Here is a 113,718-nt window from a genome sequence, read left to right as displayed (position 1 = left end):
GCCACGTAAGTAGGGACGTTATCACGTTTCGCAATTTCGATTACGCGTTCTACGTTGTTGTATACCTGCTCTACTTTCTTCATCGCTCTCTCACTGTTGTAGCCGTATAATTCATCCGCTACATTGATGACCCCACCAGCGTTGATGACATAGTCAGGTGCATAAACGATACCCATTTCATGGATAGCATCACCGTGACGCGTTTCTTTCAACTGGTTATTCGCAGCCCCTGCAATGACTTTCGCCTTAAGCTGAGGAATCGTTTCATCATTAATGATTGCCCCAAGTGCACATGGAGCAAAGATATCGCAATCAACACCATAGATATCGTTGATGTCAACAGCTTTAGCACCAAACTCTTCAACTGCACGTTGAACAGCTTCTTTGTTGATGTCTGTTACAATCAGGTTTGCACCTTCTTCATGAAGATGACGGCACATATTGTACGCTACATTCCCGATCCCTTGAACGGCAATTGTTTTTCCTTCAAGAGAATCTGTTCCGAATGCTTCTTTGGCTGCTGCTTTAATTCCACGGTACACTCCATAAGCTGTCACAGGAGACGGGTTACCTGATGAACCGAAAGCAGGTGAAATACCTGTTACATAATCAGTTTCTTCATGAATCAAGTCCATATCTGCAACTGTAGTTCCTACATCTTCTGCTGTAATGTAACGACCATTTAAACCTTGAATATAACGACCGAATGCACGGAACATTTCTTCGTTCTTATCTTTGCGAGGGTCACCGATGATAACCGTCTTTCCTCCACCTAGGTTTAGACCCGCAGCTGCATTCTTATACGTCATTCCTTTCGCAAGTCGAAGTGCATCTTCAATGGCCGCTTCTTCAGATTCGTATGTCCACATACGTGTACCACCAAGCGCTGGTCCAAGTGTTGTATCATGGATGGCGATAATCGCTTTTAATCCTGAAGCTTCATCTTGACAAAATACCAATTGCTCATAATCATATTGTTCCATATAGCTGAAAATTTTCATTATTATTTCCCCCTGTAATCTTATAATATTAGTTGTGTTACATCATTTATTTTGAAGCAGAGCATATAGCCAGTGCTAATGAATATAATTTACTTTCTGCACTGTCTGCTCTGGATGTTAATACGATTGGTGCTTTTGCCCCGGCAATCACTGCCCCCACCTTTGCTTTGGCAAAATAGATCAGGGATTTGTATAAAGCATTCCCTGTTTCGATATTGGGCACGAGCAGGATATCTGCTTGCCCTGCAACAGCACTTTCGATCCCTTTATGTTCTGCTGCATGGTGAGAAACAGCATTATCGAGGGCCAATGGTCCATCAACGGTACAATGACGAATTTGTCCCCTTTGGTTCATCAAAGTAAGAGATGCAGCATCGACTGTAGCCTGCATGGCAGGATTCACTACTTCCACAGCAGCAATCGGTGCTACTTTCGGCATGTCCACACCGATTGAACGCGCAACACCTACTGCATTTTCTATAATTTGTGCTTTCTGCTGAAGATCAGGAGCAAGGTTCATCGCTGCATCTGTAATAAATGTGAGTCTGTCGAATCCAGAGACCTCAAATGCTGCAACATGGGAAAGAACATTCCCTGTACGAAGTCCCCATTCCTTATTTAAGACTGCTTTCAATATGAGAGCAGTAGGTACATTTCCTTTCATTAAAACCCCTGCTTCATTTTCCTTAACAGCTTTCACTGCAAGTTCCGCTGCTTTTTGCGGAGAAAAAGCATGCTTGATCTTAATATTGCTGTGGGAGATAAGGTGTGGAGCAACCTCTTCTAAAAGGGAGAGGATTTCTTCTTTATCCCCGAACAATAAAAAGTCTGCCATCTTCTTTTCAACCGCCATGGCGACAGCACCCAGGACTTCTTTATCTTCTGCAGCGGCAACAGCTACAGTGGAGTGTTCAATTCGGGTTGCTTTTTCCACTAAAGAATGTAGATTCATGTATGTCGTTTCAACCCCTTTTTTCTGTTTTTTTGTTCCCATAAAACTATATGCAAGAAGCGTGCCAACTTTAAAATGTTGAAACCGCTTTACAATCATAAACATTAGCACGCAAATTATTTCATACTATGCAAATTATTTCATGCTATTTATTTCAATGTTATATTTTTCAATTTTATAATATAAGTTCCTCACAGACACATTCAACGCTTTGGCCGTAGCCGTTTTGTTACCATTATTCTGCTCTAAAACCTTTAGAATTATATTCTTTTCAAAAACCTCAACTTGGGTGGCAAGATCTTCGACAGAGTCTGGCGAGGGTAATTCCACCGTATTGACAACGGTTTTGACTGAAGGTTCTAATTGAGGTAAATGATTCCCATCGATCTTCACTTCATTGTATTTCATAAAGATGATGGCTCTTCCCAGCACGTTCTCAAGTTCCCTCACGTTTCCAGGCCAATGATAATTCATCAACTTGTACATGGCGCTTTCCGTTATCCCCTCTACATTTCTCCCATAATCTTGATTGATCTTTGCAATCAACGCTTCAGAAATGAGGGGTATATCGGATTTACGCTGTCTTAAAGGAGGTATTTGTATCGGCATCCGGTTCAGGCGGTAATAGAGATCTTCCCTAAATGATCCATCAGCAATTCCCTTTTCGAGGTTTACGTTCGTGGCAGCGATGACACGGACATTTATTTGAATAGACTTTGTCCCCCCGACTCTCACAATTTCATTTTCCTGGAGGACCCTTAATAATTTCGCTTGTGTATTTGCACTTAATTCTCCTATTTCATCAAGAAAAATACTGCCATTATTCGCCTCTTCAAATAAACCACGCTTACCTCCACGCTTCGCTCCCGAGAACGCACCTTCTTCATACCCGAATAACTCACTTTCCAGCAGGTTCTCTGACAAAGCTGCACAGTTAACCCTGAGGAATTTATTGAATTTACGGTCGCTGGCATTATGTATTGCGTGGGCAAACAATTCTTTCCCGGTTCCCGATTCACCGCGAAGAAGAACGGTAGCGGGCGTTTTCGCCCCTAGTTTTGCCTGCTCAACGGCAATCATCATTTCCTCGGAATCACCAATTATATCTTCAAACATATACTTTGCTTCAAGTGTGCGGATAATTCTTCTGGCTCGGTCCAATTCCTGGGTTAGTGACTGGATTTCCGACATGTCATGTATGACCCCGACACTCCCCTTGAGCTTATTGTTCACAATGATGGGTGCAACGTTGACGATGACTTCTTTCCGCTTCGGTCCTACTCTCATTTTCGTTCCACGGATCGCCCTCCGCGTTTGCAATACCTTCAGATGAATACTTTCCCCTTCAGAAATGTCTGCAGTGGCAGGCTTCCCGATCACTTCCTCCTGCGAAAGCCCTGTAATCCTCGTGTAGGCGGGATTGATCAAGATCCCTTTCCCTTCTTCATCTACCACAGAGATTGCATCGTCACTAGAATGGATAATAGCTTCAAGCATCGTCTGTATTTCTTTAAGGTTGGTTATTTCCTCTGCCAGGTTTACTACTTCCGTAATATCCTTGAATACCGAAAAGGCCCCAATGATTTCATCTTGGTCCGTGATCATCGGAATCCGGTTTGAGATGATCTTCAACCCATTCCCCAGGATGACCTCCTGATTGATCTCTGTCCGCCTTGTCTGAATCGTTTTTGTTAGTTTGCTTTCAGGGATCACTTCTGAAATATGCAGTCCCATTACATCTTCCTGATTCTTTCCAATCATCCGCTCTGCACTTTTATTGAATAGCATTACGATACCTTGATCATCGATTCCGACCATACCATCATCCGTCGAATTGAAAATAAGATCCCTTTTAAATGATTCACTCGTCAATTGGTGGATAAGGTCTTCCTTTTCTTCAAGAAGCTTCGAAATGAGGAATGCCACACTTCCAGGTATGATGACCGTGCTTTTACCACGCTTGTCCCTTATCTGTTCGAAAACTTCCTGATCTCCGGTCACTTCAATGACAATGTCCACAGAATCACTGAGGAACGGTCGCCAATCTGTACCCACCGGAATCCCCAGCTCTCTTGAGAGCTTGATCCCAGGAGCCTGTTCATTTAGGTCTACAACGGCAATCACTTTCATGACCGTGACTTCATGGAGGATCTGCAAAATAGCTGTACCACCCTTACCGCCACCGACAATTAAAACCTCTTGCAACTTTCTTCACCCCGACGCCTGCAATTTTTTTCACACCCATAATGTTACACTACTTTTCGAAACTTGACAATTTTCTGCTTGGGGTTAGAATTTTAATATGGAAACGAAAAAGGAGTTATGCATCTAATGGTCCGTCTTATCGCCTTAATTATTATGCTGATTCCCGGTGCATTTGCTGCCCTCGGGATTAAATTGATGAGAGATATGCTATTTGGGATTCTGCAGCCCCCCATTCCTTATTTATGGCTGCAATTCATCATTGGGTTGATTTTCTTTATTTGTGGATTAGGATTCATCGCAGGGTTCGTGCTGCATCGTGATCGTAAGCGCAATAAAGTTCAATCACGATTCAACAAAAAAGGCTAACGCGTAAATATGCGCTAGCCTTTTTTACTTTCCCTCAATTTTCTTGCCTTTTCAGGGTAGTCCGTTACCATTGCGGTGCAGCCTATGTTCAATAATCGTTCCATGTGTTCTACTTTATTCACCGTATAAGGCCTGACACAAATTCCATTGTTCATTGCCTCTATAATCATATCATCCTTTACAGCTTTCAAGTTGGGATGTATAGCTTTAGCCCTTAAGGATTTGGCATACACCCAGGGCATGAATAAGCGTGATGAATAGAGAGGGGCTATTTCAACGGCAGGTTCCAAACGATAGCATGCCACGATTGAATAATGATTAAAGGAGGAGATGATGATTCTGTCTTCAAATCCGAACTCCCTGATAAGCGCAATCACCTTTTCTTCCAGACCTTGATAGTCCATGATGCTGTTTTTCAGTTCAATATTACAAAGGAGATCATTCCCCTTCAGCCATTGAAAGACTTCCCTTAATGAAGGGACACGATTTTTCTTGAATAATTTACTTTTAAATGTAAAGTTCGCTTGAAGCCTTTGAATTTCCTTTAATGTATAATCTTTGACAAACCCTTTTCCATTCGTCGTCCGATCGACTGTTTCATCATGTATCACGACAATTTCTCCGTCTTTTGTCAACTGAACATCTAACTCGATTCCATCAGCGTTCACTCTTTCAGCCTCATAAAAAGCTTCCATTGTGTTTTCAGGGTGTGTACCAGCAGAGCCACGGTGAGCAAAGATCAGTGTCATGAATTCACTTCCTTCGTTTCTATATGTACATCCTTCATCTGTAGTACTAAGACTGTCTTCATTATATACATATTTCACCCCATCTCAAAGGATGAACCTTTTAAAGACGATCCAACAAAAAAATCCTGAGAAGCTCAGGATTTTTTTGTTAAGGGCGGTTTATCAGAACCAGCGGCAGCGGCATCTGCGGCGGTTGTCCATTTCACCAGCTACATCGTTGTCTCTGCAACGGCGCACGGCTCTACAGAAATCTTCCCCTCTGATATAAGCTCTGACAGGAACTCTGAAGTCGTTATTGTTGTCTGAAGCGCCTGCAACATCATTGTTTCTGCAACGGTTTGAAGCCCCGGCTACATCATCATTATTACGGTAGTATCCCATTCTTTCACCTCCCCTATCTGTTATCGCACTACTCTGTATCTTATGTTTGAGTGGACGAGCTGTAAGGGCTAAACACTAAAAATTAAAAAAAGAGGCGATTGTTACTCGGTGATGGTTCAGGAAAGGGACTATGTGATCGATGTACTTGACTACAGGCGCTTAACTCTAAAGCTAAACAAAAAAATATAACCCCATGCACCAAACAGGTACACAGGGTTATTGGTCTATCATTTCAATTTTACAATTGGATTATTCCTTACTCTTTCATGAAGCCATATGCTCGAGGCGTAGCTTGTCAGCTACCATGGCAATGAACTCGCTATTCGTTGGTTTTGCCTTAGACATACTGACAGTGTACCCAAATAAAGAAGAAATAGAATCAATATTCCCTCTGCTCCAGGCCACTTCGATCGCATGACGAATCGCCCGCTCCACACGTGATGCTGTCGTATTATATTTCTTTGCAATATCCGGATATAGAACCTTCGTTATGGAACCCAGTAGTTCGATATCGTTATAAACCATCGAAATGGCCTCTCTTAAATATAAATACCCTTTAATATGTGCCGGCACACCGATTTCGTGGATGATACTTGTAATACTTGCATCTAAATTTCTTGGCTTTTGTTCTGTATTCATTCTGGATGAGGAAGGTTTTTTGATGATTGGGTTTGATTTTCCGCTAACTTGTCTGATATGACTCACAAGGTTTTCCATATCGAATGGCTTTAGAATGAAATAAGAGGCTCCAAGGTCGACAGCTTTCTTCGTCACATCTTCCTGACCGAATGCCGTGAGCATGATGACGTTAGGAATGCTTTTCTTTTCACGAAGCCGCTCAAGCACCGCCAGCCCGTCCAAATGAGGCATGATGATATCCAAGACCAGAACATCCGGATCCACTTCTTCTAATAAATCTAAGCAATCTTGACCATTATGAGCAATCCCTACTACTTCCATATCGTTTTGCGAAGCAATGTAGTCTTCCAATAATGACGTTAGTTCACGGTTATCATCCACAACACATACTTTTATCGATTTCACTACAGGTTTCCTCCTCAATCCTAATTAATACATCTCTGTAATTTTTATTCTAAATTACTTTTTCGACAATGCAACCTAAATTCCTTTTATTTTTGAAAAAAACTTGAAAAATATTATATTTTCTTTGATTTTCTAAAGATTTCTTTATATTTCGACCCCATTCGATATTCGCACTTTCATTTGTCGAATAATCTTTATTTTAACAAGGAGAGACTCTTTTTGGCAAACTGATATGGTGTAATATTATACGATGTACCTGAATTCCCCCAAAAAAAAGAACCCTTAAAAGTACCCGGAATCGGTACTTTGGTAAGGGTTTTTACTTCAGCTTGCTCGGTTATGATCTTTTTTATAAATATCGATTCCAGCTTCACTTAACATCCATTCAATGTGTACTCCATACCCGCTGGTAGGGTCATTTACAAACACATGGGTCACAGCCCCGATGACTTTCCCGTTCTGGATGATCGGACTACCACTCATCCCCTGTACAATCCCACCTGTTTTCTTCAAAAGTTCAGGATCGGTCACTTTCAAGACCATCCCTTTGGTTGCCGGGTATTTTTGTGGTATGGTGCTGACAATTTCTATGTCATACATTTCAACTTCTTTCCCATCTACGACGGTTAGAATCTGTGCAGGTCCTTCTTTCACTTGATGAGAAAGCGCAATGGGCATCGGTTTATCCATCAAGTCATTTTCAATTCCTTGATTTAATTTACCAAAGATGCCAAAAGGACTGTTTCGTGTGATGTTACCAATGACATTGCGATCAGAAGAAAAACGCGCCAATTTTTCCCCTGGTTTTCCATCCGTCCCTTTTTGAATGGATGTTACTTCAGAATTCACGATTTCACCATTATCAACGACAATCGGCTTCTTTGTATCCATATCGGAAATCACATGACCGAGTGCTCCGTATTTCTTTGACTTAGGATCATAAAATGTCATTGTGCCGATACCCGCTGCTGAATCACGGATATACAGCCCTAATTTATAGTTTTTGTCCCCTTTTTCTTTCATCGGAAGCAATTGTGTCTTTACTGTCTTTTGTTCACGTTTGATAACGACGGCAAGAGATTTCGATTCTTCTCCTGCTTTCTGAACAAAAGGAGCAACATCAGCAAGCTCTTCAATTTTCGATCCGTTAATTTCTGTAATCATGTCCCCTACCTGGATTCCAGCTTTTTCGCCGGGAGACATTTTCCCATCAGCTGTATCGACCAAGTGGTGGCCAACGACTAACACCCCGACAGTATTTAATTTGACTCCGATGGATTGCCCACCTGGAATCACTTTGAAATCTTTCAGTACTTCTACATCTACTTTTTTAACGGGTAATCCGGCAAGCTCAAATACCACTTCGTCCTTCCCTACAGAACTTCCCTGGATGGAGAGCTGCCCCTTCCCTTCTTTTACTTGAACATGTTCATTATGCGACGAACCCATAGTAGTGACGGATGCAGCCTTAGGGAGAGCAACTTGATCCCCTTCCATCATTCTTACAGTGTTCGGTGTATTGATATATTGTTGAACCGGTTTGTAAAAACCAATAAGACAAAGCGAAACAAGGAGAATTCCACCTATACATTTCCTTAACCAATCTAAACTCAATATATTCACTCTCCTCGCTTCTAATCCACACACACTAACTATTGGCTACAGTTTTAATTTTGCCTTTAAAAGCCACATTTATAACTGGGAATCATGAAAAAAAGCTACCCGAATTGGATAGCTTTTCATGTTTGTTTAATGGAACCTGCCAACTGTAGTAATTCCTTAGCATGCTCCAAAGTCAGGTCTGTTATTTCCACACCTGAAATCATACGTGAGATTTCTTTGATCTTATCCTTCTCCTGAAGACGTTTCACCATTGTACTCGTTCTGCCTCCAGAAAGCTTTTTCGAAATAAATAGGTGACAGTCAGCCATGGCAGCCACCTGTGGCAAGTGGGAAATGCACATAACCTGAGAATGGACCGCGACCTGATAAATCTTTTCAGCAATCGCTTGAGCGACTCTTCCGCTTACACCCGTATCCACCTCATCAAATATGATCGACGTAACCCCCTGATGTTTCGAGAAAATGGTTTTAAGGGCGAGCATGATACGTGAGAGCTCTCCACCAGAAGCCACTTTAGACAATGGTTTTAAAGGCTCTCCGGGATTGGTGGATATATAAAATTCAACCGTATCCCATCCATCCTTTTTAAAATGTTGGAAGGAGAATGATTCACCCTCACCACTCTTCACAAACCGTACTTCGAACTTTGTCTTATCCATATACAGCTGCTTAAGCTGTTCATGAATACTGGCAGTCAATTTCTTTGCCCATTGCTTTCTTGTTTGGGACAAATTTTTCGCTTCTAAAGATAAATCCTTCTCTAATGAGCGTAATGTACTTTGTAAATGTTCTACATGAGAATCCTTATTCATGATCGTTTCGATTTCTTCTTCGATTTTTGAACTGTACGCAAGGATTTCTTCTACTGACGATCCATATTTTCTCTTAAGACCATTCATTTCATTCAACCTTGCCTCAATCAAATCTAAGCGATTCGGCTCAAATTCAAGCTCATCAAGAGCTCCCCTTACTTGATGGGCGGCATCTTCCAAGATATAGTACGCATTCGACACAGACTCCAGTGTCTTTTCGTACTGAGAATCAACCTCTGCAGCAGTCTCAAGGTGGCTCATGGCAAGTCCTGCCCAATCCATCCCTTTTCTCTCTCCCTGAATGCTGTCATAGGAGGTTTGTAGCGCTTCAAAAAGGCGTTCAAAGTTCATGAGCTTTCGTTTTTCTTCCTGAAGCTCTTCATCTTCATTCAGCTGAAGATTAGCATCATTGATTTCTTTCAGCTGAAATTGAATGAGATCCAGGCGATGGGCCATCTCCTGCTCATTTTCATTCAGTCTTTTCAGCTGGTTATAAATGGTGAGATACTCCTTGTATACTTGTCCATACGTCGATAAACCGGATGTGATTTCCTTGCCCCCAAACTGATCCAATAAGGATAGATGAAGGCTTTCATTCATGAGCTCCTGATGTTCGTGCTGCCCGTGGATATCGATGAGAGATGCCCCGATCTCCCTCATTATGGCGATGGTCACCAGCTTGCCATTGATTCTACAAACACTTTTTCCCGTACTCGAGATATCCCTTCTGAGGACGATCATGCCCTCTTCAATTTCAATTCCGAAGTCCGCCGCTTTACGAAAGCAAGGATGAGTTTCATTATCAAGAATAAATAACCCTTCAATTTCAGCCTTTTTCTCCCCATGCCGAACATATTCTGAGGATCCCCTCCCGCCAACCAATAAATGAATGGCATCGATGATGATCGACTTACCTGCGCCCGTCTCACCTGATAACACAGTCAATCCTTCCTCAAAGGAAAGCGAGAGGGAATCAATAATGGCGAAATTTTTGATTGATAGTTCTTGTAGCAAAACATTCACCTCAAATAAAAAGGAACTTTTCCTTTCAATAACGCAAAAGAAAAGCTTCCTATTGGATTTTGTATCATGGGTATTCTAATACCCTTATATTTTATTTAAATTACAGCATATCTAAGAATCGTTCTGAAACGACTTTCGTTTCTTCTTCTGTACGGCAGATGATTAAACAAGTATCATCACCACAAATGGTTCCAAGAATTTCTTCCCAGTCCAGATTATCAATTAATGCACCAATCGCATTCGCATTTCCGGGTAACGTCTTCATCACAAGCATATGTCCTGCCTGATCCACTTTCACGAATGCATCGGTCAATGTCCGCTTCAATTTTTGAAGTGGATTGAATCGCTGATCCGCAGGCAAGCTATATTTGTATCTGCCATCCATCAGCGGTACCTTGACAAGATGCAGCTCCTTGATATCCCTGGATACGGTTGCCTGGGTTACATTAAACCCTGCATTCTTCAGGCTTTCCACCAGCTCATCCTGTGTTTCCACATCTCGATTCGTAATGATTTCCCTGATTTTAATATGTCTTTGTCCTTTGTTCATCATAGAACATACACCTCTTACATTTGATTAAAGCCTGTATAAATATACCTCTACGCTTATGTTAGCCTATTTTGTATCGAAGTACAATAAAAAAGAAAAGCGGAAGGGGCTCGCACTGGGGCGACAAGCATAAGACGAGTAACCCGGAAAGGCGTTCTTTGCCTTTTTGGGTTGCTTGACTTATGACCTCGAGCCCCAAGCCCCTGGAGCTGGACATCAAGAAAAGCGGAAGGGGCTCGCACTGGGGCGACAAGCATAAGACGAGTAACCCAGAAAGGCGTTCTTTGCCTTTTTAGGTTGCTTGACTTATGACCTCGAGCCCCAAGCCCCTGGAGCTGGACAATCGAAAAGCGGAGGCGGATTGGGTAGGCCAGACAAGCATTAGGCGAGTTACTCGGAAAGGTACCCCTTTTCCTTTTTTAAGGTATTGACTTATGAACTTGTATCTCATGCGACCGGGGCTGAACTTTAGGAAAAGCGGAGGTTTAACCGTAACGGAGAAACAATTTCATGAAGTTTTAACCTAATTTGCTTCTATTCGATTACACAGAGTGTTATTTTCATTAGTAATCCTGATTTAGATAGGCTTTAAGATGCAGTAATCGAATCAATTTGCTGTTTTATTTTCAAAACTGACCCATTTATTTTCAAATTTAGAGTTTTATTTTCAAAACAGACTAACTTATTTTCAATTTTAGGATTTTATTTTCAAAAGCAGTGTTTGACTTCATAAAAAAAGCCACCCTCCTATGTCGAAGAGCGGCAATTCCTCACTGCGTTTTTGCTTTTAATTGATTATGCGCTTCGTCAATCACTTCATCCGGGGTATAGTCGAGAAGGGACTCTCCCTCTCCCTCATTCCCCGACCATTTCAGATGGATAAGGAATTCAATATTCCCATCCCCGCCTGTAATAGGGGAATAAGACAATCCGGCAATATGATAGCCTTCATTAAGCGCCAAGGTCATGATTTTCTCTATGACCATCTTGTGGACGGCAGGATCTCTAACGATTCCTTTCTTCCCTACCTGGTCCTTCCCGGCCTCAAACTGAGGCTTGATTAATGCGACACAGTCTCCACCAGGCACAAGTAGTGTTTTCAGGACAGGCAATATCAAGGAAAGGGATATGAAGGATACATCGATGGATGCAAAGCTCGGCATTTCCCCTTCTAGATCAGCCGGGGTGACATATCGGAAGTTGGTTCTCTCCATGACCACTACCCGCTCATCCTGTCTCAGCTTCCATGCTAATTGGTTGTAGCCTACATCCAGGGCATAAGACATCTTCGCGCCATTTTGAAGGGCACAATCGGTAAATCCACCGGTGGATGCACCGATGTCAATCATGACTTTGCCGTCTACATCCACATCAAAGACCTGCAAGGCTTTCTCAAGCTTTAAGCCACCACGGCTCACATAGGGGATGACTTTCCCTTTCATTGTGAGGGGGATATCTTCACTGACTTTTTCCCCCGGCTTGTCCAATCTCATTTCATTCGAATAAACAAGACCCGCCATGACAGCGCGTTTTGCTTTTTCTCTTGTTTCAATTAATCCTCTTTCTACCAGAAGTACATCTACACGTTGTTTTTTTACTTTCATCATTAAGCCCTTTTTTGTTTTTTTGGTGTGATCGTTAAGATACGATCCACAACATTTTCTTTGGTCATGCCGATTTCATTCAATAATTCCTTCACGCTTCCATGCTCGATGAAATAATCCGGGATACCGATGCGGTCGATCACCGCATCATGGAAGCCCTGTTCCTGTGCAAATTCAAGAACCCCACTTCCGAATCCACCTTGAAGGACAGCCTCTTCAATTGTCAGTACAGGCATTTCTTCTTCAAGGATACTCTTCAGCATGCTCTCGTCCATCGGTTTAATGAACCTGGCATTTACAACCCGAACCGAGACCCCCTGCTTTTCAAGGTCAGCTGCAGCTTCCATCGCCATCGGAATCGTTGTACCAAAGGTCAGGATTGCAGCATCCGTTCCCTGCTTGAGCACTTCCCATGTGCCGATAGGGATGGTTTTTAAGTCCGCATCCATCTTGACTCCATATCCATTTCCACGTGGATAACGTAACGCGATTGGACCATCATTGTATTGAAGGGCCGTATTGACAAGATGTTGACCTTCATTTTCATCCTTTGGCATCATAATGACCATGTTAGGTAAATGTCTTAAAAATGCGATATCGAATACGCCTTGATGGGTTTCACCATCGGCCCCGACTAAACCGGCACGATCAATTCCAATGAAGACATTCAGATTCTGACGGCAGATATCGTGAACCACTTGATCATATGCCCTTTGCAGGAAGGTAGAGTAAATAGCTAAAAACGGCTTCATTTCCTGAGTTGCAAGGCCGGCTGCAACCGTCGTCGCATGCTGTTCGGCAATCCCCACATCGAACATCCGATCCGGGAATTCTTCTGCGAATCCAAGTAACTTCGAGCCTACCGGCATGGCCGGCGTGATGGCAACGATCCTCTCATCCTCACGGGCAACCTTTCGAACCGTCTCACTGACAAGTCCGCTCCATGAAGGAGGTGCATTCACTGGTTTAATTAAATCCCCTGTATCGATCTTGTAAGGTCCTGTGCCATGCCAAGTCCCCTGCTTATCAGATTCCGCCGGATGAAACCCTTTTCCTTTTTTCGTAATCACGTGTAACAGGACGGGCCCTTTGGTTTTCTTTGCATATTGGATGTTTTCGGACAAGTCATTATAATCATGACCATCGATTGGTCCAAGATACGTAAATCCTAACTCCTCAAAGAACATGCCCGATACGAACAAGTACTTTAAGCTGTCTTTCACCCGCTCCGCAGTACTGGCCAACTTACCTCCTACGGCAGGGATGCGCTTAAGGATGTATTCCATTTCATCCTTGACCCAGTTGTATTTTCCAGCCGTCCGCAACCGTCCAAGGACACTGTGTAGGGCCCCTACATTGGGAGCGATGGACATTTCATTATCATTTAACACCACGATCATGTCCTTCTTTTCATGGCCGATGTGGTTAAGGGCTTCAAGGGCCATTCCACCCGTCAATGCACCGTCCCCGATTACCGGGATGATGTAGGAATCCTCTTTTTTCACATCTCTTGCAATCGCCATACCCATGGCTGCGGATAACGAAGTCGAGCTGTGCCCGGTTTCCCAAACATCATGCTCACTTTCGTTTCGCTTGGGAAAGCCGCATAATCCCTTATATTGACGAAGAGTATCAAATTGACAAGCTCTGCCGGTCAGAATTTTATGGACATACGATTGGTGACCTACATCCCAAAGGATTTTATCTTTTGGACTATTAAAATGTTTATGAAGGGCAACGGTTAATTCGACCACCCCTAAATTTGGACCAATATGACCGCCGGTTTTGGATAAATTCTTGATTAAGAATTGGCGAATCTCCTGGCTGAGCTCTTCCAATTGTTCATTTGACATGCTTTTTAAAAAAGAAGGCTCCTTTATTGACAATAAATCCATGGGGTCCACTCACTTTCATCACTAAATATTTTGTTTCTCACGCTTATATCCCTTTTTCTTCTTATCTTTTTTGTCTTTTTTATCTTTTATTATGACAATATGGAATCGATCTTCAAGGAATTGTAGAACTTTACCAACTCTAAATATTATATCCTTAGAATAGGTGATAGCAAACGTTTTTCCAAGTGCTTTGCCTCCAACTGTCAAAGATGCGATGATGCTCGTTAACGTGACACTAACGATATATTCCCTTAGAGATCCGCCTTCAAGGTGAAATGAAAGGGCCAGTTGAACCAGGACAATGGCCGATGCCGTTCCACTTATGATCCCTGAAATATCACCGATCACATCATTACAGAAGCTCGCGAAGCGATCAGCGTTCCGTACTATTTTTATGGAATATTTGGCCCCGTACACTTTTTTTGCCGCCATGGCATGAAAGGGTGTTTCATCAGCCGCTGTTGCAGCGATTCCCAGCATATCAAAAAAGATCCCAATAAAGACGATGATCAACACGACCACGAGACCGGTTACCCACGCAACCCCATTTAAAACCATATTTGATGTAACTGAAAAAATAGCCGCTAACACAAATGTGATAACGGCAATGCTGACACTCCACTTTATTGAGTTTTTCATCGTTTCATTCATTATCGTTTAAACACACCGTTTCTACTGTGTAAATAGTTTGTTTATATGTAATTAGGGGGTCATATAAAAAGTAAAAATTGCAGCTTAGGTCCAGTAGGTTTTCCCAATCAGGTACCGGATGTTGCCATACCGGCGGTTTCCCATTAAACCCGACTTAGCCGCGTCACCACAAGCTAGACTGGATTACCACTTAGTCCGCACTATAATCCTCTTTATATGTCCGAATATGAACAGTCTAGGAGTTTTCCTCAACAGTCCTTAACGCAATCCTTAGCCTCTTTTGCAAAGAGGATTTCATATGGGCGAAAAAGCACATATCAATGGCCAACTGATGTGTACCCTGTAACCATAATCCCCTCACTCTTCACTCAAGGCAGGCTACGCTGCTAGTGAATCATCACATCGCAGGTTCATACTTTGTTCTTATAGCACATGCTTTGATGCCAGCATAAGAAACAAAGCCTCCGCGGCTCGCGGGTCAACGCCCACATGCCATTGTGGATCGCCCTCAAGCCTTACTCCCAGATATGACCCAAAGCTGGGCGCCTCAAGCCAATTCCAGGAACTTCATCGATGTGCCCTTTAGTGGATTTTTAGGCCCACCTTCAGGATTGGTGGACTGACTAGAATACTGCACCACCCCAAAATTTATTCTAAACGTATTATACCATATGTTAAATCTTTTGCTCAAATATAGATTGGCTTCAATGATTCCTGGTAACAATTAATTGGGCAATTTCTGCCAGAAGACTTGTATTAACCGGCAGTTTGTCGAGTGCCGTCAGCGCTTCGTCCAAATGGTATTGAAGCTTATCCTTTGCCCCTTTCATCGTCAGGAGACTCGGGTAGGTACTCTTATGTTTCGATTCATCACTACCAACAGGTTTACCAATCATTTCTTCCAGTCCTTCAATATCCAATATGTCATCCTGGATTTGAAAGGCGAGGCCGATATGATGAGAGAATCGTTCAAGGAGCTCGAGTTCCTTCTGCGAAGCCCCGGAAATGATCCCCCCGGCCAAGACACTGAATGTGAGTAACTTCCCAGTTTTGTGAACGTGGACGTTTTCCAGTTCTTGAACAGTTAATTGCTTGTTTTCCCCTTCAATGTCGGCGACTTGACCGCCGACCATGCCTTCCGGACCGGCACATTTAGCGAGAAGGGCGATCAGCTTTACCTTTATATCACTTGGTAACCCATCATCTTCAGCTATGAGCTGAAAGCTATAAGTCAGCAAACCGTCACCTGCTAAAATCGCGACGGCTTCCCCATATATCTTGTGATTGGTTGGTTTCCCTCTCCTTAAGTCGTCATCATCCATGGAGGGAAGATCATCATGGATCAGCGAATAGGTATGTATCATTTCAAGGGCAGCGGCAGTATTCAGTCCCAGCATCGTGTTATGATCAAAGGCCTTTATCACTGCTAATAGAAGGATCGGCCGAATCCTTTTCCCACCTGCCTGTAAGGAATACACCATCGCTTCTTTTAAAACTCCCGGCATCGAAAGGCCCGACACCGTTTCGGCCATATGATTGGTCATCCATTCTCCATGTTCTTGTTGAAACTGCTTTAATGTAATCGGAGGGTTCACTGATTATTCCTCCTCATCAAGATCAAAGGATTTTTCCCCTTCATCTGTCATCATTTTCGTTAATTGATTTTCTGCTTTCTGCAACGTATCATGACAGTATTTTGAAAGGTCCATTCCTTTTTGATAAAATTCCAGTGCCTTTTCTAAAGGAACTTCCCCTTCTTCCAACTTCTCCACGATTTCTTCCAATTGTTCCATAGCTGTTTCAAATGATTGCTCTTCTTTAGGCTTTGCCATTTTCCTCACGCTCCTCGACAGATTCCACTTCGCAATGTATTTTTCCATCTCTTACATTGATCTCCAGGCGATCGCCTGTTTTAACTTGTCTCGATGATTTAATCAATTGACCTTCATCCTGATAAACTAAACTATATCCCCTGTCCATGATTTTCAAAGGGCTTAGGGCATGTAGAGTAGAGAGGGCTGAACTAAATCGATGATTCTTTTCCTTCAGCACTTGTTTAAATTGCTTTTCCAACCGTGTTTGCATGAACTGGACCCGTTCATTCTGCACCTTGATGATCTGTGATGGATGAACGCGCTGCAGCCTCGAATGAAACCCGCTTAATTGATCCCTGTTCCCCTTCACATGAAGACTGATGTTTCTTTGAAGCTGATCCGTCAACCGGTCGACGGTCTCGATCTTCTGCTGATAAAGTGTTCGTGGATTTCTTAACGCATACGATTTTGTTAAACCGTTCAATCGATTTCTTTCCGTTTGCAGTTTGGATTTAAAAGACTTAATAAGGCGTAGTTTACGATTCATGATTCTTTCCAATAAATCATCAATATGTGGTACTGCTAGTTCCCCGGCAGCCGTTGGAGTCGGTGCACGAAGATCCGCTACAAAATCGGCGATTGTAAAATCCGTTTCGTGACCGACAGCTGATATGACAGGAATGTCTGATTCGACGATGGCCTTTGCCACAATTTCTTCGTTAAACGCCCACAATTCTTCTATCGATCCGCCACCTCGGCCGATGATCATCACGTCAATATCCCCAACACCGTTTGCCTTACTCATTGCCCCGGCAATCGATGCCGCCGCCTGATCACCTTGGACCAGAGCGGGAAATACAAGAATTTCACCAATCGGAAAACGCCGTTTGATTGTTGTAATGATATCCCGTATTGCAGCACCCGTTGGAGAAGTGACAACGGCTATCCGCTTCGGAAATTTAGGGATCATCCGTTTGCGACTTTGATCAAAGTAACCCGCTTTTTCAAGCTTCTCCTTTAGCTGTTCATATGCAAGATACAATTCACCTATCCCATCAGGTTGCATTTCTTTCACATAAATCTGATATTGTCCACCTGATTCATATACAGAGATATCTCCACGGATCAATACATTCATTCCGTTTTCAGGTCTGAACTTCAAGGATTGGTTATGGCTTGAAAACATCACAGATAAAATGCGGGCCTTTTCATCTTTCAAGGTGAAATACATATGACCGCTTGAATGCCTTTTAAAGTTGGAAATTTCCCCTCGCACAAACAGGTTGGACAAGTGGGGATCCCTATCGAATTTTCGTTTTATGTATTTTGTCAGAGCTTGTACCGTTAAATAACGTGATTGATCGAGTTCCATGCTCACTGACTCCTTTGTTCCGTTCATGTTCTAATTTTTTATGTAAGAAGACGGAAAGGGACCAGCGATTAGCCTGTCCCTTTCCCTCATTTGTATCTTATATTGTACTATTATTTAACCATTTTGGCGATTCTGAGCGGCCGTTTCAGCAGATTTCACGGTGTTATAGAGTAGCATAGTGATCGTCATCGGTCCGACACCACCAGGAACCGGTGTGATTTTCCCTGCTTTTTCCTTCACATCTGCAAAATTTACATCCCCGCAAAGCTTACCTTGTTCATCACGATTCATTCCTACATCGATGACAACTGCGCCTGGTTTAATATCTTCAGCACCGATTAGGTTAACTTTACCAACTGCTGAAACGATAATATCTGCCTGCTTCGTGTAAGATGACATATCGGCTGTCTTTGAATGGCAATACGTCACTGTCGCATTTCGATTCAGGAATAAATGACCTGCCGGCTTCCCGACGATATTGCTGCGGCCTAAAATCACGACATGCTTTCCTTCAACCGATATCTTTTCATATTCAAGCATCTTCATGATCCCAAGTGGCGTACAAGAATAGAAAGTATCTTGATCTGTGACCATCTTCCCGATGGAGACAGGATGAAAACCGTCTACATCCTTCGACGGTGAAATCGTTTCAATCACTGTGATCGGGTTGATGTGCTCAGGAAGGGGAAGTTGTACAAGAATGCCATGAATATGCTCTTGTTCATTCAGCTCCCTGATTTTGGTTAATAGTTCTTCTTGGGTGAGGCTGGATTCATATGGATAAAGCTCTGAATGGATTCCCAGCTCACTGCAGGCCTTTCTCTTCATTTTCACATAGGAATGAGAGGCATGATTATCCCCGACAAGGACAACAGCCAAGCCTGGAGTGACATTTTGGTGTTTCAACTGTTCAATCTGACCCTTTAATTGTTGCCGATAATGTTCTGCAATGAGTTTGCCATCAATGATGGAAGCTGACATTTCACTCGTCCCCTAACATTGTTAAGATTGACTTACCTTTGAAAGAACACCATTGATAAATTTACTGGACTGATCATCGCCAAAGACCTTGGCAATTTCAACCGCTTCATTAATGACGACTTTATCCGGAACATCGTCTACAAACAGAAGCTCGTAAACCCCCATACGCAAAATATTGCGATCCACTTTCGCTAAACGGTCAAATGACCATTTCTCAAGGTTTTCACGGATATGTCCGTCGATACGCTCCTGATTTTCAATGAATCCCAGAACGAGCTGTTCTAGATAGACATCCAACTGCTCCTCTTCTTCCAACACATTCGTTAACGCTACATCCGGCTCAATCCCACTCATATCTATTTGAAATAACGCCTGTAAGGCCTTTTCACGGGCAACTCTTCTCTTCATCTTATAATTACTCCTTTTACTCCATCAATTTTCATACCTTTGATAATAGCACAAACCAAGGGCAATACGCACGTCAATGTAAAAAAATCAATATTCTGACAGAAAAGCGGAGGGGCTTTGATCAGAGGCGACAAGCATAAGACGAACCATCCGGAAAGGCGTTTTTTGCCTTTTTGGATGGTTTGACTTATGACCTCGAGCCTCTAAGCCCCGGAGCTGGACAAAGAAAAGCGGAGGCGGGTTGGTCAGGCCCGACAAGCATTTCAGGGAAATCCCTGAAGGCGTTCTTTGCCTTTGGGGATTTTTCAGAAATGACCTCGAGGGGCTACCCGCCGGAGCTGGACAATCAGAAAAGCGGAGCCGACTGGGTTGGCCCGACAAGCATAAGATGAATGGGTCGGGAAGGCGCTCTTTTGCCTTCATGGACCATTTAGCTTATGACCTCGAGGGACAAGGAGGCGCAGCTGGACAAAGAAAAGCGGAGGGGACTTGATCACGCAGAAGACCTACCATCACCAAACTAATCCAGCCGAAACCTTTGATAATCCAGCTGTTTTACAAAAAATATCCAATCTAACATCGCATATCCGCACAAAAAAAAAGAACGGCCCCCTAAAGGACCGTCCTTCTCCATTACATTTCGTCTTCAATTTCAGCTTCATACTTTTGATTTTCAAATTGAACCCCTACAATATGAACATTGACTTCGTCTGCTTCCAGAGCAGTCATATTAAGCAGGGCTTGACGAATATTGTCCTGAATTTTTTGAGCGACCGTCGGAATCGCTACACCGAACTTCATGATGCAGTATACGTCTACAATAATTCCTTCTTCGGCAAGCTCCACTTTTACACCTTTACCGTGGTTTTTCTTGCCGAGACGCTCGACGACACCTGTGGCGAAGTTTCCACGCATCTGGGATACGCCCTCGACCTCTGATGCGGCGATACCTGCGATGACTTCGATGACTTCAGGTGCGATTTCAATCTTCCCAAGACCGTCTTTACCGTGAGACATTTGTAAAAGGTTTTGATTTTCCGCCATGTATGGCACCTCCTGAATTCACACTAAGATTTCATTACTTCATATTTTTCTAAGAATTTCGTATTAAACTCTCCACCAACAAAGGTTTCATGTTCTAACACTTTCAGATGGAACGGAATGGTTGTGTGGATACCCTCAACCACAAATTCACTTAGGGCGCGTCTCATTCTTGAAATGGCTTCTTCGCGAGTCGCTCCATAAGTAATGACTTTAGCGATCATGCTATCGTAATATGGAGGGATCATATAACCAGGATATGCGGCTGAGTCGATTCTTACGCCAATGCCACCTGGTGGAAGATACATTTCAATCCTGCCAGCTGAAGGCATGAAATTCTTCTCCGGGTTCTCTGCATTAATACGGCACTCAATGGCCCAACCAGTGAAGGTTACTTCTTCTTGAGTAAGAGAAAGTTTCTCTCCTGAAGCAACAAGAATCTGTTCTTTAATCAAATCGACTCCTGTCACTTGTTCCGTTACTGGATGCTCCACCTGGATACGTGTATTCATCTCCATGAAGTAGAAGGTTTGATTTACGTAATCATATATAAATTCTACCGTGCCTGCACCGGTATAATCAACCGCTTTGGCTGCTTTTACCGCTGCTTCCCCCATTTTAACGCGAATTTCTTCGGTTAATGCAGGAGACGGCGTTTCTTCGATCAGTTTCTGAAGGCGACGCTGAATCGTACAGTCCCTCTCACCAAGATGGATCACATTTCCGAAATTATCTGCGAGGACCTGAATCTCAACATGCCTGAAGTCCTCAATGAATTTCTCGATATAGACACCCGGGTTACCGAATGCTGTCATCGCTTCCTGTTGGGTGATCGTAACCCCTTTAACCAGTTCTTCCTCACTTTTTGCGACCCGGATCCCTTTTCCTCCACCACCGGCAGTGGCTTTGATGATGACAGGATACCCCATGGAATCAGCAAGTTTCACGGCATCTTCGGTGTCCTTCACAATCCCTTTTGAACCAGGTACAATCGGAACTCCCGCTTCCCTCATGGTTTCACGGGCCACATCTTTTGTACCCATCTTCGAGATCGCTTCAGGTGAAGGTCCAATGAAGATGATATTACAATCGCGGCATAAATCGGCAAAGTCAGAGTTCTCAGCTAAAAATCCATACCCTGGGTGGATTGCATCACAATCCGTCAATTTTGCCACACTGATGATATTGGTGAAATTAAGATAACTGTCTTTCGATGCAGTAGGCCCTATACAATACGCCTCATCTGCTAATTGTACATGAAGCGCTTCTTTATCGGCTTCTGAATAAACGGCTACACTTTCGATGCCTAAATCACGGCATGCACGAATGATTCGTACAGCAATTTCTCCTCGATTGGCAATTAACACCTTTTTAATCATATCTGTTTTCGCTCCTTATTCAGGTTTAACCAAGAATAACGGCTGTCCATACTCAACTAATTGACCGTCTTTTACTAAGATTTCTACAATTTCGCCTTTCGCCTCGGCTTCAATTTCATTAAACAGTTTCATCGCTTCTACGATACATACAACTGAGCTCTCGTCTACCTTATCTCCGACTTTCACGTATGGACCTGATTCCGGAGAAGAAGATTGATAGAACGTACCAACCATCGGAGAAGTGATTTTATGTAAGTTTGCATCCTCAACATTAGCTTGTGGAGCTTCTTTTACTTGCTGTTGAGGAGCTGCTGCTTCCTGTACAGGAGCTTGTTGAACGGCTTGTGCAGCAGGCTTCACTTCCTCCACTGCTTGTACCACTTGCGGTTGGGCAGAAACGGTTACACCATTATTTTTCTTTAAGTTGATCTTTGATCCATCATGCTCGTATGTAAACTCTTCAACACTAGACTGATCTACGAGTTTGATTATTTCGCGAATTTCTTGAATTTTCAACACTGTTGACACCCCTCTTATAGTTTAAAAAATTATGACTAGCTACTAATATCATACGATAATACCACGTATAAATTCAATATGCGATTCCTACCATCCTGTAAAAGCGCATACAACTCTTCCTCTATTCTAGACCTTTTTCGGAAAAAAATAAAATAATAGAAAGGGATTTTTCATTTATCCGCTAAAAAAGACATAAATAAGCCGCCTAAAGATATGCTTTAGGCGGCAGTCTTTTTTGAATCGATTAATTTGCCGGTTGGAATTCTACAGCTACTGGCTTCATTTGTCCTACTTCACTCATGACGAGACGGATGATTTCGTTGGCATCTGCCTTCGAGTGCTCTTTGTCAGATTTCACTGTGATACGGATGTTTTCTCCGTTTGCTCTGACCAATGCATCCTCGTACCCCATTGTTTTGATCATAGTCTCAAGGACGGATTCTGTCATGGCGAGTTCACGAAGGTTTTCCATCTGCTCATATGCTGCACTTTTTTCTTCTGCTGATACATCTGCGTTCGCTACTTTCGCTTCGAGCTCTTCTCGAAGCTGTTCACGCTCGTCGGTCACTTCAAGACGGAGTGCTTCGAACATTTCATTACCGGCAGCGTCTGTCACCACTTCCATGTCAGACATCGTTTCTTTATCTCCACCCCCCGCTTGCTCTTTTCCATCTTTTTCTTGATAGGCCATATCCGTTGCTTGCTGCGTTGGTGACGTAATGTAGTAAACCGAAAGCACGATCACAAGGCTCAACATCGTTAATAACCAAACTGTTTGTTTTTTAAGTAACATCTATCATTTCCCCCTTATTGTTTGGGCAGGACCGATACCCGGTGACTAGGAACATCGAGTGCCCGGGTGACCGCCTCTATAATCCATTTTTTGATTTGTATATTATCGGCTCCTTTTGCTACTACAAGGACACCGCTGACTTTAGGTTTTTTCGTTTCTTTCACAATGGGAACTTCCTTGTCTCCGTTATTGACAATGACGACTTCTTCTTCCTGGGATTTATCTTCTATCGATCGCTTTCCACCTTCTTTATCTTCTTCATTAGTGGATTGCATCTTGGTTGATTCTTTTTTCTCATACACTTTTGATTCCGTCGCTTCCACATTGACTACGACATACACATCGCTTACCCCGACAATTTGATCAAGGGCTTCTTTCAACTGATTTTCATATCGATCCTCGTAACCCCTCATCGAACCGTCTGATTCCTTCTGATCGGAACCGAATGTCGCTACATCTGATGTTCCCCCATCCAGAGGCTTTGCCACTTCGATCCCTTTATCACTGCTCCAAAGATCACTGATCAACATAAAGGCGACACCTACCAGCAATACGATGAGAAAATAATGAAGCCTTTTTCCTTTTTTTACATTGGGCGGAGAATTCGCATTATCCTTTGACAACCATTCCTTTAATGCGTTTAGTGGACCTTTATTAAAGTTCATTTCCTTCCCCAGTCCCCCCTTCAACGGTAATGAATATTTTGTCTGGTGTAAGATTCCATTGTTTGGCAAGTAAGGAGGCCATTTGGGACGTATCCTCTTCGGGTGCTTTCATTCTCGCTTCAGACCCCGTATCAATTTCCACGTGTTGGACTGTTTCAATGCTGCTGTCTTCTTCACTTTCTTTGTCTTTCATCACTACTGATACTTCCGTAATACTATCTGGAACTTTTTCCAGGTCTTCTGCTTGTACCGTAATCTTCTCAATGACTTTACCGTGCTCATCCATCAGCTCCTTTTCTGCTTGTTGTTTCATTTGGACAGCCATCTGTTCTAAAATATATGCACGTTGTGAGGCTTGTATTTCTTTTTTCTTCATTTCTATTTCATTTTCCACAGATTTATTCTGAGATTGTCCATTAAAATCAATCGATTTCATTACTTCATCAAAATCCGTGGACATTAGTTTGAAGAGGGGGGTAAGGATGATGGTGATCAATAATAAGCCCGTCACAATCTTTGTATACTTCTGCATGTTGGAGCTGGGAAGAAGCATGTCAATGACGGTAGCTAAGAGAACAAAGATTATGATATTTGTAATCCAATCGGTTAGAAATGACATGACGGAACTCCTTCCTCCTTATCGCATCATCATCGTGATGTTTCCTGCTGCTATGATGACGGTGAGACTCAAGAAAAACATGAAAGATACTATAGCAAGGGCTGCAAATACATAGATGACGCTCTTTGCAATGGTATCCAGGCACTCTATGACCGGGCCACCCCCGAGAGGTTGCAGGAGGGCTGCAGCCAGTTTATAGATGAATGCAATCATTAAGATCTTGATGGCAGGAAAGGCTGCTATGATCAATACGATGGCGACTCCCGCTATCCCCACCGTATTTTTTAATAGAACCGAGGCACTGATCACAGTATCCGTGGCATCCGTGAACATCCTACCAATAACAGGGACAAAGTTGCCTGTCACAAATTTCGCCGTGCGAATCGTAATTCCGTCCGTCACGGCTGCCGTCGCTCCCTGCACGGAAATCACCCCGAGAAAGACCGTCATGAAAGCCCCTAGCAGCCCAATGCTCCATGTCCGTAATAACTGTGCCAACTGAGTCACTTTATAATGTACGGAAAGGGTGCTTACGATGCTCAGGAGGGCAGATAGGAATAAGAGAGGCAGCACGATATTCTGAATGAGTAAGCCACTTGTATTCATCAGAAAAATGATGACAGGATGAAAGAATGCTGCCGAAACCACTCCACCAGAAGCGGCGATCAGGGCGAGCAAAAGGGGAATGAGAGCGATGATGAAATGAACCATGGTGGAGATGGCATCCCGCGTGTAGTCAATCGCCACATGAAAGCTGTTCAGGGCGATGATGATCAACACCATGAATATAATGCTGTACGCCACCTTACTGACACTCCCTCCCTCAAACGAATTCTGCAGGGATTGGAGAAACATGCTAAAGATTGTGAGCATGATCAGGGTTCCTAACAATTTCCCATTCATCACAAGTTCTTGAAACGCAAATTTGAAGATTCCGCTGAACCACACTTTGAATGAGAACTCTTTCTCACCCTTCATGAAATCAATTAGACTGCCTTTTTGACTTTCTGGGAGATACCCCCCATACTGATCCACGATGTCATTCCAGTACCCTGTTAATTCTTCAATCCCTAACCGATCAAGCTGGGTATCGATCATCTCCTGCTGAATGGTAGAATCGGGATGGCTTTGCCCTTCTCCTTCTTCTGCTTGTCCACTTGAGGTGCCCATCATGAATAGAACGAGTGCCATGACGAAAATTCGATATAGCTGCAACATTTTTACCACCTCTTAACGTTTCGCTTATCCCGTTGGAATCATATTGATGATGGTTTCAATCATCACTGTAAGAATGGGAACAGCCATTGCCAATATTAATATCTTCCCGGCAAGTTCCACCTTCGCGGCTAGAGCCCCCTGTCCGGCATCTTTCGTAATATGAGAAGCAAATTCCGCTATGTAGGCGATGCCGATGATTTTAAGAATGGTTTCCACATACACCATGTTCACATTTGCGTTAGCAGCAAGTTTTTCAATCATATGAATGATGGAGTAGATTTGGTCGATGAGAAATAAAAAAATCGAACAACCTGTAAACACAATGAGCAAGAATGCAAAATTTGGTTTCTGTTCTTTTACGATTAAAGCGAGAAAGGTCGCAACCAGTGCTATCCCTACAATTTGGATGATTTCAATCGCGGACGCCCCCTCTATCCTTGGTATAAGAAGACCGATTTAATCTTCTGGAACAAATCATCAACAATCGATGCCACCATGAACAGAATATAAATGAATCCGAAAAGCGTAACCCACTGAGCATATTCCTTTTTCCCTACCTGATCTAAGATTGTGTGCAAAAAGGCCACCACTATCCCTACTCCTGCAATTTTGAAAATAATATCTACATCAATTCCCATATTCATTCCCTCCTGGTCTCTAAACGCTCATCCCCCAATGGGGATTGACTAAATTATAGTAATAGGATGATCAGCAGCAGTCCCGATAGAAAACCTAAGCTTTTCGTCATCTTTTCATATTTCCGTTGCTTTTCTACAGCTTCTGTTTCTTCCCTTTCAAGATGTTTGAGAGCAAGCTGGATATGTTTTTGTTGAGTCATCATATCGTGTCTGCCGAGGTTCTCTCCAAATTGCTTCAGAATTTCAAACTCTCCTGCCTTGAAAGCTGTTAATTTCCAAATGTCATTGAGACTCTCTTCCCATGCTTTTTTCACTGAAATCTCCTTCTCTGTCAATTTCTTGGAGAACGTTTCAAAGAACCAGGAAACAGGCTTTTGCAGCTGCTTGGAAATCTTTCTCGTTGCTTCATGCAAAGGGGTATGACTGTAGGTAATCTCAGCTTCCAATGACTGAAGGGCGACTTTCAGCAACCGAAGCTGCCGAGGTCGTTCCGTGAGGTATTTCGAAGCCTCGAATCCCGCCCAGGAAGTGGATAATAGAATGAATACAGCACCAATCAGTTTAATCATTTATGTCACACTCACTTTTTTGAGAAGAGATTGACCGTTTTGATCCCACACTTCATGAACCTTACCAGGTTCATCTCCTCTCCTTAGTTCCACGAATCGCTCGATGGTTTGAAGTTTCACTATGTCTTTAATCACTGGTCTCTTACTTACTTCACGCAGGGTAGCTCCATGGGTCGTCATAATAAGAGTGATACCGGCATTTACGGCTTCCTGGATGGCTTGGCCATCTTCCACCCGACCGATTTCATCGACGATCAGGACTTCGGGACTCATGGAACGAATCAACATCATCATGCCTTCTGCTTTTGGACAGGCATCCAGCACGTCCACCCTCGGTCCAAACATCAGCTGAGGAATCCCATTCACACATCCGGCAATTTCAGATCGCTCATCGACGATTCCTACTTTATACGGCGGGATGTTTTTTTCAGGTACTCCCGTCGAAATCATCCTGGCAAGATCTCTGAGCAGTGTTGTTTTGCCGGTCTGGGGGGAGCCGATCATCATCGTATGTTTCCAGCCATCGTTGTAAACATAAGGAAATATAGACTGTGCTATGCCTACTTTTTCTCTTGCGATGCGGATGTTAAAGGAAGAAAGGTTTCGAATCCCCTTAACGATACCTCCTTCGAGTATCACCTTCCCTGCAAGTCCGACACGGTGTCCGCCTTCGATCGTGATATAGCCTCGCTTTAATTCTTCTTCCAATGTATAAAATGAATGACGAGATAATTTGTTAATAAGCTGTTCACAATCTTCCTCTGTCACGGTATAGGGAAGAAAGTATGGTTTACCTCGTGCTGTGACTTCCAGCACTCGGTTGGTACGAACCCTGATTTCTTCAATCCGGTCAATGAGATCTCGTGGAAGGGTCAGGACTTTGTCAGAAATAGTGCTGGGTAGTAAGGCTAGAACTTCTTGCATTTGTAGTACCTCCTAATCTTGTTCCACTTCGGGATGAATGAAACAGAGAACGATCCCTCGTACATGCTTCCCGATAATACAATGTATTCTAGCAATATAAGATTATGACAATGGAGATGGAAGAATTCTGGAGAAGCAGAAGCGCGAAATAAAATTAACGCGATTAATGAAAAGAATGGGAGGAGTTGTAGCAGATTGACATAAAAAAAGCCTGAGCGGGAAAGTTCCCGTTCAGGCTTTAACATTATTTATCCACGTGATACGTAAGATCCGTCTGTCGTATTGATGATTAATGTATCCCCTTCGTTGACGAAGAATGGTACGTTAACCACTAATCCTGTTTCAACAGTCGCAGGTTTTGAACCACCGGAAGCAGTATCACCTTTGATACCAGGCTCTGTTTCCGTCACTTTCAATTCTACTGAGTTCGGAAGCTCGACTCCAAGAGTCTCTCCACCGTACATCATGATGGATACTTCCATGTTTTCTTTTAAGTATTTTAATTCTTCTTCGATTGAAGAAGCAGGAAGCTCGATTTGATCGTAGCTTTCATTGTCCATGAATACATGCATGTCACCATTTGCATACAGGTACTGCATCTTACGGTTGTCGATTTGGGCTTTCCCTACTTTTTCACCGGCACGGAATGTTTTTTCCTGGATGGCACCTGTGCGAAGATTACGTAGTTTCGAGCGGACGAATGCTGCTCCTTTTCCCGGTTTAACGTGTTGGAAATCCATTACTCTCCAAATTCCGTTATCGACTTCAATCGTTAAGCCTGTACGAAAATCATTTACTGAAATCATATTTTTTCCTCCTATTGTCTAGTAGGCCCTTTGACAGGACTAAAATGGCAGAATGATTAGATCTTTTGTTGAGTGTGTCAGTGTTTCATTGGAATCTTCAGTTATGAGTGTATCATCTTCAATACGTACTCCGCCAACACCAGGAACATAGACACCTGGTTCAACCGTGACGATCATTCCTGGCTCAAGTACCACGTCTGAGCGCGAGGACAATCCTGGACCTTCGTGTACTTCAAGACCGATTCCATGTCCTAACGAGTGACCGAAATACTCACCATAACCTTTTTCTGTTATGTAATCACGAGCGATCGCATCCGCTTCTTTCCCTGTCATCCCAGGTCTGATTTGTTCCATTGCAAGAAGCTGTGATTGGAGAACGACATCGTAGATCTCTTTCAATTTCTCACTTGGTTCCCCTACAGATAAAGTGCGTGTCATATCGGAGCAATATCCTTTATAGTATGCACCATAATCCAATGTTACAAAATCACCTTTTTCAATGACTTTGTCACTGGCAACTCCATGAGGAAGTGCTGAACGATTTCCTGAGGCTACGATGATATCAAAAGATGATGACGTCGCTCCTGCTTTTCTCATGAAGAATTCTAATTCATTGGAAACTTCTAACTCTGTCACACCCGGCTTGATAAAATCTAAAATATGCTTAAATGCTGCATCGGCAATATCCGCCGCATCCTTAATTATATTAAGCTCTTCAGGTGTCTTAATCAAGCGTAACTTTTCCACTAGACCGGATACCGGCACCATTTCCGCTTCTACTGCATCACGGTAGATTTCATATGCACTGTAAGTCATGTCGTTCTTTTCAAAGCCAAGCTTTTGAATACCAAGATTTTTAGCCTGCTTCGCCACTTCTTCATGAATCGGTCCAGTGTGCTGTACGATTTCATAATCAGACGCCTGTTCTGTCGCTTGCTCTATGTATCTGAAATCTGTAATGAACAGGGCTTTTTCTTTGGAAATCAACACGACACCGGATGAACCCGTAAAGTTCGTCATGTAGCGGCGATTATACGTACTTGTTAATAAAATCCCGTCAAGTGCATTTTCTGAAAAAGTCTTACGTAATCGTTCAATTTTCATTTTACTCCACTCCCTTAATGTTCTTTATAATAGCCTGCAGGGCTAACTCGTAACCAAACAGGCCGAATCCCACGATCTGCCCAATGGTTTCAGCTGCTATGACAGATTGATGCCTGAACTCTTCACGGGCATGAATATTGGATATGTGCACTTCCACAACCGGGACGGATATGGATGCCACCGCGTCTCTTATGGCATAACTGTAATGGGTGAAGGCGCCGGGATTCATGATAATTCCCCCATATCCTTCATCCTCCGCCTTGTGGATCATATCAATGATTTCCCCTTCGTGATTCGACTGCGCTGAAACCAATTGAAACCCTTCTTTTTCTGCCTGTTTTCTGACATTTTCTTCTAGTTGGGTTAATGTGACGTGGCCGTAAATTGCGGGCTCCCGTTTTCCTAACCTGTTTAAATTAGGGCCATTCAACAGTAAAATTTTCACCATATGTAAACTCCTAAAAAAATAGAATGTTCATCATGAACATTCTAACATAAACCATTTACCTATACCTACATAATTGTCTGATAAATAGCATTTCTTAATGAGATACTTCTCCAGATTTCTCCTTATTATCCTGGTGCCTCAATTCATTTTCTTCATAAGAAATCGAGTAACCTATGAACACACCGTAAAGAATATATAAACAGAAAATGGTGATCAATGTATGATAATCTATCGCTGTAAAGGATTTAATACTCGGGAAAAGCGGATTAAGTACCAGGAAAAAAGCCAGATAAAGAACAATCCCATAGCCAGCACCTACCCACATAGATTTGAATTTCCGCAAACCTCCATAATAAATGAGAGCCACACCGATCGAAATGACACCGTAGGCGACGATGGATAAGACAATTCCGATCCACTTGTCGACCCAATCTCCTACAGCCCAAGGTTCGAATATGATATTAGGTTCAATTTTGGTAAAGGAAAAGAAATAGCATAGATATGCAATCGAACTCCAAAACATCCCACCGATAAAACCGGTGACGACGACCATTGCCGTGAAGGAAAGGGGCTTTTCACTCTGATTCTGTTCTAAGCGTGGATTTTCTTTGCTTTCTTCCGTGCCCTCCTGGACTTTTTCATGTTGACCTTTTTGTTCTGCCATCTGTAACACCTCCATTCGTAGTATGTCCCATTGCTTGAATACTTTGCACATTATTGCTTAATTTTCAATTACACAAGAATCCACCGAAATACATGATTTAATACCCTTCTTCCTAGTGCTTTTCATCTTTTTTTAGTAAAATAGAGTATATCTTTCAAAACTTCTGAAAAAAGATGCGAACATCTTCCATTCAATACACTATAAAAAATCAATTAATACGGTTAAAGAACACAGAAATGGTCTAGAATAATAGTATAGATATTATTTAAGATGGATAGTCATGTAAGGAGGTGGCTTTGTTGAACGCTCGTAATATCTTTGTCTCTACACTAATATTATTGGCTATGATCGGGCTTGGGGCTTCCCTGTTCGGAAATCCTTTAGGGCTGGCAAGAAAACTGCTGGTAACAGCAGCCGTCATCGGGATCATCTACTTTATATACCGAAGATGGTTCAGTGGAAGAAGGGCTGGTAATAGCAATGAACAGAGAGCGTTTGTTAAAGCAGCCAAACAATCAAAAAAACGGCATAAAAAGAAATCGGCCAGTAAGCCACAAGTATCCAATATGTCTAAAAAGCGCCCGATTCGCAAAAAATCCAATGCCAAACTAACTGTAATTGAAGGAAAAAAGAATAAAAAAAACAATCGAGCCTCTTTTTAAGAGCTCGATTGTTTTATTAATACGGCCATTTTCGCAAAAAGCATTCAGCCTTTAATTTACCGTATTGAATGAGTTCCGCTTTCCTTTCGGGAGTCAGCTGGAATTCGGTGGTCAGAACTCCCTCTGTCGGGATAAAGATGATATTCTTTTCATGCTTTCTCGAGATGTACCTTGAATCATGGGCATCTTTCATGGTTGTGAAGAGTGCTTCATATAAATCTATGGCATTGTTGATCTGTTTTTTCGGTTTTCCGATCACATCGTGACTCAGTTTTACTCCAAGAACGGGCCTTTCCATTTTCACATTCTCACTGTCAAAAAGCCATATGGGAAAATTGCTGAGCACCCCTCCATCCACCATGAAACTGATTCCTTCCAACGAGCGGAGCTTCACTGGTTCAAAAAAATAAGGAAGACTCGCACTCATCCTGATCGCCCGTGCAACGGGGAAGGTTTCTTTGGCAATTCCATATTTCTCGAGATCATCCGGGAGAACCAGTAATCGGCCATTGGACAAATCGGATGCTATGACACGGAGGGAATGAGGGGGTAAATCAGCGAACGTATAAATCCCCCTCGCTTTCAGCTTTTCTTCCAGCCAGTTTTCAAGTGCCACCCCTTTGTATAAACCTAAACGATAATAGACACGAAACCACTTCAGAATTGGAAGGGATATGATTGCGTTTGAATCCATTAGTTCTTTCAAATCAATATCGTCCATTATGTCGAGAAGTTCCCGGCTTGAGTATCCAGCAGCAATAAAAGCGGCAATCACAGCACCTGCACTTGTTCCTGCAAGCCTCTTGAATGTGTATCCTTTCTCCTCAATAGCCTGATAGGCTCCAATCAGGGCAAGCCCCTTTATTCCTCCACCGGAAAATACGCCATCTATGTCCATAGGCTCCACTCCTTCTGAGGTGTATTACTACATCTTTAATTCACCGTGAAGGATTTTAGACTAAAAAAATAAGAGGGGAACCAGTCCCCTCTTACCCATTTCTATTATTATAGTCCACACTTCAGCTGAGCACCGCAGTTTGTACAAGTATTACATCCGCCCATATCTTTTACCGTCCCTTTACGACAGACAGGGCATGTATTCCCCACCTCAGAACCGATGGTCACATCCGTTGCACGCACATCCTGGATCGTATCCAGTAATACAATCGGCTTTTTGGATGTTGGAATATCATGTTTATCCTGTACCTCTTCATCATCAAAGCTGTTTTCTTCCGCCTTTAGGGTCAATACCTGTGAATCACGGCTTCCATCAACGTAAACGGTACCTCCCTTGGCGCCACCTTTATAAAGACGCTCATACACTTTTTCCACTTGCTCAACCGTATAACCACGAGGGGCATTGACGGTTTTGGAAATAGAGCTGTCGATCCAGTTCTGAATGACGCATTGAACGTCTGCATGTGCTTGTGGTGCAAGGCTCATGGAAGATACAAACCACTCTGGAAGATTGTCAGCATCTGCTTCTGGATTTCTCTTCAAATAATCCTCTACAATATCCGCTTTCACCTCAATGAATTTACCCAGGCGTCCACTTCTGTAATACGTGAAGGAGAAGTATGGTTCAAGACCAGTTGAAACCCCGACCATCGTACCCGTAGAGCCCGTTGGAGCGACGGTTAACAGATGGGAGTTTCGAATACCATATTGTTCAATGTCTTCACGTACATCTTCAGGCATTTTCTTCATAAATCCTGTTTCCACAAACGCTTTTCTTAAGGCTTTTGTTTCTTCGTCGGTGCTTCCTGTGAGGAATGGGAAGCTTCCCTTTTCCTTCGATAATTCAACCGATGCACGGTAAGCCGTTGTGGCGATGACTTCAAACACTTCATCCACAAGTTTATTGCCCTCTTCTGAACCGTATTCTTTCTCACAGTAGATCAATAAATCGGCGAGACCCATTACTCCAAGGCCAACACGACGCTCACCAAGTGCCTGCTTCTTATTTTCGTCCAGGAAGTATGGAGTCGCATCAATGACATTGTCCTGCATTCGGACACCGACTTCAACGGTACGCTTCAATTTTTCAAAATCAACGGTTTTCTTTTCTTTATCCGCGAATTGAGCAAGATTGACGGCTGCCAGGTTACACACGGAATATGGAGCAAGGGGCTGTTCGCCACATGGATTGGTGGCAACAACCTTTTGGCCATATGCTTTCGCATTCGTCATATCATTTGCGTTATCAATGAAGAAGATTCCAGGCTCAGCGGAGTATGTTGCACACACATTGATCAAGTTCCAAAGCTCTTTAGCCTTGATCTTGCGATACGTACGCACTTTGTAGCCAAGCTTTTCCCACTCGCGGACATCCCCGACGTTATGCCATTCTTCGTTATAGTACTTCATCTGTTCTTCATTGTAGCTTTCCACATCAGGGAAGCGCAGTTCATATTCTGTATCGTTTTCCACGGCTTCCATAAAGTCGCTCGTCAGACACACGGAAATATTCGCTCCTGTCAGGAACTCTGAATTATGGACGCTGTATGTTCCACCTGTGCGGAGCTTTTCTTCTGCATTCTTAAGGATCTTTGCATCAAATCCACCGTAACCAGGGATTTGTCTATAGTTCAGGATCCCTTGATACATCGCTTCCTCTTGTTCTGTCAGCGGCGTGAATTTTAATTTTTCCTGTGCAGCCTTTTTAATGGTTTCATCTTCTGTGTTTTCAAGAAGATAACGCAGGATACGCGGGTTTTGCATTTTGGAAATAATGAATTCGATAATATCGGGATGCCAATCTGAAAGCATAATCATTTGTGCCCCACGCCTTGAACCGCCCTGCTCAACCAGATGTGTCAATTTCGCAATATCATCCAGCCATGAAACAGAACCAGAGGATTTACCGTTAACGCCTTTCGCAAGGGTGTTACGAGGACGAAGGGTCGATCCATTCGTTCCGACTCCCCCACCACGGCTCATGATCTCCATGACCTGCTTGCGGTGTTCTGAAATGCCTTCACGGGAATCCTGTACAAAAGGCATCACATAACAGTTGAAGTACGTTACATCCGTACCTGCACCAGCTCCGTATAGCACACGTCCTGCAGGAACAAAATGAAGATTCACTAGTTCATGATAGAATTTTTCAAACCAAACCTGTCTCTTTTCAGGAGTTTCTTCCACTTCTGCCAAGCCTGTTGCGTTACGCTTCGCAATTTGTTCATAGTAGACTTCAAGTGGTTTCTCAATGACATCCAATGTCCTCGAAACAATCCCCGTCTCCATTTCCTCTGGCTTGTCGATGGCGCTTCTGTATTCTTCTTCGATCCAGACGGATGCTTTTTTCGTTTCCCAATCGATGCTTGAGATGTAGCCTAATCCCCTTGCAGGGAACTTGGGATCTTCCTTGATGGTGAGGACCACGAAGTCACCTTCTGATAGAGTGATCTTTTCGGTGTCTTTGAAAGAATAACGATCGATCATGACCAGACGGGATACACCTTTGTGTGTTGTTTTCATATCCGGGGTGATGGGATGTACTTGAGGAAACAATCCAATATCCTTATTTAATCTCTCGGTGTTTAAATTCATCGTGTTTTTCGACGCAACAGTCATAAAGACAACTCCTTCTATCTCAAATGTTTCAGTTTCTGTTTTTTTCGCTGATGTCTTATTTCAAGTATTAAGATATCATAGCCAATCTGGAAAAGCAATAAATAAACACAACATATTGTGTGCAAAAAATTATTCGACACACCATATATTGTGTTTCAGGTCAATAGGTCATTTGTTTGTCAAACGGATAATATGCCAATAAAAATAGAAAACAGGAGAAAATAATAGAAAATCATATAATACTCCGGCCATTTCTATTAATTTAGAACTTGATATAAAAGAAAGTCGCGTAATCGTTGGTAAAATAGGAAAAAAGCGACAATCATCGCTTTTTTTCTACAAAATTTTTTATCGTTTAAAGTTCCAATCGTCTGATTCATATCGGGACTCGGCAAGATCCACAACATATTGTGTCTCTTCTTCAGAAAGCTCATATGGTTCGAGCTGGATGTTCAATCCTTCTTCAAACCCTTTTTTGAATGCTTCCTTCGCCATATCCATCGTGACCGTTTCAGAGCTGATTTCGTTCATGGCAACGGCCTTATTTTTAAATGCACGCTGCATACGCTCTTTCACCCTGTCGGATGGATATTTGAACAGACTGAACAACTTGTCTTCATCCAGGTCCAACAGGATAGAACCATGCTGAAGGATGACGCCTTTTTGACGGGTCTGTGCGCTACCTGCCACTTTTCTGCCTTCAACCACCAGCTCATACCAGCTTGGTGCATCGAAACAAACGGCCGATCGGGGATTTTTTAACCCTTCCCGCTCTTCTGCTGTTTTCGGTACCGCAAAGTAGGCTTCTAGACCAAGACCTTGGAACCCTTTCAGTATCCCTTCTGAAATGACCCGGTACGCTTCCGTAACGGTTTTAGGCATTTCAGGATGATCCTCAGACACAATGACGCTGTACGTCAATTCATGTTCATGAAGAACCCCCCTGCCACCTGTAGGACGTCTCACAAATCCAAGTCCGTGTTCTTTTACGGCATCAAGATTGATTTCTTTTTCTACCTTTTGAAAATAACCGATTGATAGTGTAGCCGGATCCCAACCGTAAAAACGGATCGTTGGGGGAATCTTCCCTTCACTGTGCCAATCGAGCAGCGCCTCATCTAAGGCCATATTATAAGAAGGGGAACAATTTCCTGAGTCAATGAATCTCCATGTTTCCTTTTTCATGCATCATACCTCATTTGCGTGTTCTGTATTGATCATTCATATGTAATCTTTTAAGTCCGTTACTAGTCTATCAAATCCACTTCGAAAAACAAAGAAAAACAGATTGGAAAGTCTTTGCTGTAAAATAAAAAATATGTTTTGATTATCATGGCTTTCATGAATATAATAGAAGGTAGCGCATTTGTAGAAAGGAGCATGAATGATGGAAGGATTATATATTCTTTTAGTCGTACTTGGTGGAATCATCATCTATTCACTTTTTACGTTCTTCTATCAAAAGAGAATCGTGAAAACACTGACTGAAGAGGAATTCCGAGCTGGTTATCGTAAAGCTCAATTGATAGATGTACGTGAAGCGAATGAATTTGAAAACGGTCATGTCCTGGGTGCACGAAATATTCCATTATCACAGATCAAAATGAGACAAAAGGAAATTCGTCAGGATCAACCCGTTTACCTTTACTGCCAAAGCGGACTACGCAGCGGGAGGGCAGCCCAAATGCTGCACCGTAAAGGATACCGCGACCTTCACCATTTGCAAGGCGGATTCAAAAAGTGGACAGGAAAAGTAAAACATAAAAAATGATTGTGAAAGGATCACCTTGGGGTGATCCTTTTTTTGTGGGATGGGGTTTTGTTCATCATTTGATGAAAATGGAATTAAATGTATTCCGCTAAATTTTTGATGAAAATGGCTGTTTTGAAGGGAGAATCGACTGGATTCCTTCACATTTCCGCTGGATAATCCGCCAAATCGGCACGATTCCCTTTCAGCATTTTCGGATTCGGCATCACAACTCTAAAGATGAATCCATTTTATCTGCATGATTATCCATGTTTCCACAATCACCATCCTTTTAAAGACTTGAATTACCTTTGAAGGTCCGTCCCTTTATAAAAACCCCTCCGTCATAAGACGGAGGGGTTTAGTTATACGTATTAGCCTTCTTTCGTATAGCGCAGTACCGGTTTTCTTGCTGCAAGTGTCTCATCCATACGCTTCACGATGGTCGTGTGTGGAGCTTCCTGGACGATTTCCGGTGTTTCTTCTGCTTCTTTGGCAATTTGGATCATGGCATCAATGAAAGAATCAAGGGTTTCTTTTGATTCAGTTTCCGTTGGTTCAATCATCATGCACTCTTCCACATTTAATGGGAAGTAAATGGTCGGCGGATGATACCCGAAGTCCAGCAGTCGCTTCGCAATATCGAGCGTACGTACGCCAAGCTTCTTCTGGCGTTTTCCACTGATGACGAACTCATGCTTACAATGCCGGTCATACGGGAGGTCAAAGTAAGGAGCAAGGCGGCGCATCATGTAGTTTGCATTCAGGACAGCATTCTCCGTCACCGCTCTCAGTCCGTCCGGCCCCATGGTGCGGATATACGTATAGGCACGGACGTTGATTCCAAAGTTTCCATAGTATGGTTTTACACGGCCGATAGAATCAGGACGGTTATAATCGAATTCATATTGGTCACCATTTTTTACAAGGACAGGTTTTGGAAGATATTTGATTAAGTCTTCCTTCACTCCTACAGGGCCGCTTCCTGGACCGCCGCCTCCGTGAGGACCGGTGAACGTCTTATGAAGATTCAAATGCACTACGTCAAATCCCATATCCCCCGGTCTTGCCTTTGAGAGGACCGCATTCAGGTTGGCTCCGTCATAATACAGCTTTCCACCCGCTTCATGAATGATGGAAGCCATTTCCATGATGTTTTCTTCGAATAAACCAAGAGTATTTGGATTTGTCAGCATTAGGGCAGCTGTATCATCCCCTACTACCCGCTTCAAATCTTCTAAATCGACCAAACCGTTTTCATTCGACTTTACCGTCACCGTTTCAAACCCTGCAACTGTTGCACTGGCAGGGTTCGTTCCATGAGCCGAGTCAGGTACGATTACCTTCGTACGATGGGTATCCCCATTCGCCTCATGGTAGGCGCGTATCATCATCAGACCGGTCCACTCTCCATGAGCTCCCGCAGCAGGTTGAAGGGTCACTTCATCCATGCCCGTGATTTCTTTCAAATGCTCCTGGAGATCATACATCAGTTCAAGAGCACCTTGAACGCTTTCAGCTTCCTGAAGAGGGTTGATGTGGGCGAATCCGTTCAGTCGCGCAACGTTCTCATTCACTTTTGGATTGTATTTCATCGTACAGGATCCAAGTGGATAGAAACCTGAATCCACCCCATGATTGCGTTTCGATAATGCTGTATAATGGCGCATGATGTCCAGTTCCGATACCTCAGGAAGTTCAGGTGCTTCAGTACGGATATAATCGGTCGGAATCAGATCTGACAGTTCCACCTGTGGTACATCCATCTCTGGCAGGCTATAGCCTGTGCGGCCTTCTTTCGTTAATTCGAAAATAAGAGGCTGATCTTTCTTATTCATGACAATCCCCCAATTCTGCTACAAATGCGTCAATTTCTTCTTTGCTGCGAAGTTCTGTAACAGCAATCAGCATATGATGCGATAAGCTGTCGTCCATCAACCCTAAATCATATCCACCGATTATTTCTTTGGAAAGAAGCTTTTGATTGATCTCTTTCACCGGTCTATTCACTTTCACGACAAATTCATTAAAAGATGGTCCTTCAAATGCAATGGTAAATCCTTTACTTTTAAAGGCTTCTTTGGCGTAATGCGCTTTTTGGATATTTTGCATAGCCATTTCTTTGACACCCTGTTTTCCTAAAGCGGTCATGGCTACTGATGCTGCCAACGCATTCAATGCCTGATTGGAACAGATATTCGATGTGGCTTTATCGCGACGGATATGCTGTTCACGCGCTTGTAGAGTCAGCACGAATCCTCTTATTCCGTCTTCATCCATCGTTTGACCGACAAGACGCCCCGGTACTTTGCGCATAAGTTTTTTGTTCACGGCAAAGTAACCACAGTGAGGTCCACCAAATGCACTTGGGATACCGAATGGCTGAGCATCCCCTATGACGATGTCGGCTCCGAGTTGCCCAGGAGGTGTAAGTACACCAAGAGCAAGCGGATTGGACGAAACCACAAACATGGCTTTTTCGGAATGAGTGATTTCTTCGATCGCTTTCAGCTCTTCTACCCTGCCGAAGAAGTTTGGATATTGAACGATGACCGCTGCAATCTCATCACTCATTAATTTCTTCAATTCTTCCACGTCAGTTACACCATTATTGTGCGGGATTTCAACTACTTCGATATATTGACCTTTTGCATAGGATCTTAAAACATCACGAGATTCAGGGTGAACTGTACTCGAAACGAGAACTTTCTTACGGCGGGTTTGACCCGCACTCAACATAGCTGCCTCTGCCAGGGCCGTTCCCCCATCGTACATGGATGAATTGGCTACATCCATACCTGTTAGTTCACAAATCATCGTTTGGAATTCAAAGATCGCTTGCAGCTCTCCTTGGGAGATTTCCGGCTGGTAAGGTGTGTATGCTGTATAGAACTCTGAACGAGATAATACATGATCCACAATGATCGGCATGTAATGATCGTATACCCCTGCCCCCAGGAAGGATGCATGACTTTTCAAATCCGCATTCTTCGCGGCCATTTTGGTGAGTTCTTTTACCAATTCCGTTTCCGACTTCGCTTTTTTGATTTTGTAATCCCCTTTGAAACGGACCTGTTCAGGAATATCCTCAAATAGATCGTGAACGCTGTCTACTCCTATGCTGTCTAACATTTCCCTTTGATCTTGCTCTGTCATCGGTAAATAACGATGCTTCATGACCGTCATTCCTCCCCTATTTCTTTGGTCTTTTATAAAAAGGTGTCGCTACAACTGTCGCTTTTAACTTTTTGCCTCTGATTTCAACCAACACTTCCGTACCAATGTCAGTAAACTCTTTATTTAAGAGAGCTAATCCCACATTTTTCTTTAAGGTTGGAGATTGGGTCCCGGTTGTGACTTCCCCAATTTGTTCTTCGCCGGAAAATACTTTATAGCCATGACGCGGAATACCGCGATCGATCATTTCAATTCCCACGATTTTTCGCGTGGCACCTTCTTCTTTTTGCTGTTTCAGTACTTCCTGACCAATGAACCCAACCTCTTTGTTCACTTTTACAGCAAATCCGATTCCGGCTTCAATTGGCGTGATGGATTGAGATAATTCTTGCCCGTAAAGTGCAAGATTCGCTTCGAAACGTAAGGTATCTCGTGCACCAAGCCCGCACGGAAGGACTCCATGCTCCTTACCTGAAGCAAGGATTGCCTTCCAGATTGCCGATGCATCAGCTGCGGCACAATAGATTTCAAACCCATCTTCACCTGTATAACCGGTACGGGAAACAAGTGCAGACCTACCATCTATATTCACTTCAGTCTGGAATTTAAAAAATCCGATATCGCTCAATGTATGTTCATTGGTGATTTTTTGCAGAACTTCTTCCGCAATTGGCCCTTGAAGTGCCAATTGTGCCATATGTTCAGAGATATTGTTGATTTCAACGCCATTTGTTTCATGTTCTTTCAACCACTGAAAATCTTTATCTATATTTGCTGCGTTCACAACGAGCAAATAATCATTGTCTTTCAATTTATACACTAGTAAGTCATCGACCGTCCCACCGTTTTCGTAGCACATGGCCGTATACTGTGCGCCTCCATCTTTTACTTTGGAGACATCATTGGTCATCATTTTTTGTAAGTAGTCAAGAGCCCCTTCACCCTTCACTTCAATTTCTCCCATATGAGAAACATCAAATAGTCCTGCCCGGGTTCTTACCGCTTCATGTTCTTCTTTAATGCTTGAGAATTGCACTGGTAAAGCCCAGCCACCGAAGTCGATGGTCTTTCCTCCATACTCTTTGTACACTTCGTATAAAGGTGTTTGTTTTAACTCTGACATGACTTTTCCCCCTTTTATTCCTTACATGCATTCTTTCTTAACCAAGTTTTATCCCATGAAAAAAGGACAGAAAAACCCCTTTTCATAAAGAAGTTTTCTCTGTCCTTGCACCTGAAAGTTTACCGAAGAACGGCTTTCCCCTTTGGTGGTTTCCTGCACGGAAACACTCTCCAGAGTTGCGTCCAACAAGAGTCTTTTTGCCTGAGAGATTCACACATAGAAGTGTTTGCTCCTTCGGCGCTGTCTGCACAGTCTCTCCCCTTGTTATCATTCGCCAATATTCCTTGAAACAATTGGTCATACTAGAAATATACAGAAGAAATGTTGTAAATGTGAATGTTCGGATTTTCGAGTTTTTCTAACTATTGAAAATCTATTTTCATCCTACCATTAAATACGAGTTTTGAGCAATCATTTTTATTAGAAATAAGGAGATGTTTTTCAGATGAATGTTGAGGTTATATTTGATGAAGAGTGGGGAGAAGGTCTTGAAAGTTTAATCGAAAACGATGGACCCTGGGGAAACTGGGAGCTCTATAAACTCGCCATTGAATTTGAGCACCATCTTGCAATTCCGAACTTTGAAGGCCTTCAGGCTCCAAAACATTTGGCAAATGTCACTCCACTCCCCCATCAGCTGGAAGCAGCGAAGCAGGTCGTGGAAACAATGAACGGAAAAGCGATTCTTGCAGACGAGGTTGGCCTTGGTAAAACAATCGAAGCTGGGCTGATATTGAAAGAGTACATGATTAGGGGATTAGTCAAAAAGGTATTGATTCTTGTCCCCGCTTCACTTGTTTCTCAATGGGCATATGAATTAAACAGTAAGTTCTTCATTCCTGCGGTGCCTCAGCGTAAGAGTTACGTATGGGATCAATGTGACATTGTCGTTTCGTCCATGGACACAGCTAAAAGGAGCCCTCACAGGGAAAAAGTGTATGAACAGGATTATGACTTGGTGATCATCGACGAAGCTCACAAACTGAAAAATCATAAAACAAAAAACTATGAATTTGTCCAAAATCTCAAGAAGAAATTCTGCTTGTTACTGACAGCAACACCCATCCAAAATCGTGTAGAAGAAATCTTCCACCTTGTTTCCCTTTTGAAACCGGGGCACCTTGGGAATGAATCCGGATTTACAGACAGATATAAAAAAGGCGATCGTACGCTCCAGGAAGATGAACATTTAAAAAGTCTCATTAACAAGGTGATGATCCGTAACAGGCGTGGTGATACAGGAATTGAATGGACGAAACGACATGTGAAGACCGTATTGATTGATTTTAACGAAGCAGAGAGAGAGTTGTATAACAGCATTGATCTGCTAAGAGGCAGATATGATGATTGGGCAAATTCAAGCTCATTCTCGCTTTTGACCTTACAGAGGGAAGCGTGCAGTTCCCGCGAAGCTGTGTTTTATACATTAAAAAACATGCTTGAAAAGAAGGAAGCTCCAAGTGCTTCATTTGAACAGATGATCGGTACTCTGATGAAGAAAGTGGAAAATGTGACGATGAACTCCAAAGCCCAGAAAGCCCTGGAAATAGTCCAATCCATTAATGATAAGGTGATTATCTTCACTGAATACCGGGCAACACAGCTTTATCTACAATGGTTTTTGAAGCAGCATGGGATCAGCTCTGTTCCATTCAGAGGCGGCTTCAAAAGAGGCAAAAAAGACTGGATGCGGGAATTATTCCAGAAGCATGCACAAGTACTGATTGCCACTGAAGCCGGCGGAGAAGGAATCAACCTTCAATTCTGCCATCATGTGATTAATTTTGACCTTCCTTGGAACCCAATGAGATTGGAACAGCGAATCGGACGTGTCCACCGTCTCGGGCAGACCGAAGATGTCCATATCTACAACTTTGCAACTAAAAATACTGTGGAAGAACACATCCTTAAACTCTTGTATGAGAAAATCAATCTCTTTGAACGGGTGATCGGTCAATTGGATGAAATCCTGACCCGCCTCGATTTCAAGGATTTTGAAGATCACGTGACAGATATCCTTTCTTCATCCCGTACAGAGGGTGAAATGAAGATTAAAATGGAGAATTTGACGAGTATGATTCAATTCGCGGAACAGCTAAAGGAGGAAAAATCAAATGCAGCAGCACGAAATTCATCGATTTCTTGAGAGATACTTCGTCGCAAACGGTTGTGATATGGTTGCAAACGGGAATGGATATATGACCGTTCAACTTACCATTGAATTGGATAAAGAACTGATGAATCGACCGTTCTACTGGCATTATCTTGAGAAAACCGGGGGAACGCCGAACCCGATGACGTTATCTCTCATCACCAATCCGGATCATACTCCTGAAGAGATGAAAGGAGAACCGATTCACTTCGGTTCTCCAAGATTACACCAAATCTTCCACTCGACAAGGAATTTAGCGGGCTATATAAGGTTGTATGAAAACCGATACACACCAAGCGGACAGCAGACACCCCTGCACCCTTGGCTCGGGCTGAATGTTAAAGTCTCGTATCAATCCAACAGGAAGAAAGACAGCATCCAAAGTGTTGGGTTAAACCTGATCAATGGAGTGATTGAAGAAAACTTTCACTCCACACTATTGTCCAAGAACCTGACACCTAAAATTCCTGACTTTTCTTTTACTTTAACACCAATCATCAAACCTAAAAGCGGGGTAAACCGGATTCAGGCATTTCTTTATGAAGAAATCAAAAGGGAGCCTGTCGAGTGGGCGGAACAAGCCAGGAAAACCTGGGAAGAAGACCTTCAACTTCTAAATCATTTTTATGGCGATCAGGAAGAAAAGCCTGAATCTTACTTCCTTGAACAGCAGGCGCTGAAGGAACAGTATGAACCGAAAATCACCATCGAGGTCATAAACGGCGGAATTTTTTATCTGCAGCAGTCTAAGTGAGGAATCAGAGGGAGGCCATTGTGCTCCCTCTGACTTAGAGGCATAAAAAAAAGACTACCTTTTCAGGTAGCCTTTATACACTATTTATGCTTTTTAAAGAGAATCATGAAAGCATAAGGAATGATACCAAACCATCTGAATAGGAAAGGTTCCCGCTCATTCTTTCTCTGCTTTTTTAATGTTTTACGTTCATGAGGTGATTTTTCATAATGTTGGACAAATGTTTGTGTTATGAACTTAACATAATCATTTACTGACATAAAAGCACCACCCTCCGCTTTTATCAGTATTCCCAATAATCACCGGAATTATACTACGTAACGTTCAAGATATGGCAAAATCGTACTTACCACTTCATCCACTGATTTATTCTCCGTTTGAATGGTTACAGAGCACCCATTTTCATAAAGGGGCAACCGGCGGTCAAACAGTTCCATTAAACTGTCCTTTGAATTTTTTTGAACAAGAGGACGGTCCTGATCACCCTCCAATCTTCCCCACAACACATCGAAAGGACATGTGAGATGAAACACGGAATCATTTCTTCGTAAAAATTCCCGATTCTCCTTGCTTTCCACCACTCCCCCACCGGTAGTGATTATGGCTTTTTCCTTTCCTAATTCCTGAAGTACTTTCGTTTCCAAATCCCGAAAATACCTTTCTCCATGCTGATGAAAGATGTCCTTAATCGATTTTCCCTCTTTATCTTCAATGTATTGATCCATATCAATGACCGGAAGATTCAATACTTCCCCCAGACGTTTTCCAATCGTCGTCTTTCCTACCCCCATAAAGCCTATAAAGAAAATTGGTTTCATATTCTACTCCCAACGTATGATTTGTTTTGTTTCCCTATTATACACAACCGTCACAGGAAGAAAAACCTTCTCATCCCTTTTGAATGTCAATTCTATTTTCACGTCTTCGTCAGTAAGTACGGTGCTGGAGGTCATGACTTCACCAAAATTATTTTTTATGACTCCAGTGGAAACGGGTTCATCCCCCATCTCCATTAAAACAACGTGGGAGATGCTTACGTGTCTCTCATGAATGTTCTTCATATTCGAGAGATACCGATATTTACTTACATACAAATCCTTCGAAGCGAATGCTACAAAAAGGACTATCATCATCAGAAACAGCGTATACGGTAAGATAAACCCTTTATTGTTAAGGGGCGGTAGACCCACTGAATGCAGAAAAACAAAAGAAGTCCCCTTCCACTTTTTCACCACCTTCAAATTCCAAATCCAAATGCACGCCTCCTTGAATTGAAGCAAAAGCAAACTGACCCACTTCCTGTAGTACGATTTCATGCCCTCTATTGTTCACCCTCCTCCGTATAGACTGATCGTATTGTTCATATAGGATTGTGTCCCCGTCAATTACAAAAGAAATCTGCCCTGGCAGGACTTCTACTTGATCTGCCTTTTTTAACTCATTCCTTACACTTTCATTGAATAAATTCCATTCGTAATAACGGGGAGGTATCAACTCATTCTTAATCACTGAAAAGCCTTTCATGATAAGTGGAAGACTGAAGGAAATCATGCAAAACAAACTAAAGCTTAACAAGGAGTCGATCAATGTGAAGCCCGACTCATCCTTCCGACGACGATATGCATACCTCTTCCGTATCATAATGCACACATGCTTCACCATCTTCGCTACCTTTCCAAACAAGTTCATACCTGACCCCCTTATAGATTCTTGTATGGTCAACAAATTCCTGTGTAACGATTGCTTGCTCCACACCTTCCCGAAGGTATTTCAACGCCTCCACTTCACGCTGGAGCTTCTGAAGACCGGAAGCATAAAGCATGAGAAAGGGAATGAACATTCCGCAAATCATAAGGACACAACTAAATGCGACAAGTGTTTCAGGAAGTGAGAAACCTTTAGTATTCTTGTACATAAAATCTCCCTTGCCCAATTTGGAAAATCAAATGCATGGTGATATCTCCCATTTGAAAATTCACCCTGCCAAACCGGCTTGTATTTCCATTAGGATAAAATGTGATCTCTTCAAGGCTATTGTTGGAGATCATTTGAATCCCCACTGGAAGATCCCTTGATACGATCGTTTGTCTCTCTCCCGTTTTGGCAACATACTTGTTGGTAAACGGATAAAACGTAAGGAAAATCGGTGTTTGATGATGGATACTGTAGCTTTGAATCTGGTAGAGGTCCGATTCGAGTTGAGAAATGAAGAGGTCCTTTTCAATGTGGCTTTTTAAAGGAAGAACGGAAAAACCCACCCACGAGAGAAGGATTGTGAAAATGAATAAGACGATGAGCATTTCAATGAGGGTGTATCCTGCTTCCTCAGTTCTATATACATTAATTAGAAGTCACCACCTTCCCTTCCGTATTAATGGTAATGATACTTCCATCAGGGCATGCTTTGTATTCATCGTTAAGATACCCGTCGGCAACAAGAGAATCAATGGTCACAGGGTCCGTATTTCCGTCCATTTTATATGCTTCAATCTGTCCCTCTACCATATGAATGAATGCCTCACACCCCTTGGAATTGATGGAGTTACTTTGATTTGTCACATTAGGGATTGTAATGAATAGCAAAACGGAAATGACCAGCAAAACGATCATCATTTCGATTAGGGTAAAACCTTTCTCATTATTGAGCATATTTCCCCTCCTGTTTTTCGAATTTTTTCTAAATTCCCTGCATCATTTGAAAGAGCGGTAACATAATCGAGAAATATATTGCCATGATGAATAGACCGACAAACGTAAAGATAGCAGGTTGGATAAACTTAAGCCATGCGTTTGTTTTTTCCTCTAATTCCTGAAAGCAAATATCACTATAAACTTTAAGTTCTTCTGCCAATCTTCCATTCGTTTGACCGTGATGGACAACGAAATTCAGTTCATCCTGAAAAAAAGGCAGAGATGCAAAACACTCATGAAAAGGAACCCCAGCTTTTAGTCGTTTGACGCAATGGTTCGAAATATACTGTAATGTCGGTCGGAATGATTGACTTTCGATAATGAGAAGGGATTCTGTAATGGATACCCCGTTTGAAAGCAGGAAGCTTAATTCCCTTGAAAAAAAGTAGGAGTGTCCAAGCTTCATGTATGAGGAGGTGAACGGAAGCCTGCTTAATACAAGAGAAAGTCTTACAGGGGAAATCTTCTTCTTAAAAACGTAATAGAGAATGGTAAGGAAAAGGAGGAACAGTAAACCTGCGGTGAATATGACCGGGAAGTTTTCAATAAAGTGTAAAAGATACGTAAGTTTTGCTGAGGGTTCATAGCCCATTGAGGAATAAAGGGATTGAAATCTTGGAAATAACACCTTACGAAGCAACACCATCATCATCACGGAAAAGAATATCAGCATTAACGGGTATTGAAAGACCTTTTGCAATTGCTGCTGATTCTTTCTTCTTTTGATAAGGTAACTTCCAGCTTCTGAAAGGGTGTGGCCCATTTGTCCATGATGCTCGGCGAAAAAAATTTGTGCACTGACATGATCAGGAATGTTCAAATATTTATTCATCACAGATGAAATCGACTCACCCTTGTGCAATGATCCGACCAATCTCTTTTTTAATTTAATGATTTTCTTTTCTTTTGGGAGTAAAAGAAAATCAATGGCTTCTGTAAAAGTATATCCTTTTTGAAGAAGGTCCCCGAGCCTCTTTAAGAACTTTCCCTGCTCATCGTTTTTCTTCGTGAACCCATTTCCTATATTCATGTTCTGAAACATAACCGAGTGCCACCCCCTTACGAATCAAGACCTGCAATGTTCGGTACTGGTGTTGGACCCTCTCCCCCCTCGCTTCCTTCAGTACTTCCTTAAGCGCACTGCCAGTAATGATTTCATAGACAGATGCCCTGTTCCGCCTATCCCCTCTAATACATTGACCGCCACACTCTTTTTGGCAGACAGGGCAAACGAGTTTCAGCAGTCTCTGAGCAGACACAGCGAGCAGCGTCTGTTCAATATCATGCCACTCGATCCCTAATTCCATTAAGCGATAAATCGCGCCCTTTGCATCTCTTGTATGCATGGTTGAAATCACCAAATGGCCTGTAAGGCTTGCCCTTATTGCAATCTCAGCCGTCTCCCGGTCCCTGATCTCTCCCACCATGATAATGTCTGGGTCGTGCCGCAGAATCGCTTTTAATCCAGTGGAATACGTAATCCCGGCTTTTTCATTCACCTGAATTTGTACCATTTCATCATGCTGTTTCTCCACGGGATCCTCCAGGGTGATCACATTACGGTTCAAGACGACGGAACAGTGATGAACAAGTGAATACAGCGTAGTCGTTTTGCCGCTGCCTGTGGAGAGTGTACTGTAAATACAATTAATTTATGCCATCATGTTTCGCTATTTGATGGCTTTTTATATGCTTATTAATCACCTTTCTATTCTTCCACACGAAATCAGAGTTCATTTCCAGTTCTCGAATGTCCTCAAACAAATCATTCTTCCTGTGGAAGGTACAGCTGCCATCATCATATTGCATAAGTGTTATGCCATCCAGTTGAATATAGTGTTTAAATCCATCCCATTTAGCGTAGTCTGCGAAGTAAACCAAGAAGTGTGCAGCATCAATCTTTTTTCTTATCATAATATCGCCAAACCTCCCAATATAAACGTGATGATTACACCCCATTTAGCGAACGAACGACTGAACATATTGCAAAGACCAAAGACACCAAGACTAACCACTGCCAGGAGAGGAAATGCGCTAATGTAATCCGTAACAAAATGTTCAATCCTATTACCAAACGTTTTTTCATAAATCCACCCCCATACAGTCGGATAATCGTTGTTTGTTACATTTCCGTTATATAAGAACCGATCCCACGCACTTCCTGCATACTCTCCTACTTTGTCAGCTAGGGGAGTAGGGTCGATAAAGTGACCGTTCTCCTTTAAACCGAAATGAAGATGTTCGGCTGTTGAGAATCCAGTGTTCCCTGAAAGTCCCAACGTTTGACCTTCTGTAATCTTCTGCCCTTTCTCTACAAAGATTTTACTCATGTGTCCATATATGCCTGTGGTCCCATCTTCAAACCGAACCAAAACCCCTTTACCTATATTTTCACTGCCATAGTCCACTACTTTTTCTACGACCCCATCAAATACACTTCTTAATGGAGTCCCTTCCTCAATTCCGAAGTCTATACCTGTGTGTCCTTTTGGATGTAAATAATCAACTTCTCCATATCTCCCTGTGATCCGTACTTTCATTTCATTTCACTTCACCTTCACGAATGAATTCCTTGAAATTATAAATCGTTACTATTTTCTCATGATTATTTTTGTGGAGATTCTTAGCCCAAAACCCACAAGCAACCAACAATAATATCTCTGTAGACATAATTAGAACCCTTTCATAATATCGACTAGGATATTTAGTAACATTGGCATGAGGTTTACTAGGATAACTCCTAATCCTGCGTTACTCATGAGGGTAAACCCTTTCTCCTTTTGGCTAATAAGGACCATAATGGCCCCGAATAGTACCACGATACTTGCTACTGGATAGGCTAAAGCTTGAATTAGGTTGGTGATGGGCTCGAAGGCAGTCAACATCTTGTCGTATATCTGATCCTTAGTCATGGCTACAACTGGAGAAGCTTCATAAGTGGCTGCGTGTGCGTGTATAGTGGTTAGTGGAAATACAGTGAGAGGTAAGAATGCACCGAATTTAGTAACGTTCCAAGCGACTGACGGGGTTTCCTTGCGATTCATAAACTCTTTGATACTCATACGTTCTGTTTTCATGTAATCTCCTCCTAGATGTAATCATGAGCCAATGACACGTTTACATTCAATCCCTGGCTTAACTCTAATAATTGTTTCTGTCTATTGTGTGTGGTTGTGATCCAGTGGAACTTAATCACCTTTCCTGTGAGCTTTACAATCTCTCTATATTTTTCAATCTTTCTTTTGTTTTCCATCATTTTTTGAGTGTGATCTACTTCAATAATGTGGATGGTATCTTTAACCTCATAAATTGCATCACAAACAATTTGAATATCTTTTACTTTTAATTTAATTTCGTTTTTCCATGTGGCCGGGCAACCTAGTGAAATATACAGTGTGTTCCTCATGAGATAATGATTCACCTGAGCGGTTTTCTTACATACCTTCTGAGTCTTAACAAGCTCCCTGCCCTTCTTATTTAGGTAATAGATGTTCTCTCCATGACGAAATGATGAAAGGTATTCAGACATATCCTTGAGTACTCTATTAGCGTTCCTGGTGCTTTTCAATCGATGAATCTTCTGGATCTGGCTTCTACTAAGATAATCGAGTTTCTTCAAGCTCAAGAGAATGTTTTCGTGCCTTTGTTGTTTGAGAAGTTCTTTGTTCATCATGGTCCTCCTTTCTTGGTCTAATTGTTATATGTGGCTCTATAATTGATTTAATGGCTCTATCATCAATGTAAGGAGTTTGCACCTCAATGAGGTTTAACTCTTTAAATAAGGCTCTCCCTTCAATTGGAGGCAATGATTCGGCACCGGCTTGATCCAGGGCAACATTAGAAGCTGTAGCCGTATCCAGTACAAAAGAAAGCCGGCCCATGCATTGCCTTTTTATTTGAGAGCTGACTACCTGAGAAGTTGGATATTGAGTCGCGAAGATCAACTTGATACCACTGGCTCTTCCCTTCCTAGCGATATCAGTTAGATAACCCTGGCATTCATCATCATCTGCCAGGTCGGCACCTTCATCCACAATGACGAAGTGACGTTCTTTTATCCCTGCTTCCTTTACGTTTGAGAAGCTGTTTGCCTTTAGGTAAGCATTTATCTTACTCATCTTCTCCACTGTCTTTTTCAAAGCGTCTCGTGCCTCTCCTGAAGTTTCAGCGAATGCCTCTACCTGTTGCAAATTTCTATACCGGTTAAACTCAAGGCCATCCTTTAAATCAATTAGCGTGAACTTGACATGTTCAGGGTGATTTTTAAGAAGTGTATTTATGCTGCTATTAATCCATGTGGACTTTCCATAACCCGGGGTCCCGGACACAATCATGTTATAGGTCCGCTCAAAATCTACAAGAATCCTTTTTCCGGTTCTATCTTTACCCACTACCACTTTCCATCCTTTAATTTTCTGAGTTGTTGCTTCCTCAAATGTGTAATTTTTAGTCAACGGTTCGTTGTAAACCCGAAACTTCAACATACCATCAAATTTAATTTCCACTTCTTTTTTTAATGTTCTCTTCTTATAAAGCAGATTTTTCACTTGATCAATAATATCCCGCTGTAAACTTAGATCTTTTAAATCCTTAAATGAAATATCCAATGTTGTTTTTTTGATATTTAATCCATCTTGAAAATTATCCAACTTCTCCTTGAACTGTTTATAAGAAAGTCCATGAGGCATTTGGTAAACATACTCACTCCATTCTCGATTTCCTCTCCTTCGATGAATCCTGATTTCTTTTCCATCTCTTGAAACTAATCCACAGTTCTTTGCGATAAGTTGAATTTTCTTATGATCGTTACCAGTTGCATTCTTAAATAAATAACTAAATCCATAAATCCCTCCACCTACCAAAGATGTTGCAATTTCAACTATCAAAGACACCACCCCTTTCAGATATTTCTTTAGAAATAAGTCCCTGTCATCTGGTATAAAATAAGACAAGATTTATAGTTATTGTTATCATGTTTTAAATGTGCTTTTATTAATTCCAGGAAGGTATTTTATTCGGTACTACCAAAAGGAAGGATTAAAGATTATGCCTGATTAACTGCTTTGGTATTTCATTTGGTATATTCCTAATCTATGGATTACCGGAAAAATATTGTCTGTCCATACGAAATATATTTCAGAAGGGTTTGTACTTTTTTTGTGGAATAGTTTTAATAGGTGATGAATATGGAGAGTCAGATTGAATATCTAATTAAGAAAAGTGGGCTGAGGAAAGATTACATAGCAGATAAGTTAGGGATTTCGACGCGACAACTGCGTAATTATGAAAAGCAGATTGGATATCCTCCAATAGATAAAGCTTACATATTAGCTGATATATTAGGTGTGAAAGTCGATGATCTATACAGGAGGGATAAAGAGTGAATTTCGATATGAAATTACATATAAGCATTGAGGACACCGGTATACTCCGTTTTAATCGATTCAGCTGCAGAAGAGATAAGTTGCCTGAACTTGCTTCTAAGTGGAAATACCAAGTGTGGAGAGAACATGGTTGCCGAGAGATGCTTGTTGAAAAGATCCTGGTTAATGAAGATGAAGATATTAAAGAAGAGGTGAAAGAGTATGAAGAAGACATGGGAAGAGGTCACCTCCCGTTTTAAGGAGATGGGGTTAGATCCGGATAAGGTTTATGATGCGGTGTGTACAATCAATGAAATGTCAAAAATTATAAAAGAAGAAGAAAAGATCCCTGTTCTTAAAGAAATAGAATAAGGGATTTTTTCAATATTAAATTTGAATTAATTAAGTAAATTTAACCAAATCTCTAATTATATTGAACTATTTCCATATTAGTGTAAAATATAAAAATGTAATTATATAACATTAATGGGGGTAATTTCATGAAAAAGTTTTTCAAGTTTGGTTGCTTGGGATTCGTAGCACTTATAGTGTTAGGAATTCTGTCTGCAGCATTGTTCGGTGGGGACGAAGGAGATGAAAAAGCTTCAACGGAACCAAAACAAGAAGAAACGGCGACGACTAAAGACACTTCAAAATCAGATTCTAAAGAGAAGAAAGGTGTTTTGACAGAGGAAAAATTCAAACAGATTAAAGACGGCATGACGTACGAAGAAGTTGTCAAAATTGTTGGTTCTGAAGGTTCTTTAATGTCTGAGACAGGTGAAAAAGACTCGGAGTTTCATACCGTTATCTATGAATTTAAAACAGATGGTTTTCTTTCCAATGCTAACATGACTTTCCAAGGTGGAAAGCTTGTAAACAAAGCCCAGTTTGGTATGGGCAGTTCTGATGTAAAAGTGACACTTGAGCAATTTAACAAAATTGAAAACGGTATGACACTTGAGGAAGTAATTGATATCGTAGGTGGAGAAGGAGAAATCATCTCTGAGACAGGAGAAGAAGGAACAGATCTTCACACTGTTATGTACTCTTACCAAGGTAAAGGAAGCCTCGGGGCTAATGTATCTCTGATGTTCCAAGGGAACAAACTTCAAAATAAATCTCAAGCTGGATTGGAATAAAAAAAGGACCCTTGGGGTCCTTTTTTAAATAATATCCACTTTTCATAATTATCAAGGTTGCGACTGAGATTATTGAAAGTAGAAGTTGGTTACTAATGTGTATACTAGGTTCTGACAAATCAGGGATTTAATTAATACAGATTTCTTTGGCTGTTTCTTTTTTTAATATAGTCGGTACTATCTTTTTCTTTCTCGAAACTTCCGTGAATTAGGGTATCGTAAATCCTTGAGATAAGAATAGCTCCTAATGAAAGAGGCATGGATCCAATAAAGATTGCAACGGCATAAATAAACTTATACTGTAAGTAGTCGACACTTAGAATATATAAAGAAAATATTAAAGCGCAAGCGAAAGTGACGTAACCTGAGTATTTTAATAAAGCTGAAATCAAAAAAACATCTCCCTTTTAACTATATTCTTTTACCTTACTATAGTATATATAGGGAGATGTTTCCATATTTATTCAGAAATGATGATGTTCCTCATATGAATATTCCTGACACAGACAAAAAGCCTTTTTAGAAGGCTTTTTTATTATAAGGCTTTCTTCACTTCCCCGTAGGTAGTTAAACGGTCCGGCCCAGCAAGTAATGTGACTTTATCAGCTTGCACTCCATCTTTGTTCCCACCTACAACGTAGATATGCTTTACTTTATTTTGACTTTTTTTATAGGCGTTCTTGCTTGGATAAATACTGCACCCTAACTTTTCTGCTAACAATTCGGCTGCAGGATAATCGTTTACTGAGTTGATAATAATCGCGTTTTCCACTTCTTTTTCCTCCTTTGGTTTTTGCTGTGTTGTTGCTTCACCTTTGTATTTAATTCCTAAATACTCAAGAATAGCCTTAGAGTCGGCTACAGCGCATTTCTGCCTGTATGAATTGGAATACTTTCCGAAGATGTTTTCAAAATCTGATTTACTGGTCATGAAACCATGTTCAATTAAGACCCCTGGAAGATTTACTTTAGCTAACTCTCTTGTGATGTGAAGGTTCGTCCAAGAATTAAGCATGGAATAATGTCTTCCGTTACCATGAGTCTTAATCCCATCTGCCTTCATATGCTTTACGACTAAATCAGCCATGCGGTTGGAATTAGTTGCATTCTCCCAGGCAAACACACATATCCCTTCAACACTAGAAGCACCGGCATTAGCATGAATGGATATAAACATATTAGGTATTATCCTTTTCGCTAAGTTTGTTCTTGAAGTAAGACTGACATCTTTTGAATAGGGGTTTTGGCTAAACACCACTTTAACCCCGTGTGTCTTTAAGATCTTCTCAATGCGCAAGGCCACATCTGAATTAAAGTCATGCTCCTCGTAAACTTTCCCTCCTACTTTAACCCCTTTCCCTCCGCCATTTTCATATGTGTCCGTTCCGTGCCCAGGATCTAAAATTACTGTTGGCATTTGATTTTCTCCTTTCAAATTAAAAGAGCCACCTGAAAGGCAGCTCTTATTTCTTCATCATTTTTTGTTTTTTGAGGGCATTCTCTTTTAATCGATCTCTCACATGAGTGTTTTTCCAAACGGCGTATAGGTTTACAACAAAGGTAACGGCAGCTGCTGCCATAAACACAAAAGCATCAATGCTTGTCTGGTTGAACCAATCCAAGCTAACCCCTATTGTGCCAAGAAATAAAAATACAGAAGTTAAAAAACCTCCGAGCAATGTAAAAATGTCTTTTTTCATGTAAAAATCTCCCTTCTATTTCTGAATAAATCCATAAAAAATAGCAATCGCTCCTCCAATAATTCCAGAGCTAATTGCCGTTATGATCGCGCCTGTTATTTTCCGTTTAATCCAAGTTGTATTTTCGTCAATCTTATTGAGTGTCTTATTAAGTGTGGTGATCTGTTCCTCATGTTTTGTAGTCGTGTTTTTCAATTCACTGACTTCTTTTTCGAGAATTTTAATGTCGCTCTTCATTTCCACAATATCTTTTTCGTAATGATTCATTTCATGATGTCCCTCCACCGTAATTGACATGGTCATTGCCCCCTTCTCTATTTATCATGAGTGGGATCACCTCCTTAAGAAAAAAAGCCTTAAAGGCTTTTTTTAGGCATAATGAATTATTGATTTAAATTATTATATGGATTTCCATCAGGGTTACTTCTTATATAAGGCTCGACGTAAGTACCATCACTCCTATAATAACCATCTACTTGATGCGTACCTGGATTGTTATTGCTATCTGCACCTGGCCCCCATTCAGAAGGTGTATTATCGTAGTAGCCTTCATCATCATTCCCAAAAGAAAAGATCGCTCCAAACATACCTATAATACTGATAATTAGAATTCCGAAGCATCCGATACTTCCGATAACACCACCAACATTCGTAACTATTTTACCAGCATCAGTCTTACCTGATTTCTCAAGCTTTTCGGCTATCAATCCCAACATCGATATTAATAAAAAAACTCCAATTATAGAAAAAACTATTTTCATCAAACTTCTCCTTCGTAGGTCTAATTTACCAGTATTGTATAATAGTCCAAAGGGTAATTTTGTCGAAAATTGTTGCATTATTAATAATAATTTATTTTTTTGGTTACTATAATCCATTTTCAAATATAAATAATTTTTTCCATTATGCCTGCAGTCGCTCAATGACTCTTGCTTTGATAATACTTGCCAGTGCTGCCACACTCTCATTACCTGCGTACTCTTCAGCTGTAAGAGGAATGTTCCCGTTCATGTTGATTGAATTGTCTGGCTCATTGGCGATAAAATACACATGTGCTGCTTCTACTTGTCCCTCGTCTGAATATTTAATTTGGACATTTGAAATTCGAATGTTCATTGAAATCTCTCCTTTGATTTTTGAGTAAAATAAAAAAGCCTTTACTTAGGCTCCTCGACTACTTGCTTATTCACTTGCGCTTCCAGTTCTGCAATACGACTTTTTAATTGACTGTTTTGTTCTGTCAGCTGTTGGGTTTGGGATGTTTTTTCTATTGCCATTGCCTCATAAATTGCTTTTTCTTCCGCAAACTTTCCCACTGTTTCCTTTAGGCTTTTCAACACTAAATCAATATTTTGGTTATCCAATTCATTAACCCCCTTATCTATATCCTATAAGCATGATGTATACTTTCACGGTATGACCTCCGGTAGTATATTGAAAATGAGGTGAGATTCGGATCTTCGTGCTCATGATATCTCCCCCACCATAAACTCGAGCACTGTCATTTTCATATGAATACCATTCTTTGGCCACCGCTTGGCAGAAGACTCCCTTGACTTCTGGAATGGCTACTTTTACATAGTTGGTAATATTCAAGGTTTTTTCGAGATAGAATCCTGGAGAATGGATCCCGGATGGAACTGTGAATGTGATTTCCTGTAAATACATTTTTCCATACGACGCGACTACTGGATAAGATAAGTTTCCATCGTACATACTTGGCAATGTGCTTTCTGAATCAAATATTTCACGGTCGTTGATAGAAACGGATTCACCATCAATCTTTAAGGTGTTGTTTCCATCTGTAGAGACAATCGAACCTGCAAATTTTGCATTCTGCCCGAAGATTGCTCCATCGAATTGAATCTTGGATGCTGCGATTTTAATGACTTCAGATGTTTGACTGATTGCAGACATAACCCCATTTTTCGAAACCTTTTGTTCAATCAGTCCTGCCTGTTGTGTGATGGTGGATTCAGCAGTCGATACACGACCACTTAGGGCGTTGAATGATGTTTGCTCCACTTTAGATTGGATTTGGTTTGAGAGCTGCGTGATGGACGATTCAGCCGATGTAACTCTTCCTGATACAATATTAATCTGTTCTTGTGTATCTTCTGGAGCTGGTGTCCATGCCGAAGATTTTGTACCCTCTTCAATTTTAAACTCACATATATCTAGATAAAAGCTGTCCACGATACCATCAGGTAGGGTAGACTGCATGGGTGAAAATCTAATAACATTAATATTACTAATGGCAGTATCTATTTGAGAAGTGAAACTAATTCTTTTCCATTCAGTGCTAACCTGCGTCGTTTTACCATCTCCAGACAGTGGTATTTTTCCTAAATCAGTATCCATGTAGTGCATTGTAGAGAAAGACACATTATGACTAGCTCTAACTAGAAAGGAGAAGGTGATGGATTTACCCTTCATGTCCTGAGTAATTTTAGATGGTGTAATGCCATTGTATAAGCTTATAACACGAGGATTAACAGTCGTGTTAGTCCTTTTTACCCTATAGAACTCTCTACCTCCCTCGCTTTGAAAAACACAGCTTATAGGATAGCTAGAACTGTTGTTAGATTGTGGTACTATAGTTCTACTGTCTTTAAGTAGGTTTCTTCCACCTATTTCTAAATTATCAAACTCTGTCTTTGATACCTTACTTGCGATTTGCCCAGCTTGGACAATAAGGCTTGACTCAGCATTAGACACTCGACCTGCCAGTGAATCAACTGAAGATTGAGAAGCTTTTAATCCAATCGCAGTAGTATTTTGCGTAATAGTAGTCTCTGCACTACTCATGCGTCCTGATATCCCGTCAATTTGCCCTTGTGTATCTTCGGGTGCCGGAGTCCAACTGGTTGATTTATTCCCCTTTTCTATTTTCATGTTTCTTATTATCGTGGTTCCGACAATATTAGAGAACCCTAGGTGCATGTTAATAGTACTGTCCTTTTTCCAAATCATTGTTACAGATAATTGAATAAACCCCGTTCCCATATTGCCTTTCAAAGTAGGGTAATATGACATTGTAGGTTTAACATAAACTTTAGGGTTTTTCTTGTGGTCTGGGGATTTCATTTCAAATGAAACCGTTACTTCTTCACCATCAACAAAGTAATCTTCTACTGAACTCCATTCGGTACCACTGAAGTAAAAAGCACAATAATTCCCATTGTCAGGCTGTGAAAAAATTTGCAGATAACCTTCTGGAGTGAATGTCGGTATGACACCAGGCGCGTTCCCATTAAGCTTAAATTTAGTAGAATTAGGTACATAGTTGCGACCGCCTATCTGCAACTTCTCAAATTCAGTTTGCGAAACTTTACTCTCAATCAGACCAACTTGAACCGTAAGAGAAGACTCTGTACTTGACACTCTACCTTTCAAAGTATCCAAATCAGACTGTGATGCTTTTAATTGAACTTGCTGACTGTTCTGCTTAATTAAAGTATTCGCTTGGCTGATCTGAGTCTCTAATGAAGATACCTTTTGATTATAGGTTGTTTGAGATACCTTCGATGTTAAACCCTGCTCGGTTTGATTAATCCTGCTATCGTGGTTTGTCAGCTGCGTAACAATTCCGTCCTGATCGGTGGTATATTCCGTGTTAGATACTTTACTATCCAGTTGATTATTTACCTCAGTCTTGGTGTATGTGTTATCTTTATCAGCCTTCGAAACCAATTGACCATTTACATATTCAAGTTCAGCTTTATCGGCAATATCTTGCTGTAAAATAGCAAGATCATTATCATAAAGAAGTTTTGAAACCTTCTTGGTTAGGGCATCCTCTATATCCTGTACCTTTTGGGTGTAAATTGATTTATCGACTGCATAAGTTTTGGTGTATTGCTTTGCGTTTTCTTGAGCAGTTTGGGCAACTTGGTCAGAGTAGTAAGTTCCATCTTGATAGGTTGCTTGGTCTTTGATATCGATCTCTTCTTGAGTATAAGAACCGACCTCGCTTGCCTCTGTTGGAGTGATTTTCTCCCATTTACCTGTGCTGGCATTCCAAGTATGTGCAACATACACTTTTCCACCTGTCTGAATCCAAATTATATTCATTTTACCTTCAGGAGGATCGGGTGCTTTAATGACCTTCGTTGCATAAAGAGCCTGCAAGTCCTTCCAAACACGGAAAACATCTTCTTTCTTATACTCGATGACTTCCCCAAGTTTGTAGGTTTTCTTGGATTTATCAAAGATAGATCGGTCAACAAAAATAACCCTAGAATCTAAATACATAGGGTGAACGAACTTTTCGTCTTTAATTTTGGCTGTATCACCTAATCGAACTTTTTCATGACTGTAACCCAATATGTGATCTAATGCTGCACCTTCTACTTCGTATTCGACAGCAGCCGTAATCCTTTTCTTGAGCTCAGTATTTCCTAATTGAGTTAGTCTTTCTTCAGTCATGTCTCGGTCTTGTGATTCAGGTTCATACAACTCAATTAAATGTTGCCCTTGTTGATTCCAGTTTTGGTAAGCATCATCATCAGTCACTGTAACTCTTAAACGGGTACCATCTTCTCGTTCAGGTCCTAAACAAATTAGGGCAGTAACGATACGGTTGTAATTTACTCTTTTTCTAATGCCGAATAAATCTTTCCCAGCTACAATTTCCTTTCCACGATCCATACCAACTCTTTTGACAATATCAACATACCTGGCTACCACTTCACTTCCGGTTACAACAACACGAAAGCGTAATTCACAATCAAAAAGAGATGCAACTGCTTTTAAAGCGTCATAAGCATTGATGTCCTTTTCAATTGTCCATTTTCGGATACCGCTATATTCAACAATACCAATCTCCCATGGTAAACCCTCAAGAATGAATTTACCTGCATTTTCAGCAGTTTGTCCCTCCAATATTTGAGGAGGGATCCATTTTAGCTTTTTTAATTCTATGAAAGAACCAATTGATTTCACTTCTACAGAGTTAGAACCGGTATATTCCTCTGATTGCTCTACAATAAACTCACGATAGTCACCATCTTCAGAAGGAATAATAATCCTTCTCTTCTCTGATAACTTTTCTACCCCTTTTTCTGTAAAGGGGACTGTGAAATCAAAGGTCTCTTCGTTTGTAATCGAGAGTTGGTGACTATCCACTGTAACATTTGAAATCCATCCTACAATTTTATCGGTTTGATGATGGAGGAGGTGGATCATACTCATTTGTAAGCATCCCTCCAATCAACTTTCAACTCGGCAATAGCATCTGAAGGATTAACAACAAATGCATTGTCCCCTTTTTTCAAATGGAAAAAGCGAGCACCAAAGTCTTTTTTGGTAAACTCTTCTCCATTCTTTTTAATTGCAGAACTGGCCATATTGAATTCGAATACATCACCAACATCTCCGATATATGGGACACCTTTAGACTGTTGATTAATTTTAGAAGCTTCAACTAATCTGATTCTTGCTTTTGTAGGAGTAGGAGAGCTTCCGTGTGTCCCAATATGCATTCCAATTGCAGCTAAATCTGCTTGAAATTCATTGTTCAAATCATTAAAGGGAAACTCTTCTTTATGTTTTGTATAGTTAGAACCATCACCATTTATTCCTTGTTGGGATATAGACATAACAAATTTTTGCCCTTCCTTCATTATGTCCATATACCCGAAGAAGTCTGAGTACTTCCAATCCTTAGACACAATATACTTACTGTTTTGGCCGTTTCTTAGGTTGATTTCAACATCTACACCGCCAGTTGATTTCCTTAGCACCACAGCAATTTTTCCAATCACTTCACTGGATGAATTCAACAAATATATTTCGGTTCTTGCTCGTTGTTTCGAATCATTTCCAACATTAAAATATGCCCGAACTAGATAATCCGAAGCTACTTGAGAAGTGGATCTCGATAGTGTTGGTCCATGCCAGGATGCTCCTGATCCAAAGTCATTAACGTAGTAGTCATATCCATCTGCAAGCATGGTTCCGGAATTAGTGCCTCCATCAGGAGAAAATAACGCGCTCGACCAACCTGTCATATTTTCTCCATTGCCAGTCAGTAACCTTGTATACTTGTTAAATGGCGTCTCATCTACAGAAACAGGTTGGCCGATTCGCATATAGTCTTCATCCCCGATAATATCTAAAAACGAAGTAGGCTTGGATAATACGAATCGGAATGAAGGTGGTGTACTTTCTGTTCCATTGTTTCTTAAGAGTATTGGAGAGGTGAAATTAGTATATAGATTTCCGTGGTACTCACCGTACTTATTGGGATCTGCGCATATAAATGTAATCGTACCCTTACCAAACCTAGCCATATCTTCAATGTCCAAGGAACCATCCACTACGGCATAGTAGATTCTGTCAGGTTCGTCATCGAATATAAGAGGCTTTGAATCGCTTGTTATTAACCAATCTGCAAGATCTTCTTCTAACCGTCTAACATCGTATCTGTCTTTCCCGTTTATGGTAATCGGCTGTTCAATCACTCTAATGTCCCGTGTGGTGGATTCAATAAGAGCACCTGGTCTATGAGGCACGTAAAGTAAGTTGCGTTTAATAGGGGCAAAGGCTGACCGTCTCTTTCCCATTTCGCAAATGACATATTCTTTTTTGATACCATCAAAGGAAAATGAAAACAACATTAGTATGCCTCCCCTCTAAAACTCTGAGTTCTGCCATTATTAAAATTCATGATATCTTGCATAGGCTTAGAGAGTATTTGTGCAAGAGTCCGAAAGTCAATCGTTCCTGTAGAATTTTCTTTCTCCAAAATCCTCATGAGGATCTGATTCTGTTTGAGAGTAGCTTCTAATAATAATTTTATTGTGTCTTGACTGCCTCCCTCAGAAACGGAAGGTAGTTGACTTGGCCTCTTATTCCCTGAAATATCTTGACCGGCTAAAGCCAAAAGTTTCATTGCGTCTGTCCTACGAACTGGATCAGTTGGTATTACCCATTCTGGCCACCCACCCTCAGCTAGTTCATAAAATCCGCTTGAATTGATTAGACCGCCAGTAGCAAAACGTCTAGCGTCTGTGTCTTTAGCTGTTGAAGTAGGTACATTCCAATTCTTCAATATTTTCTCTGATTCAGGATTTGGAATAACTTTAGATCCTTTTGGGAGATGAATTAATTCAGGTCCTTCTTCTCCAACCCAAGTTAATCCCCCACGCCAGTTTTTCGTTCCTTTAGCGTTTCGACCTATTCCAAGAAGGTTTACACCGACATTTATGGTACTTGCAATAAGACTATCCAGCGTATTAAGTAGTGTTAATTTCACACCCTTAGTTGCCCGTTTTTCAGCATCACGTTGTATTTTTTTGTTGTCTCCATTATCGCTAACGTTTACGTTTTTACGTGCGCCTCTTTCCGCGTCTCGCTGAAGTCTTGCAGCTCCACCTTTGTCATCAATATTCACTTCTTTAATGTGGTCTTTGTCGAGGATCGTATTGAGATTTCCACCTTTTTCAATTTGCCTAAGTAACTCATTAGTCACTTCACCTTGTTCACTCTTTATGTCAACAATTCTTCCGCGACTGTCACGTAAGACTGATATTTGCTCATTCAATTTATTGTTTTGTTCTTGATATTCCGCATTTGTTAATTGACCATTTCTGTAATTGGCATCTAATGTTGATTTTTCTTGAGAAAGTTTGTTTATCTTTGAATCGATTAGACTAATTGCTTCGGAAGATTTCCCATTAATGTCAATCATCTTAAGTTCTTGTTCTACTAACTGATCATAAATTTTTGATTCTTCCGAGACACGGCTTTTTAAGCCTCCCAATCTTTGCTGTTCAATTACAAAACCATCATAGAGCCTATCGATCTCACTTTGCATATTATTGGCTTTTTCTTTATACGCATCTTGCTCACGTTTATAATGCTCCGCCCTAGCAATATCGCCATTAGATTCAGCTTCTTGGATGAGCTCTTCTAATTCTTTTGCTTGCTGTCTCAAAGTGGCTTGTTCTAAAAGTTTTTCATTGTGTTTTTCAATAGTGGCATTAAGCTTCGCTTGTGTTTCTAAATAATTGTCTGCAGCTTCTTTTATGCTGTCATACGCCTTATCTTTTTCGATTTGGAGTTGATTATTTATGAATTCCCTTTGTTTGTCTAAGGCAGGTTTTAAATCTTCGCTTAAATCAATAAATGCGTTTCCGTATTCGGAAACTTTTGCGACGGTTTGCGGAGCATTTTCCCTTATATTTTTATCTAATGATAAGAATTCACTTAACTCATCATTGGTCAATCCTGACTTTATTTGGAGAGCATCCATTTTATTTTTATAGCTCTCTATTGCTTTGGGATCTGAAGATAATTTTATTTTGTCTTGTAAATCAAGATAATTAGCAAGCTCGTAGTTGTTCAATTCAATTTTATCTCGAAGACTTTCATACCTATCTACTGAATTTTCAAGTTCTTTCTGCTTATTGATTAAAGTATCGGTATGTTTTATATCAACTTCATTAGCCTTTTCTACAGCTTCTTTAATCCCGATAAAAGCAGCTGTACCCAAAACCAAGGCTCCAGTAACCAAACCAACAGGTCCAGGGATTTTGGTTAATACTCCAGTAAGGCCAGTACCTTTACCGAGCATTGACACTAATGGAGATACGGTTTTAAATAATGCTCCAGCACCGGTACTCATGGCACCTATTGCAATCAAGGCCGGACCGGTTGCCGCTGCTAATCCAGCAAATTGAATTGCTGCAGTTTTGGATTCATCGGATAAAGATTCAAACCAATTGACACCGTCTTCAACTTTGTCTGTCAAATCTTCCAATATTGGAACAAGGTTCGCTTCAACGACTTTCCAAAGATCCGCACCGGCAATTTTTAATTTCTGAACAGCAACCTGAAATTTTTGAGCTCCTTTTTGAGTACTATCGAAAGTTTGATCAACGATTCCTTCTGAACTTTGAAGTGTTTTTAATAGTTCCTCAAACTCAAACCTTCCACCTTGAATAGCATCTGCTAAATCTGGTCCTGCTTTTGCTCCAAACGCTTCAATAGCCAACGACGTTGCTTTAGCTATGTTAGGTGCTTTTTCGATTTCTTTTAATGTTTTCTTAAATTCTTCCCTGGCATCTTTTCCATCTTTACCCCACCTAGAGATAGCCTGTTTTAAACCTGACATGGCTATTTCGGCATTAACACCAGCCTTTTCCCAACTTGCAAATAGGGCTACACTTTCTTCCATCTCCATTCCTAAAGCTCGCATAGGAGCTCCGTATTTGGTAATAGATTCGAGTAGCTTATCTGCACTAACTCCGGTGACTTGTGCTGACGAAGCCACAATGTCCAATACTCGAGCATAATCTTCAGCTTCAATACCGGCATCGCCCATCGCTCTTGCCACTAATTGCACACCTTGTTTCGCTTCAACACCTGTGATGTCAGCGAATTTCAAAAACTTTTCAGTTGCTTTCTCAAGAGCCTTATCTGTAAATGCGAAACGAGTATTAACTTCTCCTAATACATCTCCAAGCACGGCAGACTCTACTGGGAACTTCCCGTACACATTCTTAAATGAGGTCTTTAATCCCTCAAGGGCTTCTCCAGTCGCACCGGTAGCTTTAATGACATTATCAAGTCCTTCTTCCACCTCATAAAAAGCGCGATTTGCCGCAAAAGCCGCTGCTGTTAAAGGAGCAGTTACTCCAATGGACATCTTTTTCCCTATACCTGTTAATTGTGTACCTGTTCGTTCTAATCTTTGTCCAAGTTGAGTCATTCCTGATGTCGTATTTCTTTGTTGTTCTTGCAAGTCATTTAGTTCTCTTGTAGTTCTTTGTACAGACCTCTCTAAGTTGTTTAAGGTTGCGACTTGGTTGTTATACTCCTTTGCAGCCTTTTCAGCTTCTTTAGAGCCTTCTCCATGCTCTTTGACCATTTTTTGATATGACTTATATGCCTTATCTGTAATGGATTTTTGCACTTCGAGCTTTTTGTTTAACCCTTGCAACGTGGTTTGGTACTTACCAATTGATTTATCTCCTCGATCAAAGGCAGAAAGATTCGCTTTAATTTCAGAATTGACCAATCGCATTTTCGAACGTAAATCGGTCAGTCCGTTATTTATTTTAAGGGTGTCTAAGTCTAATCCTATCGACAATCCTTCGATTTTTTCGGTCACGTATTATCCCCCCTTCTTTAGAAGATTTTAATCATCCACCAAATGCAGCAATTAAAGATCTAGCTTTATGCTCACTTGTGCTTTTTTCTTTTAACAAATCAATTAAAAAATGGTAAGGCATATTTAAAACTTCGTTAATGTCCTTACCATTTTCCATTAAATTTCGGATGAGTTTATCTAAATACTCTTTTTGTTTAGCGAAAGAAAAGTCCTCATCCCTTAACGTTTCTTCGCCAGGAAGTTTTTTGTTTCTTCCGTTTGCATCCCTTGGGTAACGAAAAGGAGTTGTTCCCATAACAAAGTACTGGCATCCGGACCATGAAGTCCGTTGAATAGTTCATCTTTTGTGAATTGCCCCTTATAGACCTTATTTGCTACAAAATCCAGCAATTTATCAATAATGTCTTTTTCACTTTGATTCTTGTCACTTAGATCTGATGCTAGGTCAATGGCTTCATACACCACTGATAGAGGAATGAAAATAGGGGTAAGGTATCTTTCAGAGACTAACTCGCCTTCTTTAACTTCTTTCACAATCTCGATCATATTTCTTTTTAATTCTGCCATGTGTTTTCTCCCCTTTATATAATAAAAAAGCAGGCCGTAGCCCGCTTTTTAGATTTATAACAAAACTTCCATCTAGATAAAATTATACTTCTGGAGTAGCAGTTGGATATGCTGCTCCAAACACTGCTTGGAATAAAGCGTCACGTTGAGTAGCGTTTCCACTTTCATCAAAGCCAAATACAACGGACTTTTCTTTTTCGAAACCTGTTACATCACGATCCATAAACTCAGCAGAAATTTGTTCTCCTTGGAACTGAGTTTCCCCCTGTTTGGTTTGACCGTTAATGGATGGACGTAGGAAAATACCTTTAGTTAGGCCAACCCATTCTTTACTTCCGTCCTCTGCTGTCTTAGCAAATACACAAGCTACGTAAGGTGGCGAATCTTCACTTCCATATGAATGAAGCCCTTCTGCTGTAGACTCTAAGCCGAGTAGAACTTTTTTATCTTCGATCGGCAGCTTATGAAATCCTCCGGTTACTGTAATATTCCCTGCTGCTACTGCAATTTCGGCAGTTTTATTATCTCCATAAGCTCTTACCGCCGTTTGTGGCATTTCAACGGTGATATTTTGAAGGAATTCAACTCTTTCTACTGACCCGGTGATAACAGCAGCTTTAGTTTCATCTAAGACTGCATAATAAAATTCATCTACACCGGTTGTTGCTTTGTAGTTTTTTTCGGCCATAGATTAGCCCTCCTTTTGACTATTCAACGTATTCTTTTCCTTTGTATCTCCTGGCAACACGATAAATTGATAAATCTGAATCATATTCATCTACTCCGGTGCTTAATTCAGAAAATCCAAGTATTTTCCACATAACATTTCTTACTTGCTTCGCGCATGTGGTGGTGTCTTCAAGACTTTTTGACCATACCTCTATTTGGAACAAATATGAGTCTGTTAACCATTTATTATCTGCGAAATCCCCAGCCAGTGGAGGTGAAAGGGGATCAATAATGATATACGGACCGGTTACATCGCCTGAAGCTGGGTACTCATAAAATTTAATTCGTCCATTTACCATTGTATTAATAACTGGGTCTGCAAGGAGCGCGTTATATATCTTGTAGATCATTTAATCCCCTCCACGACTGCTTGCCTGATTGCTTTACGATAAGCATTTTCTGCATTGACCATAACGCGAGCAATCGCACCTTTACCTCGAGGATTAGGATTTTTGATTGTTCCGAATTCATTTAAATGTATAATCCGATAACGACCATGGGGCCCTTTCCAATGGACCTTAACTGTTCTTACATCTCCGTCCCAAGTTGGGTAGGAGAAAGCGATCTCTTCTATGGACGCTCCCGTGTCTTTGAATGATGCAAACTCACTTTTTAAGTGTTTGATAAATACATTTGCGCCTCTTATGAGAGCCTCATCGCTAATCCTTTGCACATTCGCCTTGCCGTAACGATTTTCTAATTCAGCAAGAAGTTTATCCAAACCTGATACATTTACACTCATTCTACTAACCTCGCAATCACGTTAATAAAAGAATGACTCTGTAGGTCAGGCTGTACATGCTTAACGTTATATCTCCTGTCCTGGTATTCAGGAGCATCAATAGAAATATAGTGTTTATTATTGGGAATGAAATCTGCAAGTGGATCTCTGATGGTAATCGTTAAGTCAGAAAGGGTACCGTTTGATTTTGCTATTTCCATATCTTTCAGCCAAACCGTATCAATCTTTGCCCAGGCTTTATATTCAATCTCTGTTTCTTTTTCTCCTGGTAATGGTCCGTCATTAGCCCCATATTTATAAAAGGTGATCGGTGTTCTTAAATCCCCGCTTTTTACTCGCGGGGATTTGTATTTAAACGGTTGCATTTTCATCACCTTCTTTTAATGCGATGGAAAGCCCGAGACTGTTTAGTTCACTTGAAAAATTATCTTCAAAGTATTCAATTGCATCGTTGTAAAGATATCTGGTACGCTCCAATACTAATTCTCTTGCCCGGATATCTATATCGGTTGTGCCTTCAACGACGAACTCTCCGCAGTTACTTCTTATGGCCACAATAGAAAAGGACAACAGTTCTTTTAAATTGTCGTCCTCACTTGAGTGGGTGATGTGCATTTTGTCCTTAAACTTCTTTAGGAGCTCATCCGTGATGTTCACTTACATCACTCCTTGTCTTCTTTCTCCGCTTTCGCTTCTTCTAACTTAGTTCTCAACTTCTCCAGGCCTGTGTTTGGATGGAATGAAACCCCTAGAGACTCTAGTTCAGCTTTAATCTCATCTTTTTCCTTTTCTTCATCATTTTCAGGATTCGATTCCTCGATTACTTCAATGAAAATACGCTTATATTTCGGGTGGACCGCGGATAATTCTTCTATCCGTTCTACTGTAGGTTTGTATCCCTCTCTTGGGTAGGGTTTCCCTGCCTTATATTTCTTCTTGTTATCTTTAAGATCAGTGAAATCATTTACAACTTTATACTTTCTCATCAATTACTAAGCTCCTTTCAATAGAAATTTAGACTGACGGTGTTTCGGTAGTGAAAGAAATGTCGAGATCATACACAAGTGCAGATTTATTGTCCTTCGGTTTCCCGTTTGCGAATTGCTTCATTGTGTATAAACGAGCATCTTCAATGGCTAACGTCTCATCGAACTTATTGATTTTAAATCCACCAGCAATAGCAGCAAGATAAGTCCCTTTTACAAAGAACAACGCTTTTCCTTCTGGAACCTCTTCAGATTCAAGTGGTGAAATGTTATATGGGAATGTTGTCACCCATTGGCCATTCGCAGTTTGGATTGTGTTACCGATTTGTACTTTAATTGCATCTACTGGATTGACGACCATGATAACTTTGTTTAATACTTTGCGAGCCTTATCTTTAGCGTCTTTTGATAAAGCCACTACAACGCCACCTAATTCTTTAGCAACAACCTCTCCTCTTTCGGAAGGAGCGAATGTCAGTGTGCCACTTGAAGTTTTAGCTGTTACCGCACCTGTATCAGGATCCACATCTTTCATTAACCCGATAGGTTCATTTTGTGTTGGTCCACGACCCTTAACAAGACCATATTCTAATCCAACGGAGTAAGATTCCACAAGCACAGTGCGAACGTATCGCTCAACCCATTCCGGTCCTAGATCCAACATGTCTTTAGGAATAACGGCAAATGCAGTGAGCTTCAATTGACCAATTTGTTCTTCACGGAATGCAGCTGAGATTTGACCTTTGATTTCGCCGAACAGGGCACCCCAAACATAGGCCTTATTTGCATCAGAGTAAATGTATCGAGTTACCGCTCCAAGATCCTTTAAGCCAATTGCTTCAAGTAGTGGATGCTCTGTTACTAGATCTTCGAAAATACGCTCTTGAGTGGTTACTGGCAAGATTGTGTCTTCAGCAAAACCTTCACTTGCAATAACTTCATTGAAGAATGTACGCTCCGTAGAGGTTAAGACATTTTGACCACGTGCAGCGAGAATTTGTGCATCATGCACTTCGTTTCGTGCTTCATTTGAAATTTGCTCCGTCAAATCAGATTGCAGGGCTGTGAACATTTCACTGAATGCTGTTTCCAGCTGCTCAGGAGATGAGTTCTCATCTTTCATAACATTCATGTATGCTTGCTTTTTAGTTTCAAAGTTTTCCATTTTCCCTTTGAATTTAATGACCATAATTTGTTACCTCCATTTTTTAAGTAAATTAAAAGAACCTTTCCCATTGTTCACCGCGGCAGCAGGAACTGGAGAAGGTTCTTGACTTTGGGTATTTGGTTTTAATGTGCTTTTCAACTCGTTAATGATCTGGCGTTTCTCCTGATCATCCATAACTGAATTGGTAACAATGTTGTCTCCATCAGGTTCCACACCCTCAGCCATACTTGCAAACCCAATCTCTAATGCCTTCCTTGCACTAAACCAAGTTTCAGAATCAACCTTTTCGCGAATTTCTTCACGGGTGACTTTCGCTTTTGTCATGTAGATGTCGATAATTCCTTCTTCGAGCTCATCAAGAATATCGGCTTCTTTTCGCATATCAGCTTTGGATCCCCATACAATATTACTCGCTTCATGAATCATTAACATTGAACCAAGACCCATGATTAATTCATCAGCCGCCATTGCAATAACTGAAGCAGCTGAGCACGCCCACCCATCAATGTATATTGAAACTTTTCCTTTGTGGCGTTTCAAACGATTATATATGGCAATACCCATAAAAGCATCTCCACCAGGACTGTTTAAGTGGACTTTAATATCGTTATCTCCGGCTTCATTTAGTGCATTATCCATATCAGTAGCCGAGAAACTATCACTCCACCAAGATGTGCCGATTACACCGTAAATAGTAATATCAGTTGTCTTTGTCTCTTCATTGTGAACAACATTAAATTTTTGAGGGATATCCTTCAACTGCTCAATATATGATTGGTTTTTGAACATTTTCAAGAAATCTTCTTTATTCATATTTATCATTCATCATCACCTCCTTCAGCGGAATACATTTCTTGATAATTCTTCGTGATATAGTGCTTATCCAATTTCGGATCATCAGACCGCTCCCATCCTGCTTCATCCCGCAATTCATTGCCAGTAAATGCACCACTTGAAATAAGCTTATCGATAGAGTTTGCCAGGTCAAATACACTTTGATAAGAAACTTGCCTTATGTCTAAACGTCGTCCATCCAAGTATTCTTCCTTAGTAAGAAACTTTGAGTTTCCTTCATCACCTATTTTTTTTAGGAGAGGACTGACGGTAAACATCATAAAGTTCTTTGTGTGCTTTTCTACATCTGCAAGATCTCCACGAATAAGGCTAATGTGGATCCCTAAGGCCATGGCCACTTGATCTAAGAAACCGTTGGTTACTTTGTTGATTTCATCAACACTCGGTCCGTTGGCGGCTCCATCATATTTCTCATCATATTTCGTACCTTTTTGCTGCGGGACAATAGCGATATCCTTTTCTCCTATGGCCTTGTACATGTTGTCTATAAACTCCTGGAACTTTTGAAGATGTTCGGGAGTTTTAGCACTAAGCATATCCATGTCCACGGTGCCGCGGATTTGATTTTTTCTTTTTTGAGCATTTAAAATTCGAGCGAATAACTCTCCGTAATCAGCGAACAAGCCATCGATTAATGGAGTTAGTTTCTCATTTGTGTACCTTAGATGAAGTACTTCATTTTGTTTGAAAACCCGCTGGAATTCATAACCTCTTAACTTTACCTTCGAAAAAATATCTTCTTTGACGGCAAAAGCACTGTGCTCATAATCATCTGCAATAAGTAGATCTTCATCATCTGCTTGAATAATTAAACATTCATTATCATAAATCAACTTTCGGACCACCGTTTGCCAAAAGGTACTTGCAGTCATGTTCTTATTAGGTCGTACATTTAGGCGATAGTATAACTCATCCTTCTCATATGACTTCCCATTTTTCACTCTAAACTCAGACTGACTTATAGTTCTTCCAAGAAAAGAGGCACATGTTTCAATTGCGAGACGCTTCATATGAGCTCGCACTACAACATCAGGGATCATTTCCACATCAAACATATAGCCCAGTTCACTGTTTCTCTTAAACACATCTAACAATCCCAATATTTATCACCCCCTTCATTAAAACTTGATACTATCTAAGTAAAAATCCACTTCCTCTTCAAGCAACTCATCAGCTTGCCACATGGCATATACAAAAGCAGAAAACCCATCCGTTTTTCTTCTCACTTCATCTTTCTTGACGAAATCTTTATTACCGTCATTTTTCACTTTGACCACGATGTTGTTTGTGTTCCATCTCATTAATGGATTATCACCATAAATTATTCTTTGTTGAGCAAAGAGCATTTCAATTCTGGGAGCAAGCTTCGCGTATATTGCATGCGGATTTCTTATATATAAAACCGTAAACCCGGCATCCTCTAATGCTTGTTTCACAATATCCAATCGGAAGGTATCTCCAATGATGGTGTCCAAGCCATATAGGTCTCTCATCCGGCAGAAGTAATTGACCATGTGTTTGATGTTAATAACCGGTTCATCCAGTAGCGTGATCAACCCTTGTTCTTCCCACTCAAAAATCGGAGGTTTCAAGTTGGCTTCCTTAATAAAGTCACGCCTTGCAAATTGGTGACTGTCCCAAATATAATCGTCACCTTCTCTGAATAATACTCCGCATGCAGTGAAGTCTTTAATGAATGAAAAGTCAATTGCACCAATACATTTTTTGTTTCTCAACCGATCATAAGGGATTGGTCTATTTGTAGCTTCAATGTCTTTCCATGAGGCAATTTTCACTGTGTTGTCTTCTTGAGGAAGGTTCATCCTCTTGGCCATAAACTCAGGGTGACCAGATGGATCATCTTCAAGATCCAGATATTCATCCATTATGGTGTCAAAAAGCTCTTCAGCATAAGGACTTCGTGGCTTACTGAACATTGGATTCGCTTTTTCCCAAAGTTTCGGATTATCCACTTCTTCTTTGCTATCCATCTTGCAGATGAAGACGAACCTATTTTTCCGTTTGCTGCCACCACTTAAAACCTCTAGACACTGTTCTATGAATTTATCAAAAAAACCACCACGGACATGGCCGTTGGTGGATATATAGATTCTTCTCCTATGCATGACCTTCCCTAAACCTGAGCTTAGTGTATTGATCAATTTTGTATCCTCATAAATGTGCCACTCATCAAAAATCAAACACCCTGGGCGGCCGCCGTCTTTAGTATCGGCATTTGAGGTACGGAACATGAACTCCGATAAAGTAGCCCTTCCCCGGATGATGGTTTTTGTCCAAGAGAAAAAGTTCTTCATGAAGTTCTTATTCTTCTCCTTCATGTTATAAACTTCTTTAACTGATGTCTGCGCCTGGTCTTCACTATTGGCCACTACATCAACATTGTAACCTTCGATACCATGACCCGGACTTATAAAATAATCGGCCAGGCCGGATATCAAACCATTTTTACCATTTCCACGTGCGATGACAATAACAATATCTTTGTAGAATAATTTGTCCCGTTCTTTAAACTTAAGAAATAAAAAAGCAATAATAAATTTCTGAAACAATTCCAACTTGAAATACCATTTCTCGATATAATTAATACACTGCTCTATCTGTTTCTCGTCAAAGTAAATATCATTGCGATTAAGTACTTCAGTTTCAAGTTGGTTAACCAAATCAATTCGTTCTTGATTAAATATAATAAGTCCCTTGCGCCAGGCCTCGATGTAATCATCTACATATTTTTGATGGATCAATACAGATCACTGACTTCTGGTTCGTCATTATCCTTCTCCACATCTTCTGTCACGACAGTATCAACACACATTGAAAACTTAATAGATTTTTCAAGAGAAATTAATGTTTTTGTGAGCTTATTGAGCTCATTTATTGCAGGATTTGTTTTAACGAATTCTTGATTAGCATTAACGGTTGTGGTCATTACGCCGTCTTTATTTATGGCCGATTGGAGTTTCCTAATTTGCTTAACAATAGCGATATAGCGCTTAACTTTATCAACTTCAATAAGATCATTCTGATCAATCCTATTCAACAACTGTTTTTCTAAATCAGTGATTTTGACAGCCCCACTCACAAAAACACCCCCCTCTTTTTTTAGACCCCCTAATATAACAAGGGATTTTCAGTATTTTTTTGGACGTCAGAGCCCCCTCCCCGGTGCCCAAGCAATGTGAAATTACCAAAGTTTTTGACCGGGGGGCCTACCATCTTTCGTCGTTCCATTTAGGAACCTTATGTTTAAATGACCTTCCGTGCTCCTTGTTGTGACAGTCCACACAGATTGTCTCCAGGTTATCCTCATCAAGAGCAAGATCAGGATTATGTACCAGCTCCTTGATATGGTGAACAACCAACTGTATCTTCTTTCTCTTTGCTCTCTCACTAAACTCATTCTTATCAATGGTTACCTTGCCCTGCCGTTTACACTCTTGACACTCATAGTTGTCACGCTTCTTAACTTCTTCTCGAATCAGTTTCCAGCTCTTACTGTCGTAGAATTTTCGTTTCTGACTGTTGGTTTTGTATTCAGACATATTTCACCTACTTTTTTCCAATTAAATACAGGAGATAAAAAAGTGTTGTCGAATTTAAGAGAAGAGGAGAGGAGGTGATGTATATGATAATGCAAAGAGTTCAATCTTCAAACTTAGTTGCTGTTGGATATGATGATGCAACCAACACTCTTTTTATCCAGTTTAATAATGGTACTTATAAGTACTTCAATGTTCCCAACAATATTTATAGAAATCTAATGAATGCAAGTTCAAAAGGCGGCTACCATGCTGCATTCATTAAAGATAATTATAGATATCAAAGAGCATAAAAGAATTGAAACAGATTCAGGTAATATGCACTTGAATCTGTTTATTTTTATCCTTTCAATCTTTCATAAGTATCCTGCTTGGTTCCCATGAGTTCTCCCCAATCTCTCTGGTCAGTTGTTCTTTGAACTTCTCTGCATTGCATTAAAAAAGCACCTCATATTTACGAGATGCTTTAAAGCCTACCTAATTCTTTTTTTCTTTCAATAGAATCCATCTTCTTTATGATTTCATTTGCTGAGAAGGCTGTAAGAAAGTTATCACCTTTTGATAAAATGATTAGATGTTTTTTTAGGAACTCCCAGTCTGAAAGTCCAACCTCATTCTTGCACACTTCCCCTTCACAGTCATCACAAAGTTGCAGATCCCAGTCATCCATGACTCCAATATCAGATTCACTAAATTCAATGTTACAGTTCAAACAGTTCAAAACTCCACCTCCTATTCATTTACAAATTTCTACACAAAAAAGGGAATTCCTTCCTGTTTGTTGAAATATGTAAAATACAGGAGGTGATAAACTTGACGAAAACCATACACGTTACTCCACATCCAAACGGTGGTTGGCAAGTAAAAAAAGGTGGCTCTTCTAAAGCTTCTTCAATTCATTCAACAAAAAAAGATGCTGAGGATTCATCAAGAGCAACGGCCAGAAGAGAGAAACTTGAACTTGTAATACATGGATTAGATGGTCAAATTCAAAGAAGAGATTCTTATGGAAACGATCCTTATCCACCAAAAGGCTAAAGTTTTGACACTCTTTCAGATTTGAAGGAGTGTCACCTCCTCCTAATTGCTCCTCCCTTTCTATGATATGTATCCCGGTTAACACCCATGATTTCTTCCCAGTCCACATGCTCATGATGAACTTTTTTCTTTGGTTTAGGTTGTTTCATTTTCCTGCCATTCAGCTTATTTAGCTGCTCTTCACTTAGATGATCGATTATTCTCATGGCAATCACCCTCAATTTCTACTCAGATTGGCTCAGTTTCGATTTAACAGACCATTCAAATGTCTTTGTACTAGAAAAGGCTCCCTTCGTCTGAAAGGAGCCTTCTTTGAAATATTTCGTTAATACCATATTAGCACCTCTGGGAAGAAAGGCACTGCTTTTATAATGCCATTATTCTGCCTACGAATATCCTTATTTATCATTCCACAAATCTACAAATATTACATTTTTTCTAGACATTTTCCAATTAATTCTTTAATATATAAAGGAATTTCAATACTTATAGAGAAAATTAAATAATAAACAAAAGAAAGTGTGTAGATCTAAAATGATATTTCCAAAGTATATTTTCACTTGCAAGGACGTAACACACCATAAAGATGATACAATTTCTTACCATAATACATTTGAGGAATTAGAGGTAAGGGATTTCCCTACAAACATTGAGTTCCATTTAGTTTTAGGTATCGAATACTCTATACCTTTAAAAGGGAACAGAAAAGTTTCTATAAGGATTACAGACCCACAAGATAATAACGTTACAGATAGAGACTTTGTAATCGAGCTAAGACCTGTCGTAAAGGAACAGAGAAAATTTGCATTGAATGTTATAGATATTAGGGAATTTGAAATAGAAGAAGAAGGGATGTATTCCATACTCATTTATCACAATAATGAACTTATAACAAGTCACGAGTTTATGGTTTCACAAGGAGGTTTGAAAATAGATGCAAATGACAATAAGTGATCAGCAGTATGATGTGAAAAGGGCATCCAAGAAAAAATACATAAAAACCTCAAAAGCAAAAGTATTACCATTTCCCAACACCTCTGAAATTAGGGGGTATTCTTTAGAATTAGTTGAACATGATTTTACTGTTGTAAACGAGTTCTTAATTAAAGAAATTGTTTTAAAGAAACAGAAGAATCTTGAGATCCACGAGCATAAATGTCCTGAAAAAGGGAATATAGATAGTAAGGAAAGTACTTATGGGAAAGGAAGTGCTCTTGCTATGTCATTTAATTTACCTACTCCATTTTTATTATTCAAAAATGAACTGGTTGAATCATTTAGCGGGTTTTCTTTCAAGATTTTCCCCACTCTAATTCTTGGCTTCACACTTTCTTTTGGTAATTTCGATTTAAGTCAACTAGTAAACGGCTTAGCAATACTATTTATTATTGCATTAGCAGACGCTTTGATTGGGATTCTGCCTAATACAAAAATCAAAGGTAGTAAAGCAAAAGATCATACTTTACAAGCAAAAGCCTTAATGTTCGTTGTAAATGTGATTGGAATAGTCGTGTTTTTTGCAATTCATTTTTATCTTCAGAACGCTTTACCTAACCCAAATATATTTCAAAAACAGATAGTTAACGTCCATATATACTATTCTGTATGGCTTGCCATAATCTACAGCATAAGAATCGCAAATTATACAGCAAGCGCAAATAATACCAAGGTACCAAAGTTCTTTTCTACCTTGTTAAGTTATATGAATAAAAAATAAGGCCCTACTGTAGGGCCTTTATACATATACCTCTATTTTTAAAATTAAGGCTAGCTTATAGAATAATCTAGCCTTTAACCTATAATATCTTCTTTCACTCATCCCCATATCATTATATATTTCATAATCAAATACCTCTTCATCCTCAAGGTACCTCCTATAAATTAATTCTCTTTCGAGCTTACTTAGCCGATTAACACCTCTTAGAACCCATTCAATATGTTTGTCCCTCGCCATCTCCAATTCAATTCGTTTTATTGCTATCTGTTCAGTCGATGAGTGAAACTCATTCGAAAATGAAGGAGGAACGAGCGAATAAGTTGCCGTGACTTTGGGGAGCTTATCTTCCGGAACCATAAGCAAGTAAAAGCGGTATTTCTCTAAAGCAGACTCAACAGCTGCCTTTGTTTTCTCTCTGTCTATCTCAGGAAGCATGAACAATTGTTTTCCCATTTAAGCTTCCTCCTCTTTCAATTCTAATTGACAAAATTTTAGTTATCTTGTTTCACAACCATTAAAATATTATTAAAGTATCCTATTTCTGGAGTTGCACTGTCTATTATCACTTGGATAAGATCATTCTCATTTAATGAGAGCATAATTGTTCTTGCAAAAGTATTATTTATCACATCTGAAGGTGGAATAGAATAATATCGTATTTCTGACAATAAATTTATTGGTCCCTCATTTAATCTAACGTAGGTTTCTAGAATATCAACCTCAACTGAAGCTGAAGCTGGAAATTGAGCAATAAATGAATAATGTATGGAGTACACTCCATCACTATTTATTCTTATTCCTTGTGTCGTTCCAAGAATTGGTGTAACACCACTATATGGCCCAATATTAGAAAAGGTCATCAAATTTCCGCTGACTGCTTCAGTAAGTCCGTTTGAATATATTGAACCATATACAGGTGTAATCCCTGGTCCTTGTGGGCCCAGCTCTCCTTGTGGTCCTTGCTCTCCTTGTGGTCCTTGCTCTCCTTGTGCGCCCTGCTCTCCTTGTGCGCCCTGCTCTCCTTGTGCGCCCTGCTCTCCTTGTGGGCCCTGCTCTCCTTGTGGGCCAGGTGGACCCGGAGGACAATTACAATTGAATGGATATATATCACAGCTCTCTGGTGGCATTATTTCTTTTGGTAGATAAATATTGTTTCTCCTTAACTTAGGGATTTTTCTCATTCCACACACCTCGATACACTATTCTCAACTTATTATATGGAAGTTTCAAAATCATGATTGGACATAGGTACAACAAATGTATATTCTTCCAAATGTAGAGTTTTGGATAGGGTGATGCACGCCATCTCCCTATCTTCAATCTGCTGCCATTTCGGACGATCATCAGCGATGACTACTTGCATCATTCAACCTGATTTTCTTCTGATTCCACTTCTTCAATACTCAACTGATTGTCTGGTACATCCACATTCCCGTTTTCATCAACCGTGTATTGACTCCCCTCATAAAACTCCTCGATACTCATCTGAGAAGGCTGAATGGATAAGTTCACGTTACGGCCAGCGTATTTATATAGCTCCTGGGCTTTCTTCTCAGAATCTCCTTTAATAGCAAACTTCATTGATGTTTTTTTGGAATCCCTCTGAACGGTCATGAACTCGGCCGACGTTTCCCCAGCTGCACAACCTTCAATTTCAAATAAGATGATGCTTCCGGCCAGTGCATATAATCCGGTAGTTGACATGTCTCCATCTTCCTGTCCCTTTATTTCAAACTTTAGGATTTCTTTCTTATCGTCCTTTTGCTGCATCTTAAAAAATACGTTTAATTGAGTTTTGCTCATTTTATTAGCTCCCTTATTGTTTATTTTTTGTGAAGGTCATTAAGCATCCTAAGCCGTACCCGTGCTCTTTGATCTCACTCGATTTGACCCATCCACGATTTTGATGACTTTCGATGACTTTTGTTAATGTGGTTTCTGTCATCCCAAAGACTATTTTCTTAAGTGGCTTGTATTGCTTACTCATGCTTTCATCTTCACATTTTCTTTGGCTTGGATGATTGACTCAATAACCTGAGCTTTATTGACAGAAAGCCTTGACTCTCCAGTTTCTTCTACCACGAATAAATCACCGGCAATTTGAGCTAGTATATACGCATCAACTACGTTGTCGCTTTTATGCTGGTACCCATAATCATTCATCACTGCTTGCATAACAGCTTTCTTTTTCTGCAGGCCTGTCAATCGTTTCTTGCTTCCTTTCTCTCCGGTCCATCCCGTCACCCCTACATACTTTTTCACTGCATTTGGGGCAACCTCATAATAAGTCAGCTTTCTTTTGTATAACTCGTTCCTTATCCCGTGATGCAAGCCCCCTGCAAACATAGCCTTCTGGGTGCTATATGGGAAACCTTCAATGCAGATCATGTCGCCTGGCTTTACATGAGCAATAATTTCGTTGATCAATGTAATCATCCGTTTCGGGTCCTGACTCCCTACACCGGTTAATTCCTTTTCTCTAAGGACCATCCCACTTTCGTCCAGGGCCACAAACCCCGTCTTAGTGGATGGATCGATACCTACAAATCTCATAACGCTCTCCTCCTTGCTTTCTCATTTTCATAGACTTGTTCTAATTCCGATAATGTTAATTCGTAAAGTTGTTTGCCGCATGGAGTTTTAAAGTAATCCATTTTGATTAGCTCACATTTGTAAAAGTCCATCTTGGCTTCAATTCCTCTTCTCAGCTGGCCATACGGTACAGTTGATATCATGTTCACACCTTCTTTACATAAATTTCATTTCTTCTTGTCTGACTAGGTTAATGAATTTCCCGTATTCTTTAATGAATCCAAGCTTCACAGTTCCAGTTGGCCCATTCCGGTGCTTACTGACAATTAATTCTGTAATGCCTTTAAGCTCTGAATCCTTATAGTAATATTCATCTCGGTACAAGAACCCGATGACATCGGCATCCTGCTCAATCTGTCCAGATTCCCTCAAATCGGACATCATCGGACGCTTGTCCTGCCGTTGTTCTACTCCCCGGGATAGCTGTGAAAGAGCAACTACGTTTACATCCAACTCCCTCGCCATTGCTTTGAGTGTCCGGCTGATATCGCTGATTTCTTGGAGTCGATTTCCTTTATAACTCGCGTTCCCTATGATCAGCTGCAGGTAGTCAATCATGACCAACAGCTTCTTACCAGGGTTCTCACGTTTCACCTTTCGGACCTTCGACCATATATAATTCACGGTGACACTTGGCTTATCGAAGATATGTAAGTCAAGGCTGTTTAATATGCCAAGTGCTTGTGAAAGCTTTTTCCAGTCGTGATCAGTGAAATCTTCACTTGCATTCTTCATCTTTTGTGCATCTATATTGCCGGCAATCGATATCAATCTTTTTAGCAATTGTTTCTTAGGCATTTCCAAGGAAAATATACATGGGATATCACCTTGTTCAGCAGCATTGTAGGCTACATTTAGAGCAAATGCCGTCTTCCCCATCGATGGCCTGGCCCCTATGATGATAAGGTCGCTTTCCTGAAGTCCACCTGTGAGCTTATTCAAGTCATCAAAACCAGTCTGTATCCCGGTCATTTCATCTGTTTGGGTGCTTAGTTGGTCATATAACTGATAGAGCTCTTCTAATATGCTTCCATCGTCTTCTGCTGACTCTGCTTCTTCCATCTTCATCAATTCACTGATGACAGTCTGAATGGCTTCGTGTGGATCCTCTTCAAGAAGTTGTTTTTTAAAATCATTTGCCAGTTGCAATGACTTTCTTTTTCGCCAGTTTTCAAGTACAAGAGATTCATAGAATTTGAAATTCCGAGTAGTCGGTACAGACTCGGCCACTTTTAGCATGTAGGAGACACCCCCTACTTTACCTATGTCACTATCCACTAAATCAGCGATAGTGGTTAAATCAATCGGGACACTTTTTTCATCTAACCGTTTCATTGCCCAGAAGATTCTTTTGTTTTCAATGATGTGAAAGTGTTCAGGTTGCAAGACGCAATCTTTGATGAGTTCTCCTTCTAGGAGGATGGCTCCTATTACCGACTGTTCTGCCTCCACATTTACAATTTGAGGTTCTTCAACCAGTTGATTCATTGTTGTTCACCTCATCGGGGATATTCAGTATTTTTCTGATTTCAGCAAGTGCCTTTTCCCGTACTTCAGGACTTGCTGCATTCCTTCGGTTCCTGTCACGTTCTCTGAGCATTTCATTTGTTTCTTCTATAGATGGTACTGCCGGACCTGATGGCACTTCTTTTGAATAATTAATGAGCTCAGAAATAGTTGGTACAAATTTGGATTCCTGTGCAAGTCTTTCAGCGTTATACAAGATGACTTCAGGATCTTTGTTCTTCAATAACCGGTGCCAGGTATCTAATTTCATCTGGTCAAAGTAGAAATTATTAAACACGTTTTCAAATAGGGTCATGATTTCAAAAACCTGTTTTTTATTCACTTAAATCGAAATCCTCCTTGCTTGGTCTTTTTTTCGTTCCTTTTCGACCATTTTGCTTAAATGACTGTTCAAACTTCCTGGCATCATCTATGGTTTGAACTCTTGCCTCAACCCACTTCTTCAAGATGCCTTCTGTATAATCAAAACCCTTCTTCTCTTTCTTGGCTGCTAACTTCATGGCTGCCAAAACCAAATCTGAGTTAAGGTCATTAGTCCAATGTTCAATTTGCTGATAAACATATGGAGAAGATGTCACTCCGATCTGGAGGTTTTGATGATAGAACTCAATCACGTCATTTTGACTACAACCACTACTACTTAAGTTCTTTACATTCTTGTATGTGTCCATCTGTTGTCTATCTGTTGTCAATTTGCTGTCGGGTTTGTTGTCGGTGTTAATTTCTTCAGACTGATAAGTTACCCAGTTGACAATGGTTACGACGCTAAATTTGTTGTTGGATTTGATGTTGATGACTCCGTCCTCTTTTAAGATTTTCATGTAATCCCATAAAGTTGACTCTTTCATTCCCATTTCAACTGAAGCAACCTTCCGTCCAAACACAAATTGACCTGGGAACACATCAACAGATTGTCTTCCTATTCTTTGTTTGAAAGTTGTATGAGATGCCTTCAGAAGACAATACATAAAGACTTTCAACATTTTTTCATTTTGGAATATATCACTTTGGAGTAATTTCCGATGAACCTTTACCCACCCTGCTACTGAAATGGCACCTCACCCCTATTCTCTATATTTCCGTTCGTTGACAAATTGCAAAACCATCTTTAACCGCAACCACTCTGTAATGAGGATAGTGCTTCATGTAGTCCTTAATGAATTGCTTAGCCTCTTCTTTACTGCCCGCCTTCTCCCCATATCCATTTAGGGAGAAGGACTCTGTATTGATCGTTCACTGTTTATCAGTCCAATTGACCTTCTTGGAAGTCGAATTCCATTTCGATTGCTTCTGCTTTTTTACTAGCTTCATTGATTTTTAGGTCAACAAGCTTAGAAAGACCGGTCACCTGGCTTAGAGTCAAATCGGCAGGCTTCTTGTTGAAATTCTCTTTAACCAAATCAGTGACAATCTTTTTATCAAGCGATGATTTTTTCACCTTTTGATTAATTCCATCCCAAGCTTCTTTCAGCTGATCTTCTTCATCGACCACTTCCCCGGGGTCCTGCTCATCGAAAGAATCAGGAGTGATATCCTTTCTTTCTCTTGGCTGGTAAGGATCCACGGTATCTTCCTGGGCACCCGTAGCATCATCCACATCAATACCGAATTGGAGCTTCAATGCACGTTTCAGAGCGTGCTTTTTGAACATGTCATTGTAGTATGTTTTCCATTGGGACCCTGACTTTGTTCGAAGGTGCTCAACCTCGTCTGCCTCAATGACTACTACTTTGTCTGGATACCCTTCGCGCTTGGCAATCGCATATGACGCCGCCACCTTGCCCCGAGGGATTTTAATTGTATGCTTTTCAATCTTTAGCTCCTGTGTCTCTGGATCCACCCCGATTTCAAAGTCATCGTTTTCGTGTACCAGTTGAACCGTTACCCCTTTATAATCTTCACGCTGCTGGGCAAGATATTGGATTCCTTCCACAGACACTTGAATGCTCATTTGATTGCCGTACTTGATGAAGTAGATGTGATTTTTAAATGGGTTTAGGTTATTCTGCTTACAGATTTGAATGAACAGGGCCAGCTCCTCGTTAGTGGCACCTTTAGCAATTGAGTTGACAACGACCTCCAACTCCTTTTGAGTGAAAACATTTTCGAATTCTTGAGTGTTGATTGCGGATAATTGATTTTTACTCATTCCTTTTCCTCCTTCATCATTTGGACCAGGCAACCGAGTTTACAGAACAAATCTTTTCCCCTGTGCCATACCTGGTCACCTATGTAAATTGGTCGCTCACAGTTTGAATTGGTACAGATGTTGATTGGTTGGTTCATGCTGGCACCCCTTATTCCTTGGTATCAATTTCAGCAGCTCTATTTTGCAGACTTTCTAACATCTTGGGGATGTTAAGTCTTTCAATGATGTCCACAGACAATTGCTCTTTTAAGTTGTTCTCCAGAGCCTTCACGATTGACTCCTCTGCATCCTTACGAGCCGTTTGGATCATAGCACTTACTTTTCCAGTCAGTTCTTTAGCTAGATAGTTATTAATGAAATATTCACTAATCGATAACCTTGCATCACTGTTGTATTTAGCTTCCCTTCCATGTTCATCAAGCACCTTTTTGGTAAGGTGTGCTTCGTACTTTCTACCGATGTATTGACTAATTGGAATATATTCAACTTCTGAACCCCAGCTATTAGTCTTATGAGGTATTTTCAGATCTTCAATCTTCGTTTCGAGAGTCTTCTCAATGAAACTTGATGTAACACGATCAGCGATTTCTTTTAATTCAGCATTTAATTTATGGGTGATTTGATTCTCTGCGTTTTGGATTAATCTATTTTGCAGGTTGTTGATAACCTGTTCCTTAATTGCTTCATCAAGAGTTTCTTCCTCGTTAATCCAGTCAAGCTCTAATTCAACTTTAACTGTTGCCATTATTTGTTCCCCTCCACATATTTAATGTTTAAGTCCTCATCCTTCACCCTTGCCACAATCAACTGCCCAGCCGGCGCGGTAAAGTTCAAAATTGATTCAGCATTATCCACGAATGTCGGTGCAATCACCTCAGATTGCTTACTCAGCACCTCAATCAGCTCCAATCCTGCCTTAATCTTCTCTGCTGTGGAAAGCTTGCTGTAAGGCTTACCATCCATTTCAATCTCGAATGTAGCTCTCTCTTCTCCATTTTTGAGAGTTTCATAGAGTTTGACCGAGATCGTCATGAACAAATCATCGACCTTGCTCACCATCAGTTCAGATCGTTTTGACTTAAATTCTTTAATCGCGTCCACAATTGCCTTTGAAGTGACCAGTTCTTTTCGAAGGGCTTCCTTCTTCTCCATTGCTTCCTTATGATCAGATTCCAAGTTTGCTGATTGCTCTGAATCCCTGATCGCCATTTGTAGCTGCATCAATTTATCTTCAATTTCATTTAACTCAGCACGGTTGATTTCAGCTGGTTCAGGATAGTCAGTGAGCTTTGCTTTCAACTCATTCACTTTTCGAACAAGATCTTTGCCTTTTGCGACTTCTTTATTGAATCGCTTCACCCTGTCTTCCTTTACCTTCTGAATAGATGGTTCGTCCAAAGGTTGGCCGCAAGTGGAACATAGCTCCTTAATCGATTCTTCTTTAATTCCTTGGACCAGTGCTTTCTGGTTAGCAACCTGTGATGTTAAATTATCAATCTGTCCCTCCAAGCGATTACGTTCGATAATGATCTTCTGGACCTTTTCATTCTCTTCATCGATTTCAGTGCGCTTCTTATGTAGAAGCTCAACCTCTTTCTTGAAATGTTCAACATTATCTATTTTGTTACTTTGCTTTGACATTTGTTCTTCAAGAGTTACGGCACGCTCAGCTGCTCTCTCATATGTCTTATCACTCGAGCGCACTTTTTCACGATGGAGTTTTTCCAAGTCATCAAGTGAGTGCTTCTTTAATGGCTCCTCAAGACGTTCGCGGTCTATTTGAGATAACTCAGCCAGCACTTCTTTATTCAATGGTTCGCTTACATAATGAAGCAGCTGATTACGTTGATCTTGCCAATGCTGAGTAAAAAAGTGGCCAGGATTGAACAGCGATAGGAATAGATTCTTATCAAACTGATTTTCTAAGAATTCATTGAACTCAGTTGCTTTTTTAGGAACCTCATTGATGAAATACTTAGCCGTTTTCTTTTGAGTGCGTCCGAACAAGACATCCTTGCCGGCAATGCTGACCAATAATTCAACTTTTGATTCAGTACCTTCTCCAGAATCAATTGGCCGAGGATCCAACTTGCTCCCTGAAATATCCGTACCGAATAGCACCCAGGAGATTGCATCTCCGATCGAGGACTTCCCTGCACCGTTACGACCTTGGATATACGTAACATCACCAAAATTCACTGTGACTGATTTATGATTTTTAAAATTTTCAAGCGTTAGTGTTTTAAAAACGATTTGCATTTTTTCACCCTCCATTTGATTTTGGTTGGTGATTCAAGTACAATTTAATTGCGCAAATTGGAGAATCACCTTGCTTAATGACTCGTGTTGCAGCACGGGTCATTTTTCATGTGGTCCTTCTGGAGCCTTTACGATCACTGCTCCTTCTGGAAATCCATTCCATAAAAAGAACTGATATTGTTCCCAAGAAATTTCTATTAACTCACCTCGATCGTCCAGGTACCCTTGCAATTTTTCACCCCCTTTCAAGCGATTGATTTCATTATGCTGAATGACTAATTCCCATTTTTTCGGCCATCAAATTCTTAGCTTTAATTTCAACAGCCAACAGGAACGTTGGGTTATCCCTCATTTCCTTACACAGATTTCTAACTTCCCCAGCATTCATTAAACGACTTGCAGATAATGTGAAGTTTTTCATATCATCCATCTCCCTTTGAAAAAAATTTAAGTATATGAAGCTATGAAACTTTTTATTCCTAATAGAAATCATCAAATTTCGCATATGTGGTAAAAAGAAGTGAGCTGCTTACAGCTCTTAAGATTTAACCTATTGAGTTTTTTTCTTCATTTCTCTTTTGTTCAATAATCCTGGGTATCGAGGTTCTAGCAAAAAATGCTGCCATTTCTTTCATCGTTTCTGAACTAATCTTTGGTGAAGTTGTTTCTGTTTTAGATTGTTCCCCCATTAAATCCACCATCCAAGTTAATTAAGTTTTATGTCCTTCACCTTTTGATTGCTATTGCAAGCAACTTCGATAAAAAAAATATCTTCAAATCTAACTTCCAATCCATCTGATATTTGCTTCGCCACCTTTCCACTACAAAACTTTTCTCCATTTATGATCTGATTTAAGTATGGATTGGATATTTTAATAAGCTCTGAAAAAGATCTTTGCGAATGACCGTTTTGCAAAATCAACTTCCTCAGTATTTGTGGATCTTTCAACTTTACTTTCAATGAAGTTTGACCTCCTTTCCAGCAAGTGCTTGCTATTGTTATCTTGCTCTTGTAATCAATTTACCACCATTTGCTAACTTTAGCAAGCATATTTTTATATTTTTTTGAACATAATGCTAACAAAAGTTAATTCATTACGTTATAATGTTTTCAGCGAGGTGATATTTCAATGAATGATATACAAGTTTTTGATGAAAAGAAATTTGGACAAAAACTAAAAAAATTGCGTCTCACTAAGGGTTTGAAAATTAGAGAATTAGAAAACTTATCAGGAGTTTCAAATGCTTACTTATCTCAATTAGAAAACGGTAAAAGAGGAAAGCCTTCTCCAGAGATAATAAAAAAATTAGCCCCTCATCTTGATACTTCCTATACTGACTTAATGAAAATGGCAGGATATATCAACGAAGAAATAGATGATGAAGCCATAGATTTAATGAATAATACTGATAATATTGAGAAGATCTTCGATTATACATTTGACCAATTTATTAGTGGTATTTCTGAAGATGGAGAAGTTCTCGAAAAGTACTGTAAATATTTACTTAGTGAGATTCCCGAATTGGAAAATGAGGATGATTTCTTTAATAAAGAAGATTTAAAGGATCAAAATACGTGGAAAGTTATATACGATAATTTAAATTTCCAAGAGAAAATAGATTTTTTAATGATATTAAAAAAAGATGATGCTTTTAAAGAAAAGAAGAAAGAAAACCAATTATATTTTATTGAAACTAAAAGTAACTACTATAAAAAAGATGATATTGTACCTACTGAAAAAAGCGTTCTTATCCCGATATTGGGTTACATTGCAGCTGGTCAGCCTATCTTTGCTGATGAACATATAATTGATTACGAAGTTGTTCCAGGGGATTATGACAAAGAACATTTTATGTTAGTGGTTAAAGGAGATTCAATGCAAGGTAGTCGTATTTATCCAGGCGATAAAGTCTTAGTAAAATTACAACCAGAAGTTGAAAACGGAGAAATTGCAGTAGTTAATGTAAATGGAGACGATGCTACATTAAAGAAAGTAAAAAAATATGAAGACGGATCTGTGTGGTTAGTTTCTACAAACGAAAAATACGCACCTATCCCCTTTCAAAAAAGTTCACGAATTATTGGGAAAGTAGTTAAAGTCATTTTTGAGCCTTAATCTTTCTTGTGTTTTCACTATATGCAATTAATTTAATCATTTTATTTAGTGTATCAGATGATAGCTTTTTCATTTTTTTATCCCCCATTTTTGTTATGTAAGGTGGTGATAAGGTTGTATACGGTCGGCCGGTGTAAAATCCGCGACTGGCGATTACAATTCGATATGACACAAAGTGATTTAGCTAATGAATCAGGTGTAGACCGATCTAATATTTCTAAATATGAAAAAGGCATTAACAAACCTGATTTAAAGAATCTAAAAAACATTGCTGTTGTCTTCGGATGTCATATTGAAGATTTGTATGAGTGGAAGAAAACCATTAAGTAATCGACCAGTTAAGGATCGGACGGTTTTTTTATGCACCGTCCCGACCGTAAGGTGCATGTTCGCAACATTTACCGAACACTTTTAATTATATACCCGGTTCATCCAATTATCTACCGCTTTTTTACATAACAGTAATTACTAATACATTTAAGGGAGGTATTAACTTGACTGTAGGAATTTATATACGTGTCAGTACACAAGAGCAAGCTAAGGAAGGATATTCAATTGCTGCACAAAGAGAGCGACTAACTGCATACTGCGCCGCTCAGGGATGGACTGAATATAAATTTTATGTGGATGAAGGTGTTTCTGCCAAGAACACTGATAGACCTCAATTGCAATTGCTCCTGGATCATGTGAGGGCCGGCACAATTGCAACTATTTTAGTTTATAGACTAGACCGTTTCACCCGATCGGTTATGGACCTTTATACCCTCCTCGACTTCTTAGATAAGCATCAATGTGCCTTTAAATCTGCCACAGAGATATATGACACATCTAATGCTATGGGTAGGATGTTTATAGGTCTAGTTGCTCTTCTAGCTCAATGGGAGCGTGAGAACCTTTCTGAGCGAGTAAAAATGGCACTTGAAGAAAAAGTATCTGATGGTGAACGTGTAGGGAATGTCCCATTCGGGTTTGATCTATCTGAAGAAGAAAAGTTAGTAAAAAATGAACAATCTAAAATCGTCCTAGAAATGATTGATCTATTAAAGTCAGGGATGTCAGCAAAAAGAATTGCGGATCACTTAAATCTGCGTTATGACCATCGTAAGTGGCATGCTCAAGGAGTCCTTCGAATTTTTAGAAATCCAGCTATTTATGGGGCAACTCGTTGGAATGACAAAGTGTTTGAAAATACTCATAAGGGATTGATTTCTAAAGCTGATTTCAAAAAGATACAAGATATTCTTGCGGATCGTTCTGTTCATCACCGACGTGAGGTAAAAAACACTTATCTATTTCAAGGCATTCTCTCCTGTCCTATATGTGATCGGTCGCTCTCTGTAAATAGATATCTTAGGAAAAAGATGGACGGTACCTCTTATCAAAGTGCCTTATATAAATGCCAGGCTTGTTGGAAAGAAGGAAACAAAATGACCTCCATAGGGGAAAATCGCGTTATTGATGCTCTGAAGGAATACATGAAGGACGTAGTAATTGAAGACGTCGAAGTACCTCAAAAGCAAACTAATGAACGAGATAATCTATTGAAACAGCAACAACAGATTGAAAAGAAAAGGGAGAAGTTTCAGAAAGCCTGGGCAAACGACTTAATTACAGATAAAGAATTCGAGGAAAGAATGAAAGAAACAATGACTGCGTATGACCAGATAAAAAATGAGATATCAAGATTAAAAGCTCCTGTGCAGCTGGACACAGAAGCAATCAAAAATATCATATTCACATTCAATCAAAGTTTTTTATTTCTTACAACTGAGGAGAAAAAACAATTCATTTCTAGGTTTATTAGAAAGATCAATTTTACATTAGTACCTCAACCTCCTAAGAGACCGGATAAACATAAGAACGGTAAGGATTTAGTGGTTATTTCTAATGTAGAATTTTATTAGTATTTATATAACGTTATCTGTCGGTCCTGTGAATAAGATGAGGCCATGTGAATGCATGAGAAAAGCAAGCAGTTTTTTTGCGGAAGATGGGTAAAGTGACATCTTCTCAATAGGAATCTGATATTTTTGAGGGAGTATACGAATGACGAGACTTTCTTTCAAGTGGGTTGTTGGCAGGGTGGAGATTCTGAGAGAAAGAGGGGTGTTTCGTACGGTAAGGGTGAAGGATCCGCTTTGAGGTTTGCGTTTTTCTCCAATATCCATGGAAGCCCTGAATTTCATATGGGCAATCAAGCGATCCGCCTGATCCGGGTCTATGGTCTGGAAGGGAACCAATCCCCCCGGTTTTCTGAATTGAATCAAATAATCTTTCGTTCTTGGAATAAGATGAACATCTGTCGCATCATCGCTGAAAGCTTCTCCGATCATCACTTCCGATAAGGATTCTACTGAATGAAATATGGAGGTGCACCACCTTTCTGAATTCTTAACTTAAGATATACGACATTAAATGGAAAAATCCTTCTTTTTTCCAGTTTTTTCTTTCGACCTTTTTCAGCTATCTCTTATGAAGCATTCACATTTTACATGCCTAACCATATATTAAAAGAGTTAAAACCTTCATTGAAAAGAAAGCGGTGACCCTTCCCATGACCAAATATATGGATTACACTTCACCCGAAGCACAGTTTTCATATGATGTGAACAATAGTCCCCTTTTTAAAAAAGATAACCAAAACCTGATCAATATTTTAGGTGTCGATCAGTTAAATACATTGGATAATACTTCTCTTCTCGATATCTATTTAAGTAAAAACAATTTCGTGGAGCCCCACTACCATCAAAATGCAGCAGAGCTTGTTTATTGCATTTCAGGAGCGGCCACTGTGTCCATTCTCAATCCATTCACGAAGGAATTACTGAATTATCGTCTGTCTCCAGGACAAGTGGCAAATATACCTCAAGGATGGTGGCATTATGAGGAAGCAACAAAGGATCGTACTCACCTACTTGCCATATTCAATTCTCCTGTCCCCGAAGTGATCCTGGGGTCTGATATATTAACATTCACCCCCTCGAGCGTCATGGCCAAGAATTATTGCATGAATGAAAGCGCATGGATCAAAACGACAGAAAAAGTAAAGCCAAGCACTTACATCGGTCCGAGTTGCTTAGAACCGGAGAGGTATCCTCCAGCACGGGAAACACAATTCACCTATTCCCCATACTACTTTCACTATCAACCAAACCATTTTCACCGAAGACCATGCATCCCAAGAATCATATAAAAAGATTCTTGATATTTAAAAAAACATATGAATAGAACGTGGAAATAAATCCATACTATATTTTGTAAAGATTATTCAATGGGCTATAGCCAAGCGGTAAGGCATCGCACTTTGACTGCGACATGCGTTGGTTCGAATCCAGCTAGCCCAGTACTAAAAGCGGAGGGGCTTTGCCCAGAGGCGACAAGCATAAGATGAGGCACCCGGAAAGGCGTTCTTTGCCTTTTTGGGTGCCTTAGCTTATGACCTCGAGCCTCTAAGCCCCGCAGCTGGATAACAGAAAAGCGGAGGCGGCTTGTTCAGCCCCTACAAGCACAACTGGAAATCCCAAAAGGCGCACTTTGCCTTATGGGATTTTTCAGTTATGACCTCGAGGGGCTAGCCGCCGGAGCTGGACATGTAGAAAAGCGGAAGGGGCTCGTACTGGGGCGACAAGCATAAGACGAGTAACCCAGAAAGGCGTTCTATGCCTTTTTGGGTTACTTGGCTTATGACCTCGAGCCCCAAGCCCCTGTAGCTAGACAATCAAAAAGCGGAGGGGCTTTGCCCAGAGGCGACAAGCATAAGATGAGGCACCCGGAAAGGCGTTCTTTGCCTTTTTGGGTGCCTTAGCTTATGACCTCGAGCCTCTAAGCCCCGCAGCTAGACAAGTAGAAAAGCGGTAGGGGTTTCCCCCGACCCTAAAACACACCAAAAAGGCAGGCACTTGACATTCAAGTGTCTGCCTTTTCAATTTCAATATTCAACTACTTTTCTTCAATGACCTGTTTTTTGTAGCAATGCTCTGTAGTCCTTCCGGGTTGTAGCCGACCACCAGTTTTTTCCCGTCCGTCAGTAGAGGTCTGCGAAGAAGCTTTGGTTCATCAATGATCAATTTAATCACTTCCGATAGAGGCAAATCGTTTACGTCTTTCCCCAGATCTTTGAAGGTTTGGCTTCTAGTTGCAAGAATCTCATCAAGTCCATCGGTCGTAAGGGATAAAAGATCCATTAACTCTCTAGGAGTTGGCGTCTCTCTAAATAGGTGTCTCTCATCAAAATCTACGGAATGTGCAGTTAACCACTTTTTGGCTTTACGGCAAGAGGTACAACTTGGATAAGTAAAGAATGTCAGGTTATTCACTTTCTTGACCTCCTTAAAATTAAGCTTACATTTCTTCGTTAAACAAATTGTACATCAACTGTATAACTTTTGTACAGTATTTTCACTTGGTAATTTGTGAACAATTTTTCACAAGGGTTTACAAATCATTGCATAGGGAGCGGACTAACAAGGAGAAATTTCATAGAATTATTTGTTTTACGACTAGATAACACCTATTCGTCACAAACTAACATCAAACACTTATTTACTTTTATGGTAGTATTCATTTATAATATTGAGTGATGGACTTAGGGTGCAAAGGAGGGTTACATATGGATCGTATGTTTAGAGTTCTTGGGTTTTGGACTGGGATTTTTGCTGTTATGTTCTATCTAGGTGATATGACCACAACTTCACTAATCTTTTTAGGCCAAACTGGATTCTTCATTATGCTTAGCTACTTAAAACTGTCCGAACGCATGTATATTTATGTTTTCGGTGCATACTTAACAGTGTTCTTTGCAGGTTTTACTTATTGGACGACCTTTATGATGACTCCGGGTGCAGGAGGACACTAAAAAAAATCCCTTCAGCTGATTGCTGAAGGGATTTTTTTAGAATCCGTTTAAGAATGGATTGGAATCCATCTCAGATTCTACGGTCGTTTCAGGGCCGTGACCGGGTAGAACTACTGTGTTTTCAGGCAAGGTCAATAACTTATCATGGATGCTTGCCAACAGCTCTTTCTGATTTCCTCCCGGTAAGTCAGATCGTCCGATACTTCCCATAAATAATGTATCTCCTGCTAATACAATTTCACTTTCTTGTACATAATAAGAAATACTTCCTGGGGAATGGCCAGGCGTTTCAAATAATTGCAACTGAAAGCCTCCAATGTTCAACTGTTTTTCATTTGTTAATATGTAATCCGCAGGTTTTATTCTGATTAATTCGCTCATCATGAATAACTGTGAACCATTCAACGAGGGATCTAATAACCACTGAGCCTCTTTCTCATGTATATAAACTGGGATGTCAAAGTGGTCCCTGATATGGTCGACCGCTCCGATATGGTCAAAATGAGCATGTGTGAGAAGAATGGCTAACGGGGACAACGACTCGCCTTCCAGCCAATGAATCAGCTTCTCCCCTTCTCCACCTGGGTCGATTACCAGACACTCGTTATCTGTATTCCATATGATATAGCAGTTAGTTTGCAAAGGTCCTAAAGGAATTTGTTTCCACTGCAACGCTTCCACCTCCATTTGTAATACTATTATTGTATCAGAACTTTCATCTTCATAAAAATATGGTCCATGTACTCGACATAGAAGTGTCAAACTTTTAGACCTCGACAAACGGATCAAAAACCTATAAAATGTTAATGAGTGCATTTATGTACATATTGTTACAATAGAGTCAGTAAAACGCATTTTAATGAAAGGGGTCATATAAATGGGTCTTGTAATTATTACTTCACTGGTTACATTATTAGCTTTATTCGCAGTAGTAAGCACTTTCAAAAACAAGAATGCAATGGGAATCCTGTTCTCATTGGCAACATTAGGTGTTTTTGGATGGTTTACAATTATGACTGTCCTTCACTCTGGTTACCCAGGTGGTCATTAATTAAACATGTTTCACTTTAAAAAGCCTTCCATTTTGAATGGAAGGCTTTTTAATTGTCTGACTTGTATAGGCACTAAAAAGTACCTTATGGACCTTTTGAATATGTACGTTATAATCATAGTGAAAAATACATTGGAGTGTTTGGGATAAACCCTTTCACAGAAGCCGATTCTATAAATAGTTCAATCATGAAGAGGAGGTTTATACAATGAAGAAATACAATATTCCCGTAGAAGCTTCCTTGGAAGTAATTGGCGGCAAGTGGAAAGTTGTGATCCTCTGTCATCTGATTAAAAACAAGCGGAGGACCAGTGAATTAAAACGGCTGATGCCCGGCATAACACAGAAAATGCTTACCCAGCAATTGAGGGAACTGGAAGCGGATGGAGTCATCAACCGGATTATTTATAACCAAGTGCCCCCAAAGGTGGAGTACGAACTGACGGAGTACGGATGGTCACTTAAAGAGCCATTGGATATGCTATGTGCATGGGGGGAGCAGCATATTGAAAAAACCTACCCTGACAAAAATGAAGTCCTTATAGAAAGCGAAGAAGCTTGACGGATCCTAAAAAAAGAGTGGGCACTAATGAAAGTGCCCACTCTTTTCTATGCTCTATTTCTCTAATTTACTTTGAACGGAGGACAGTTTACCTTCCATGGTCGTTTTCTTATCCCTACGGTCATCAATTCTGATATTAGTGGCCACCCTTTGAATTCCCTGCTGGAACGGGGATTCATGAATTTCCTGTATCACTTGAAAAAGAATGGGAAGTTCCCCTTCAATAATTGTATTCATAGGAGTAAGCTGGAACCGGATCTTTCCTTCCTCTTCGTATCCCTTTAGAATATTGTGCAGATTTGCAACATACGAACTTACACTCGGGGATTCCGTTCCGATTGGTATAACTGTTACATCGACAATCGCCATTATATATCTGCTCCTTCTTCTTTTAGTAGTTGAACGATTTTCTGTTTCTTCATATCAATTATTTTTTCAAACTGGTTGCCATATAAACACAACTCTCCATCCGGTGAACACTGAATGGGTTCTAAAGGAAGATTTTCAAACAGAACCTCCTCCTCACCGGTAACTGTGTCCCAGCTCTTTAAAGAGAACGTCCCTGTGTACGTATCAAAGGAGCCAGGCTCGTTTGATACGAAGGTAATCAATCGATCACTCTTTTCTATCATATCATAATATGGGATCAACCAATCAGAGTATCTGCTCAATAATTCTACTGTGAATTGAGATTGGATCTCCCCGTTTGGTTTAATGAACTGATAAGTAAACGGCCCTTCATCTTCACGGGAATTGACCGATAACAAAACACTTCTAAATTGATTGAAGTGGACACTATTCTCCACAATCATTTCTTTCTCATTATCGAGGATATTTTGAGATATCAGAGGAGCTGAAACACTCACTTCTTTCTTATTCCAATCCTGATAAAGGACGGAGGATTTTGATTGCCACTGAACAAATGGCTGCTCTACTTCAATCGGGGCCATTGTCTTTTCCCTTATATTGATTTCAAATACCTGAAAGCTCCAATCTTCACTGAAAGTTGTCATTAAGACTGCATCTTCATTGAATTGATTCCAAGCATGAGTTAAGTCGTAGGAAGGAACATCCTCTTGAAATTGTACATCTCCTGATTTGTCTATGATTGTCACCTTTGCTGAATAGGACGTTGGAGATGAATGGATGAAGATTTTTGTCTTATCCGGTGAAATGCTTGAACTCACGTAAGAGGACTCGACATCATAGATTTTCTGACTGGTATCGTCGTATAGATTGTAGATGTAAAGGGAAGTAAGTCCTTGCTCCTCTTTTATTGAAAGGATTTCTGAATTTGATATCCATCCGACATTTTCGATAAACCCATCGGTTGGTAGGCTTTCCGCCACTATTTCTCTCTTCTCTGCCTTCACTTTCTCAGAGGGGGACGTTTTCGTTACTTCCGGCTGGCATGCCGATAACCATAGAAGACACATCATCAATAGCATAATAATGCTTATTTGCGTTTTTTCCATCCACTTCCCCCTCCTTTTTTATTCCATATTAATTAGTACGTTTCAAAAGCAAGAATGTTTCAATTCTATTAAAAAAACATGACAAAAAATTCAAAAAGTGATGACCAGATGTTTCCATACACACCTTTTTGGTCACCACGATGGTTTAGTAATCACTAGGATGATGATTTATTTTACTCCTGATTTTGATTTTCTACAATAGTTATTTATTGTACATGCAAAAAGACTTTTCGAGGATTTTCTTATCTTTTTCGTTGCTTTTTGTCGGGTGGTGGATAGCTAGCGAGGGCACATTAAAAAATCCCATAAGGCAAAGTACACCTTTTGGGATTTCCTAATTGTGCTTGTCGGGCCTGTGCAAGCCGCCTGCGTTTTTGTTAGTACCATCGATAGATTGATACGAGGAGGATGCCGAGTACGTCTTGATAGATTTCGTTGAATTGCGAGAGGGGTAGTGGGTTGATCCCTTTTCCTAACTCAAGAGTAAATCCTGCTTTCTTAAATTCTTTAATGAACCAGTCTTTATAGCCTGCATAGCTATCAATGTATCTGACAGATTCATATCCACTCACCCTGGTGAAATCCGCAGCGAGCTTGGCTGCTTCCGGAGGCTCAAGTCCCTCGTATCCCCAATAAAATTCTTTTCCCTGTGTGTGCAGAGCAAGGAGTCTGTCGAAATTCTCCTGACGGGCAAGTTTAGCCATTGCGATGGATTCAGGCTCTGAGAGGGGCTTATATCCTGGGAAATCTCTTGGAGCCGGTTCCTTTTCCTCTTTTCTTTCCTTCTCTACTTCCCATTTTGCAGGAAACTGATTATTCAGGTCGACTCCCCTGATATTGGCTTTCCAGCCTGTAAAAACAGTACTTCCACGGTTCATTGCAATTAACTCTTTTCTTTTTTCACTCGGGGGGCCATTCAGTACAAGATCAACGCCATCCGGATTCACAATAGGTACAAATGATACTGTCACCCCACCATAAATCGGCATTGCCTGTATACCTCTTAACGGACTGCTATTGGTCAGGGAAAGCAAATAATCATTGATAAAGGTCATGAGGATGGAGGTGGTAATCCACTCATTCGCATGGAAAGAGGCATCCATATGAACCTTCTTTTTTCCTGTTCCTATCCTGATTTCCGTAAGGTCGATGCCGAGGACGCTCTCACCAACACTCCTTATTTTTATAAATGGATAAATCTTTTTAAGGTTTCTAATATCTTCGCCGAGTATCTTAGAATGATATGCCTGTTTTCCATTGACGATGGGTGACACAACCCTGGACGGCAGGATAATCGTTGAACCTATTTGAAGGCCGTTCGCATTTACTCCTTCATTTAAAAGAAGTAAGGCATCGACACCAATATTCCATTTTTTCGCGATGGACCAAAAAGTATCACCTTGTCTGATCGAATAGTCTACTTCCCTAAAACCGGGAAGGTCTATTTCTGTACCGATTTTCAATTTATTCGGATCGACGGAAGGATTTGAATCAATGATGAGCGCGATCGGGATATAAAACAGCTGGCTGTAGTACCATAGGGTATCGCCACTACGAACTTTCACTTTCATGATGGAACCTCCCCATTCATACGTCCTTACTTACATGTATGAACGGTTCTAAAATTCATGACAAAAAAAGCTTGCGAAATATTCGCAAGCCTTTCATCTATGATTCATCATTATCCCTGTATTCGGTTTTTCCATAAAAGCGAAGTAGATCACCGTAAATGATCTTATCAGAGTATTCCAGTTCATTATTCACTCGCTCTTTAAAAGGTTCACAATACTTCATATCTGTTTCTTCTTCTGTTTCTTTATTCCAGCATTGCTCTCCTGCATAGACATAATCTTTGGTAATAAAGCGGCCGTCTCTGAGGATGGCCAGATCTTCATGACCTTTGGAGAAAATATCCGAACCAAACTGAATGTCCTTCTTCGTATCAATTCCTAGAAGATGCATGATCGTCGGTTTTAAATCAATTTGTCCAGCAACTTTAGAAATGGTCTTTCCTTCTTGGCCAGGGACGTGGATAATCATCGGCACTTGTTGAAGCTGAGTGCTCACAAATGGTGTGATGTCTTTACCTAAATATTGACTCATCGCCTTATTATGGTTCTCAGAGATCCCATAATGGTCTCCGTACATCACGATGACCGAGTTATCATACAATCCTGCTTCCTTTAAGTCCCTAATGAAGTTCTTTACAGCTTCATCCATATAACGGACGGTTTGAAAGTACCTGTTCACCGTACCGTCTTTCGAAGTGTAGGGATCGATCAATTTATCTTCTTCGTCTAATGTAAACGGATAATGATTCGTTAACGTGATCATCTTAGTACTGAACGGCTGAGGCATTTCTTTCATATGCTCTACCGACTGCTCGAAGAACGGAATATCTTTCATGCCCCAGTTCACTGAGTTTTCTTCTGTTACATCATAATCCTGTAAGGAATAAAAACGTTCATACCCCAAGGAATCATACATGATGTCCCGGTTCCAGAAGCTTTTGTTGTTCGCATGCATGGCTGTTGTATAATATCCGTTTTCCCTAAGCTTTTCCGTCATGGACTCAAACTCATTCCCTGAATGAGTGAAGAATACAGCACCACGGTTCAATGGGTAAAGGGAGTTGTCCAGAATGAACTCTGAATCTGACGTCTTTCCCTGTTGGGTTTGATGATAGAATTGATCAAAGTAGTAGCTTTCACCAATGAAATCATTCAAAAAAGGAGTGATTTCTTGTCCATTCACTTCACTATTGATGACAAAATCTTGTAGTGACTCAAGTGACACAATGATCAAATTTTTGTCTTTCGCTACCCCGAACATTTCTTTATTAGGTTCGATGTAACCGGCCCTGACGTAGTTATCAATATCCGCCAATTCACTTCCGTCTGCCAGTGCTCTTTGTGCAGATGATTTGGATTGTAGGAAGATATCATATACATGATAATTGTAGGTTCCGATATTCTTAACCAACATTTCACGATCGAATGTCCTGGTCAGTAATTGAGGTCTTTCCGATTCAGCTAAACCGAGGTTAAAGAAAACAAGCGCGGTTGCAACAAGGAAATACGCTCTTCGATTGACCCTGGAGTAGTTCTGTAAAGAAAACCAGCTTGGTTTCAGTTTAATGATGAGAATCAACACTATTAGATCAGAAAAATAGAATAGATCTTTCCAGCTCATGATGGCGCTGGCACTCGTACCTAAATCAGAAAAATTGCTTGTTTGAAAGAGGACTGGCAAAGTCAAAAAGTCATCAAAGAAACGATAAAATACTACGTTTCCGTATAGGATAAAAGAGAGGATGAAGCTCGCAGTGATGATATAGCGGGTTCGTGTCTTATCCTTCTTTAGAAGTAATCCTATCCCGAAGGTAAAAAGTAAGAAACTAAGTGGGTTAATAAATAAAATCAGTTCCTGTAGTGTGTTTTCAATCTTTATATCGAAACTAGTTTTGTAGACAATATACGTTTTAATCCAGAGGAGAATGGCCGCTATAATAACCAGCGGTACCTTTGGTGTCTTTCTTATATTCATTTACTCAACCTCCTTGCTACAAACGGTTCAATCGTATGTAACACTTTCTTTTTTTTGGTAAAATAAGGTAATAAACGGTGATTTATTGACTTATATTAATACTTTTTTTACAAATCGTCAAACCGAGATTCATATTGAAAGAGTATAATGGTTAAAGTCTTATTCTCTTACCCATCCTATTAGACGGTTGAAACCGTTAAAAGTTTCAAAAAAACACGATTATAAAAAAACAGTCCAATGGTCACTAGGTGTTTCAGACTACTCAGAATGAATAGTCTATACACAAAGAGAACTTTCCATACAGGAAAGTTCTCTTTGCATTTCTATTTGGTTTCTATAGATTAAATCTTATTCTTGACTAACCACGCAGCACCGATTACTCCTGCATCATTTCCAAGGGTAGCGATACTCAAGTTCGTTGAGGTACGTACTGTCGGAAATGAAAACTTTTTAAAAAATTTCACCACCGGCTCTAATAAGATGTCCCCTGCTTTCGATACTCCTCCACCGATTACGATCTTTTCAGGGTTCAACCCATTCCCGAGATTAGCCAGGGATAACCCGAGGTAAAATGCTAACTGATCGATGACCGCCAGAGCAAGTTCATCATTCTCTCTTGCTGCATCAAAGATGTCCTTGGCATTGATCGACCCATGAGAATCTCTAAGCTTTCGCAATGAGGAATCATCCGAAACAGCATCCAGTTTTTCATTGGCTAAGCGAACGACACCGGTGGCAGATGCAACGGTTTCTAGACAACCTGTCTTTCCACAATTACACTGGAATCCACCCTCAGGAACCACTGTGATATGGCCGATTTCTCCACCAGCCCCTTTCACACCGTGGACGATATCTCCGTTTGTGATCACACCGCCTCCTACACCTGTTCCTAAAGTGACACATACGAGATCCTTCGCACCATCTCCTGCACCTTTCCACATTTCACCAAGAGCAGCACAGTTTGCATCATTGTCAATGACTGCATGCAATCCCGTTTCGACTTCAAGCAGATCTTTTAACGGTGTATTATTCTCCCATCCTAAATTGACCGCTTCGTAAATAATCCCTTTGGACGTATCAACCGGGCCCGGCGCTCCCATTCCGATACCGACCAGTTTATCCTTATTCTGATCCAATTCTTCAAGCTTTTTATCAATCGCTTTGGCAATATTCACGATGATGTTTTTTCCGTTTTCCGATTTATCAGTGGGAATTTCCCATTTATGTAGAAGCTCACCGTATTTACTCAAGAACGCAATCTTTGTAGTCGTTCCTCCTAAATCCACTCCAACTAACCATTTTTCCTTCATTGTGATCACCTGTCCTGTTTTTCTTTTTCAATTTCTATTTCATGACGCAACAACAATAAAGCAGTCTGAAAATCACGGGTATCGATCAATTGAGATTGATACAGTTCTTTTAATTCGCCTTCCATCAGTTGCAGGTCGGAAAGACGATGTCCAACATATATGATCGTTCCATAACTTTTTAGTAACTGTTGGATATCATAAATCGTTTTCATGCCATACACCTGCTTTCTATTCATCACTATAAAGTATAAGTGAAAACCGCTTTCTTCTCAATCAAAAAACAGACGCTTGCCAAAGGTTCATTTAACATAAAAAGAGATTTCCCTAAAGGAAGATCCTTTAGGGAAATCTCTTTTTTACCGGTCCGGGTCTTTCGGATGAAGAAATCGCGGACGCCTGTTCTTAAGGGGCATGGGTGAACGGAGGAATACATCTCTGAACGCCCTGAAGTTGAATGGTATAAATGGCCACATATATGGAATGTCAAACGAATTCATTCTTGACAGCATGATGATCCACATGAATACACCTACTACAAACCCGTAAACTCCAAATAAAGCCGTACATATTAATAAGAATATCCTTACCAGGCGATTGGCCAGGCTCATCTCATAACTAGGTGTGGAGAACGTTCCGATCGCCGCTATTGCCAGATAAAGGATGACTTCATTAATGAAGAGGCCAACCTCCACCGCAACCTGACCGATCATTAATGCAGCCACGAGTCCAAGGGCAGTTGCCAGAGATGACGGGGTATGAATGGCCGCCATTCTTAATATATCTATTCCGATTTCAATGATTAGAAATTGTAGGAATAAGGGGACTTCCCCAACATCATTAGGGCCCACATAGGCCAAAGATTCCGGAAGAAGCTCCGGATGAATCGCAAACAAATAATAAAGCGGCAGTAAAAAGATCGAAGACCATACGGCAATGAACCTTACGAAGCGAAGGTAAGCTCCTACAGAAGGTTTATTCCTATACTCCTCGGCATGCTGCAGATGATGCCAAAAGGTTGTCGGTGTGATCATGACACTCGGGGAGCCATCCACCATAATCAGGATGTGCCCCTCGTAAAGATGCGCTGCCGCTGTATCGGGTCTTTCTGTGTACCTGACCAAAGGATAGGGATTCCAATGACGTCCGGCGATGTATTCCTCCAACGTCTTCTCACCCATCGCAAGTCCGTCTGTATCAATCTTTGAAAGGGCATCCTTGATTTTATGCACCAGGTTCGGATCGGCTATATCTTCTATATAGCTGACCACGATATCGGTTTTCGACCTTCTCCCTATTTGCATGTATTCCATGCGAAGAGAAGGATCCCGCACCCGCCTTCTCGTCAATGCCGTATTAAAGACAATCGTCTCCACATATCCATCCCTTGAACCCCTGACAACCCGTTCAATATCGGGCTCCTGCGGACCCCTGGCCGGATACGTCCTTGCATCGATCATAATGACCTTATCAATACCGTCTACCACAAGGGCTGTCGGACCTGCTAATACTAAATCAATCACCTGATTCAAGTCATCTACTTGTTCTATCTCTATATAAGGAATGTACGTCTTCAATAGCTTCTCTAATGTATCTTCTTCTAATTGTTCAGGACTGAGCCCTGATAAAAGCTTCATCAGATAATGCATAATATCATCTTTCACAAAGCCATCCACTAAAAACATGGCCATCTTGCGCTCAGCATACTCCAGATCCAATTGAATGACATCAAAGCTCTTGTCCACAGCCAAGGTATCCCTTAAATAATTGGTGTTTTCTTCAATCTGAGTAGAGACAGGCTTCTTCTTTTCATTTGACATTAGCCTTCACCCCTAGTACCTTTACATGAATTTCCATCTTTACCATATTGGACAATGAAACCGGAAACCATACATCCAATCATATTCATTTGCCTCACTTCATACTATGTACAAAATGGACAAACCACTGGAGTGAAAGATATGAAGCATAGACTGAAGGAAGCAATGCCCTTTCTGGTGATCATGTGTATAGTCGCTCTCGGCATTCAATTTTTTTACAAACCCCAAACGAGAGAAAGCATCATTTTTTTTCCTATCAATGAAAATGTCTCGTATGAATCGGCAACAACGATCCTAATGCTAGATCCAAAGAAGAAGAATGATCATTATTATGTAGATTGGAAGGTTTCTTCAAAATTGGACACTCCTGCTTATTTACGTCAGGATGTCGGCTTTATATATATGAACGGAAGATTGAAAGGGAAGATGAATGAGTGGGAACAAGATACTGATCAAATCGTAGAGGAATCAACCATAAAGGGGAAAGAAAGCAGTCTTCTCCAAGCGGTTTCTTTCCATTATTCCGAAATACATGAAACAGATACAGATTTCACCAGTGCTCAGAAGATGTCTGAAGATACGTTGTACGTAATTGATTCGAATTTCAGTCCGTTAAATGCCTTCAGGCAACCCGGGACGGATGCAGAAAAAGAGTGGAAGGACATCCTGGACAAAGTGACGACCCAACAGCTTGAGTACCTTTGGGAAAAAGCGCTCACTTCCATGGATCTCCACGTCGATAAATATACATCCATTCCGCTGACTGAACTGCCAAAGTTCGATAACCGTCCTTTGGAAGGCTTCTCCCGGCAAGAATGGGATCGTTTGATCGGTAATCTGTGGGAGGGACTGTATAAAAACTATTATCTGGGTATAAAAAAAGAGGACGGCTCTGTTGTCGAATCCATCGATAGTGCCATCCCCCTACTATTAGTGAAAAAAGACAAATCAGAAGTCCTCGTGTTGCTCATCGATCAAAACGGGGAAGCTTCTCTACTCAGGCAGCAGGTATCTCCTTAACGATCCTGCTGTAATTCTTTATAAAGCTTTTCATATTTTTCATCCTGCCTATTTAATTCATAGGCTTTTTTTGCATGTAGGAGGGCTTCTTCCCTATTCCCTGTATCAATCAGGATCAATGCCAGATTATAATGAGCTTCATGAAACGTATAATCTTCATCTACTGCTGCCATCAAGTGTTTTTTCGCAAGTGACAGTTTGTTTTGCTTGATTTCAGCATAGGATAGGAAGAAATAGGTTTGGGCATTCGGGGCCCCTTCTTCCACCACCGGAAGAAGAAGCTGTTCGGTTTCTTCCCATTCTTGGTTCGATAATTTTTCCTGCGCTACCCCGTTAACAGTATCAACATCCCATTTCGTTGTATCCGTTCCGATCCCACGAGAGATCAATATCCCCGTGAGTAAAATGCACACCAGAAGAAATAGAATCTGACGGACAGGACGGAAAGTGTGAGGCAGGCTGACAATACCTGCTACAAGAAATCCTCCTATAAGCCCTCCGATATGCCCTGCATTATCAATGCCGGGCAGCGAGAAACCGAGGGCAAGATTCAAGAGGATAACTCCGATGATATTGGCTCCCATGGTACGGAAGAAAACGTTTGGGTGCAATACGCCAAAATAAAGGAGAGCACCAAAACATCCAAAGATCGCTCCACTTGCCCCGGCTGAAAGATTGGATGTAAACAGGAAGCTGGCAAGCGTCCCTGCAATTCCCGACAGCATATAAATAAGAACGAACCGTATCCGTCCGAACATTTTCTCCACAGCCGTTCCCAGATAAAACAGGGCCAGTGTATTCATGAGCAGATGTAATAATCCTATATGGAGGAAGATGGGGGTAATGAGGCGCCACCACTCCCCTTCAATCATAAGGGGATTATATTTTGCACCATACTGTATGAGAGTTTGGGGATCCTTACTCCCACCATTCATTTCTAGGATAAAAAACATGATTACTTGAACGGCTATGAAGAAATAAGTGAAAAACGGCTTTCCCCTCTCAAATAGCTGTCTCTCTTTCTGAAGCTGTTTGTTAGAAGAAGTCAGTGTCATATTTTTAATCCAATTGACATTCGCTTCAAGTACTTCAGGCGGAAGCTCCCAGTCCCCTCCGTTGAATAAAGGATCATTTTTCAGCACTTTTACACTTTCGTCACCATGAAGAAGGATTGGCTGAATAATTGTCTTTCCACGTTCCACAGGATCCTGGAATAAATCTGGATCACCATCGACAGGGGGAAAAGTTGATATGTAAAGGTTTTTAACATGTAATTGACGTTTCCCCAGGGATCTCTTAATTTTTTCTCCATTGACAGAAGTCAATTCCAAATCCCGCTTGACCCAGTTTCCCCAATCCAGGTCCTTTCGCACGATTCGGACGATATTTGCTTCTTTGATTCTCGAATTCTCCAGCCATATCTCATCCTGGTCTGGGGAAAGCTTTACTATTCGATAATGCTTATATTCCACCAGATAGTAGGCGGCTTTCCAAAATAAATAATGATACCGTAAATCCACAACATCCACTACTTTCTTATACTCTCTTCAGATTACTCGAATGATTGATGTACTTCTGATTTCTTTTATGTTAAAGAGCATATATATACCCATACTATACCGAACCTGTTTTTAAAGTGTAAACAAAAAAGACTGCAGGAAGAGGATATTCCCTTCTGCAGTCTTCTCTTCAATCAAGACCGAAATGCACCTTGAATGAATTTAGAGCGGATACCGGGTACTCCCATCGCTGCTTTCACGGCAAATTTGCGAATAAGGAAATTCCCTAATAACAGGTTTAACAAGCGATATCGATTTGGAATCAGAAAGAGTACCAAACCGCCCAACACTATCCATTTTGTCCATCCGTTCATCATGATCCCTCCTGATAGTAGTTTGGTTCATAACCGATTCGCTTATCCACCTAAATGATACTTTCCGGTATTTTTTTACTACTTCCAGAAGACGAAAAGAAGGAGCACTCCCGCCAAAAGGCTTGAAAGAGCATTCACAAGCTCATTATTCATCCAGTAGCCCTTCGTTCTCTCGGTTTGTCTTCCGCAATGCACCTTTGATTCGGTATGAAAACCGCACACTCTACACCTGTAATCTAGTTGCACGAATGCACCTAGAAACGTGTCCAGGAGGTTTCCGGCAAAACCAGAAAGAGTGATCAGTATAAACAGGGTGAGATCCATCGTGCCAAGCATGAGAAGTGCAGTCAGAGAAATAATGGCGGCCCCAGCGACAGCCGCTAAAGTACCGATGAAAGAAATGGCTCCCGATGTTCCTTTTGGAACTCTCTTTAACGACCTGACAGAAAGCGGCCTTTTGTGACTTAGGGGTCCAATTTCAGAAGCCCATGTATCTGAATTCGCACCTGCAATCGACGCGGCAAAAGCAAATGTGAAGACCTCTTCACCCGTCATAATAAACAGCAAGGCGAATAAGGCAGCTGGACCTCCGTTTGCCAATACCTGCTGCCAATCCCTGATAGACGTCTTGGCCAGCCTGTCCTCGATTCCGACCTTGCTATTCTTAAATAGGCGGGACCAAATGCTCGCTGAAAGAAAGAAGACCCCTAATACAAACAGCCCCTTGAATCCATAAGCACTACCAATGATGAGGCCGATCACCACAGCCATCACAGCCCCTGATGGACTTAAATTCTTAGTCTTCCACCCACCAAAGGAAATGGCAAGAATAAAAAGAATAAGAAAAGAATACTCACTCATCACAGTGAATCCGTCTCTTTTCCGTAAGGATGGTTGAAACTTTCATATCGAAGGGTTCCACCGGCAGAGCATCGACCATTTGTTCTTCAAATGCAAGGGACATCACCGTTCCTGAAAAACCAGCAAGCAAACGATCATAATATCCTCCGCCAAATCCAAGTCGATAACCCTTTATGGTATAGGCTAAACCCGGGACAATCATTAATTGTATCGATTCATTATGTACGGATGTGGACTCATCCGGATCTGGTTCATATAAGTGAAAATAGGATTGTTCCAATTGGTGAAAATCACTCAATTTATAAAAAATCAATTGCCTTTTCTGCGGGAGACACTTGGGAACAACCACTGTTTTCCCCTCTTCCCAGCCTCTCTTGATGATATTCCAAGTATCAAGTTCAGGGGGTTTAGAAACGGTTACCGCAACCACTTGGCTATTCTTCCACTCAGAAGAATGAAAGAGACGCTGTTCTATTTGAAAACATTTTTGTTGATATGATATTGGGTCTATGGATTTTAATGTTTGCAGCTGAGATTTGCGCTGTTCTTTTTTTGACATACAATCCCTCCTTGCATGCTGTACTGATACTCTATTTTAATGGATTTCTTAAAGAAATGCGATGTCTTTCCCATCTACAGATCTGATCATGACGTTCAAAACGACCATACATCAAATAAGGCATAAAAAAAAGCAGCGGATAAAATCCGGCTGCTTATTTCGTTTCGCGGTGAAGAGTCACACGCTTTAATTTCGGGCAATATTTTTTTAGCTCTAGGCGGTCTGGGTTGTTACGCTTATTCTTAGTAGTAATATAGTTACGCTCACCAGTTTCTGTGCAAGCCAAAGTAATGTTTACACGCATTATGATTTCCCTCCAAACATATACATCTTCTACTATTCATACGACTTTTCTATAATATCACTTTTTTCAGGGAAATGCTAGTCCGTTTTTAATTCTATCACTTAAATTTGAAACCTCTTCTTCCAATTCACCTTCAATGGCATATATTTTCCCCTGTTTCACTTCAAATGGTTTGAAAGAAAAGTCCAGCATATACACCATCATATTTTGACCATTTGTTATGGGATAATAAAATAAGCTTCCCTTGCTTAAGGATCTCTTCCAGAGTTTGAGCCCTTTGAGATTAAGCGGATAAATGGTTTTCTCGACAGATTCGGAACAGGAAACGATATTGGTGATGGCTACGTTTTTACCGCTGTAATTCCAGAACGTATCCTTCGACAGTGACAGGACCCCCACTCCGTCTTCCTTGCATGAGAGCCATTCAATCAGAAAGAATACCTTTAATTGACGGGTTTCTTTTGACATATTTTCCAATTCGAATGTACAGGATCCCCCCCACCCTTCCACTTCATCTTTCACTCTTACTTTAATATTCGAAAGAGAGGACACATTTTCAGAATGAATGGGCACATATTCATCTTTCTTATTCCAGGCTATCCCTTGGATATGGAACGTACGATTAGGATTCTCCTTCATTAGCCTCTACACCTTTTGCCAGATTTTTATTTTCATTCCATAATACCTTGCAAGCTCCCTTGCCAAATTCCGTCTATCAGCCTTTGAATATATGATGAACCCTCTTTTCGGATCACTGATGATTTTCGTGCGCCCTCCATCCCTATGGTCAAAAACGATTTCTTCCTGATTAGATGAAGAAGGTACTGTCTCCAGCAGCTTAGCTAGGACCATCGGCTTCTTTCCGTTTGGACACGCCACTTGAAGACGGGTGATGAAAGGTTCCATAAAGCCCTTTGAATAAGGGGATCCTTTTTTTAAAGAGGGCGGGGAGAACTGTCCCCTCATGAGATCTTCCCTGGCACACTTATATTCTTCTGGGTTACCAATGTCCCGCCAATAAGCACTGGTCTTAAAAACGTAAACCTCTTCATTGTTCAATAGGAGACGCGGAATAAAATCCTGCCCAAAATCCCTTGCCCCGATATGGGCATAGCGATCAAGAAGTCGTGGGTCCAGCATATATACACCGGTGTTGACTTCATTCCCTTCCCATTCTTCTGGCTTTTCAATGAAATCGACCAATTTCCGGTTCTCGTCTGTATGACAGATACCATATTCCTTCGGATTCGACACTTCCTTTGATACCACGGTCATAACTGCTCTCTTCTCATAATGGAATTCAATGACCTTATCAATGGGAATATTGGTAAAGGCATCACCGCTCAGGACAAGGAACGGTTCACGCAGCCTGTGACGTGCAAGGAAGAGACCTCCAGCTGTACCCAGCGGGGATCTTTCCTCAAGATATGTGATATTCACATTGAACCGTTTCCCATCTCCAAAATACTCTTTAATTGTTTCACTTTTATAACATGTTGTGATCAGGATATCTTTAATCCCATGTGACTTAAGGAGATTAATGCTATATTCAAGTATTGGCTTATTCAAAATCGGGACCATCGGCTTCGCAATGGACATTGTATAAGGTCTTAATCGCTTGCCTTCACCACCCGCCAATATAACCGCCTTCATCTCTTTACGCCCTCTACTTTCGATTGAAGAAGGACATCTTCATATATATGGATGGTTTGATCTGCGATCCGATCCCAACTGAACATGGATTGTGCCATTTTAAAGCCCAGATTTCCCAACTGCTCCGACTTTTGAGGATCTTGGATTAAAGAAACCAATTGGGTATAAAGACTTTGTTCATGGTTGGGTTCGAATAATAAACCGGTCTGTTCATGCTTCACAATGGACTTCAATCCTCCGGTATTGGAAGCGACCACTCCTTTTCGGAACGCCATCGCTTCCAGAGCAACGATCCCAAAAGGTTCGTACAGGCTTGGGAAGATGACTGCCAAACAATTCTTCAAATAATCGTTCCGTTCTCTATCGGATATATATCCTACGAAAGAAACGATATCAGTAAGGTTTTCTTGAACGACCATCTTTCGATAATGTTCAAGCATCGGCCCCTTCCCTGCTATGATAAACGAGATATGATTGCCTTCATTCTTCAATCGAGAAGCTACCCGGATGATTGTATCAAACCCTTTTTCATGAACCATTCTACCAATCGAAAAGAAGTAAGGTGTCGATGGTTGCTTAAAGACATATGGGGAAGACTGATCCAACTTCTCCAGTTCAACACCGTTTGGGATGACGGCTATCGGTGCTTCAATGGTGAATAGACTCTTGATTTCCTCTTTCATATGCTCACTACACACAATCAGGTGATCAGATGCTTTGATGAGAAGCTGTTCTTCTCTGTGGATTTTGTGTTGTAAATCGGTGTAGATCCCTTGATTTCTGCCGTGTTCCGTAGCATGTATCGTTGTAATCAACGGGATGGAATAGTATTCTTTCAGCTTCATCGCTGATGTCGAAACAATCCAATCATGGGCATGAATATGTGTGATCCTTTCATCTTTTATTAAATCATGGGCGTAATGGATAAAGGTTTGATTTAAATCGAATACCCATTTAAAGAAATCTTCTTCGTACGGATGCAATGGATGAACACGGTGAATCGTGACACCTTCCATTTTCTCGAGGGAGAGGGCATCATTCGCTTTGGTCGTCAGAACATGCACATGTTTACCCTTTTTCACAAGATTGTTAGCAAGGTCATACACATGCCTCGACAATCCCCCTACGATATTTGGAGGATACTCCCAGGAAAGGATCAGGACTGATTCAATCATCTCTTCTACGTCGGTCCTTTTGTCTGATGAGAGTTTCTCAAGTATTTCATCATTTGGAAATGGAACCATCCCTTTGCGATGAAGAAGCAGATGACCATCTTTTTGGCCGTCTTTGACTTGTTCCATCAGCCGGTCAAAATGGACCGTCGATATTCCATTTTCGTCATTGTATCCTTCCATGGATGAAACCCATTCTCTTATGAGCTGATAAGTCCACTCTGATTCACCTGTCAAGGTTAACAGATCCTCTAGTTGCTCCTCCATGCGGTGGATAACACGAACATTTCTGATTGCTGAATCAGGCATGATTGGGATCTGCTTTTCCATACCAAGATACCCGAATCCTATTCTTGATAGAGAGGTTGATTTTTCCATCATCACTTCTAGTTCATGATGAGCATTCCCCTTATCAAAAGTCTTTAATTCCTCGTAGTCTGAAAGCTCTTTTATACATATGATCGACAGTGGATGATTGCTCTCTCCACGCGCCCCTATGCTTCCCTGTGAAATAGGAAGAAGCTTCAATCCTCTTGGTGTCCTTGTAACACCGCTGTCTTGTTCTTTCTCACTATGTTCATAAGAAAAGGACGATATGAAGCTGAATTCAATTCCTTGCTGGATAAGATAGAGATCGATTCCTGGTACATAAGCAGCTTGAGGTAACCAGAATGCTTTAGGGATCATCTGGAAATAATGTTTGAATAGTAAACTACTCATCCTCACCTGGGATTCAATGGCTCGCGGGGTCCTGTAATGGGTTAAAGGAAACGTACTTACCGTCGTAGGAATGACGTGGACCTTCCCATCTACTGTAAGGTGTTTGTAGGCTTGTACAAGATTCATGTCATATGTTGTCCACTGTGAATAGATGCGCTGCCATTTATGTTTATCATCGGTTCCTGCTTGCAGAAGATTGGTTTGAATGAATTCATTGGCCTTCTCTTTAAATTCCTTACTCATAAAAAGGGAAAAGATGAGAGGGTTCAATACAACAGGAATGGAAGGTCCATCATTCCGTTCCAGGAAATCGATCAACTCACTATTCTCAATAAGCATCGAAGAAAGCACCTCTTCCTGCTCATTCCATTGAGAGAATTTCATCCCATTGTATGCTGGATAAACAATGATTTCCGCTAAAGACTTCATGCTTTCTCCCCCCCATTCATAACATAATACGAATACGTGCTCACATGTTCGACCCACTTTGGCTCCTTTATTAGCCCTTGCTCATATTCAATCAGCTCTTTCATACTATGAACCTCCTGATGATGAGATGTTCTTGGTGTATGAAGGACATTGGAACGAGTGAATGCAACAAAGTCACCTGAGGGTAACCGCAGTCCGATTTCCATGCAGTAACTCCGGTTTTCCTTCAAACCGTTTACGAACCAATCGCTTTCAGTAAAAGGCACATAGGAGTCTGAATGGTGATGGTGATTATGTCCGTTAAAGGAAATTGAGGTAATATCGTATAACCGAAGAACAAATGGCTGAGGAGCGGTGCCCATATTAAAATGTTCTTTCACATGCCGTATCCAATCATGAGGAATGTTCCAGTGACAATAGATTCTCGAAGAAGTAGAAAACATAATTGATAACTCGGTAGACCTTGGATTCTTGGCCCTCTTCTTTGGCATCCTCCTGCCGAATGAAGCTCTTCCGACACGTTTTTTGGGTATTTCCTGATCCAACACATCAACTGCTTGCAATTCTTGAGGTTCCTGGCTTTTCTCTAATGCTTTCTGGTACTTCACCCATTGATATTGAACTTTCCCAACGGTAGTATTCAATTCCTTGGCGATCTTCCTGAAAGACACTCCTTGTTCCTTTAACTTGATAATTTCTGTAATCAAAACAATTCCTCCTAAAGAGTAAACATATATTATATGATTTCAATCTAAATATTATGACAATTATACTTAAATTTATCGTAACACCGTATTGAAAAACCTACAATAAACGCATTTTGTCGTATCTTGTTACACGCTGTGATAGAAGGATTCAACCTGCATTTTTTTTGTAAATTATTATGCTAAAATGGTAATAAAGCGTTTACAATTGAAGACCGACAATTTTCTTTCGTGATTTTCGACAAATTTTTGGTATATCCCACAAATTCATCCTGCTGTCTTATAGAGTTAGCGCGTTAACTATGCTATAAATAAAGAAGAAGAAATCAGCATGGGGTGATATAGTGACTATACTATTCATTGGATTAGTCAGCTTCTCTATTTTGTTATTAGTCATTTCGTTTTTTCAACGGGATCGGTATCGTGATATGGAGAAAGATATAGAAGAATTATCGATGAATGTTCTAGAAGAGCATTATAAGTTAAAGAAGCGAATAAGCGTTTTGGAAGAAGAACTGATGATGGATGGAGATATTTCATTTCGCAAAAACCCGATTAATGAAATCATTAAGAATCAAGTCATTTCACTTCATAAACAGGGTGTAAACGTAGATCAGATTACAAAACAATCCACTTTGTCCAAGCAAGAAGTCCTGTCCGTCATTAAAGACTCTTAAATGCGACTAATCTATTTCAATAAAAAACGGCCAACTCCATTATTCTGGAGTTAGCCGTTTTTTTACATTTTAAACGTTTTGACCAAATCCGAAAGCTGATTTGCTTTCTGAATCAAGTCATCCGACTGCCCATATAAGGTTTCAATTAACCCATTTTGTTCCTGGACAGAAGAATTTATGGTAATCGTTCCGTTGTTAAACTCTTTACCGACAGCAGAAACACTTTGAAATGCTCCCTGAATATGGTTCATATATTCTTTCAACAGCTCCAGACTTCCTGAAATATCCGTAATATTTTGATCCATACCAGATACCTGCTCCTTCATTTCCTTGAAATGATTTCCGGTTGTTTGGATATTCACCTTCCCGATACCAAGCTCTTTGTATCCATCTTTTAACGAACTGGAAACTTCACTTGATATTTGTTGAACATTCAAAACGCTATGATTCATTTCAATCAAAGAGGAGTCTACATCCTGTGCCAACTTGCGCACTTCGTTGGCTACCACTGAAAACCCTTTACCAGCTTCTCCCGCTCTTGCAGCCTCAATTGATGCATTTAGTGAAAGTAAATTGGTCTGATCGGCAATTTTTTTGATGCTCTTTGTCAGATTGCTGATTTCGGTTGCACTACCCTCTAATCGATCCAGAAGATCGTATGTTTTCTTTATTTTCTTATACACCATTTCAATTTGATCCGTTGTAGAATTCATGGATGCGAATCCTTTTACTGTAATCCCTTGCATATAGGTAGAGAGTTCTGAAAGTGAGTGCCCATTTCTTTCTACTTGAGTGACCTGATCATTGAAAGTTTGGTACTGATGATTGAGTTGATGGGCAGCTGCCACTTGATCTTCTGAACTGCTGGATAGCCGATACATGGAATCAGCTACCTGGTGACTTGAAGCATTGATAGAATCCGCCAGGGATTTGATATGCTGGCTATTTCCCTGGACGGTAGAAGATCCGTCTTTAATTGCAACTACAAGCTCCCTTAGACGTTCTACCATATGTCTGATGGAGAAGTTTAACTGACCTATTTCATCCTTGCTCCTTGTTGGAGGAACAGATTGGGTTAAATCACCCTGGGCAACTGCTTTAGTAACGTTCAGTATTTTTCCAATGCTCCTATTTATCTTGTTTGAAACAATCGTTACAATGAATCCACTTGCGACCATGGAAAGAAGTACAAATCCAATCAACCAGAAAAAGAGTGAGTTCATATTATTTTCCGTTGTTTTCAATACAGAGTCTTGTTTCTGAAGCGTCCGTTCTCTTATTTCCATTAAAAGATTGTTATTTTCGTCCCTAAGGTGACTAATTTTCATCCTTGCATCCGTATAAATGCCTTCATCCAAGCGGACGACGGCTGGTGCGACTTCTTTAATGAACAGCTCATCGATGGTGTTATTATTCTGAGAAAATGTCTGAATCATTGCTTGATCTTCTTTATTCAAGCCTTTTAGTATTTCATCGGTCTTTTGATTAAGCTCTACTCGTAATTTACGATACTCTTTCACATCTTCATCTTTTAAAAACGTTATGTAATCAGCAATTCGGATATCCTTGGCATTAATCAGCCTGCTCAGTTCCGTGATTTCCACGGAATGTTCTCCTGTCTCTTTCATATATCTCATATCCTGCATCAAATGATTCAAACTGAATAGGGCTAATCCTACACATGAAATAAACAGCATGGCATTCAATAGAAACGTGTAGGCAAGTTTGTTTTTTATGGAATGATAATATGAAATCCTTGAAAAAAATCGATTAACTTTTATTCTTGGTACATATTTTCTAATAGGAATAGATATTTTCAACATTGGATCCTCCTGTATGTAAAACTTTGTGTCTATTAAGAATATGTACCAAAATACCCATTTTTTCTATACTTTCGTCATTATCTTAATATAATCTTTACAAAGGAGCCCATTACAGATAAATCAATAAAAAAAAGCGCCTCTTCACATGAAGAGACGCTTGTCATTTTAATTATTCAAGTCAAAACGTTCACCTGTCACTAGGAAAATGACGTTTTCACAAATATTCGTCACATGATCCGCTACGCGTTCGATATATCTGCACGTAAAGGCAAGTTGCGT

Annotated in this window: 136 protein-coding genes, 1 tRNA gene, 1 pseudogene and 1 riboswitch (2 of these 139 only partly in view); of the genes and pseudogenes, 24 read left to right on the top strand and 114 right to left on the bottom strand. The window is 40.7% G+C overall.

The window, feature by feature from the left end:
* The 3 genes from bcd to LCL96_RS04540 form a co-directional block, all read right to left on the bottom strand.
* Positions 1–1,001 carry the 5' portion of a branched-chain amino acid dehydrogenase gene (gene bcd / locus LCL96_RS04550; RefSeq protein WP_224940252.1) on the bottom strand. It extends 97 nt beyond the left edge of the window, so 1,001 of the gene's 1,098 nt are visible here — the first part of the coding sequence; its start codon is at positions 999–1,001; the stop codon falls past the left edge of the window.
* A 46-nt stretch (positions 1,002–1,047) separates the two neighbouring features.
* On the bottom strand, positions 1,048–1,953 hold the full coding sequence (gene yqiS, locus LCL96_RS04545; RefSeq protein WP_224940251.1) for a phosphate butyryltransferase: 906 nt from the start codon (positions 1,951–1,953) through the stop codon (positions 1,048–1,050).
* Positions 1,954–2,088: 135 nt separating this feature from the next.
* The gene (locus tag LCL96_RS04540) at positions 2,089–4,158 is read right to left on the bottom strand and encodes a sigma 54-interacting transcriptional regulator (RefSeq protein WP_224940250.1); all 2,070 of its coding nucleotides are present in this window, start codon (positions 4,156–4,158) and stop codon (positions 2,089–2,091) included.
* Positions 4,159–4,284: 126 nt separating this feature from the next.
* On the opposite strand from LCL96_RS04540, the gene LCL96_RS04535 reads away from it, so the two are divergent.
* Positions 4,285–4,524, top strand: a complete 240-nt coding sequence (locus LCL96_RS04535) for a DUF2627 domain-containing protein (protein ID WP_224940249.1) — start codon at positions 4,285–4,287, stop codon at positions 4,522–4,524.
* 14 nt (positions 4,525–4,538) lie between these two features.
* On the opposite strand, the gene LCL96_RS04530 is transcribed toward LCL96_RS04535, so the two are convergent.
* The 13 genes from LCL96_RS04530 to nusB all read right to left on the bottom strand — a co-directional run bounded on the left by LCL96_RS04530 (position 4,539) and on the right by nusB (position 19,431).
* Entirely contained in the window at positions 4,539–5,273 is a 735-nt protein-coding gene (locus tag LCL96_RS04530; protein WP_224940248.1) for a glycerophosphodiester phosphodiesterase, read from the bottom strand.
* 645 nt (positions 5,274–5,918) lie between these two features.
* A complete protein-coding gene (spo0A, locus tag LCL96_RS04525; RefSeq protein WP_206849709.1) occupies positions 5,919–6,698 on the bottom strand; it encodes a sporulation transcription factor Spo0A in 780 nt (259 codons plus the stop codon).
* Positions 6,699–7,022: 324 nt separating this feature from the next.
* Positions 7,023–8,312, bottom strand: a complete 1,290-nt coding sequence (gene spoIVB / locus LCL96_RS04520; RefSeq protein ID WP_224940247.1) for a SpoIVB peptidase — start codon at positions 8,310–8,312, stop codon at positions 7,023–7,025.
* A gap of 125 nt (positions 8,313–8,437) precedes the next feature.
* A complete protein-coding gene (gene recN, locus LCL96_RS04515; protein ID WP_224940246.1) occupies positions 8,438–10,147 on the bottom strand; it encodes a DNA repair protein RecN in 1,710 nt (569 codons plus the stop codon).
* A 109-nt stretch (positions 10,148–10,256) separates the two neighbouring features.
* Entirely contained in the window at positions 10,257–10,706 is a 450-nt protein-coding gene (gene ahrC / locus LCL96_RS04510) for a transcriptional regulator AhrC/ArgR (RefSeq protein ID WP_060672439.1), read from the bottom strand.
* A gap of 770 nt (positions 10,707–11,476) precedes the next feature.
* A complete protein-coding gene (locus LCL96_RS04505; RefSeq protein ID WP_224941293.1) occupies positions 11,477–12,310 on the bottom strand; it encodes a TlyA family RNA methyltransferase in 834 nt (277 codons plus the stop codon).
* A 2-nt stretch (positions 12,311–12,312) separates the two neighbouring features.
* Positions 12,313–14,205 carry a 1-deoxy-D-xylulose-5-phosphate synthase gene (dxs, locus tag LCL96_RS04500; protein WP_224940245.1) on the bottom strand — a complete coding sequence of 631 codons (1,893 nt, stop codon included), beginning with the start codon at positions 14,203–14,205 and terminating at the stop codon, positions 12,313–12,315.
* Between the two features lie 21 nt (positions 14,206–14,226).
* Entirely contained in the window at positions 14,227–14,856 is a 630-nt protein-coding gene (locus LCL96_RS04495; protein ID WP_224940244.1) for a hypothetical protein, read from the bottom strand.
* A gap of 704 nt (positions 14,857–15,560) precedes the next feature.
* Positions 15,561–16,451 (bottom strand): polyprenyl synthetase family protein, encoded by an 891-nt coding sequence (locus LCL96_RS04490; RefSeq protein WP_412103521.1) that lies wholly within the window; start codon positions 16,449–16,451, stop codon positions 15,561–15,563.
* Between the two features lie 3 nt (positions 16,452–16,454).
* Entirely contained in the window at positions 16,455–16,688 is a 234-nt protein-coding gene (gene xseB, locus LCL96_RS04485; protein ID WP_224940243.1) for an exodeoxyribonuclease VII small subunit, read from the bottom strand.
* Positions 16,675–18,042: an exodeoxyribonuclease VII large subunit gene (gene xseA, locus LCL96_RS04480; protein WP_224940242.1), complete on the bottom strand. Its 1,368-nt coding sequence runs from the start codon at positions 18,040–18,042 to the stop codon at positions 16,675–16,677. Before xseA ends, xseB begins: the two co-directional genes overlap by 14 nt.
* 114 nt (positions 18,043–18,156) lie before the next feature.
* Entirely contained in the window at positions 18,157–19,023 is an 867-nt protein-coding gene (gene folD, locus LCL96_RS04475; protein ID WP_224940241.1) for a bifunctional methylenetetrahydrofolate dehydrogenase/methenyltetrahydrofolate cyclohydrolase FolD, read from the bottom strand.
* A 21-nt stretch (positions 19,024–19,044) separates the two neighbouring features.
* The gene (gene nusB, locus LCL96_RS04470; RefSeq protein ID WP_224940240.1) at positions 19,045–19,431 is read right to left on the bottom strand and encodes a transcription antitermination factor NusB; all 387 of its coding nucleotides are present in this window, start codon (positions 19,429–19,431) and stop codon (positions 19,045–19,047) included.
* A gap of 173 nt (positions 19,432–19,604) precedes the next feature.
* Between nusB and LCL96_RS04465 the strand changes: the two genes are divergently transcribed.
* Positions 19,605–19,823 (top strand): hypothetical protein, encoded by a 219-nt coding sequence (locus LCL96_RS04465; RefSeq protein ID WP_224940239.1) that lies wholly within the window; start codon positions 19,605–19,607, stop codon positions 19,821–19,823.
* Between the two features lie 241 nt (positions 19,824–20,064).
* On the opposite strand, the gene LCL96_RS04460 is transcribed toward LCL96_RS04465, so the two are convergent.
* The 15 genes from LCL96_RS04460 to LCL96_RS04390 all read right to left on the bottom strand — a co-directional run bounded on the left by LCL96_RS04460 (position 20,065) and on the right by LCL96_RS04390 (position 30,818).
* On the bottom strand, positions 20,065–20,475 hold the full coding sequence (locus LCL96_RS04460) for an Asp23/Gls24 family envelope stress response protein (RefSeq protein WP_138775478.1): 411 nt from the start codon (positions 20,473–20,475) through the stop codon (positions 20,065–20,067).
* 23 nt (positions 20,476–20,498) lie between these two features.
* Positions 20,499–21,851: an acetyl-CoA carboxylase biotin carboxylase subunit gene (gene accC / locus LCL96_RS04455; RefSeq protein WP_224940238.1), complete on the bottom strand. Its 1,353-nt coding sequence runs from the start codon at positions 21,849–21,851 to the stop codon at positions 20,499–20,501.
* Positions 21,852–21,866: 15 nt separating this feature from the next.
* Positions 21,867–22,370, bottom strand: a complete 504-nt coding sequence (accB, locus tag LCL96_RS04450) for an acetyl-CoA carboxylase biotin carboxyl carrier protein (protein WP_224940237.1) — start codon at positions 22,368–22,370, stop codon at positions 21,867–21,869.
* 244 nt (positions 22,371–22,614) lie between these two features.
* Positions 22,615–23,163: a SpoIIIAH-like family protein gene (locus LCL96_RS04445; RefSeq protein ID WP_224940236.1), complete on the bottom strand. Its 549-nt coding sequence runs from the start codon at positions 23,161–23,163 to the stop codon at positions 22,615–22,617.
* A gap of 14 nt (positions 23,164–23,177) precedes the next feature.
* A complete protein-coding gene (spoIIIAG, locus tag LCL96_RS04440) occupies positions 23,178–23,828 on the bottom strand; it encodes a stage III sporulation protein AG (protein ID WP_224940235.1) in 651 nt (216 codons plus the stop codon).
* Entirely contained in the window at positions 23,818–24,447 is a 630-nt protein-coding gene (gene spoIIIAF / locus LCL96_RS04435; protein WP_224940234.1) for a stage III sporulation protein AF, read from the bottom strand. Before spoIIIAF ends, spoIIIAG begins: the two co-directional genes overlap by 11 nt.
* A gap of 18 nt (positions 24,448–24,465) precedes the next feature.
* Positions 24,466–25,665 carry a stage III sporulation protein AE gene (gene spoIIIAE / locus LCL96_RS04430; RefSeq protein WP_224940233.1) on the bottom strand — a complete coding sequence of 400 codons (1,200 nt, stop codon included), beginning with the start codon at positions 25,663–25,665 and terminating at the stop codon, positions 24,466–24,468.
* 24 nt (positions 25,666–25,689) lie between these two features.
* Positions 25,690–26,082 (bottom strand): stage III sporulation protein AD, encoded by a 393-nt coding sequence (gene spoIIIAD, locus LCL96_RS04425; protein WP_224941291.1) that lies wholly within the window; start codon positions 26,080–26,082, stop codon positions 25,690–25,692.
* 14 nt (positions 26,083–26,096) lie between these two features.
* Positions 26,097–26,303 carry a stage III sporulation protein AC gene (gene spoIIIAC / locus LCL96_RS04420; protein ID WP_034758004.1) on the bottom strand — a complete coding sequence of 69 codons (207 nt, stop codon included), beginning with the start codon at positions 26,301–26,303 and terminating at the stop codon, positions 26,097–26,099.
* A 53-nt stretch (positions 26,304–26,356) separates the two neighbouring features.
* The gene (gene spoIIIAB, locus LCL96_RS04415) at positions 26,357–26,872 is read right to left on the bottom strand and encodes a stage III sporulation protein SpoIIIAB (RefSeq protein ID WP_224940232.1); all 516 of its coding nucleotides are present in this window, start codon (positions 26,870–26,872) and stop codon (positions 26,357–26,359) included.
* Entirely contained in the window at positions 26,873–27,796 is a 924-nt protein-coding gene (gene spoIIIAA / locus LCL96_RS04410; RefSeq protein ID WP_224940231.1) for a stage III sporulation protein AA, read from the bottom strand.
* Between the two features lie 248 nt (positions 27,797–28,044).
* Positions 28,045–28,602 (bottom strand): elongation factor P, encoded by a 558-nt coding sequence (gene efp, locus LCL96_RS04405; RefSeq protein WP_224940230.1) that lies wholly within the window; start codon positions 28,600–28,602, stop codon positions 28,045–28,047.
* A gap of 39 nt (positions 28,603–28,641) precedes the next feature.
* Positions 28,642–29,706 (bottom strand): M24 family metallopeptidase, encoded by a 1,065-nt coding sequence (locus LCL96_RS04400; protein WP_224940229.1) that lies wholly within the window; start codon positions 29,704–29,706, stop codon positions 28,642–28,644.
* Between the two features lies 1 nt (position 29,707).
* Entirely contained in the window at positions 29,708–30,154 is a 447-nt protein-coding gene (gene aroQ / locus LCL96_RS04395; RefSeq protein ID WP_224940228.1) for a type II 3-dehydroquinate dehydratase, read from the bottom strand.
* 94 nt (positions 30,155–30,248) lie between these two features.
* Complete coding sequence (locus LCL96_RS04390) at positions 30,249–30,818, bottom strand: YqhR family membrane protein (protein ID WP_224940227.1); 570 nt, start codon at positions 30,816–30,818, stop codon at positions 30,249–30,251.
* Positions 30,819–31,117: 299 nt separating this feature from the next.
* Here LCL96_RS04390 and LCL96_RS04385 point away from each other — a divergent pair, with 299 nt between their 5' ends.
* Positions 31,118–31,480 carry an SA1362 family protein gene (locus tag LCL96_RS04385; protein ID WP_224940226.1) on the top strand — a complete coding sequence of 121 codons (363 nt, stop codon included), beginning with the start codon at positions 31,118–31,120 and terminating at the stop codon, positions 31,478–31,480.
* Positions 31,481–31,496: 16 nt separating this feature from the next.
* Here LCL96_RS04385 and LCL96_RS04380 read toward each other — a convergent pair whose 3' ends face one another.
* The 3 genes from LCL96_RS04380 to LCL96_RS04370 all read right to left on the bottom strand — a co-directional run bounded on the left by LCL96_RS04380 (position 31,497) and on the right by LCL96_RS04370 (position 36,241).
* Positions 31,497–32,378 (bottom strand): patatin-like phospholipase family protein, encoded by an 882-nt coding sequence (locus LCL96_RS04380; protein WP_224940225.1) that lies wholly within the window; start codon positions 32,376–32,378, stop codon positions 31,497–31,499.
* Positions 32,379–32,485: 107 nt separating this feature from the next.
* Complete coding sequence (locus LCL96_RS04375) at positions 32,486–35,056, bottom strand: vitamin B12-dependent ribonucleotide reductase (RefSeq protein WP_224940224.1); 2,571 nt, start codon at positions 35,054–35,056, stop codon at positions 32,486–32,488.
* A gap of 348 nt (positions 35,057–35,404) precedes the next feature.
* Positions 35,405–36,241 (bottom strand): biotin/lipoate A/B protein ligase family protein, encoded by an 837-nt coding sequence (locus LCL96_RS04370; RefSeq protein WP_224940223.1) that lies wholly within the window; start codon positions 36,239–36,241, stop codon positions 35,405–35,407.
* Positions 36,242–36,443: 202 nt separating this feature from the next.
* Between LCL96_RS04370 and LCL96_RS04365 the strand changes: the two genes are divergently transcribed.
* Complete coding sequence (locus tag LCL96_RS04365) at positions 36,444–36,827, top strand: rhodanese-like domain-containing protein (protein ID WP_224941290.1); 384 nt, start codon at positions 36,444–36,446, stop codon at positions 36,825–36,827.
* A 353-nt stretch (positions 36,828–37,180) separates the two neighbouring features.
* Here LCL96_RS04365 and gcvPB read toward each other — a convergent pair whose 3' ends face one another.
* The 3 genes from gcvPB to gcvT are packed head-to-tail and all read right to left on the bottom strand — an operon-like array spanning position 37,181 to position 41,106.
* Positions 37,181–38,644 (bottom strand): aminomethyl-transferring glycine dehydrogenase subunit GcvPB, encoded by a 1,464-nt coding sequence (gene gcvPB, locus LCL96_RS04360; protein WP_224940222.1) that lies wholly within the window; start codon positions 38,642–38,644, stop codon positions 37,181–37,183.
* On the bottom strand, positions 38,637–39,983 hold the full coding sequence (gene gcvPA / locus LCL96_RS04355) for an aminomethyl-transferring glycine dehydrogenase subunit GcvPA (protein ID WP_224940221.1): 1,347 nt from the start codon (positions 39,981–39,983) through the stop codon (positions 38,637–38,639). Before gcvPA ends, gcvPB begins: the two co-directional genes overlap by 8 nt.
* A 16-nt stretch (positions 39,984–39,999) precedes the next feature.
* Positions 40,000–41,106, bottom strand: a complete 1,107-nt coding sequence (gene gcvT / locus LCL96_RS04350; protein ID WP_224940220.1) for a glycine cleavage system aminomethyltransferase GcvT — start codon at positions 41,104–41,106, stop codon at positions 40,000–40,002.
* 179 nt (positions 41,107–41,285) lie between these two features.
* Positions 41,286–41,377, bottom strand: a riboswitch (glycine riboswitch).
* 174 nt (positions 41,378–41,551) lie between these two features.
* Between gcvT and LCL96_RS04345 the strand changes: the two genes are divergently transcribed.
* Both LCL96_RS04345 and LCL96_RS04340 read left to right on the top strand, forming a co-directional pair.
* On the top strand, positions 41,552–43,252 hold the full coding sequence (locus tag LCL96_RS04345) for a DEAD/DEAH box helicase (protein WP_224940219.1): 1,701 nt from the start codon (positions 41,552–41,554) through the stop codon (positions 43,250–43,252).
* Positions 43,221–44,012 (top strand): YqhG family protein, encoded by a 792-nt coding sequence (locus LCL96_RS04340; protein ID WP_224940218.1) that lies wholly within the window; start codon positions 43,221–43,223, stop codon positions 44,010–44,012. Before LCL96_RS04345 ends, LCL96_RS04340 begins: the two co-directional genes overlap by 32 nt.
* An 80-nt stretch (positions 44,013–44,092) precedes the next feature.
* Here LCL96_RS04340 and LCL96_RS04335 read toward each other — a convergent pair whose 3' ends face one another.
* The 14 genes and pseudogenes from LCL96_RS04335 to LCL96_RS04270 form a co-directional block, all read right to left on the bottom strand.
* Entirely contained in the window at positions 44,093–44,272 is a 180-nt protein-coding gene (locus tag LCL96_RS04335) for a YqzE family protein (protein WP_224940217.1), read from the bottom strand.
* Positions 44,273–44,320: 48 nt separating this feature from the next.
* Positions 44,321–44,830 (bottom strand): shikimate kinase, encoded by a 510-nt coding sequence (locus LCL96_RS04330; RefSeq protein ID WP_224940216.1) that lies wholly within the window; start codon positions 44,828–44,830, stop codon positions 44,321–44,323.
* 3 nt (positions 44,831–44,833) lie between these two features.
* On the bottom strand, positions 44,834–45,073 hold the full coding sequence (locus LCL96_RS04325) for a hypothetical protein (protein ID WP_224940215.1): 240 nt from the start codon (positions 45,071–45,073) through the stop codon (positions 44,834–44,836).
* A 109-nt stretch (positions 45,074–45,182) separates the two neighbouring features.
* Positions 45,183–45,701 carry a competence type IV pilus minor pilin ComGF gene (gene comGF, locus LCL96_RS04320; protein WP_224940214.1) on the bottom strand — a complete coding sequence of 173 codons (519 nt, stop codon included), beginning with the start codon at positions 45,699–45,701 and terminating at the stop codon, positions 45,183–45,185.
* Positions 45,613–45,927, bottom strand: coding sequence for a type II secretion system protein (locus LCL96_RS04315; RefSeq protein WP_224940213.1), 315 nt, complete (start codon positions 45,925–45,927; stop codon positions 45,613–45,615). Before LCL96_RS04315 ends, comGF begins: the two co-directional genes overlap by 89 nt.
* Positions 45,911–46,357, bottom strand: a complete 447-nt coding sequence (gene comGD, locus LCL96_RS04310) for a competence type IV pilus minor pilin ComGD (RefSeq protein WP_224941289.1) — start codon at positions 46,355–46,357, stop codon at positions 45,911–45,913. Before comGD ends, LCL96_RS04315 begins: the two co-directional genes overlap by 17 nt.
* Entirely contained in the window at positions 46,353–46,661 is a 309-nt protein-coding gene (gene comGC / locus LCL96_RS04305; protein ID WP_224940212.1) for a competence type IV pilus major pilin ComGC, read from the bottom strand. Before comGC ends, comGD begins: the two co-directional genes overlap by 5 nt.
* 28 nt (positions 46,662–46,689) lie before the next feature.
* The gene (comGB, locus tag LCL96_RS04300) at positions 46,690–47,745 is read right to left on the bottom strand and encodes a competence type IV pilus assembly protein ComGB (protein WP_224940211.1); all 1,056 of its coding nucleotides are present in this window, start codon (positions 47,743–47,745) and stop codon (positions 46,690–46,692) included.
* Positions 47,696–48,328 (bottom strand): annotated as a pseudogene (locus tag LCL96_RS04295) (ATPase, T2SS/T4P/T4SS family); the annotation flags it as partial. The gene comGB and the pseudogene LCL96_RS04295, both read right to left, overlap by 50 nt.
* 22 nt (positions 48,329–48,350) lie before the next feature.
* Positions 48,351–48,617 carry a hypothetical protein gene (locus LCL96_RS04290; protein WP_224940210.1) on the bottom strand — a complete coding sequence of 89 codons (267 nt, stop codon included), beginning with the start codon at positions 48,615–48,617 and terminating at the stop codon, positions 48,351–48,353.
* A complete protein-coding gene (locus LCL96_RS04285) occupies positions 48,614–49,243 on the bottom strand; it encodes a M23 family metallopeptidase (RefSeq protein ID WP_224940209.1) in 630 nt (209 codons plus the stop codon). The genes LCL96_RS04290 and LCL96_RS04285 overlap by 4 nt, the downstream gene beginning before the upstream one ends.
* Positions 49,244–49,375: 132 nt before the next feature.
* Positions 49,376–49,780 (bottom strand): hypothetical protein, encoded by a 405-nt coding sequence (locus tag LCL96_RS04280; RefSeq protein WP_224940208.1) that lies wholly within the window; start codon positions 49,778–49,780, stop codon positions 49,376–49,378.
* An 11-nt stretch (positions 49,781–49,791) separates the two neighbouring features.
* Complete coding sequence (locus tag LCL96_RS04275; protein WP_224940207.1) at positions 49,792–50,373, bottom strand: replication-relaxation family protein; 582 nt, start codon at positions 50,371–50,373, stop codon at positions 49,792–49,794.
* A complete protein-coding gene (locus LCL96_RS04270) occupies positions 50,300–51,589 on the bottom strand; it encodes an FtsK/SpoIIIE domain-containing protein (protein ID WP_224940206.1) in 1,290 nt (429 codons plus the stop codon). The genes LCL96_RS04275 and LCL96_RS04270 overlap by 74 nt, the downstream gene beginning before the upstream one ends.
* 300 nt (positions 51,590–51,889) lie before the next feature.
* On the opposite strand from LCL96_RS04270, the gene LCL96_RS04265 reads away from it, so the two are divergent.
* The 4 genes from LCL96_RS04265 to LCL96_RS04250 all read left to right on the top strand — a co-directional run bounded on the left by LCL96_RS04265 (position 51,890) and on the right by LCL96_RS04250 (position 53,208).
* Positions 51,890–52,087, top strand: a complete 198-nt coding sequence (locus tag LCL96_RS04265) for a helix-turn-helix domain-containing protein (protein WP_224940205.1) — start codon at positions 51,890–51,892, stop codon at positions 52,085–52,087.
* The gene (locus LCL96_RS04260; protein WP_224940204.1) at positions 52,084–52,326 is read left to right on the top strand and encodes a hypothetical protein; all 243 of its coding nucleotides are present in this window, start codon (positions 52,084–52,086) and stop codon (positions 52,324–52,326) included. The genes LCL96_RS04265 and LCL96_RS04260 overlap by 4 nt, the downstream gene beginning before the upstream one ends.
* Positions 52,289–52,438: a hypothetical protein gene (locus tag LCL96_RS04255; protein WP_224940203.1), complete on the top strand. Its 150-nt coding sequence runs from the start codon at positions 52,289–52,291 to the stop codon at positions 52,436–52,438. The genes LCL96_RS04260 and LCL96_RS04255 overlap by 38 nt, the downstream gene beginning before the upstream one ends.
* A gap of 128 nt (positions 52,439–52,566) precedes the next feature.
* Entirely contained in the window at positions 52,567–53,208 is a 642-nt protein-coding gene (locus tag LCL96_RS04250; protein WP_224940202.1) for a DUF3862 domain-containing protein, read from the top strand.
* 535 nt (positions 53,209–53,743) lie between these two features.
* On the opposite strand, the gene LCL96_RS04245 is transcribed toward LCL96_RS04250, so the two are convergent.
* The 23 genes from LCL96_RS04245 to LCL96_RS04140 form a co-directional block, all read right to left on the bottom strand.
* A complete protein-coding gene (locus LCL96_RS04245) occupies positions 53,744–54,625 on the bottom strand; it encodes an N-acetylmuramoyl-L-alanine amidase family protein (protein ID WP_224940201.1) in 882 nt (293 codons plus the stop codon).
* Between the two features lie 46 nt (positions 54,626–54,671).
* Positions 54,672–54,908, bottom strand: coding sequence for a hypothetical protein (locus tag LCL96_RS04240; protein ID WP_224940199.1), 237 nt, complete (start codon positions 54,906–54,908; stop codon positions 54,672–54,674).
* Between the two features lie 15 nt (positions 54,909–54,923).
* Positions 54,924–55,205 (bottom strand): hemolysin XhlA family protein, encoded by a 282-nt coding sequence (locus LCL96_RS04235; RefSeq protein ID WP_412103518.1) that lies wholly within the window; start codon positions 55,203–55,205, stop codon positions 54,924–54,926.
* 86 nt (positions 55,206–55,291) lie between these two features.
* Complete coding sequence (locus tag LCL96_RS04230; protein WP_224940196.1) at positions 55,292–55,669, bottom strand: hypothetical protein; 378 nt, start codon at positions 55,667–55,669, stop codon at positions 55,292–55,294.
* Positions 55,670–55,811: 142 nt separating this feature from the next.
* A complete protein-coding gene (locus tag LCL96_RS04225; protein ID WP_224940195.1) occupies positions 55,812–56,024 on the bottom strand; it encodes a hypothetical protein in 213 nt (70 codons plus the stop codon).
* 41 nt (positions 56,025–56,065) lie between these two features.
* Positions 56,066–56,272, bottom strand: a complete 207-nt coding sequence (locus tag LCL96_RS04220; protein WP_224940194.1) for a hypothetical protein — start codon at positions 56,270–56,272, stop codon at positions 56,066–56,068.
* A 13-nt stretch (positions 56,273–56,285) separates the two neighbouring features.
* Positions 56,286–60,101 carry a phage tail spike protein gene (locus LCL96_RS04215; RefSeq protein WP_224940193.1) on the bottom strand — a complete coding sequence of 1,272 codons (3,816 nt, stop codon included), beginning with the start codon at positions 60,099–60,101 and terminating at the stop codon, positions 56,286–56,288.
* Entirely contained in the window at positions 60,098–61,528 is a 1,431-nt protein-coding gene (locus tag LCL96_RS04210) for a distal tail protein Dit (protein ID WP_224940191.1), read from the bottom strand. Before LCL96_RS04210 ends, LCL96_RS04215 begins: the two co-directional genes overlap by 4 nt.
* Positions 61,528–65,025, bottom strand: coding sequence for a phage tail tape measure protein (locus LCL96_RS04205; RefSeq protein WP_224940190.1), 3,498 nt, complete (start codon positions 65,023–65,025; stop codon positions 61,528–61,530). Before LCL96_RS04205 ends, LCL96_RS04210 begins: the two co-directional genes overlap by 1 nt.
* Before the next feature lie 31 nt (positions 65,026–65,056).
* Positions 65,057–65,182: a phage tail assembly chaperone GT gene (gpGT, locus tag LCL96_RS23680; RefSeq protein ID WP_412103517.1), complete on the bottom strand. Its 126-nt coding sequence runs from the start codon at positions 65,180–65,182 to the stop codon at positions 65,057–65,059.
* Positions 65,183–65,244: 62 nt separating this feature from the next.
* Positions 65,245–65,592: a phage tail assembly chaperone G gene (gpG, locus tag LCL96_RS04200; RefSeq protein ID WP_224940189.1), complete on the bottom strand. Its 348-nt coding sequence runs from the start codon at positions 65,590–65,592 to the stop codon at positions 65,245–65,247.
* An 82-nt stretch (positions 65,593–65,674) separates the two neighbouring features.
* A complete protein-coding gene (locus LCL96_RS04195) occupies positions 65,675–66,280 on the bottom strand; it encodes a major tail protein (RefSeq protein ID WP_224940188.1) in 606 nt (201 codons plus the stop codon).
* A 19-nt stretch (positions 66,281–66,299) separates the two neighbouring features.
* Positions 66,300–66,671, bottom strand: a complete 372-nt coding sequence (locus LCL96_RS04190; protein ID WP_224940187.1) for a DUF3168 domain-containing protein — start codon at positions 66,669–66,671, stop codon at positions 66,300–66,302.
* A complete protein-coding gene (locus LCL96_RS04185) occupies positions 66,668–67,063 on the bottom strand; it encodes a hypothetical protein (RefSeq protein WP_224940186.1) in 396 nt (131 codons plus the stop codon). Before LCL96_RS04185 ends, LCL96_RS04190 begins: the two co-directional genes overlap by 4 nt.
* Positions 67,060–67,428 (bottom strand): head-tail adaptor protein, encoded by a 369-nt coding sequence (locus tag LCL96_RS04180; protein ID WP_224940185.1) that lies wholly within the window; start codon positions 67,426–67,428, stop codon positions 67,060–67,062. The genes LCL96_RS04185 and LCL96_RS04180 overlap by 4 nt, the downstream gene beginning before the upstream one ends.
* On the bottom strand, positions 67,415–67,720 hold the full coding sequence (locus LCL96_RS04175; RefSeq protein ID WP_224940184.1) for a phage gp6-like head-tail connector protein: 306 nt from the start codon (positions 67,718–67,720) through the stop codon (positions 67,415–67,417). Before LCL96_RS04175 ends, LCL96_RS04180 begins: the two co-directional genes overlap by 14 nt.
* A 5-nt stretch (positions 67,721–67,725) precedes the next feature.
* Positions 67,726–68,049 (bottom strand): hypothetical protein, encoded by a 324-nt coding sequence (locus LCL96_RS04170; protein ID WP_224940183.1) that lies wholly within the window; start codon positions 68,047–68,049, stop codon positions 67,726–67,728.
* 28 nt (positions 68,050–68,077) lie between these two features.
* Positions 68,078–69,238: a phage major capsid protein gene (locus tag LCL96_RS04165; RefSeq protein WP_224940182.1), complete on the bottom strand. Its 1,161-nt coding sequence runs from the start codon at positions 69,236–69,238 to the stop codon at positions 68,078–68,080.
* Positions 69,239–69,244: 6 nt separating this feature from the next.
* On the bottom strand, positions 69,245–70,039 hold the full coding sequence (locus tag LCL96_RS04160; RefSeq protein ID WP_412103516.1) for a head maturation protease, ClpP-related: 795 nt from the start codon (positions 70,037–70,039) through the stop codon (positions 69,245–69,247).
* Positions 70,036–71,127 carry a phage portal protein gene (locus LCL96_RS04155; RefSeq protein ID WP_224941287.1) on the bottom strand — a complete coding sequence of 364 codons (1,092 nt, stop codon included), beginning with the start codon at positions 71,125–71,127 and terminating at the stop codon, positions 70,036–70,038. Before LCL96_RS04155 ends, LCL96_RS04160 begins: the two co-directional genes overlap by 4 nt.
* Before the next feature lie 63 nt (positions 71,128–71,190).
* Entirely contained in the window at positions 71,191–72,834 is a 1,644-nt protein-coding gene (locus LCL96_RS04150; RefSeq protein WP_224940181.1) for a terminase TerL endonuclease subunit, read from the bottom strand.
* Entirely contained in the window at positions 72,831–73,172 is a 342-nt protein-coding gene (locus LCL96_RS04145) for a P27 family phage terminase small subunit (RefSeq protein WP_224940180.1), read from the bottom strand. Before LCL96_RS04145 ends, LCL96_RS04150 begins: the two co-directional genes overlap by 4 nt.
* 127 nt (positions 73,173–73,299) lie before the next feature.
* Positions 73,300–73,632 (bottom strand): HNH endonuclease, encoded by a 333-nt coding sequence (locus tag LCL96_RS04140; RefSeq protein ID WP_224940179.1) that lies wholly within the window; start codon positions 73,630–73,632, stop codon positions 73,300–73,302.
* A gap of 83 nt (positions 73,633–73,715) precedes the next feature.
* On the opposite strand from LCL96_RS04140, the gene LCL96_RS04135 reads away from it, so the two are divergent.
* Complete coding sequence (locus LCL96_RS04135) at positions 73,716–73,922, top strand: KTSC domain-containing protein (protein ID WP_224940178.1); 207 nt, start codon at positions 73,716–73,718, stop codon at positions 73,920–73,922.
* A gap of 173 nt (positions 73,923–74,095) precedes the next feature.
* Here LCL96_RS04135 and LCL96_RS04130 read toward each other — a convergent pair whose 3' ends face one another.
* Positions 74,096–74,350, bottom strand: a complete 255-nt coding sequence (locus LCL96_RS04130) for a hypothetical protein (RefSeq protein WP_224940177.1) — start codon at positions 74,348–74,350, stop codon at positions 74,096–74,098.
* 92 nt (positions 74,351–74,442) lie between these two features.
* Here LCL96_RS04130 and LCL96_RS04125 point away from each other — a divergent pair, with 92 nt between their 5' ends.
* Positions 74,443–74,667 carry a DUF2188 domain-containing protein gene (locus LCL96_RS04125; protein WP_224940176.1) on the top strand — a complete coding sequence of 75 codons (225 nt, stop codon included), beginning with the start codon at positions 74,443–74,445 and terminating at the stop codon, positions 74,665–74,667.
* A 32-nt stretch (positions 74,668–74,699) separates the two neighbouring features.
* Here the strand turns inward: LCL96_RS04125 and LCL96_RS04120 are convergent, their stop codons facing one another.
* Positions 74,700–74,873, bottom strand: a complete 174-nt coding sequence (locus LCL96_RS04120) for a hypothetical protein (protein WP_224940175.1) — start codon at positions 74,871–74,873, stop codon at positions 74,700–74,702.
* Between the two features lie 328 nt (positions 74,874–75,201).
* On the opposite strand from LCL96_RS04120, the gene LCL96_RS04115 reads away from it, so the two are divergent.
* Positions 75,202–75,621 carry a DUF6941 family protein gene (locus tag LCL96_RS04115; RefSeq protein WP_224940174.1) on the top strand — a complete coding sequence of 140 codons (420 nt, stop codon included), beginning with the start codon at positions 75,202–75,204 and terminating at the stop codon, positions 75,619–75,621.
* The gene (locus LCL96_RS04110; protein WP_224940173.1) at positions 75,602–76,384 is read left to right on the top strand and encodes a hypothetical protein; all 783 of its coding nucleotides are present in this window, start codon (positions 75,602–75,604) and stop codon (positions 76,382–76,384) included. The genes LCL96_RS04115 and LCL96_RS04110 overlap by 20 nt, the downstream gene beginning before the upstream one ends.
* Positions 76,385–76,402: 18 nt before the next feature.
* Here LCL96_RS04110 and LCL96_RS04105 read toward each other — a convergent pair whose 3' ends face one another.
* The 17 genes from LCL96_RS04105 to LCL96_RS04030 all read right to left on the bottom strand — a co-directional run bounded on the left by LCL96_RS04105 (position 76,403) and on the right by LCL96_RS04030 (position 85,872).
* On the bottom strand, positions 76,403–76,837 hold the full coding sequence (locus LCL96_RS04105; protein WP_224940172.1) for an ArpU family phage packaging/lysis transcriptional regulator: 435 nt from the start codon (positions 76,835–76,837) through the stop codon (positions 76,403–76,405).
* Between the two features lie 38 nt (positions 76,838–76,875).
* On the bottom strand, positions 76,876–77,565 hold the full coding sequence (locus LCL96_RS04100) for a collagen-like protein (RefSeq protein WP_224940171.1): 690 nt from the start codon (positions 77,563–77,565) through the stop codon (positions 76,876–76,878).
* A gap of 32 nt (positions 77,566–77,597) precedes the next feature.
* Positions 77,598–77,750, bottom strand: a complete 153-nt coding sequence (locus LCL96_RS04095) for a hypothetical protein (protein WP_224940170.1) — start codon at positions 77,748–77,750, stop codon at positions 77,598–77,600.
* On the bottom strand, positions 77,747–78,187 hold the full coding sequence (locus tag LCL96_RS04090; RefSeq protein WP_224940169.1) for a hypothetical protein: 441 nt from the start codon (positions 78,185–78,187) through the stop codon (positions 77,747–77,749). Before LCL96_RS04090 ends, LCL96_RS04095 begins: the two co-directional genes overlap by 4 nt.
* 13 nt (positions 78,188–78,200) lie before the next feature.
* Positions 78,201–78,371, bottom strand: coding sequence for a hypothetical protein (locus tag LCL96_RS04085; protein ID WP_224940168.1), 171 nt, complete (start codon positions 78,369–78,371; stop codon positions 78,201–78,203).
* On the bottom strand, positions 78,368–78,937 hold the full coding sequence (locus LCL96_RS04080) for a hypothetical protein (protein WP_224940167.1): 570 nt from the start codon (positions 78,935–78,937) through the stop codon (positions 78,368–78,370). Before LCL96_RS04080 ends, LCL96_RS04085 begins: the two co-directional genes overlap by 4 nt.
* Entirely contained in the window at positions 78,934–79,119 is a 186-nt protein-coding gene (locus tag LCL96_RS04075) for a Fur-regulated basic protein FbpA (protein WP_224940166.1), read from the bottom strand. Before LCL96_RS04075 ends, LCL96_RS04080 begins: the two co-directional genes overlap by 4 nt.
* Before the next feature lie 13 nt (positions 79,120–79,132).
* Positions 79,133–80,464: a replicative DNA helicase gene (gene dnaB, locus LCL96_RS04070; RefSeq protein WP_224940165.1), complete on the bottom strand. Its 1,332-nt coding sequence runs from the start codon at positions 80,462–80,464 to the stop codon at positions 79,133–79,135.
* Positions 80,448–80,825, bottom strand: coding sequence for a hypothetical protein (locus LCL96_RS04065; protein WP_224940164.1), 378 nt, complete (start codon positions 80,823–80,825; stop codon positions 80,448–80,450). The genes dnaB and LCL96_RS04065 overlap by 17 nt, the downstream gene beginning before the upstream one ends.
* Entirely contained in the window at positions 80,818–81,405 is a 588-nt protein-coding gene (locus LCL96_RS23580; protein WP_224940163.1) for a DnaD domain-containing protein, read from the bottom strand. The genes LCL96_RS04065 and LCL96_RS23580 overlap by 8 nt, the downstream gene beginning before the upstream one ends.
* A gap of 341 nt (positions 81,406–81,746) precedes the next feature.
* Complete coding sequence (locus tag LCL96_RS04055; RefSeq protein ID WP_224940162.1) at positions 81,747–82,652, bottom strand: RecT family recombinase; 906 nt, start codon at positions 82,650–82,652, stop codon at positions 81,747–81,749.
* Positions 82,653–82,800: 148 nt separating this feature from the next.
* Positions 82,801–83,397 (bottom strand): hypothetical protein, encoded by a 597-nt coding sequence (locus tag LCL96_RS04050; protein ID WP_224940161.1) that lies wholly within the window; start codon positions 83,395–83,397, stop codon positions 82,801–82,803.
* Positions 83,397–84,911, bottom strand: coding sequence for an AAA family ATPase (locus LCL96_RS04045; protein WP_224940160.1), 1,515 nt, complete (start codon positions 84,909–84,911; stop codon positions 83,397–83,399). Before LCL96_RS04045 ends, LCL96_RS04050 begins: the two co-directional genes overlap by 1 nt.
* Positions 84,912–85,010: 99 nt before the next feature.
* Positions 85,011–85,142, bottom strand: coding sequence for a hypothetical protein (locus LCL96_RS23375; protein ID WP_263628054.1), 132 nt, complete (start codon positions 85,140–85,142; stop codon positions 85,011–85,013).
* Positions 85,143–85,173: 31 nt separating this feature from the next.
* The gene (locus LCL96_RS04040) at positions 85,174–85,332 is read right to left on the bottom strand and encodes a hypothetical protein (protein WP_224940159.1); all 159 of its coding nucleotides are present in this window, start codon (positions 85,330–85,332) and stop codon (positions 85,174–85,176) included.
* Positions 85,333–85,456: 124 nt separating this feature from the next.
* Positions 85,457–85,600 (bottom strand): hypothetical protein, encoded by a 144-nt coding sequence (locus LCL96_RS04035; RefSeq protein WP_224940158.1) that lies wholly within the window; start codon positions 85,598–85,600, stop codon positions 85,457–85,459.
* A gap of 17 nt (positions 85,601–85,617) precedes the next feature.
* Positions 85,618–85,872, bottom strand: a complete 255-nt coding sequence (locus tag LCL96_RS04030) for a helix-turn-helix transcriptional regulator (protein WP_224940157.1) — start codon at positions 85,870–85,872, stop codon at positions 85,618–85,620.
* Positions 85,873–86,041: 169 nt separating this feature from the next.
* Here LCL96_RS04030 and LCL96_RS04025 point away from each other — a divergent pair, with 169 nt between their 5' ends.
* The 3 genes from LCL96_RS04025 to LCL96_RS04015 all read left to right on the top strand — a co-directional run bounded on the left by LCL96_RS04025 (position 86,042) and on the right by LCL96_RS04015 (position 88,932).
* Positions 86,042–87,028, top strand: coding sequence for a helix-turn-helix domain-containing protein (locus LCL96_RS04025; protein ID WP_224940156.1), 987 nt, complete (start codon positions 86,042–86,044; stop codon positions 87,026–87,028).
* 114 nt (positions 87,029–87,142) lie between these two features.
* On the top strand, positions 87,143–87,358 hold the full coding sequence (locus LCL96_RS04020; protein WP_224940155.1) for a helix-turn-helix transcriptional regulator: 216 nt from the start codon (positions 87,143–87,145) through the stop codon (positions 87,356–87,358).
* A gap of 164 nt (positions 87,359–87,522) precedes the next feature.
* Positions 87,523–88,932, top strand: a complete 1,410-nt coding sequence (locus tag LCL96_RS04015) for a recombinase family protein (protein ID WP_224940154.1) — start codon at positions 87,523–87,525, stop codon at positions 88,930–88,932.
* 3 nt (positions 88,933–88,935) lie between these two features.
* Here LCL96_RS04015 and LCL96_RS04010 read toward each other — a convergent pair whose 3' ends face one another.
* Positions 88,936–89,361 (bottom strand): ATPase, T2SS/T4P/T4SS family, encoded by a 426-nt coding sequence (locus LCL96_RS04010; protein ID WP_224940153.1) that lies wholly within the window; start codon positions 89,359–89,361, stop codon positions 88,936–88,938.
* Positions 89,362–89,582: 221 nt separating this feature from the next.
* Here LCL96_RS04010 and LCL96_RS04005 point away from each other — a divergent pair, with 221 nt between their 5' ends.
* Positions 89,583–90,221 (top strand): cupin domain-containing protein, encoded by a 639-nt coding sequence (locus LCL96_RS04005; RefSeq protein WP_224940152.1) that lies wholly within the window; start codon positions 89,583–89,585, stop codon positions 90,219–90,221.
* 79 nt (positions 90,222–90,300) lie between these two features.
* Positions 90,301–90,372, top strand: a tRNA-Gln gene (locus LCL96_RS04000).
* Positions 90,373–90,963: 591 nt separating this feature from the next.
* Here the strand turns inward: LCL96_RS04000 and LCL96_RS03995 are convergent.
* Entirely contained in the window at positions 90,964–91,344 is a 381-nt protein-coding gene (locus tag LCL96_RS03995) for a Spx/MgsR family RNA polymerase-binding regulatory protein (protein WP_224940151.1), read from the bottom strand.
* A 293-nt stretch (positions 91,345–91,637) separates the two neighbouring features.
* On the opposite strand from LCL96_RS03995, the gene LCL96_RS03990 reads away from it, so the two are divergent.
* Positions 91,638–91,883, top strand: coding sequence for a DUF2626 domain-containing protein (locus LCL96_RS03990; RefSeq protein ID WP_034757675.1), 246 nt, complete (start codon positions 91,638–91,640; stop codon positions 91,881–91,883).
* Between the two features lie 36 nt (positions 91,884–91,919).
* Here the strand turns inward: LCL96_RS03990 and LCL96_RS03985 are convergent, their stop codons facing one another.
* Positions 91,920–92,555 carry an MBL fold metallo-hydrolase gene (locus LCL96_RS03985; RefSeq protein WP_224940150.1) on the bottom strand — a complete coding sequence of 212 codons (636 nt, stop codon included), beginning with the start codon at positions 92,553–92,555 and terminating at the stop codon, positions 91,920–91,922.
* A gap of 205 nt (positions 92,556–92,760) precedes the next feature.
* On the opposite strand from LCL96_RS03985, the gene LCL96_RS03980 reads away from it, so the two are divergent.
* Both LCL96_RS03980 and LCL96_RS03975 read left to right on the top strand, forming a co-directional pair.
* The gene (locus LCL96_RS03980) at positions 92,761–92,934 is read left to right on the top strand and encodes a DUF2759 domain-containing protein (RefSeq protein ID WP_034757672.1); all 174 of its coding nucleotides are present in this window, start codon (positions 92,761–92,763) and stop codon (positions 92,932–92,934) included.
* Positions 92,935–93,142: 208 nt separating this feature from the next.
* Positions 93,143–93,496: a winged helix-turn-helix transcriptional regulator gene (locus LCL96_RS03975; RefSeq protein ID WP_224940149.1), complete on the top strand. Its 354-nt coding sequence runs from the start codon at positions 93,143–93,145 to the stop codon at positions 93,494–93,496.
* Positions 93,497–93,550: 54 nt separating this feature from the next.
* Here the strand turns inward: LCL96_RS03975 and LCL96_RS03970 are convergent, their stop codons facing one another.
* From LCL96_RS03970 to LCL96_RS03940, 7 genes are all read right to left on the bottom strand, one after another.
* Positions 93,551–93,865, bottom strand: a complete 315-nt coding sequence (locus tag LCL96_RS03970; RefSeq protein WP_224940148.1) for an MTH1187 family thiamine-binding protein — start codon at positions 93,863–93,865, stop codon at positions 93,551–93,553.
* On the bottom strand, positions 93,865–94,971 hold the full coding sequence (locus LCL96_RS03965; protein ID WP_224940147.1) for a hypothetical protein: 1,107 nt from the start codon (positions 94,969–94,971) through the stop codon (positions 93,865–93,867). The genes LCL96_RS03970 and LCL96_RS03965 overlap by 1 nt, the downstream gene beginning before the upstream one ends.
* A 377-nt stretch (positions 94,972–95,348) precedes the next feature.
* Positions 95,349–96,542, bottom strand: coding sequence for a M14 family metallopeptidase (locus tag LCL96_RS03960; protein ID WP_224940146.1), 1,194 nt, complete (start codon positions 96,540–96,542; stop codon positions 95,349–95,351).
* Between the two features lie 97 nt (positions 96,543–96,639).
* Complete coding sequence (locus tag LCL96_RS03955) at positions 96,640–98,517, bottom strand: LTA synthase family protein (protein ID WP_224940145.1); 1,878 nt, start codon at positions 98,515–98,517, stop codon at positions 96,640–96,642.
* Between the two features lie 341 nt (positions 98,518–98,858).
* Positions 98,859–99,827 carry an ROK family glucokinase gene (locus tag LCL96_RS03950; protein WP_224940144.1) on the bottom strand — a complete coding sequence of 323 codons (969 nt, stop codon included), beginning with the start codon at positions 99,825–99,827 and terminating at the stop codon, positions 98,859–98,861.
* Positions 99,828–99,832: 5 nt separating this feature from the next.
* Positions 99,833–100,039 carry a YqgQ family protein gene (locus tag LCL96_RS03945; RefSeq protein WP_224940143.1) on the bottom strand — a complete coding sequence of 69 codons (207 nt, stop codon included), beginning with the start codon at positions 100,037–100,039 and terminating at the stop codon, positions 99,833–99,835.
* Between the two features lie 144 nt (positions 100,040–100,183).
* Positions 100,184–101,644, bottom strand: a complete 1,461-nt coding sequence (locus tag LCL96_RS03940) for a spore germination protein (RefSeq protein WP_224940142.1) — start codon at positions 101,642–101,644, stop codon at positions 100,184–100,186.
* A 141-nt stretch (positions 101,645–101,785) separates the two neighbouring features.
* Here LCL96_RS03940 and LCL96_RS03935 point away from each other — a divergent pair, with 141 nt between their 5' ends.
* Complete coding sequence (locus LCL96_RS03935) at positions 101,786–102,664, top strand: hypothetical protein (RefSeq protein WP_224940141.1); 879 nt, start codon at positions 101,786–101,788, stop codon at positions 102,662–102,664.
* Here LCL96_RS03935 and LCL96_RS03930 read toward each other — a convergent pair.
* The 9 genes from LCL96_RS03930 to LCL96_RS03890 all read right to left on the bottom strand — a co-directional run bounded on the left by LCL96_RS03930 (position 102,661) and on the right by LCL96_RS03890 (position 110,942).
* Positions 102,661–104,184 (bottom strand): rhomboid family intramembrane serine protease, encoded by a 1,524-nt coding sequence (locus LCL96_RS03930; protein WP_224940140.1) that lies wholly within the window; start codon positions 104,182–104,184, stop codon positions 102,661–102,663. The two genes, LCL96_RS03935 and LCL96_RS03930, sit on opposite strands and share 4 nt — an antisense overlap.
* Before the next feature lie 173 nt (positions 104,185–104,357).
* Complete coding sequence (locus tag LCL96_RS03925) at positions 104,358–104,540, bottom strand: hypothetical protein (RefSeq protein WP_224940139.1); 183 nt, start codon at positions 104,538–104,540, stop codon at positions 104,358–104,360.
* A 75-nt stretch (positions 104,541–104,615) separates the two neighbouring features.
* Entirely contained in the window at positions 104,616–105,398 is a 783-nt protein-coding gene (locus LCL96_RS03920) for a DUF92 domain-containing protein (RefSeq protein WP_224940138.1), read from the bottom strand.
* On the bottom strand, positions 105,391–105,957 hold the full coding sequence (locus LCL96_RS03915) for a 5-formyltetrahydrofolate cyclo-ligase (RefSeq protein ID WP_224940137.1): 567 nt from the start codon (positions 105,955–105,957) through the stop codon (positions 105,391–105,393). Before LCL96_RS03915 ends, LCL96_RS03920 begins: the two co-directional genes overlap by 8 nt.
* A 154-nt stretch (positions 105,958–106,111) precedes the next feature.
* Positions 106,112–106,261, bottom strand: coding sequence for a 50S ribosomal protein L33 (gene rpmG, locus LCL96_RS03910; protein WP_064091498.1), 150 nt, complete (start codon positions 106,259–106,261; stop codon positions 106,112–106,114).
* 66 nt (positions 106,262–106,327) lie between these two features.
* A complete protein-coding gene (locus LCL96_RS03905; protein ID WP_224940136.1) occupies positions 106,328–106,900 on the bottom strand; it encodes a hypothetical protein in 573 nt (190 codons plus the stop codon).
* A 6-nt stretch (positions 106,901–106,906) separates the two neighbouring features.
* Positions 106,907–107,914, bottom strand: coding sequence for a nucleotidyltransferase family protein (locus tag LCL96_RS03900; RefSeq protein WP_224940135.1), 1,008 nt, complete (start codon positions 107,912–107,914; stop codon positions 106,907–106,909).
* Positions 107,911–110,235 (bottom strand): glycosyltransferase, encoded by a 2,325-nt coding sequence (locus tag LCL96_RS03895; RefSeq protein ID WP_224940134.1) that lies wholly within the window; start codon positions 110,233–110,235, stop codon positions 107,911–107,913. Before LCL96_RS03895 ends, LCL96_RS03900 begins: the two co-directional genes overlap by 4 nt.
* A complete protein-coding gene (locus LCL96_RS03890) occupies positions 110,232–110,942 on the bottom strand; it encodes a DUF4912 domain-containing protein (protein WP_224940133.1) in 711 nt (236 codons plus the stop codon). Before LCL96_RS03890 ends, LCL96_RS03895 begins: the two co-directional genes overlap by 4 nt.
* 341 nt (positions 110,943–111,283) lie before the next feature.
* On the opposite strand from LCL96_RS03890, the gene LCL96_RS03885 reads away from it, so the two are divergent.
* On the top strand, positions 111,284–111,616 hold the full coding sequence (locus LCL96_RS03885; RefSeq protein ID WP_224940132.1) for a hypothetical protein: 333 nt from the start codon (positions 111,284–111,286) through the stop codon (positions 111,614–111,616).
* Positions 111,617–111,678: 62 nt separating this feature from the next.
* Here LCL96_RS03885 and LCL96_RS03880 read toward each other — a convergent pair whose 3' ends face one another.
* Together LCL96_RS03880 and phoU are read right to left on the bottom strand one after the other, a co-directional pair.
* On the bottom strand, positions 111,679–113,439 hold the full coding sequence (locus LCL96_RS03880; protein WP_224940131.1) for a methyl-accepting chemotaxis protein: 1,761 nt from the start codon (positions 113,437–113,439) through the stop codon (positions 111,679–111,681).
* A gap of 165 nt (positions 113,440–113,604) precedes the next feature.
* On the bottom strand, positions 113,605–113,718 hold the 3' end of the coding sequence (gene phoU, locus LCL96_RS03875; protein WP_224940130.1) for a phosphate signaling complex protein PhoU. The gene runs 546 nt beyond the window's last position; the window shows 114 of its 660 coding nt (coding positions 547–660); its start codon lies off the right edge, out of view — the gene reads right to left on this strand; the stop codon is at positions 113,605–113,607.

This window comes from Rossellomorea aquimaris (genome assembly GCF_020172085.1).
GTDB lineage: Bacteria > Bacillota > Bacilli > Bacillales > Bacillaceae_B > Rossellomorea > Rossellomorea aquimaris_E.
The sequence above is the reverse complement of the archived record's forward strand: the minus strand, read 5'-3'. Positions and strand labels throughout refer to the sequence as shown.

Coding starts and splice junctions, on each gene's coding strand:
- gpGT (WP_412103517.1), bottom strand. CDS start 65,182: ATGGAAAATGGTAAGGACATTAACGAAGTTTTAAATATGCCTTACCAT.
- LCL96_RS04035 (WP_224940158.1), bottom strand. CDS start 85,600: ATGGGGGAACAATCTAAAACAGAAACAACTTCACCAAAGATTAGTTCA.
- LCL96_RS04370 (WP_224940223.1), bottom strand. CDS start 36,241: ATGAAAAAGGAAACATGGAGATTCATTGACTCAGGAAATTGTTCCCCT.
- LCL96_RS04105 (WP_224940172.1), bottom strand. CDS start 76,837: ATGGGAAAACAATTGTTCATGCTTCCTGAGATAGACAGAGAGAAAACA.
- LCL96_RS03920 (WP_224940138.1), bottom strand. CDS start 105,398: ATGAGTGAGTATTCTTTTCTTATTCTTTTTATTCTTGCCATTTCCTTT.
- LCL96_RS04505 (WP_224941293.1), bottom strand. CDS start 12,310: ATGAAAGTAAAAAAACAACGTGTAGATGTACTTCTGGTAGAAAGAGGA.
- LCL96_RS04135 (WP_224940178.1), top strand. CDS start 73,716: ATGATAATGCAAAGAGTTCAATCTTCAAACTTAGTTGCTGTTGGATAT.
- LCL96_RS04230 (WP_224940196.1), bottom strand. CDS start 55,669: ATGAAAATAGTTTTTTCTATAATTGGAGTTTTTTTATTAATATCGATG.
- LCL96_RS04075 (WP_224940166.1), bottom strand. CDS start 79,119: ATGATATCAACTGTACCGTATGGCCAGCTGAGAAGAGGAATTGAAGCC.
- LCL96_RS04120 (WP_224940175.1), bottom strand. CDS start 74,873: ATGAGAATAATCGATCATCTAAGTGAAGAGCAGCTAAATAAGCTGAAT.
- LCL96_RS03970 (WP_224940148.1), bottom strand. CDS start 93,865: ATGGCGATTGTCGATGTAACAGTTATACCAATCGGAACGGAATCCCCG.
- LCL96_RS04190 (WP_224940187.1), bottom strand. CDS start 66,671: ATGATCTACAAGATATATAACGCGCTCCTTGCAGACCCAGTTATTAAT.
- LCL96_RS04140 (WP_224940179.1), bottom strand. CDS start 73,632: ATGTCTGAATACAAAACCAACAGTCAGAAACGAAAATTCTACGACAGT.
- LCL96_RS03900 (WP_224940135.1), bottom strand. CDS start 107,914: ATGAAGGCGGTTATATTGGCGGGTGGTGAAGGCAAGCGATTAAGACCT.
- LCL96_RS04345 (WP_224940219.1), top strand. CDS start 41,552: ATGAATGTTGAGGTTATATTTGATGAAGAGTGGGGAGAAGGTCTTGAA.
- gpG (WP_224940189.1), bottom strand. CDS start 65,592: ATGGCAGAATTAAAAAGAAATATGATCGAGATTGTGAAAGAAGTTAAA.
- LCL96_RS04185 (WP_224940186.1), bottom strand. CDS start 67,063: ATGAGTGTAAATGTATCAGGTTTGGATAAACTTCTTGCTGAATTAGAA.
- efp (WP_224940230.1), bottom strand. CDS start 28,602: ATGATTTCAGTAAATGATTTTCGTACAGGCTTAACGATTGAAGTCGAT.
- accC (WP_224940238.1), bottom strand. CDS start 21,851: ATGATTAAAAAGGTGTTAATTGCCAATCGAGGAGAAATTGCTGTACGA.
- LCL96_RS04225 (WP_224940195.1), bottom strand. CDS start 56,024: ATGAACATTCGAATTTCAAATGTCCAAATTAAATATTCAGACGAGGGA.
- LCL96_RS04095 (WP_224940170.1), bottom strand. CDS start 77,750: ATGATGCAAGTAGTCATCGCTGATGATCGTCCGAAATGGCAGCAGATT.
- aroQ (WP_224940228.1), bottom strand. CDS start 30,154: ATGGTGAAAATTTTACTGTTGAATGGCCCTAATTTAAACAGGTTAGGA.
- LCL96_RS04240 (WP_224940199.1), bottom strand. CDS start 54,908: ATGAAAAAAGACATTTTTACATTGCTCGGAGGTTTTTTAACTTCTGTA.
- dxs (WP_224940245.1), bottom strand. CDS start 14,205: ATGGATTTATTGTCAATAAAGGAGCCTTCTTTTTTAAAAAGCATGTCA.
- LCL96_RS04400 (WP_224940229.1), bottom strand. CDS start 29,706: ATGAAAATTGAACGATTACGTAAGACTTTTTCAGAAAATGCACTTGAC.
- spoIIIAF (WP_224940234.1), bottom strand. CDS start 24,447: ATGTCATTTCTAACCGATTGGATTACAAATATCATAATCTTTGTTCTC.
- LCL96_RS04165 (WP_224940182.1), bottom strand. CDS start 69,238: ATGGTCATTAAATTCAAAGGGAAAATGGAAAACTTTGAAACTAAAAAG.
- LCL96_RS04390 (WP_224940227.1), bottom strand. CDS start 30,818: ATGGCAGAACAAAAAGGTCAACATGAAAAAGTCCAGGAGGGCACGGAA.
- LCL96_RS03945 (WP_224940143.1), bottom strand. CDS start 100,039: ATGAAAACGATTTATGATATCCAACAGTTACTAAAAAGTTATGGAACG.
- LCL96_RS04535 (WP_224940249.1), top strand. CDS start 4,285: ATGGTCCGTCTTATCGCCTTAATTATTATGCTGATTCCCGGTGCATTT.
- LCL96_RS03940 (WP_224940142.1), bottom strand. CDS start 101,644: ATGTCAAATGAAAAGAAGAAGCCTGTCTCTACTCAGATTGAAGAAAAC.
- LCL96_RS04250 (WP_224940202.1), top strand. CDS start 52,567: ATGAAAAAGTTTTTCAAGTTTGGTTGCTTGGGATTCGTAGCACTTATA.
- LCL96_RS04330 (WP_224940216.1), bottom strand. CDS start 44,830: ATGAAACCAATTTTCTTTATAGGCTTTATGGGGGTAGGAAAGACGACG.
- LCL96_RS03880 (WP_224940131.1), bottom strand. CDS start 113,439: ATGTTGAAAATATCTATTCCTATTAGAAAATATGTACCAAGAATAAAA.
- LCL96_RS04055 (WP_224940162.1), bottom strand. CDS start 82,652: ATGAGTAAAAATCAATTATCCGCAATCAACACTCAAGAATTCGAAAAT.
- LCL96_RS04100 (WP_224940171.1), bottom strand. CDS start 77,565: ATGAGAAAAATCCCTAAGTTAAGGAGAAACAATATTTATCTACCAAAA.
- LCL96_RS04160 (WP_412103516.1), bottom strand. CDS start 70,039: ATGATAAATATGAATAAAGAAGATTTCTTGAAAATGTTCAAAAACCAA.
- yqiS (WP_224940251.1), bottom strand. CDS start 1,953: ATGAATCTACATTCTTTAGTGGAAAAAGCAACCCGAATTGAACACTCC.
- LCL96_RS03895 (WP_224940134.1), bottom strand. CDS start 110,235: ATGAAGTCTTTAGCGGAAATCATTGTTTATCCAGCATACAATGGGATG.
- LCL96_RS04265 (WP_224940205.1), top strand. CDS start 51,890: ATGGAGAGTCAGATTGAATATCTAATTAAGAAAAGTGGGCTGAGGAAA.
- LCL96_RS03965 (WP_224940147.1), bottom strand. CDS start 94,971: ATGGAAAAAACGCAAATAAGCATTATTATGCTATTGATGATGTGTCTT.
- LCL96_RS04180 (WP_224940185.1), bottom strand. CDS start 67,428: ATGCAACCGTTTAAATACAAATCCCCGCGAGTAAAAAGCGGGGATTTA.
- LCL96_RS04315 (WP_224940213.1), bottom strand. CDS start 45,927: ATGTACAAGAATACTAAAGGTTTCTCACTTCCTGAAACACTTGTCGCA.
- LCL96_RS04340 (WP_224940218.1), top strand. CDS start 43,221: ATGCAGCAGCACGAAATTCATCGATTTCTTGAGAGATACTTCGTCGCA.
- LCL96_RS04215 (WP_224940193.1), bottom strand. CDS start 60,101: ATGAGTATGATCCACCTCCTCCATCATCAAACCGATAAAATTGTAGGA.
- LCL96_RS03975 (WP_224940149.1), top strand. CDS start 93,143: ATGAAGAAATACAATATTCCCGTAGAAGCTTCCTTGGAAGTAATTGGC.
- LCL96_RS03925 (WP_224940139.1), bottom strand. CDS start 104,540: ATGATGAACGGATGGACAAAATGGATAGTGTTGGGCGGTTTGGTACTC.
- LCL96_RS03935 (WP_224940141.1), top strand. CDS start 101,786: ATGAAGCATAGACTGAAGGAAGCAATGCCCTTTCTGGTGATCATGTGT.
- LCL96_RS04040 (WP_224940159.1), bottom strand. CDS start 85,332: ATGAAAAACTTCACATTATCTGCAAGTCGTTTAATGAATGCTGGGGAA.
- LCL96_RS04290 (WP_224940210.1), bottom strand. CDS start 48,617: ATGATAAGAAAAAAGATTGATGCTGCACACTTCTTGGTTTACTTCGCA.
- comGF (WP_224940214.1), bottom strand. CDS start 45,701: ATGAACTTGTTTGGAAAGGTAGCGAAGATGGTGAAGCATGTGTGCATT.
- gcvPB (WP_224940222.1), bottom strand. CDS start 38,644: ATGAATAAGAAAGATCAGCCTCTTATTTTCGAATTAACGAAAGAAGGC.
- LCL96_RS04045 (WP_224940160.1), bottom strand. CDS start 84,911: ATGCAAATCGTTTTTAAAACACTAACGCTTGAAAATTTTAAAAATCAT.
- comGC (WP_224940212.1), bottom strand. CDS start 46,661: ATGCTCAATAATGAGAAAGGTTTTACCCTAATCGAAATGATGATCGTT.
- LCL96_RS04285 (WP_224940209.1), bottom strand. CDS start 49,243: ATGAAAGTACGGATCACAGGGAGATATGGAGAAGTTGATTATTTACAT.
- LCL96_RS04080 (WP_224940167.1), bottom strand. CDS start 78,937: ATGAGATTTGTAGGTATCGATCCATCCACTAAGACGGGGTTTGTGGCC.
- LCL96_RS04050 (WP_224940161.1), bottom strand. CDS start 83,397: ATGGCAACAGTTAAAGTTGAATTAGAGCTTGACTGGATTAACGAGGAA.
- LCL96_RS04155 (WP_224941287.1), bottom strand. CDS start 71,127: ATGTTTGATGTGGAAATGATCCCTGATGTTGTAGTGCGAGCTCATATG.
- gcvPA (WP_224940221.1), bottom strand. CDS start 39,983: ATGAAGCATCGTTATTTACCGATGACAGAGCAAGATCAAAGGGAAATG.
- LCL96_RS03990 (WP_034757675.1), top strand. CDS start 91,638: ATGGATCGTATGTTTAGAGTTCTTGGGTTTTGGACTGGGATTTTTGCT.
- spoIIIAC (WP_034758004.1), bottom strand. CDS start 26,303: ATGGGAATTGATGTAGATATTATTTTCAAAATTGCAGGAGTAGGGATA.
- spoIIIAG (WP_224940235.1), bottom strand. CDS start 23,828: ATGAACTTTAATAAAGGTCCACTAAACGCATTAAAGGAATGGTTGTCA.
- LCL96_RS04010 (WP_224940153.1), bottom strand. CDS start 89,361: ATGATCGGAGAAGCTTTCAGCGATGATGCGACAGATGTTCATCTTATT.
- LCL96_RS04460 (WP_138775478.1), bottom strand. CDS start 20,475: ATGGCGGAAAATCAAAACCTTTTACAAATGTCTCACGGTAAAGACGGT.
- LCL96_RS04275 (WP_224940207.1), bottom strand. CDS start 50,373: ATGAACAAAGAACTTCTCAAACAACAAAGGCACGAAAACATTCTCTTG.
- ahrC (WP_060672439.1), bottom strand. CDS start 10,706: ATGAACAAAGGACAAAGACATATTAAAATCAGGGAAATCATTACGAAT.
- LCL96_RS04025 (WP_224940156.1), top strand. CDS start 86,042: ATGAATGATATACAAGTTTTTGATGAAAAGAAATTTGGACAAAAACTA.
- LCL96_RS04090 (WP_224940169.1), bottom strand. CDS start 78,187: ATGAGCAAAACTCAATTAAACGTATTTTTTAAGATGCAGCAAAAGGAC.
- LCL96_RS04085 (WP_224940168.1), bottom strand. CDS start 78,371: ATGAGTAAGCAATACAAGCCACTTAAGAAAATAGTCTTTGGGATGACA.
- LCL96_RS04530 (WP_224940248.1), bottom strand. CDS start 5,273: ATGACACTGATCTTTGCTCACCGTGGCTCTGCTGGTACACACCCTGAA.
- LCL96_RS03960 (WP_224940146.1), bottom strand. CDS start 96,542: ATGAAAGTGAAAGTTCGTAGTGGCGATACCCTATGGTACTACAGCCAG.
- rpmG (WP_064091498.1), bottom strand. CDS start 106,261: ATGCGTGTAAACATTACTTTGGCTTGCACAGAAACTGGTGAGCGTAAC.
- LCL96_RS03955 (WP_224940145.1), bottom strand. CDS start 98,517: ATGAATATAAGAAAGACACCAAAGGTACCGCTGGTTATTATAGCGGCC.
- LCL96_RS04445 (WP_224940236.1), bottom strand. CDS start 23,163: ATGTTACTTAAAAAACAAACAGTTTGGTTATTAACGATGTTGAGCCTT.
- LCL96_RS04210 (WP_224940191.1), bottom strand. CDS start 61,528: ATGTTGTTTTCATTTTCCTTTGATGGTATCAAAAAAGAATATGTCATT.
- LCL96_RS04170 (WP_224940183.1), bottom strand. CDS start 68,049: ATGAGAAAGTATAAAGTTGTAAATGATTTCACTGATCTTAAAGATAAC.
- LCL96_RS04365 (WP_224941290.1), top strand. CDS start 36,444: ATGGAAGGATTATATATTCTTTTAGTCGTACTTGGTGGAATCATCATC.
- gcvT (WP_224940220.1), bottom strand. CDS start 41,106: ATGTCAGAGTTAAAACAAACACCTTTATACGAAGTGTACAAAGAGTAT.
- LCL96_RS04115 (WP_224940174.1), top strand. CDS start 75,202: ATGATATTTCCAAAGTATATTTTCACTTGCAAGGACGTAACACACCAT.
- LCL96_RS04245 (WP_224940201.1), bottom strand. CDS start 54,625: ATGCCAACAGTAATTTTAGATCCTGGGCACGGAACGGACACATATGAA.
- LCL96_RS04280 (WP_224940208.1), bottom strand. CDS start 49,780: ATGAAAACAGAACGTATGAGTATCAAAGAGTTTATGAATCGCAAGGAA.
- LCL96_RS04325 (WP_224940215.1), bottom strand. CDS start 45,073: ATGAAGAACATTCATGAGAGACACGTAAGCATCTCCCACGTTGTTTTA.
- LCL96_RS03950 (WP_224940144.1), bottom strand. CDS start 99,827: ATGAAGGAAAAATGGTTAGTTGGAGTGGATTTAGGAGGAACGACTACA.
- LCL96_RS04335 (WP_224940217.1), bottom strand. CDS start 44,272: ATGTCAGTAAATGATTATGTTAAGTTCATAACACAAACATTTGTCCAA.
- LCL96_RS04375 (WP_224940224.1), bottom strand. CDS start 35,056: ATGACTGTTGCGTCGAAAAACACGATGAATTTAAACACCGAGAGATTA.
- LCL96_RS03915 (WP_224940137.1), bottom strand. CDS start 105,957: ATGTCAAAAAAAGAACAGCGCAAATCTCAGCTGCAAACATTAAAATCC.
- spoIIIAB (WP_224940232.1), bottom strand. CDS start 26,872: ATGATTAAACTGATTGGTGCTGTATTCATTCTATTATCCACTTCCTGG.
- folD (WP_224940241.1), bottom strand. CDS start 19,023: ATGTCAGCTTCCATCATTGATGGCAAACTCATTGCAGAACATTATCGG.
- LCL96_RS04380 (WP_224940225.1), bottom strand. CDS start 32,378: ATGGACATAGATGGCGTATTTTCCGGTGGAGGAATAAAGGGGCTTGCC.
- xseB (WP_224940243.1), bottom strand. CDS start 16,688: ATGGCAAAGCCTAAAGAAGAGCAATCATTTGAAACAGCTATGGAACAA.
- LCL96_RS03980 (WP_034757672.1), top strand. CDS start 92,761: ATGGGTCTTGTAATTATTACTTCACTGGTTACATTATTAGCTTTATTC.
- LCL96_RS04005 (WP_224940152.1), top strand. CDS start 89,583: ATGACCAAATATATGGATTACACTTCACCCGAAGCACAGTTTTCATAT.
- LCL96_RS04255 (WP_224940203.1), top strand. CDS start 52,289: ATGAAGAAGACATGGGAAGAGGTCACCTCCCGTTTTAAGGAGATGGGG.
- LCL96_RS04235 (WP_412103518.1), bottom strand. CDS start 55,205: ATGTCAATTACGGTGGAGGGACATCATGAAATGAATCATTACGAAAAA.
- spoIIIAE (WP_224940233.1), bottom strand. CDS start 25,665: ATGTTGCAGCTATATCGAATTTTCGTCATGGCACTCGTTCTATTCATG.
- xseA (WP_224940242.1), bottom strand. CDS start 18,042: ATGGAACTCGATCAATCACGTTATTTAACGGTACAAGCTCTGACAAAA.
- LCL96_RS04110 (WP_224940173.1), top strand. CDS start 75,602: ATGCAAATGACAATAAGTGATCAGCAGTATGATGTGAAAAGGGCATCC.
- LCL96_RS03905 (WP_224940136.1), bottom strand. CDS start 106,900: ATGAAGGAGAATCCTAATCGTACGTTCCATATCCAAGGGATAGCCTGG.
- LCL96_RS04195 (WP_224940188.1), bottom strand. CDS start 66,280: ATGGCCGAAAAAAACTACAAAGCAACAACCGGTGTAGATGAATTTTAT.
- comGB (WP_224940211.1), bottom strand. CDS start 47,745: ATGTTTCAGAACATGAATATAGGAAATGGGTTCACGAAGAAAAACGAT.
- LCL96_RS04495 (WP_224940244.1), bottom strand. CDS start 14,856: ATGAATGAAACGATGAAAAACTCAATAAAGTGGAGTGTCAGCATTGCC.
- spoIIIAA (WP_224940231.1), bottom strand. CDS start 27,796: ATGCAAGAAGTTCTAGCCTTACTACCCAGCACTATTTCTGACAAAGTC.
- dnaB (WP_224940165.1), bottom strand. CDS start 80,464: ATGAATCAACTGGTTGAAGAACCTCAAATTGTAAATGTGGAGGCAGAA.
- nusB (WP_224940240.1), bottom strand. CDS start 19,431: ATGAAGAGAAGAGTTGCCCGTGAAAAGGCCTTACAGGCGTTATTTCAA.